This is a genomic window from Marinilactibacillus sp. Marseille-P9653, assembly GCF_916618885.1.
In the GTDB taxonomy this organism is placed as follows: Bacteria; Bacillota; Bacilli; order Lactobacillales; family Carnobacteriaceae_A; genus Marinilactibacillus.
In genome coordinates this window covers 922,743-1,038,085 of the sequence record NZ_CAKAKH010000001.1, presented here as the reverse complement: position 1 = coordinate 1,038,085, position 115,343 = coordinate 922,743, and the positions used below count along the sequence as shown (strand labels likewise).

Genomic DNA, 115,343 nt, shown 5'->3' with positions numbered 1-115,343 from the left:
ACTATGTTTTCTGTTGTTTCAACAGATTCGGTTTCAGTAGTTTCCGTCAATTCTTCTTGAACAATGCGTTCAGCACTTTCAGATTGTTCTAGTTGATAAGTAAGTAATGCTTCAAATGCAGTATTTAAGTCGTCTGTAGATAATTGTTCAACATTGAGTTGAGCTAATAAACTTTCTCCGCCAGCCAGTTCAATCATTCTAACTAGTTGAGACTTAACGAAAGAGAGTTCTTCAAGTTCGTCACTGGTAGGCACTTCTTCAGTTAATTCAGTTGCTTCTGTTTCTGGAGCTAATGTTTGCTGCTCTTTGACAGTTGCTTGTAATTCATTATACTGGTCATATAGTGCTTGGATTTCTTCTTTATTTAGATCCATTTCTTCTGCGTGGACAGCTTCACCAAATGCAGAAATGGCCACGACCCCAGCTAGAATGCTTGAAGACATGGTCAGTTTCAATGAGCGCTTCTTTGCGCTGTTTTTGTAAGAATCTAACATATCTTTCTGGTTTATCATTTATTTAATACCCCTCTCAAAAAAACAAGTTAAAAATAGTTTCTTTGTCCTCATATTATACCGTTAGTATCGGATGAAAGGAACAAAAAAGTAAGTCTTTTTGTAAATGTCATATGACTGTAACAGTAGGAAACCGAACAGATTATAAACACGCATAGCTGATTCGATTAAGCTAATACATTATTGTAAGTCAACTTCATTAAAGGTTAATCCTGTTCCGTTTATACAAAAGATAAGGGAACACTTTATGAACAAGAATATGATTCAAGAAAGGTCGGATATCATGTTACTTTCGCCATTAAGATTTTGCCATCAGCTCTTATCAGATTCTATTTCATATGGAGACACGGTTATTGATGCAACCGTTGGAAATGGTCATGATACAGTCAAACTTGCTCAACTTGTCGGAAAAACTGGAAAAGTTTATGGGTTTGATATACAAGATTCTGCAATTGAAGAAACGAAGAAAAAAGTTCTTTTAACTGGACTGAAAGATCAAGTTGAATTGATTCACGATGGTCATGAACAGATAAAGAACTATATAGGTACGGATGCGATTCAAGCAGTGGTCTTCAATCTCGGCTACTTGCCAAAGAGTGATAAAACCATCATTACGCTTCCTGATACAACATTGTCTGCAATAGAACAAAGTTTAGATAGCTTAATTCCTGGTGGACTAGTTGTTATTATGGTTTACTACGGACATGATGGTGGACAAGAAGAAAAAAACGCTGTTGAGTCTTATCTAAAGACACTCCCTCAAGAAGATTACTCTGTGCTTAGGTACGGATTTATGAATCAAAAAAACACCCCTCCATTTCTCATAGCTATTGAGAAAAAACGGTAAGTAAAAAGCCACACCCCTGAGATATGGGATGTGGCTTTCGTTTATTTTGTTTTAATATAGGTTTGTCCAAGTCTTGCTGGTGCTTCTGATTTTCCAATTACGCCTACAAGCACAATGATTGTCAATAAGTATGGCATAACTAGTAACCAAATTGTTGGTATATTTTGAATAATCGGTATATACGTACCGATACGCGCTAGACTTTGTGCAAAACCAAAGAATATCGCAGCACCCATAACACCTAATGGATTCCATTTACCAAAAATCATTGCGGCCATAGCGATAAAACCTTGACCAGCGATGGTTAAAATACCAAACTCATTAGAGATCGCTTGAGCTTGAATCGCGCCACCCATCCCTCCAAGTAATCCTGAAATCAAAACTCCAGAGTATTTCATAAGATAAACTTTAATCCCCAATGTCTCAGCAGCATGAGGATGTTCCCCAACTGAACGAAGTCTTAGTCCAAATCTTGTTTTAAATAGAATGAACCAAGAAAGGATTGCTACTACGATACCAAAATATGCTGGTCCTGAAGTATTTTCAAAGAAAATCGGTCCAATAATTGGAATTCGATTAAGTAAGAAAATACTCGTTCTACCAAATGACTCAGGTAATGGACCTGTTTGAGCAGCTCCAAAAATGGCTCTTGTCAAAAAGACGCCTAACGCCGGTGCAGCTAAGTTGATAACTGTACCGGAAATAATATGATCTGCTCTAAGGTTAATTGTCGCTACTGCATGAATGATAGAAAACAGCACACCGATAAGCCCTCCTGCGAGTAAGCCCATCCATGGAGTCAACCCTCCGAAAGTTGCAGCAAATTGAATATTGAACACTGCAGACATGAAAGCACCCATAACCATGATACCCTCAAGACCGATATTCACGACACCACTTCGCTCAGAAAACGTTCCACCAAGAGCTGTGAGTATTAATGGAGCTGCATAGATTAACGAACTTGAAACAATCAGTTGAATGATACTTAATGCGTTCATACGTCTCCTCCTTGCGAAGTTGAGCTAGCAGTTTGTTTTTTTGCTGCTCTTTTATCTATAAAATAACGAATAATATAATTAGCGCCTACAAAGAAAATAATAGCAGCTATGACAATATTGGCCATTTCATCTGGCACACCTGCCTGATTCGGCATGAATCCAGCTCCGATGTTTAAAACACCGAATAAAATAGAAGAGAAGAAAATACCAAAAGGATTGCCTAGTCCAAGTAAAGCAACCGCGATACCATTGAATCCGATATCTGGTAACCCACCTTGAGTAAAGATGTTTCCAAATGTTCCGAGTCCGTGAACAGCCCCACCTAAACCAGCTAAAGCACCACTTAAAAACATAGATAAAATAATATTTTTCTCAGCACTCATTCCAGCATATTTTGAAGCAGAAGCATTTAATCCAACTGCGCGAATTTCAAAACCGGCAGTTGTTTTTGTCATGAATACCCAGTAAAGAATGACTACGACGATAGCAATAAAGAATCCCACATTTAATCTTGAATTCTGTGTTAAAGTAGACAACCACTGGAATCCCATATTGGCATTTTCACCAACTCTTGCTGTTGTATTTCCAGCTTCAGATAGAACGTTTCGGATTAGATAATTGGTCACTTGCAAGGCTGTATAATTAAGCATAATACTAACGATAACTTCACTAGTTCCAAAATAAGCACGTAAGAAACCAGCAATCGATGCCCAAATTGCACCAACAAGCAATCCTACACCTAAACTCAGCGTTAATAAAAGAATTCTAGGTAAATCAGGAAATGCTAATGCAACCCAAACGGCACTCACCCAACCAGCTAAAGCTTGTCCAGCAATACCGATGTTAAAGAAACCCGCTTGGAAAGCCAATGCAAACCCTAATCCTGTGAAGGTTAGTGCAGTTGCTTGTCTAAGTGCTTCTCCAATGAAATAGGGACTTTGGAAGACGCTGACAATCATTGCTCTGTAAGCTTCAACTGGATTATATCCAAATGCCAGCATAAGGATGGCTCCAAATAAAAATCCGAACAAGATAGACATGATAGGAACGATTAAACTATTTAAAAAACCTTTACTTTGTCGAATCAACTACATCCTTCTCCTTTCCTTTTTGTTCGGCTTGATCTTGTGCATCACTTAAGGAAACTCCAGCCATCAGTAAGCCTAATTCTGATTCTGTTGTATCTTTAGCATTAACGATTGCAATAATTTTCCCATCATACATAACTGCGATTCGGTCTGAAACATTCATGACTTCATCCAGTTCATAGCTCATCAAGAGAACGGCTTTTCCATTATCTCTAAGCTCAACTAATCGCTTATGAATATACTCGATGGCTCCAACATCCAATCCACGAGTTGGTTGTGCTGCAATCAATAAAGCAGGATCTCTGTCTACTTCTCTAGCAATGATGGCTTTTTGTTGATTTCCCCCAGATAAAGAGGCAGCTGAATGTTCTTCACTAGGTGTACGAACATCAAATTCTTCAATCAATCTTTTCGCATGTATTTTAATTTCCTTATAGTTCAAGAATCCATGCTTACTAAATGGCTTTTTGTAGTATGTTTGCAGTGCAATATTCTCTTCCAAAGTCATCGGTAAAATCAAACCAAATTTCTGACGGTCTTCTGGTATATGACCCAGTCCCGCTTCAGTAATTTTTCTTGGTTTCAGGTTTGTTACGTTTTTGCCATCTAATTCGATACTTCCATTACTTGATTTAGTAAGTCCAGACAAAGCCTGGATCAGTTCTGACTGACCGTTTCCATCTACCCCTGCAATTCCAAGAATTTCTCCAGCCTGTACTTCAAAGCTAATATTTTTTACTGCATCAAATCCTCGTGTTTCTTTTACAGTTAAGTCATTAACTTTCAAAACGGTTCCTGATGGATTAGCAGGCTTTTTATCCACTTTAAAGGATACGGAACGTCCTACCATCATGTCAGCAAGTTCTTGTTGCGAAGTTACAGCTACATCAACCGTATCAATACTTTTTCCTCTTCGGATAACGGTACATCTATTGGATACTTGTTTAATTTCATCAAGCTTGTGTGTGATTAAAATGATTGATTTACCTTCATTGACCAATTTCTTCATAATCCCCATTAACTCTTGAATTTCTTGAGGTGTTAAAACCCCTGTCGGTTCATCGAAGATAAGAATATCTGCTCCACGGTAAAGTGTTTTCAAAATTTCTACACGTTGTTGCATCCCTACAGAAATATTCTCCACACGTGCAGAAGGATCTACTCTTAAACCATATTGGTCTGACAAAGCCTGGATTTCTTTTTCTGCCTTTTTACGGTCAATATATCCAAATTTTGTTTTTTCTCTGCCTAGCATAATGTTTTCAGCTACAGTAAATTTATCCACCAACATAAAATGTTGATGCACCATACCAATACCTAATTCATTTGCTACATCTGGGGATGATATGTTCACAGACTTACCGTTCACTTTAATTTCTCCGGAAGTCGGCTCTAACAAACCAGACAAGATATTCATCAAAGTAGATTTACCTGCACCATTTTCACCTAAAAGTGCATGAATTTCACCTTTTCTTAAATCTAAATGGATATTATCATTTGCTCTAAATGTTCCAAATTCTTTTGTGATCCCACTCATCTCAATAACGTGTTGTAATTCAGACAAAAGATGGCCTCCTCATTCAAATTATTTAAATTGATTCTGATGTTTTCTCATTATCTTACATCATGAACCCGTATTCAAGCTTCTTTGAAGTATTTCATTCGAAAAAAGACTCGTTTCAAGATATTGTGCTAAAAAATTCATATTATCTAATCACTAATTGTATTGAGTTTTTCGCTCTAAAAAAGCGCCGGTCACACGACCAGCGCTCTTTTATTCAATTTCAAATCGTCTTTAACAGAGTGAACGAATCTTACTCTCCAGGAGTTTCTGGAACTTCAATGTCTCCACTAATGATAGATTCCATAGCTTCTTGAACGGCAGTCCAAGCTTCTTCAGACATATTACCTTCAGTGACACCAACACCGTCTTCAGCTAAACCATAAATTAAGTTTTCTCCACCTTGGAAGCCTTCATCTCTTGCTTCGTTTGAAGCCAATTGAATTGCTGCTCCTACGCCTTTAAGAGAAGAAGTTAAGGTTAAGTTTCCACCTGAGTATTCACCCAATTCTTCTTGATCACGGTCTACTCCGATAACCCATAATTGTTCTTCAGAACCTGATTCCATTAAGTCAGCCGCTTCTGTGAACACGCCGTTACCTACAGCTCCAGATGCATGATAAATGATATCCGCTCCTGCAGAGTACATACCAGCAGCAATTTGTTGTCCAATCGCTGCATCAGAGAAAGATTCAGCATAACGTACTTCTACTTCGATTGCAGGATCTACTGATTTAACACCTTCAACAAATCCAGCTTCGAACTTATCAATAACCGGTCCAGCAATCCCACCAATGAATCCAACTTTATTTGTTTCAGTCGTGTGTGCAGCTGCAACACCTACTAGATAAGCTGCTTCATTATCACGGAAGTTCAATGAAATAACATTATCCGCTTCAACCACTGAATCAATGATCCCAAAGTGTTGGTTAGGATTGCTACTTGCAACATCTTCAACCGCTTCTGCTAATTGGAAGCCAACTCCGTAAATGATATCAAATTCTGCTTGAATTGCTTGATTCAAATTCGGTACAAAATCTTGTGCATCATTTGATTGGAAGTAATCTACTGCATCAGCTCCATAACCATTTTCATCAGCCCAAGCTTGCATACCTTCCCAAGCTGATTGGTTAAATGAACGGTCATCCACGCCACCTTCATCTGTTACCATACCAAGCTTGAATTCAGCTGTTTCTTCAGTATCTGGGGTAGTAGTATCATCAGCAGGTGTTGAGCCTGTATCACTTGCATCTTGTCCCTGGCAAGCTGCTAATAGCATAGCAGATGCTCCAATTGCAAAAAGATTTCTTAATTTAGTAGTCATTACGAAATTCCTCCAATTAAAATTGTATGTAGAGTTGCTCCTGAATCAGTATTTAACAGAATCTGCTTAATCCACCAAATTCATTTCACAATTCTTTGTTTCTTATCTCGAATTAATAGTAACATTTTTGTAAAGAAAAATAAAGCCTAAATACGATTAATTAATGAGCAACTGATCCAAAACGTTCACATGAAACCGCTCTATACCCGTACGTTCGGAAAATGATACCGGATTTTTTCATATTCTATAGCTTTTTGCACAAAAAAAGAATGTAGAGATTTTGTCATATTCTCTACATTCTTTACGTTATATTCATTTTCACTCTAGAGTATTTTCCGCTGAATCCATTTCAGGCTGAATGAGTACTTCTCTAGGTTTTGAGCCTTCAGATTGTCCGACGACACCTCTGTCTTCCATTTCATCGACAATTCGTGCTGCTCTGTTATACCCAATTCTAAATCTTCTTTGTAGTAGCGAAATACTTGCTGTTTGCATATCTACAACTAAAGCCACTGCTTCGTCATATAATTCGTCTTCGGCTTCTCCTTGACTGACGATTGGCTCATCTTTCGGAATCATTTCTTCTACATAGTTAGCTTCCTGCTGTTCCTTAACGAAGTGAACGATCGCTTCTACTTCTTCATCAGAGATAAAGGCACCTTGTACTCGGTTCGGTTTATTCTCGCCCATCGGCTGGAATAACATATCTCCCCTACCCAACAGTTTTTCAGCACCATTTCCATCTAGAATTGTTCTAGAGTCTGTTCCACTTGAAACAGCAAAGGCTATTCTCGAAGGTACATTTGCTTTGATAATTCCAGTGATAACATCTACAGAAGGTCTTTGAGTCGCAAGAATCATATGGATCCCGGCAGCTCTTGCCATTTGAGCTAGTCTTGTAATAGAATCTTCTACATCATTAGAAGCCACCATCATCAAATCAGCAAGCTCATCTACGATAACAACAATATAAGGTAGTGGCAGTAGCGCTTCTTCCATTTCTTCATTCTTTTTCTTGACGAATTGATTATATCCGGCCATATTTCTTGTTCCACTAGCAGCAAAGAGTTCATAACGTCTTTCCATTTCCTGAACCACTTTATGCAATGCTTGTGAAGCTTTTTTAGGATTCGTTACAACCGGAGTCAATAAATGTGGAATCCCGTTATAGACGTTCAATTCAACCATTTTAGGATCAATCATCATCAATTTCACTTCGTTCGGCTTCGCTTTAAGCAACAAACTGATGATAATTCCATTGATTGCAACTGATTTACCTGATCCAGTCGCTCCAGCTACTAACAAATGAGGCATTTTAGCTAAATCAGCCATTGCGACGTTTCCAGCAATATCTCTACCTAATGGAACTTCAAGCAGCTGATCCTTGTTATTGGTCTGCCCTTCGATCACATCTCTAAATGAAACCATACTTACTTCTGAGTTCGGAACTTCAATTCCAATCAGAGCTTTACCTGGAATCGGTGCTTCCATACGAATATCTTTAGCCGCAAGTGCGAGTGCAATATCATCTGTCAATCCAACTACTTTACTTACTTTCACACCAGTTGCTGGCTGAATTTCGTATTTCGTTACCGCTGGACCAAGGTTGGCTTTTGTGACTTTTGCTTTCACGCCAAAACTTTCAAAAGTTTCTTCCAATTTTTTAACGTTTTCTTGGATAATCGAATACTCATCTGATTGGTCCGCAGGTTCTCTGACATTCAGTAACGAAATCGGAGGTAATTTGTATTGTTCATTCTCTTCTTCTCCGATTTCAAAATCAACTGTTCCTGTTTCAGAACTCACAGCTTCTTCTTTAGGTTCTTCCACTTTAGTATTCTGCTGGAATCCTTCGATTTTTAAAGCCATCTGACCAGCTAGAACATCATCTGATTCAGTTTCATCTATTAATGGTGCCTTAGTATCTTCTTGGGCTTCTACCTGAAGTCCATTAGTTTCTGACTCTTCTAGTCCCGGCTTCTCTAACCTTTTTTTCTTAGGTTTTTGAGGTTTTTTCTTTTTGTTTTTCTTTCTAGTGCTTTGTTTTTCTTTGATTGTATTAACTATGTTTCCTACAGCTTTAAAACAGGCGCCTCCAAATAAACGGAGACGATCAAGAAGGTTTTTATAAGATAATTGAAACATCGTCATAATTCCTATAAAGATGAACATAGCCATCATTAGATAAGTCCCAACTGAAGAAAACAAGAAATAACTCGTTGCATAAAGAACAGCACCAATCATGCCGCCACCAATACTTTGTCCTATCGTCACACTAGTAAACTGCGGAACAAACATCCGCCAAGTCGCACTGATGATATTGACATTAGCATTCATGATTGGAGAAAACAATTGCGCGTGCTGCCATACGACGAGCGCACAAAAAAGTAAGAATCCTCCGAGCCATCTTTGACTCTTCAAGCTTGGTTTCTTTCCTTTGATTAATAGATAAATTCCAATCAAGATAAATACAAACGATACAACTATGTAGGTTTCTCCCACGAAAATACGCAAAATATTGGCAAAGAAACGGCCTACAAACCCGAATTGCCCAATTGCTAAAAAGTTTATAATCAATATGATAATGCCTACAAGTTCTGAAGAAACTTTGGATTGTTTCTTTTTAGGTCTTCCCCTTTTACGTGCCTGTGCCATAAAATTACTCCTCTAATTCTATTCTTTTCCTATTAATTATATCATGAAAACAAGGGGTACGGAAGTTCGTTCTTTTTTAAAGAACTTAATCGTGTTCTATACCGACGTAACTTTTGACGTCTGATCTTATTTACCTGTAAAATCAAGATAATAAAACTTTTAGGAGGAATTTACATGGGATCAATATTTGATGATTTATTTAAAAAAGGACAGGAAAATACAGAAGCTGGGACAGTTGAATATATTAATGAACGCCAAACTGATGTAGATAAAGACAAAGTCTCTCTTAAAGTAATTGGACGCGTTCAAGGAGTTGGGTTCCGGTTTACAACTAAACAAGCAGCTGACGAGATTGGTGTCACTGGTATCGTAAGAAATGAACCCGACGGAACTGTTTATTCTGAGGCGGTTGGTTCGCCCGATCAAATAGACAAATTTATTGATGCAGTGAGTAAAGGGCCTAGTCCTTCTGCTAAAGTTGACAAAGTTGTGGTTAAATTCGATCAAAACATTGAAGAAAAATCAAATTTTTCACAGTCCAATTGAAATCTCTTACTTTATAAGGTATAGTGAGAATTGGCGTTTTAATAATACTAACTCACTTAAGGGATTGAATTATTTTGAAAAATAGAGCAAAAAAATGGATACTTTCTCTCGGAATGCTATCCTTAGTCGTTTTCATGTCAGGATGTATCCGAATTGATCAGTCAACCGGAGAACCCGCAGGAGCTATATCACAATTCTTGTTTGACTATCTTGTACTCCCTACACAGCAATTCATTGAATTACTTTATAATCTTTTAGGTAGTTATGGTCTAGCCATTATTGCCATTACGATTATCGTTCGTATTCTGATTTTGCCATTAAGTATCAAGCAACAACGTACGACACTGGAACAACAAGTTAAAATGTCTGTTGTAAAACCAGCAGCCGATGAAATCCAAGCTGAAATGAAAGAATCAACTGACCCTAAACAAAAACAAGAACTTCAAGCTGAACTAATGGAACTCTATCGTGAAAATAATGTGAATATGCTCGGTGGCGTTGCAGGGTGTTTACCACTACTCATTCAAATGCCCGTTTTCACTGCTATGTTCCAAGCGATTCGTATGTCAGAATCCATTCAGAACGCTACATTTTTAGGAATTGAATTGGGTACTGCTAGTATCCCTCTTGCACTATTGACTGGAGCTGTCTATTACGCACAATCTAGAGTTATGCTCTTGGGCATGCCTGAAGAACAAAGAAAACAATCGAACACGATGATGTTAATGAACCCGATCATGTTAATGGTTATCTCTTTCACCAGTCCAGCAGGATTGGGACTTTACTGGTTAGTTGGTGGATTTGTCGCGATTGCGCAATCTGCGATTACAACTTTTTATTACAAGCCAAAAATTCAAGCGGAATTGAAAGAGAAACACGGTGAAGTACAAGTCGTTGCCCGTAAGCCAAGAGCTCGTAAAACGGCTGAAAAAGTAGAACCATCTACTGGAATCACTTCTTCAAACAATGCTTCTAGTCGTAATCGAAAATCATCAAGTCCTTTCGAAAATAAAAACAGACGCAATGAAGGTAAACAAAAGAAATAATATAGAGAAAAAAGAGTCACGGGCTAAGGAATTACTCCTCAGCTTGTGGCTCTTTTGTTGTATGGTTTAATTCATCATCCGTTATTTTTAATACAGGTAACATAATTCTGAAAATCGAACCATGATTCAGTACACTTTCGGCCCAAATCCTACCTTTATAACCTTCAATCAGTTGCTTGGCAATCGATAACCCAAGCCCGTTTCCACCCTTGTAACGGCTACGTGCCTTATCGATACGGTAGAATCGGTTAAAGATCTTCTCAGTATCTTCTTCTGTCATACCTTCTCCGTAATCCTGAATGGCAATTTGAATTTCTTTGCTATCAAGTGATACAGAGATATGCACTTCTTTTCTATCCGTAGAATATTTCACTGCATTATCCAATAAGATAATCAGAATCTGTTCCAAGTGATTACGGTAAATATTCACGTATACTTCTTTTCGAAGATCATCATCTAGAATAAATACAAAATCTGGATGAACGAGTTTAATATTATTAAATGTTGCATATATGATTTGTCGCACGGGCGTCTGTTCATTCTTGTAATGAATTTCTACTTGTTCAGCTCTAGATAAATCTAGCATTTCCTGAACAAGGCTCTTCATTCGTCCTATTTCTTGTAAAGAAGCATCCAAGGACTCTTCTAGAACCGTTGGGTCATCTTTCCCCCATCTATTCAGTAACTTCAAGTGTCCTTCTACTACAGCTACTGGTGTTCTTAATTCATGTGATACATCTTCAACAAACTGTTTCTGATGTTCGATGTTTTTCTGCATCCGGTCGAGCATATTGTTATAGGCGTTGGCCAAATCTGTTAATTCATCTCGGCCATCTCCAACGTCAATTCTTTCAACTGATTCTGGATCCAATTCGATGCTTTTCATAGCATTTGTGATTTTTCTGATTGGTTGTAAGAATTTTCGAGCAATAAAATACCCTATAATAGCACTAAACATCAGAGCAATGACACCGGTAACCAGTATGGCCATCAAAACACTATCAGACAGCTGATGGTACAAATAAAGTGAATTAATCACTTGAACGTATCCAATATGATCATTATTTAAATATGAATAAATTGGTTTTCTGGCCGAAAAGGCTTCACCATACGGACCATCGATTGTATCAATCCGTAAATCCTCTGTGGGTGTAAAATCAGTTGAAAATGTCGCTGTTTCATAAAGTAATTCTGACTCTGTGTTAAAGATTCGAACATACATCCCGCCTTGACCGATTCGCAAAGGAATAGGTGTTTCCTCATCGACGATTTCTTCTGATTCAGGATCAGGAAGTGTAGGAAGAAGCCTTAATTGACTCAATTCCAGCGTATCTGCAACAGACTCTTCTGTTAAATCATAGAATTGCTGACCAAACCTATCTGACAGATTCTGAACAGTATCTCTTAAAGCAACTTCTTCGTTCTCTAACATACTTCTCTGAAAACTAACATAAAGGATCGTTGAAAAAATTGTATAAGTCAAAAAAATCGCAATGGCTGCTCCAATCGTCCATTTCCACCTTAAAGAAATTCTCTTTTTCTGATTCATATCATTTTCAGTTGTTACAACCTGTTTCACGTACGCATCACATATCCAGTACCTCTGACAGTCTGAATATAGCTTTCTCTATTTGGAACATCAATTTTGTTTCTCAAGTAACGAATATAAACGTCTACTACATTTGTCTCAACTTCAGTTTCATAACCCCATACTTTGTTCAACAAAACTTCTCTTGATAATACGACATTAACGTTTTCCATTAGCTCAACGAGCAACTCGTATTCACGTTTAGTCAATTCAATGACATCTTCACCGCGACGAACAACACGGTTTTCTTTTTCAACAGTTAAGTCTTTGTATGTTACTGTTGTTTGTCTATTGGCATTTTCTTCTGTCTCAATTTCAATACGTCTTAATAGTGCACGCATTCTAGCAAGCAATTCTTCAATTGCGAATGGTTTTACAACATAGTCATCTGCTCCATGGTCAAAACCAGATACTCTGTCAATCACTGAATCTCTAGCAGTCATCATGATGATGGGCACATTGCTTACTTGACGAATTCGACGTGCTACATCGATACCGTTTAATTCAGGCAACATAAGATCCAACAAGATAATATCCCATTCTTCATTTTCATCAATAGCAGCTTCAAGTCCAGCACGTCCGTTGAAACGAACTTCTGTTTCGAATCCTTCGTGATTTAATTCTAACTCCACAAAACGCGCAAGGTTTTTTTCATCTTCAATTATTAAAATTTTCCCCATTTTTTCAGCTCCCAGTTCTCTATTTACTTTTTTACATTTTTACTTATAGTTCAGTTATATTTTAAGAAAAATTTGTATGCATAAAGGGCATAATAGCTTTATACTCAAACTAATCCACGTATACACCATCAGTTTAACATAGTTTTTACACAGAAAAAATGTTAGCTTTAAACTTTTTTCTAATTTTTCTTTAACATGCCTACAATTCTATTCAAAACGTACAATTAACACACAAAAAATGCGGATTCCAAAAAAGTGGAATCCACATTTTCCGTTTTTCAATTCAATCTAAATTGATTTGTTTGTGCTTACCACTGTTCTTGACCATTATCTCCATACCAGTCGAAGTGGAATGTGCCTTCTTTATCTGTACGTTCGTAAGTGTGTGCACCGAAATAATCACGTTGTGCTTGAATGATATTTGCTGGCAGACGTTCTGAACGGTAAGAATCGTAATAAGAGATTGCTGAAGAGAATGCTGGCACAGGAACGCCAGATTGTACAGCTAATCCAACTAGATCACGAACAGATTGTTGGTAGTTTTTCGTAATATCTAAGAAATACTCATCAAGAACTAAGTTCTTAAGGCCAGGCGTTCTGTCGTATGCGTCTGTGATTTTTTGTAAGAATCCAGCACGAATGATACAGCCTGCTCGGAAGATTTTTGCGATTTCACCGTACTTAAGATCCCAGTTATATTCATCAGAAGCTGTTCTCATTTGAGCGAATCCTTGAGCATAGCTCATGATTTTACTGAAGTAAAGTGCTTGACGAATTTTTTCAATCAATTCTTTTTTGTCGCCATTGTATGCTTTGGCAATTGGTTTAGCTAAGACTTTACTTGCAGCTACACGCTCATCTTTAAGAGCAGAGATGTATCTAGCAAATACAGACTCAGTAATCAATGGAAGAGGTACACCTAAATCCAGCGCACTTTGAGAAGTCCATTTACCTGTTCCTTTATTTCCAGCACGGTCTAAGATGATATCAACCATTGGTTTACCTGTTTCTGGATCTTTTTTCGTCAAAGCATCCGCTGTGATTTCGATCAAGAAACTATCTAGTTCTCCAGTATTCCATTCTTTGAACACTTCAGCAATCTCATCATTAGGAAGGCCTGCAACTTCACTTAATAAGTGATAGGCTTCAGCGATCAGTTGCATATCTCCATATTCAATTCCATTATGAACCATTTTTACATAGTGACCAGCTCCGTTAGGTCCAATATACGCTACACAGGGTTCGTTATCTGCTGGTGCTTTAGCAGCAATCTTTTCAAGAATTGGAGCGATTAAATCATACGCTTCTTTTTGACCACCTGGCATAATTGCGGGGCCTTTTAGTGCGCCTTCTTCTCCACCAGATACCCCGGTACCAATAAAGTTGATGCCTGATTCTGCAAGCTCTTCACTTCTACGGATCGTATCTTTGTAGAATGTGTTTCCACCATCTACTAGAATATCTCCTTTATCTAAGAAAGGTAATAGCTGTTGAATAACAGCATCTGTTCCTTTACCAGCTTGAACCATCAATAAAATTTGACGAGGTGTTTCAAGAGATTGAACAAATTCTTCTAGTTCATAAGTGGCAACTAAGTTCTTACCTGGATTTTCTGCTATGACTGCATCCGTTTTAGCATTTGTACGATTGTAGATTGAAACACTGTATCCTCTACTCTCGATATTTAGTGCAAGGTTTTTTCCCATAACAGCCATACCAACGACGCCGACTTGTTGTTTACTCAATTGCTTCATTCTCCTCTCAGGTTTGATATTTGGACTGAGAATCTACTTGTTATCAGTCAGTTTCAACTGAATGTTTATCGTAGAAAATCGGTCTACCTTATCAATACCCACTCTAATCATTAGGTTTTTGTATCTGGATACTTCCAGTGTACAAATTAATTATAATCTTTAGCTTAATAGTATCAAACTTTGAATACTTTTAAAACAATCTTCTATACTCTTGAAAAAAAAGCTTATATTGCGTACACTATTAACTGACAAGCAACCATCACTTAGAAAGTTGGTGTAGACTAGTGGTAAAAAAAGACAATAAAAAAAGTAAATCAGGTTTAATCTCTAAAATCATTATTTGGGCAATGGTCATCTTAATGGCTTTCCCAGCAATTGCTGCTATACTAGGCGTTTTATTATAGACCAAAGTCATGGGGATTCTCCATGACTTTTTTTATACTTTCTTTTTCTTTGAAGCCAACAAAAGCAGTTCATTTGCGGTATCCATCGTTAGCTTCGTGATCTCACTACCGGCGAGCATTCTCGCAACTTCTGAAATCTTGTCTTTATCCGCTAGTTGCTCTACGTGCGTACTTGTTCTGTCTTCAACGATGACTTTACTAATGTATAAATGCTGATCTGCCATAGCAGCGACTTGGGGTAAATGTGTAATACATAATACTTGAGAATGAAAAGCGACTGAATAAATTTTATCTGCAATCGCTTGTGCAACTCTCCCGCTGACACCTGTATCTACCTCATCAAATATAATACTCGTTATGCCTTGTTCTTTTGAGAACACCGTCTTCATCGCTAACATCATGCGAGATAATTCTCCTCCAGATGCAACTTTGACCAGTGGTTTTAACGGTTCCCCTGGATTAGTTGATACATAAAATTCTATCTTATCCAAACCGTTATCATGTGCACTATCCATCCTAAATGCTTTAATGTCTCTCAAGAACTGAACTTCGAAAACTACTTTATCCATAAACAATTCTTTTAATTGTTCATGAATCGCTTTTTCCAGTTTCAAAGCCGTTTGACGTCTTAATGTAGATAATGCTTTTCCTTCTTCAAGAAGTTTACTTTCAAGTTCTACCACTCTTTTATTTAAATGATCCATTTGACCTTCGCGATTTTCAATTTTCTCCAGCTCATCAACTGCATTCTGGAGAAAAGTCTTGATTTCGCTTATCGAAGTTCCATACTTTCTTTTGAGTTGTTGAATCAGATTCAGTCTCTCTTCAATCTCATTTAATCGTTCTTCATCATACTCAAGACTGTCCATCTCATTGTAGATTTCACTTGAGGCTTCCTGAATTTGAAAGAACGCAGAGGATAATGTATCATAAATCTGTTTGAACTTTTCATCCATAGATTCTATTGAAGACATAATATCCATGGCTTGTCCCACTGAATCTAATCCACTTGAATCTTCATCTCCTTGAAGCGCCTTATAACTATTCGATAAAGCTTCGACAATAGATTGGTGGTTCGAAAGTTTCTGTTCTTCTTCTTTTAAAGATTCTTCTTCATTGTCTTCAAGTTGAGCGTCTGAAATTTCCTCGACTTGAAATTTTAAAATGTCTAGTCTTTGTGCAAACTCTCTTTCGTTATATTGCCAATTATTCTGCTCTTTTTTGACTTTTTTATATTCTTTGAATAACATTTGATAGCGATTTTTGGATGTTTCTAACTTGGAATTGCCATATTGATCAAGTAGCTCAATATGACTTTCGGAATCCATTAATTCCTGATGTTCATTTTGACCATGAATATCAATCATGGCATTACCAATTTCTCTTAAAACAGCAATGGTCACGATACTACCATTGATTCTACAAACATTACGACCCGTAGCATGAATCTCTCTTTGGATCATGACTACTTGATCGTCAGAATCAATGGCATGTTTGTCAAGAAGTCTCATGACTTCCTTGTTTTCATTCAACAAGAATTGTCCTTCAAGTAAACATTTTTTTGTTCCATATCGAACAAATTCCGCCGACCCTCTACCTCCAGCAAGCAAACCGACAGCATCGATGATAATCGATTTTCCTGCACCAGTTTCCCCTGTCAGCACAGTCATTCCCTGATTGAAATCTAGTGATAACTCTTGTATAATCGCAAAATTTTGAATATGCAATGCTTGCAGCAAAGCAAACCCTCCCAATCTAATGATAAATAGACAATCCAATCAGACTAAACAAACGAAATCATTCTTCTCTGAAGTATTTCGGCCTGGTTTTCTGATCGGCAAATAATCAATACAGAATTATCTCCTGATATACACGCAAAAACTTCTTCATAATTAGCCGTTTCAATTAGAGCGCCCAATGCAAAAGCATTACCCGGTAATGTTTTGATTTGGACAAATTCTTTTTGAGTATCAATAGATACAAAAGCATCTTTCATGAGTCTGGATAATTTTTTGGAAATATTAAAGTTCATTTCAGGTGGTACACTATACTGATACCCTCCAGATTGTGAAGGTACTTTAATCAGTTGCATCTCTTTTATATCTCTAGAGATCGTTGCTTGTGTAACCTCTATGCCAAGTTCTTTTAAAATACCCACAAAATTTTCCTGCTTTTGAATCGTTTCTTGTTGTACTAACTGTTTTAGAAGTTGGTGACGTTCTTTCTTTTTCATACTTTACGACACTCCTAGTCTTATCTCCGGCCACAATCTCAACATTTAAACAACCCTGCTTAAACATCCACACATAATGATTTTTCATATAGTGTGAATAACGTTCTTTTTAATTTTATACAGTATATTTATACATTGTTTCTAATTTAGTATACCTCAGAACGCTTCCGGTTCAAAGTGAAATATCGGTAAAGCATGAATAAAATGAAAACGTTTAAACAATTAGGTGGAAATTCTGTTACTTTTACCAAGGTATTCATCAGCTTTCAAAACAGCGTTTATTTCTTCCTCAATAAGCTCATTGTCAGATTTTCCATTTTTCAGGTATGCTAAAAATTCAACATTTCCTTTTCCACCCGTAATAGGAGAAACGGTCAATCCTTTTAGTGTATATTCATTGACGTATGCAAATTTCAAAATGTTTATAAGCACTCTTCTATGAACTTCAAGGTCCGTTATAATCCCTTTTTCACCGACTTCTTCCTTCATCGCTTCAAACTGCGGTTTAATCAGTGCTACGACTTCACCTTCTGGAGCTAAGATCGTCTTTAAAACAGGCAAAATTAGTTCAAGAGAAATAAAGGAAACATCAATTGTAGCAAAGTCAGGTTGTCCGTTTTTAAAATCTTTTACTGTACAGTGTCTGAAATTGGTTTGTTCCATAACGACTACATTCGGATTAGTTCTCAGTTTCCAAGCCAATTGATTGGTTCCAACGTCAAGAGCATAGACTAATCGAGCACCATTTTGCAAAGCAGCATCTGTAAAGCCACCTGTTGACGATCCAATGTCTAATACCGTTTTATCTGACAAGTCAATTTCATATAACGTGATGGCTTTTTCTAGTTTCAATCCACCGCGACTAACATATTTAAGCTCATTTCCTTTAATGTATACTTCTGTATCCATAGACCATTTTTCACCAGCTGTTAAAATCTGCTTTTCGTCTCGTGTGTACACTTTCCCAGTCATGATAAACCTTTTGGCTTTTTCCAGATCTTCTGCCCAACCCTGACGAATTAACAATTCATCCGCACGCTGCTTCTTCAACTGAGAACCTCCTTTCAGTTTCTACTATAAAACTTATCACTTCAAGATACATTCATTCACCCTAGCAACAAAGAATCGATAAACGTTACTAACAGTTCTTCATCAAACGAAGCGTGTGTTTCTTTTATCTGAGTCACACGTGCTTTCGCTGTGTTTAATTCTGTCTGAAGACGTTCTTTGGCCTGTTCTAGCCCAAGTATGGCTGGGTAGGTACTTTTACCTAGTTTACTATCTGCCCCAGTTGCTTTACCCAGTTCTTCTGCGTCTCCAATAACATCCAGAATATCATCTCTGATTTGGTAGGCAACACCAATCTTTCTTGCAATCTCTTCTAATAAAGTGACTGTTTCTGGATCACAATTTGCAATAACACCGCCTGCAAACATAGCATATCGAATTAATTCTCCTGTTTTTCTAGCATGCACAGCTTCCAGTTCGTTTAGGGATAATGCTGCATGTTCACCATCTATATCAGCTTGCTGACCGCCAATCATCCCTTCATAACCAGAACAGTATGCAAGCTCTTTGATCAATTTAACTTGTTTTTCGGGTTCAATGTCTCCGGAAACCATTACTTCAAATGCATAAGTCAATAATGCATCTCCCGCTAGGATCGCAGTAGACTCTGAAAATTTGATATGGCTCGTTGGTTTACCTCTGCGCATATCATCATTGTCCATAGCTGGTAAATCATCATGTATCAAAGAATACGTATGCATATACTCAAGTGCTGCCGCAACTGGATAGCCATCTTTTAGATCTTTACCAAAAGCTGAAATGACCGCAAGCATCAGTAAGGGACGTAATCTTTTCCCTCCTGCTTCTAGCGAATATTTCATAGCTCTTTCGATAACCGTACCACTTCGTTCTTTGATAAGCATCAAACTGTACGATTCAAATGGTTCATATTCTTTATTATAGAATTCTTGAAACTTCATTTGGTCACTCCTAGTTTTCCTGACGATTTAAATCATTTTCAAACGCTGCTTCTTTTCCATTTTCATCAACGATTTTTGTCATGGTTTCTTCTGCTTCTTGAAGCGTTTTTTTACATAATCTACTTAACTTAATGCCTTCTTGGAACTGATCTAGTGCTTCCTCAAGCGGAACATCTCCTTGCTCAAGTTTTGAAACGATTTCTTCTAGTTCTTTTAGCGCATCATCAAAGTTCATCTCTTTCTCCATCTTATTCCCTACCTTCTTTTATTGTTTATCTTTATCAGTATTTGAATCAATACTTGTAATTTCAGCTTTAAAGGAACCCTCTGACAACTGGACAGATATCTCATCGGAAACAGATAAACTCTCTGTAGATTTCACGACAGTATCCTCTTTTCTGACATAAGCAAATCCTCTACCCAGTATTTTCAGTGGCGAAAGATGTTCCAATGATTGAATATAAAAATTCAATTGTTTATCTGACTGCTCTAGCAATTGTTTTTGAGCTCTTAAAAGCTGTTTTTCTAGCTGCTGAAGTTCTCGATTATACTGACGAATTGTATTAGAGGGATTTAATGCAGTTAACCGCTGAGACAATAGTTTGAGCTGCTGATCCCGTTTTGTTACTGTATCTTTCACCGTCTGGACAAGTTGTTGTTGAAGCTGGTCAAGATTCTGACTGTACCCTTCATACAAGCGCTGTGGCTGTCTGAAAATATAAGAACGCTCCACTCGAGCTAAACGGTCTTTCAGAAATTGTATACGATTCTGGTACGCTCTATATAAACGATGTTCCTGTTGCTCAATTTTGATCAGTTCATCGGACAACACCGGCACTGCTAGCTCTGCAGCTGCGGTAGGTGTAGCCGCTCTAACATCAGCTACTAAATCAGACAAAGTCGTATCCGTTTCATGTCCAACAGAAGAAATCACGGGCGTTTGGGCCGAAGCAATCGCTCTAACAACGATTTCTTCATTGAACGGCCATAAGTCTTCAAAAGAGCCACCACCCCTGGCTACGATCAAGACATCCAAATCTTGCCTAGCATCTGCTCTTTGAATATTTCCAGCAATAGACTTAGCCGCTTTATCTCCTTGTACTAAGGTCGGAAACAAGAATAATTCAACTGAAGGAAATCTTCTTTTGACGGTTGTAATAATATCTCTGATAACTGCACCACTTTGACTGGTGATAATTCCTAATTTTTTTGGAAACTTCGGTAACGGTTTTTTTAAGGATTGATTAAAAAGACCTTCTGCGGTTAGTCTCTTTTTAGATTCTTCATAAGCTTGATACAGAGCTCCAACGCCATCAGGCTCCATATGTTCGATATAAATCTGATAAGAACCTGTTTTTTCATAAACAGAGATTCGTCCAATAACGAGTACACTCATACCTTCTTCTGGCTGGAATTTCAGCTTTTTGAAATCGCCATAAAACATGATAGCAGATATTTTTGACTGATCATCTTTTAAATTGAAATACTGATGTCCATTTCTACGATTTCGATTAAAGTTGGAGATTTCTCCAGTCAAAAATATACGATCCATATAAGGGTCACGTTCAAATTTTCTTTTGATATACTTCGTCAATTGGGAAACGGTTAAGTATTGTTCTTCCATCATTTCCCTCCTTTATATTTAAATCTTTTCGCTTCATATAGAAAGAGAGCGAAAAAAATAGGAATGCTGAATTCATTGCACTCCTATTTCTTCCCTCTTCATATTACCTCGTCATTCGCTTAAACTATTAATGAGGCATCGATTTTAGAAGTTCTTATTTAGATTTTATAAACTACTCGGCTTGTGTATCAACGATACTTTGAAGTACCCCATTAACAAACTTACTAGCATTTTGATCATTGAAGTCTTTTGTTAATTCAATCGCTTCATTAATGACAATACTCTTATCAATTTCTTTCTGGAAAAGCAATTCATAAGTCGCTAGTCTTAAAATCAATAAATTGGTTCTTTCTAATCTGTTTAAAGTCCACTTTTTCAAATGTCTTGAAATCGTTTCGTCAATCACATTTTCGTTGTCTTTAACGCCTGCAACCACAACCGTCAAGTAATTCAATGCATCTCTAACGATTTGACTTCCGCTTTTGTCTTCGGGAAGTACAATCTTCATCGCTTCTTCTGCCGAATAGTTTTCTTTCATATTCAATTCACTTTCAAGTGAGAACTGAATCACTTCTTCATTTGTACAATCAATATCTGTGGATAGCTGGAAAAGAGACTGAAAGGCTTTTTCCCGAATCACACGCCTTACAGTTTTCACTCTGTCTCATCTTCTTCCGATTCCAATTCAAATAATTCTTGGAGATTTGTTTTTTCTGGTACGATCCCTACAATATGAATGTTGATTTCTGTTAACTCAATTTCAGTCATATGATAGACTTGTTCTCTAATTCGTTGCTGGATATCCAGAGCAACTTTCGGTACATTTACGCCGTACTTGAAGTAGCAATAGACTTCTACTTTAAGTCCTTCTTCGTCGGACACTAAATGAACACCTTTATTATGGCTCGTTCTACCAAACATGGATTTTACTTCTGATGTAAATTTGCCTTGCATCGCATAAACGCCATCAACTTCATTAGCAGCTATCCCAGAAATGACTTCCAAGACTTCAGGAGCAACCTCAATCTCACCAAATGGATTGATATGATGCTCTCCAACAAATGTTTCTTCTGCCACGATTATTCCTCCTTTATACTATTTATAGTTAAATGATGATTACGCACGTGATACGTAAGTACCTTCTGAAGTATTCACAATCAGTACATCATCTTTATTTACAAATAAAGGTACAGTTACAACAGCACCTGTTTCAAGAGTTGCTGGTTTAGATCCTCCAGAAGTCGTATCTCCACGAATTCCTGGTTCTGTTTCTACAACTTTAAGTTCTACTTTAGTTGGTAAGTCTACCCCTAGGACTTCATGACCAAACATCATGATTTCTACAAGCATATTTTCTTTCATGAATTTCAATGCATCTTTAATTTGATCTTCTGGAATTTCAAGTTGTTCATATGTTTCCGTATCCATGAATACATGTGTTCCAGCATTATCATAAAGATACTGCATTGTTTTATTTTCGATATGTGCACTTTCAAGCTTTTCGCCTGCGCGGAAAGTTTTATCTTGAACTGCACCACTACGAAGATTTTTAAGTTTTGAACGTACGAACGCTGCACCTTTACCAGGTTTCACGTGTTGAAATTCAAGTACTCTCCAAATGTTTCCATCGTGTTGAATTGTCTGACCCGTTTTAAAATCGTTTGTTGATATCATTCTATTAAATTCCTCCCGAAGTGTTTTCTATACAAGCTGATCGATTGATAGAGTATCACACTGTTATATACAATGTTATTGTACCATGATTTGAGTCATAAGTCTTACTATCCATTGATTAGAAAGCGTTATTTCTCAATTGATTGCGCATTTATTGAATGATGATGAGCTCTTTTGAAGACTTCATCAAGTTTCGGTTTCCTTTTTCAGTAATCAACAAGTCATCTTCGATTCTGACGCCGCCTAAACCTGGAATATAAATGCCCGGTTCGTTAGTAATGACATTTCCGACAACTAACGGCTGGTCATTTTTGAAGTTGATTCCAGGTCCTTCATGCACTTCCAGACCGATTCCATGTCCTGTAGAATGTCCGAATGCTTCTCCATACCCTTTTTCCGTTATATAATCTCTTGCGATTTTATCCAGCTCAGAACCAGAAACCCCCGCTCTAGCAGCAGCAGTCACCTTAAGATTTGCATCTAGTACGATTTGATGGATTGCTTTTAGTTCTTCGCCCGGATCTCCTAAAGCAAATGTACGTGTCATGTCTGAAACATAGCCCTTATAATAACATCCAAAGTCAATTGTGATCATATCGCCGAGTTCAATAACCTTTTCACTGGCTACACCATGAGGCATTGCAGAACGCACACCACTAGCGACAATTGTATCAAATGACACGCCTGATGCACCGCGTTCACGCATAAAGAAATCTAATTCATTCGCTACTTTAATTTCAGTCATACCTGGTTTAATATACGTAAGAATATGTTCAAAAGCTGCTTCAGTAATTGAAATGGCTTCTTGAATTAATTCGATTTCAGCTTCATCTTTGATTTCTCTGATATCTTCAATCAATGACCCTACTGGTACAAGCGCACAATTAAATGACGCATTGATTGTTTGATAAGTAGCAAAAGTAACGTGATTTTCTTCAAACCCTATTCTCTCGATTTTATGTTTGGAGATCAATTCAGATACTACATCAAAGATTGGTCCTGTATTTTGGATCACTTCAAATCCTTTTGCTTGTTCTGAAGCTTGTTCTGTATATCTGAAATCCGTTACAAAGAAAGCTTGCTCTTTTGTAATCACAGCTAGTCCAGTTGAACCAGTGAAATTAGAAGCATAGCGCAAGTTATGAGGACTTGTAATCAACACTGCGTCCATTTGATTTTCTACCAATTTTTGTTGTATCGTTTCAATTCTTGACATCTAAACATCCTATCCTTAAAACTATATTTTTATTGCTTAGAGCTATTTCAACACATTAAACCTATCTAATGTATTCACTTATTCTCGATCACCAATGAGATCATTATACTTTAATAGTATAACAAATGAACGAAAAAAAAGAAACGCAACAAGTTATACTCAGCGTCTCTTTTCGTTATCTTAAGGCTGAATCTAGAAAAAATGATTTTAGTAAAAGCATTTATGCAATTCAAGGAATTTCTGCCATTTCATCGCTATCAGCTATGTCCGGTTCTTTTATAGTCTTTTGTTGAACAGAAATTTCTTTAACCAATTCATGGCCATTATCTAAACGAGCTTTCAATCTGTACACTTGTTCATTTACTCTACTCCATTCTACGCTACCTTTATTGAAAGTGATGTTCCCATTTTGAGCGGCTTCTCTTTCAGTCTCTGAATACGTCAAAACTTTTTCAGCTAAATTGATCATGCTCCGTACTTCATAGCTGTTTTGTACTTGACTCAATTGTTTGACCTGCATTTTGACAAGAGAAGCAATGCCTGTTAAAAGCAATGCAGCAATGGCCATGAATAGTACGGCAGATATTAGAATACTGCCTCTTTCTCTATCGTTTCTCAAGAGTGGTTTCTTGGATGTCACTTTCTTCCCCCTCGGTTAACTTATCTGGAATGAGTAATACAGCCGAGTACATTTCTTCATTATTGAATTGTACGGTGATGACGACTTTATCCTCTTTTGTTTTGAATTGTAGAGACTTTAAATCTGTAAGTATAGGCTGATGCCCTTCTCCACCTACTTGTCTTCGTAAGAGCGATAAATACTTTTGGTACTTAATCATCTCTTTATGACCTTGCTTAGTCTCTTTTTCTACGCTCATATTATCTAAATTAACACTGATCTTATAACTTCCTTCCAGTTCATATTCTACTTGATTCAAGAATAGGTGCCACTCTATCTGACGATCCGTATTGATTCTTTCCTGAAGGCTTTTTGACTGACTTGTAAAAAAAGATAATAGGACTACACACAAGCTAACAATACTCAAAGATAAAAGAACCTCAATCAGCGTAAAGCCCTCTTCATGGGAACCAATAGACTGATTTAATCTGGAGCTGTATTGTTTGATTGTCTTCACCTTCTGCCACGATTCCCTTTGATGTATTTGACACGCTTAATTGAGTATAATATGACCTGGTTTCTGTTGCGTTTTTTTCATTAGCTGACCAAAATTTTGATTGGTCATATACCGCTCGATGCATTTCTACATCTATTCTTTGTCTTTCCAGTTTATGAACCAAATTGACTGTTAAGGGTAAAGTAACAACTAGCACAACTGTGATGAGGCTTAAACTGACTAGACTTTCAAGTAAGACATATCCCTCTTGAGACACTCCTTTATGGATTCGTTGTCTTAACATCAAATCGGCCACTTCCTAAACTAAATTGAATCACAATCAATTGACTGTTTGTTTTAAACCTGATTGGGTTAAGATTTCCCTGATTACCAGAGCCAGAGATAAATCTGTAAACTCTAGAAGCACTTACCAGCTCAATATGTTCTGGAATTTTCAAATTATCATTCATTGGATGATTTCTATCCGTCACGACTCTGAAGGCAATCTCTCCAGCAGCTGGACGTGTTTCGAAACTAGTGGTTTCTCCATTCAAGATGGCATGATTCTGAAACAAAGTTATTGTGGATTCAAGCTCCTTAAAGAACTGTTTTGTTTCCGTTTCTTCTTGAATAGACTGAAAAGGGATAACTGGTATTAGTAAAAATATCCAGATCAAACTTAAAACGACCAATGTTTCTACTAATGTATAACCCTTCTGGTTTTGAGCTACTATCATATCACTGATTTATCCTCCAGATTTCTTAATCAGGTTTCCATTACTATCGATGGAAAATTGTTTTTGAACTTCATCAAATTGTCTTTCATTTAAATACTTTTGATCTTTTAACACTTCCAAACTGGTCGGCTTCTGTTTATTTTCTATTTCATACAAATCTATTTGGGTCTGAACGACCGTTTCTAACGCTGTATCCCCCGTTGATTTAGCTGTACCCTGGTGCGATCCAATATTGGGGATAATCAGTAGTAAGAGTACTGAAATGATAAAAAGCACCAGCGACATTTCTATTAATGTAAATCCTTCATCTTTTAACATTGATTTTCTTGAGATTTTTGGAAATATAATTTTCATATTTACAATCCTTCCATAATTGAGAATGTAGGTAGTAACAATGCTGCATATATCGCTATAATCATCAACGCTACAACGACAAATACAATTGGCTGTATTTTTTCCATGATAGTTTCTATCCTTTGATTTAACTCTTCTTCACACTCTGAGGCATACAACATCAGCTCACTTCCAAGTCTCCCAGTCAACTCACCATGCCGGACAATCTCTCCAATTTCAGGCTTTAAAAACCCAAAGTCTGTTAAGGCTTCTTGAAAGGATTGTCCTTTTCTCATTTCTTGCTCTAAATGGCTCCCAACTTCTCTTGATAATTTTGATGTTTCGTCTTCTTGAAGCAAGTGAACAATTTCGATCAAACTACAGTTACTTTTTAACAACTGGCTCCACTCAAAAGAGTAAAATTGGGTCCAATATAGTTGGACATATACACTGAAGATTTTATTTTTGCAGTACAAATTCAGTTTTTCTATAACAGTGAGATTTTTAATCATGAATTGAACTAGAAGGAAGCTTATAGACAATACTCCAACAAGAACCACTATCCAGTAAGGCGCTGTATAAACAGTTGATATGATTAGTTTAGTTCCAATCCCCACTGAAAGTTCGTCCGGTGACACGATACTTTGTATATGCGGCATCAAGACAAATCTCATCGAAAAGAGCATAATCGTGATAAACAAGATCAGCATAATTGGATACTGAACAATCGCTTGAATTCTTTTCCTTCTCTTAGCAGATTCTATTAACTGCTCCCCTGCCATACGGACAGTTTCGGAGAAATGTCCGTGAATTGTCGATAGGTAAATTTGTGTGCAGATTCGCTCACTATATCCAATCTTGATCAACGCACTGTGAAGGTTGTGTCCACCATATACACTTTTTTCAATTGAAGTTAACCAGTTCTTTTGTTTGTCGTCTGCAATAGTGAAAAGAAAGCTTACTGCTTCTTTTAATGAGAATCCTTCACACAATAAAGTACCAATGCGCTTTAAAAACAATCCTTGTTGCCTCGTTTCTTTTACACTAAGGAATAAGGTACTGTTCGTAGGTTTTTTCTGAAATATATCCACACAATCTCACCTTTTTTAATAAATGGTTAAAGTCTCTGTTTATTGAACCTGTTTGTTCCTGAACGACTTCTGTTTGAGCTGAGAGTAGTTGTTGAAGTATACTTCCGGACAACACTTCAAAAAGAGCTGCTCTTTTTTGAATATTCAACATGCTTTTGCAATGGGGATGACAAGATTGCTCACAAAATGGACAAGACAGCGGTAATAATTTCTGAAAAACTATACCGATAATTGTTTGGCTAAGCAGTTCTTTTGAAACGCCTAATTCCATCAATCTAGGAATCACGCCTCTAGAATTTTTTGCATGGACAGATGCAATGATCAAATGACCAGTCAGTGCACCTCGAATGACCATTTTGGCGGTCTCTTCATCTCGAATCTCACCTACAATCAAAATATCTGGATGGTGCCGAAGGCTGGATTTCAGTAAATGTTCGTAAGTGATGCCTGCTTTTTCATTCACTTCAGTCTGAAGAAACTGTTCTTCATGTATTTCTACAGGGTCCTCAACGGTAACAACTTGTTGTTTTTCTTCACTGATTCTATTTTTAACGAGCTGGTAGATTGTGGTCGTCTTTCCTGAATCGACGGGTCCAGAAAAAAGGATTAATCCACTTTTGAACCCAATCAACTTATTTAGTAAAGCTAATTCATACTCAAAAAACGAACCTGTTTTCATATCTTCCTGGCTTTTTTGTTTTAAAAGACGAATGACAAGTGACTCTCTTGAGTGGTAATTCGTAATCGTTGAGAATCTAAGATCGATCATTTTGCTTTCTAATTCAAAATTTAACGATCCACTTTGGGGTTTTCGATGTTCCCCTACATCCATATTGGCAACAAATTTAAAATACGAAATCAATCGAGCGCCTTCGTCTATGTCTAAATAAAATTGTTTTTCCATTCTTCCATGTAACCTGTAATAGGCCACATAGTGATTTTCTTCAGGCAGTATATGAATATCACTTGTTTCAAAAGAATGTGCCAAAGTAATCAGATGCTTTGCAAAAGATTCTATTTCCATAAGTTCCCCCTTTCTTCTATTTCCAGTTAGAATACTTTTATAATTGAGTGTTTCATCTATATATACTGTTCAGTTCCTTCAGAAATCATTTTTAAAATAAAAAAAAGAGAAAATGACATTTAGTCATTCTCCCTTCAAAAATGTTCAATTTTTATACTTCAGCATTGTGGTAAACTTCACTGACGTCATCGTCATCTTCTAATGCTTCGATCATATTTTCAAATGTCGTTAATTTATCTTCTGGTACGGGTACAGTGGTTTGAGGTACCATCGTGATCTCTGCTTGATCTAGTTCGTAACCAGCTGCTTCAAGTGCATCTCTTACGTCTGAAAAGTCTTGTACGTCTGTATAGACCTCAAATACATCTTCTGACGTCTCAAGCTCTTCTCCGCCTGCTTCAAGTACGCTCATCAGCATTGTATCTTCATCTACATCTAATCCTTCACGAGCGATTGCAATATATCCTTTACGGTCAAACATGTAGCTTACTGAACCTTTTTCTCCAAGTGAACCACCATTTTTGTTGAAGGCTACACGTACATTCGTACTCGTACGATTCAGATTATCTGTCAGTCCACTAACCAAAACAGCAATTCCATTTGGTCCGTAACCTTCATATAATACTTCATCATAGTTATCACCTTGTCCGGCATCAGAAGCGCGCTTGATTGCACGATCCACGTTGTCATTTGGCATGTTGTTTGCTTTAGCTTTATCTACAGCTAGTCTTAGAGCTGCATTGATTTCAGGATCTGTTCCGCCATCTTTTGCTGCTTTATAAATTTCTTTTGATAATTTTTGAAAAATCTTTCCACGCTTGGCATCCTGAGCACCTTTACGATGTTGAATATTTTTCCATTTGGAATGTCCTGCCATATTATATTCCTACTTTCTTATCTACTTTATGAATCGAAATTCGAACCTATCTTATTATAGCAAAATTTTCTCATTGTTCAAATTCAATCTGAACGCTTACATTAACTATTTTTAGATTATTTATTATTTACTGAACTTTAGTTTTTTCCTTTTTGTTTTCTTGCTTGACCACTTGGAAATCGTTAACCAAGTCAGAACGATACCTGTTAATGCACCCATTGAATCGATAAACACATCTTCAAGTAAAGCCGTCCGGTCCGGATTAAATGCTTGTCTAAGTTCATCAAAACTCGCATATCCAGCTGCCAGTAGTAAAGCTAACATCGCTGTCAAAATATAACTACTTGTTTTATTTTTCAATCCCATAAACCAACTCACTCCAAGTAAAAGAAAAATACTGAAATGCGCCCCTTTTCTGATAAAAAATTCAACAAACCCTAAATAACCAGAAGCTTGCACACTCACTTCACTTCCAGCGTATGAAAATCGAATGCTACTCAATAGATTTCTTAAAGGTTCTCCTGACAATAGCCTATACAGTAAAGGTTGTACGTTCTGTTCCTGGTACGTCATGCTAGAGCTGATAAAAAGAATCACCATTATGATAAAAGCCACTCCAATAAAAATAGTCCCTTTAGTATCTTGTTGTTTCTTCATTTTTTCAACCTACTTTCATTCGAATATACATATTCTAGCTTATGTGTATGGATATGGAAAGAAAAAACTTGTAGAATAAAAGAGTATACAATTTATATGAGAGGGAGTTATATTTTATGAGTTATCCGATTAACTGGGACATGGAATCTGTTTTCGAAGGGGGAAGTCAGTCTCAAGCTTTAAGAGATAAGATCGAGTCGATGAAAAAAGAACTCAAATCTTATCATGAAATGATAAAAAATTGGGATGTTGATAGTGATCATCCAGATTATAAAGAACTCGCTTCTATTTTAAATTTCAGTGAGAAACTAGGAAATGGTCTTTCTGAGTCTATGACATACTCTAGAGGGTTACTGTCTGCCAATGTTAAAGACAAGCTTGCCTCTAAGCTGACAACAGAACTAAGTACCCTTTACAGCGAAATGAGTAACAGCTCTACGATGTTGACCAAGAAATTCGTGAGTATGAGCGATTCAGCTTGGTCTTCTCTTTTAGAGAAAGAACCATTCAAGGCAAGCGCGTTCCCGCTCAATGAACAAAGAGACCAAGGTAAATCTCTGCTAGCTCAAGAAGTTGAAACAGCTATCAGCACTTTGGCTAACGATGGATTTAAAGGCTGGGGAGACCTTTACAACACCCTTGTTGCAAGTATAGAAGTGGAATTAGAAGATACTTCAGGCACAGTACAAAAGTATTCTGCCGGACAAGCAGCCAACATTATGGGCTCTGCAAAAGATCCAGAAACTCGATTGAACATGCTGAAAAAATGGGAAGAAGCCTGGAGTGATAAAGCACCTTTATTTGCCGATACACTGAATCACTTGGCTGGATTTCGACTTGAAAACTATAAATTACATGGAACAGAAGATTTTATGGAACGTCCTCTTGAATATAATCGTTTAAAAAAAGAAACACTAGATACAATGTGGGACACGATTACTAAAAACAAACCAAAAGTTGTTCGTTATTTAAAACGTAAAGCACAATTAATGAATATTGATCAACTATCTTGGGTAGACGTAACTGCTCCAGTTTCTGTAGGAGATTTCGAACCTCGTCACTACTCTTTTGATGAAGCAGCGACTTTTATTATGGATAATTTCTCTTCATTTAGCGAAAAAATGCAGTCATTAGCAAAAACCGCTTTTGAAGATGCTTGGATTGAAGCTGAAGATAGAGATGCTAAACGACCTGGTGGATACTGTGCGAATCTTCCTGAATCAGAAGAGTCTCGCATCTTTATGACTTTTTCAGGTTCTGCTGGAAATGTTTCAACACTTGCTCATGAATTAGGACATGCTTTTCATAGTTATGTCATGAGAGATCTACCTTCTATGAACCGTCGCTATGCAATGAATGTAGCCGAAACGGCTTCTACTTTTGCAGAATTGGTCATATCTGATGCTACTGTTCGAGAAGCTAAATCAGAAGCTGAAAAGATCAACTTGCTCGATAGTAAGAATGCTCGTGCAGCAACGATGTTCATGAATATCCACTCAAGATATATTTTTGAAACAGCCTTCTATGAAGAACGAAAAACGGGTATCGTAACAGATGACCGCTTGTCTGAGTTGATGATTGATGCTCAAAAAGAAGCTTATCAAGACTCTTTATCAACCTATCATCCAACGTTCTGGGCAAGTAAACTCCATTTCTATAATACAGGCGTGCCGTTTTACAATTTCCCGTACACGTTTGGTTTCTTATTTAGTTTAGGTATTTATGCTCGTTCTCTTGAAGAAGGAACGGACTTTGAAGATCGCTACATTGCCTTGCTTAGAGATACTGCAAGCATGACTACAGAAGAGCTCGCTCAAAAGCATTTGAATGTTGACCTCACTCAACCAGAATTCTGGCAATCAGCTATTGATATGGTACATTCAGATATTGATGAATACCTTAAAATCACAGAAAAATATATTTAATTAGACTGAAAGGAATGAATGTTATGAACTATAGTATGAAGTGGGACTTAGAATCGATCTACCCTAGTATTGACTCAACTGAATTAGAAAATGACTTTTCTAAATGGTCAGAAAAAATCTCTGATTTGAGTGAGAAAATCAATCGCTGGAATCCAGAACAAGATAAGCCAAGCTATGAAAATATGAAATCCATATTGGAAGACCAAAATGCAGTAATACCTGAAATCAGTGAAGCTGCCTCCTTTATAAATGGAACTTTATCTGCTGATGTCAATAATTCAAAAGCTAAAAGCTTAATAGGTCGTTTATCTGTATTGTTTAGTGAGCTCTCCTCAGCAACAGTGCCTTTCTATAAAGAGCTAACAGTCATCAGCGACGAAGACTGGTCAAAACTTTTGGCACTAGATTACTTTAAACCCTTTACATTTAATTTAAGCGAATCTCGTGAACAAGCCGAACAATTGTTAAGTGAAAAAGAAGAAAGTCTATTATCTAAACTTTCTATAGATGGTATAGAAGGCTGGGAACAACACTACGACAGTATTGTAGCTAAAATTCAAATACCCATAACCGATGAAGACGGTGAAACAATCTACTTATCAGCAGGCCAAGCGGAAAACCGTATGTATAACGATCCTGATCCAGCTGTTAGAGCAGACTTATTCGAAAAATGGGAGAAAGCATGGAGTAGTCAATCAGAACTGTTCGCTGATACATTAAATCATCTGGCTGGGTTTAGATTGACCGACTATAGTGTACATGGCATCAATGATTTCTTGGAAAGACCATTAGAAGCGAGCCGTATGAAGCATGAAACATTAGATGCCATGTGGAAAGCCATCTCAGATAATAAAAAACCGTTTACCGATTATTTAAATAGAAAAGCGGCCCTTCTTGGTAAGGAAACATTAGACTGGGTTGATATCGAGGCACCAGTCTCCGTTGGTAACAACAAACCGTTAACTTACACCTATGATGAAGGTGCAGAATTTATTATTGATAACTTTAGAAAGTTTAGCAACAAAATGGCTGAATTCTCTGAGCATGCATTTGAAAACAGATGGATAGAAGCAGAAGATCGTCCCGGAAAAGCACCAGGCGGCTACTGCACGAGTTTACCTGTTTCAAAAGAATCACGGATATTTATGACGTATTCAGATTCACCTGGTGAAGTCGCTACCCTTGCTCATGAACTAGGACATGCCTTCCACAGCCATGTAATGTTTGACTTACCGTATATACAGCAAGGCTATGCTATGAACGTTGCTGAAACAGCTTCAACATTTGCAGAACTGATTATTTCGGACGCGACAGTCAAGTCAGCTGAAAACGATGAGGTCAAAATTGCTTTATTAGATAACAAAATCCAGAATGCTTTAGCGATGTTCTTGAACATCCATGCACGGTTTATCTTTGAATCTAACTTCTATAAAGAACGTCAAGATGGGCTTGTGTCCGCAGAACGTTTGAATGAATTAATGGAAGCAGCTCAAAAAGAAGCTTATGATGATAGTTTATCTACCTATCACCCTAGTTTCTGGGCAAGTAAACTTCACTTTTATATTAGTGGAATATCTTTCTATAATTTCCCTTATACATTCGGGTACTTGTTTAGCCTTGGTATCTATGCAAAAGCTTTAGAAACAGGTACGGACTTTGAAGATCAGTATATTGCTTTATTAAGAGACACTGGATCTATGTCTACGGAAGACTTAGCAGAAAAACACTTGAATGTTGATTTGACATCAACGGACTTCTGGGTCAAAGGAATTAATATTTTAAAAGAAGATATTGATACCTTTATGGAACTAACAAACAACTATGTAAAGTAATTAAATACTCATAAACAAAAAAAGCAGTGATCAGAAATTCTGATCACTGCTTTTAATTTACGATTTTGAATTAATATCTACCATAACCGATTAATTTAGGTCCCCAGTAACTAGAGTTTACGCTTGTATAAGCAACACCAGAACTTGTTTGAGCACCAACGAATTGTCCGCCTCCAGCATAGATACCTACGTGAGTAACTCTACCACCAGTACCAAAGAATACTAAGTCCCCTGCTTGAGGATTTGATACTTTTTGAGAACTAGCATATTGTGCACCTGAATTACCTGGAATAGATTTTCCAGCTTGACGGAATACCCAGCTCGTAAAACCTGAACAATCAAAGGTATTTGGTCCTTTAGATCCCCAGACATATTTAGCACCTAGTTTAGTATCTGCAATAGACTTAAGTGAACTCCATGAAGTACCACTTGCTTTAGGTTCAGGAGCTTTTTCTTTCTTAGGTGCTTCTTGTTTTTTAGCTTCTTCTTTTTTAGCGGGAGCAGGAGTTGCTGCCGGTTGGTTATTTGTATTACTACTAGACTCGTTATTTGAGTTAGAAGTATTACTTGAGCTATTGTTGTTTGAGTTATTGTTGCTACTTGAAGTTGAAACAGCTGGTTCATTTGAGCTTACGCTTGGTGCTGGCGTATTATTTTGCGCCGGTGCACTAGGAGCTGGTGAATCTACTGATTCATTTGAAGCTACTTCTGTATTTTCAGTAGATTCATTTGAAGATGAAGTCGATACTTCTTGAGCTGCTGCAGCTTCTTCTTCGGCTTGTTGAGCTGCCGCTGCTGCAAGCGCTGCAGCTTCTTCTTCCTCACGTTGACGTTGTTCTTCTGCTTCTTGAGCTGCTTTTGCTGCTTCATCTCTTGCAGTAACTAATTGAACAACTTGTTCTTCTGCTGCTGCTTTTTGAGCTAAGTATTCAGTACGATCAGATTCTGCTGTTGCTTTTTCTGATGCTAATTGAGCAACTAGAACTTCTTGCTCTAACTGTTGTTGCTCTAAATCTGCAGAAACTTGTTCAAGTTCTTCAGCTAAAGCATTTTGTTGAACGATTGTCTGCTCCGTTTTATCTTGTTTCGTTACAACCGCTTCTTTGTCTCTAACTTGTGCTTCTACAAGTCTTTTATTGGATTGTACAAGACTTGATACAACATCAATACGTCCAATTACGTCAGAGATAGATTCAGAGTCTAAAACAAATTCTATGTAATTTGCTGTTTGACCATCTACTTGAATTTTACGTGCTTGTTCTTCTAACTGACCATTTCTCTTTTCAATCAATGTTTCAAGCGTTGCAATTTCTTCTTGTAAAGTATCATATTCAACTTGTGCTTGCTCAAGACGTGTTACAGCTTCTTTGATAAACGTCTGGTTAGTAGAGATGTCGTTGTTAATTTTTTTTAATTCAGCTTGAGTCTTTTCAGATTGTTCTTTCAAAACATCAATTGTCTGATTCAATGAATCAACTTGTTGACCCTTTTCTTCTACTTGAGTTTGTGCTTCATCGATCTGACCATCAAATTCACTTGCTGATACAATTGGAGCTGAGATCATAGAGCTTAATAATAAAGTCGTTGTTGCTGAGAATAATACTAATTTGCTTTTCACTATTGTTTCCCTCCAAGAAAGTACTGTTTCGATTCGTTTGAGTTTGGTTTAAGTTTTAATTTTAATTTGCTTCGAGATTCAATGAATCAAATCCTCTTTTTTAGGACTAAAGAGAGTATAGCATTCTTTTTAGATAATTAGATTTCAATCATATTACACTTAAATTTCTTTTTGACTATTTCTAGATACTCTACTGACTGTTTCTTGCAATTTGATTCCCCATCATGTATAATTTTACTGTTTAAGAATGATAGTCATACTGGCTATAAATGTTCATCAAGGAGGAACAAATTTGAGTAATTACCGTGTATTACTTTATTACAAATATGTAGATATAGAAAATCCAGAACAATTTAGAGATCAGCATCTCGAATTATGTAAAAGCCTAAATTTGAAAGGTCGTATCTTGGTTTCAGAAGAAGGTATCAACGGGACAGTTTCTGGAACTATTGAAGAAACCGAACAGTATATGGAAGCTATGCGTTCAGACAGTCGCTTTGAAGATACGATGTTCAAGATTGATGAAGCAGATGGGCACACTTTCAAAAAGATGCATGTCCGCTATCGACCTGAAATCGTTTCCCTTGATCTTGGGGAAGATGATTTGAACCCTAACGAACTTACCGGAGCATACTTAGAGCCTCAAGAGTTTCGTGCTGCACTAGAAGACGAAAACACAATTGTATTAGATGCTCGTAACGATTATGAATTCGATCTTGGTCATTTTAGAGGTGCTATTCGTCCCGATATCAAGAGTTTCAGAGAATTACCTGAATGGATCAAAGAAAATAAAGAAAAATTCATGGATAAAAAAGTTGTTACCTACTGTACTGGTGGTGTTCGCTGTGAGAAGTTTAGTGGCTGGTTACTTAAAGAAGGCTTCAAAGATGTAGCACAACTTCACGGTGGTATTCATAACTACGGTACAAACCCTGAGACTCAAGGTGAGCTTTGGGATGGTAAAATGTACGTTTTTGATGAAAGAATCAGTGTAGACATTAACCGCAAAGAAAAAACGGTTATTGCTAGAGACTGGTTTGACAATACACCTTGCGAACGTTACGTAAACTGCGGCAATCCATTCTGTAACCGTCAAATTATTTCTTCTGAAGAAAATGAAGACAAATACCTTAGAGGATGCACGCATGAATGTCGTATTTCCCCTGAGAACCGTTATGTAAAAGAACATAACTTAAGCCGAGAAGAAGTTGCAGATAAACTTGCTGCAATTGGAGAAAAACTACCCGAAACTGTCTAAAAGTTATTTAAACAATCCTTTATCAACAGACTGCCTGATTATTTTCAGTATGCCTATTGTTAAAGGATTGTTTTTATAAACGATATCGAACGTACATTCTCTTTTTTTTGGAGGTTCTATCATTTGTTCCTATGTCTTGATATATCATACTAGTTTCACTTTTTCCACCTATTTGCTATAATGTAGCAAGCCATACATTGTTTATTATTATATATAAAGGAGTCTGATATGAAGCGATCTGAACATAAAAATAAAGAAAAAACAGAAGAGACTTCTTCAAAGCGAGGATTTTTTTATTACTTCGATATCTCTTATCGAGTTATCAAGACCCTTGTCGTACTATTTTTTGTCACTCTATTGATTGGGGGTTCTCTGGGAACAGGTGCAGCTATTGGATATTTCGCTTCACTTGTAGATGACAGCGAAATTCCTGAATATAGTGAAATGGAGTCTCAAATTGATGACTTCGTTATAAAATCCACCATGTACTATGCGGGTGGTGAGGTGATCAGTGATGTTCGAAGCGATTTAATTCGTACTTCAATCGATTTGGATCAAATGTCTCCTTATGTAAAAGATGCCATCATTGCAACTGAAGATGAATACTTCTATGAGCACAATGGAATTGTTCCAAAAGCCGTTGCCAGAGCACTAGTACAAGATTTAACAAATAGTGCTTCAAGTTCGGGTGGCTCTACCCTTACTCAACAGCTAATCAAACAACAGCTTGTAGGGAGCGAAGTTTCTCATTCCAGAAAAGCCAATGAGATTTTGCTTGCCATGCGACTTGAGAATGCTTTATCAAAAGATGATATCCTGCAGTCTTACTTGAACATATCTCCATTTGGTCGTAACAATAAAGGCCAAAACATTGCCGGGGTTCAAGAAGCAGCTCTAGGTATTTTTGGTATTCCAGCCTCTGATCTGACCCTTCCGCAAGCTGCTTTTATTGCAGGCCTGCCGCAAAGTCCAATCAGCTACAGTCCTTACACTCAGACAGGAGATCTCAAAGAAGATCAAACTTATGGTTTGAGACGATTAAATGAAGTTCTGTTCCGTATGTTACGCGAAGGCTATATCACTGAAGATGAGTATAACGAAGCACTTAATTATGATGTTACTGGGGACTTTATCGAAAGAGAAGCTAGCGATGGCGACGATACCTCTTATGTTTATGACCTAGCTATCAAAGAATCTACTAAAATTCTTGCTCAAGAGTTTATTAAGCAAGATGAAGTCAGCGCTGAAACATTAGCATCTGATGAAGATTTAAGAGACGAGTATAATGACCGTGCTGAATCTGCCTTAAGAAATGGTGGTTACAAAGTTTATACAACGATTGATCGTGACGTTCACCAAGCAGTGGAACAAGTTGTAGCTGAGCAAGTTGATACATTGGGATCTGAAAGAACCTATACCTATGTAGATTCTGATGATGTTACACAAACTGCTACTATGCCGATACAAGTCAGTGGATCGTTAATTGATAATGCTACCGGAAAAGTTCTTTCCTTTATAGGTGGGCGTGATTATGATTCATCAGTGTTTAATCGAGCGTTTGAAGCTGATAGAAGTCCTGGTTCCATTATTAAACCGCTCGCTACTTTTGGACCTGCTTTAGACATTGGTTTAATAACACCAGCTACAATTATTCCAGATACTCCTGTTACCTTTCCTATTCAAGGAAGTGAGGATTACGAACCGACTAATGCCGGTCCTATAACCAATCGCTGGATGACTGCTAGAGAAGCTTTAACGATTTCTCAAAATATTCCTACACTTAAGATTTACAATGAATTAAAAGAACAGGTTAACCCAGTTGAATACATGAATAGAATGGGGATCGATGAGATTCCCGCAGATGCATATAGTCAGAACCTCTCTACTGCTATTGGAGGGGTAAGTAGTGGACCGGCACCGGTAGATTTGATCAGTGCTTTTTCAAGTATTGCGAATAACGGAGCGCATGTCGATCCTTATGTAATTGAAAAAATCGAAGACAGCTCTGGCGAAGCTATCTTCCAGCACCAAACTGAAGAAACACAAGTATGGAGTCCTCAGACCAATTATCTTCTATTAGATATTTTGAGAGACGTTCATACTGATGGAACAGCTAGAGGAACAATTAGTCAATTGAATTTTGATTCCGATTGGATTTCTAAAACAGGTACATCCGGTACGTCTGACAAAGTCGATGATATCTGGTATATCGGTAGTACACCTAGAATCACATTTGGAACATGGATTGGTTATGATAATAAAGTCGTTGGTTTAATTGACGAGTTTGGACAATCCGCAAGTTTAAGAAATAGAAACTTCTGGGCTAAAGTCGTTAATCGCGTTTACGAGACAAAACCAGAGCTATTAGGCGCTGGCGAACAGTATGCTCAACCAGAAAACATTGTTCAACAATCCGTTCTTAGCCAAACGGGTATGTTACCCGGTACGGTCGAACTTCCTGGTGGCGGTACACGCTCTATATCTGGTGAAACATTCAATGAGTATTTCAATACTGCTCACTTGCCTCAAACCACCACTTATGATTTTGCAATCGGTGCTACTGATGAAGAATTAAGTGAGTTCTGGGGATCTGCAGGATCCAATAATACGGAAGATGACATAAATAACTCGGATGAAGATGAGGACCCTTCCCCTGCTCCGAATACGAATGAAACAAATGAATCAGCACCTCCAGAAGAAGCTGTACCAGAACCTCAAGAACCAGAAAGCCAAGAAGCTCCAGAAACAACTGAACCGGAACAAGAGGTAGAACCTGATCCAGAACCTGAAGAAAACACAGAGGGCGAAGAGCCTAATGAAGATACCGAAGAAACAACGGTTCCTGAAGAGCCGGAAGAAGAACCAGATAATTCCGATGAAGAAAATGGTGGAACAGCCCCACCTGAAGATTCAGATGAGGGCGAGGGAGAAACTCCAGAAGATCCTCCCTCAGACGAAGACTCAACTGATGATAATAATTCATCTGATGAACCCGAAACAGAGTAAGAAAAAAGGCTTGAGGAAAATTCCTCAAGTCTTTTTATGTGTTCTAAACTTCTTTAGTTGTTCCTTTATCTGCGATGTGGAAAGGAAGTGTAATCGTCTTTTCGTCCACTTCTTCTTTGTTCATCAGTTTAGTTAATAGGCGCATAGATACTGCTCCAATATCATATAAAGGTTGAACAATCGTACTTAATTTAGGACGTGTCATGTCTGTTAATTTAGAATTGTTTGAAGTAATCAATTCAAAATCTTCTGGAACACTGACATTTCTATCTAGAGCTGCGTTCAATATCCCTACTGCCAACTCATCATCAGCTACTACAGCAGCTGTAACGCCTGCTTTTGAGATTTGCTCGTAAACTGCATCTCCAACTTTATAGGTGTATTCTGATTGGACAACCAACTCTTCGTCATATTCAATGCCTGCTTCTTTCAAGGCTTCTTTATATCCTTCAAGTCGATATTGACCATTTATCGGTTCATCGTGACTTTCAGATATGAAAGCTACTTTTTTATGGCCTTTTTTGATCAAAGTTGAAACGCTCTCTTTAGTCGCTGATTTATAATCAATATTTACACTACCGACTTGGCCATCTGGATCAACTGTTCCCGCTAAAACAACTGGTGTACGAGAACGAGAAAATTCTGCACGTAACTCTTCAGTGATCTTATTTCCCATAAAGATAACACCATCAACTTGTTTAGCAAGAAGTGTATTCAGTACTTGAACTTCTTTTTGTTCGTTCTCATCTGAATTCGCTAAGATAATATTGTATTTATACATTGTCGCAATATCATCAATCCCTCTAGCAAGGGAAGAAAAATAAAGATTTGTAACGTCCGGAATAATAACGCCTACTGTTGTTGTTTTCTTACTAGCTAGTCCCCTAGCTACTGCATTGGGTCTATAGTCTAGGCGATCAATAACGTCCAATACTTTTTTTCTAGTTGTTGGTTTTACATTAGGATTACCATTAACTACTCGAGACACTGTTGCCATAGATACTCCAGCTTCTCTCGCTACGTCATAAATTGTAATTGTTTGTTTATCCATCGTTTTCTCCTTTTAGTTTCTTAGTTTTTATAAGATTTTTTAAGTCATTTACACATCAAGCGCAAAGTTTGCCATTCTATCTAATTATTACTTTAGCAAAGCATGAAAGAGATTTCAAGAACAATTATCTATTTTCATGAAATTTTCTCTATTTTTTTCAGAAAAGGCTTACTTTATTTATTATGCCCTCTCATTATAATCATGTTACAATGGAAATATCAACTAATATGTAGGAGACGATGTATATTATGAATCAATCATTGCAAAAATTAAAAACTAAAATGACCGAACACGAGCTCGACTTGATCTATATAGATGAACCTAATCTTGTAGGATATTTTACTGGATTTGAAAGTAATCCTCATGAACGCGTGCTTGCATTATTTTTAATGAACAATAATATCTTTCTTTTCACTCCTAGTCTAGAAGCTAAAGATGCTGAAACTCACTCTTCTATCGAAACTATTGTTAGCTATAAAGACGAAGAAAATCCTTGGACAATTATTGAATCTCATTTATCTTCGTATGATCAGCCAATTAAAAGAATGGGGATCATTGAAAACAATTTAACGGTAGAACGTTACAATCACTTAATGCATAGTACAAACGCTCAAGAAACGATGGATATTTCTTCTGCGATTCAAGATATACAGTTGATCAAATCTACCGATGAAATCAATAAAATGAAATATGCTGGTGAAATGGCAGACAAAGCACTAGAAATTGGTATGAATGCTTTAAAGGTTGGAATTAGCGAGCAGGAAGTGGTTGCAGAAATTGAATACGAAATGAAAAAGCGTGGTATCTCTGAGATGAGTTTTCAAACGATGGTCTTATTCGGTGATCACGCAGGTAGTCCTCATGGAAATCCTGGTGAAAGAACCTTAAAAGAGCATGAATTCGTGTTGTTTGATTTAGGTGTCGTTGCCGAAGGCTATACAAGTGACGTTACACGTACGGTGGCATTCAAGTCCGTTTCTCAAGAGCAAAAAGATATCTATGAAGTCGTTTTATCTGCTCAAAAAGCCGCTCAATCTGCTGTTAAACCTGGGATGACTACTGGAGCATTAGATGAAATAGCACGTTCTATTATTGAGGAAGCTGGTTACGGTGATTTCTTCACGCATCGTTTAGGACACGGTTTAGGTAAAACCGTTCATGAATACCCTAGTTTATCTAAAGGCTCTACAATGGTCGTAGAAGAAGGCATGTGCTTTTCCCTAGAACCTGGTATTTACATTGAAAATCAGATTGGTGTTCGTATTGAAGACTGCGTCTATGTAACAGCTGACGGTTGCATTCCTTTTACTCGTACTAATAAAAATTTGATTACGTTATAGTTAAAAACGAAATTGAGACTTAGATCTTCAATAAAAAGCACGCTCCTACTTTGTCAGGTAACATACTTGATAAAGTAGGAGCATGCTTTTTTCACATTATTTCACATTCGAAAGTGTATCTTTGACAGTATCTTTTGAATTTTTTTTAAGAACTGAAATCTTTCCATCAGTTTCTAGTATAACTGCAGATATGGACTCCATTGAATCTACACCTTGTGAACGCACGGCTTGTAATATTTCCGCTTTAGAAATTCTTTCTTTTTTCATTTGTCTGTTATCATATTGATTATCATAATATATTAGTGCTGGTTTTGATTTTAATAAATTACTGACTGTTTCGGAGCGAACGGATAGCCAAGTTGAAATAAATTGCAGGCCAATTAGTAAAAAGAACGTAGTGACTCCTTGCCAAAGATTCGTTTGGTTGTTAATTAGAAGACTTGAAACCGTAGATCCCAATGCAACGGTAACTACAAAGTCAAAAGCATTCATCTTCGACAGTGTTCGCTTACCCGATATACGCAATACAAATATCATTAAAACATAGAAACAAACTCCAACTAGTAGTAATCTAGTAAATTCTTCTAGTGTCATACTTCTCACTCCTTCCTATTTTATCTTAACATTTCATATACAGAAAAAAGAGACGCACATAGTATTGCGTGCATCTCTTTTGATACTAAGTTTTATTGATTAAATCCCTACGTTAGTATTTGTTGTTTCTTTATCGTCATTACCATTTTCTTTTGTTTGTTCAGTACTTGTATTTGCAGATCTTTGTCCTTTGCTTTCGCTGTCAGACATTTTCTTTTCATCGTAGTCAAATGACATTGTACGTGACTCTGCACCTTCAACATCTGAATTGTACTGATCAGATTCTTTAGAATCTCCAGAATTTTCTTTACCACCTTTGACGGTGTCTTTAGCTTTTTCTGCCATAGAAGCAGCTTCATTTTTTATATCCTTTAAAGTACTTTTGTTTTGATCTTTCCCATATGAATCAGCTACTTGTTCGTATGTTTTTTTAGCGTTCTCAAGATACTCAGTACCTGTTTTTTGAGCAGTATCTTTTAAGTCCATGCCTTTTTCTTTTGCAATATCTGCATAATCTTTTACTTGGCTTTTAGCACGGTCAGTTTGTTGAGATAAGTCTTCGCGAAGCTCTTTACCAGATTTTGGTGCAAATAGTAATGCACTTACTCCTGCAATTGCTGCTCCAACGATTGTTCCTAGTAAAAACCCTTCTGATCTATCTTGTTTTCCCATGATTATTCGCTCTCCTTCTAAATTCTATTCTATAACAAAATTTGTGTTTCGAGATCCCTAACCATCATCTAGATTATTAGATCACATTTATTTTGCTATAGTATTACTGACTTTTTTCGCTACACCCATTTTTGCTCCACGCTTAGATGCGCCAGCTAGATGAGTTGTTAAGTTTCTTGTAGAATCGTTTAGGCTAGAAACTGAAATTCCTAAATCTCCTACTGCCTTGAATACTGGATCTGTAAGACTAAGCTTACCATTCACATCGTTAAGAGTTGTGTTTGTTTTATTTAACAATCCCTCAACTTCAATCAGTAAATGATCTGCATCCTTAGTAATCGTTCCAATACTTTTATTGGCTTCTTCAATTGTCGTATTTAATTCTGATACAACGCTTGCTACTTTGAATAATACGTAACAAAGTCCTAATACCAAAACAGCAAATGCTACAGCGGCAATTAAAGCAGCGATTTCTCCACCTGTCATAACTATCCCTCTTTCCTTTTTTGATTACAAAATAAGAATACCACTCTACAAATCTAAAAAGCAAATAGTAAGATTGTTAATTTCCATACAGGCACAAAATGCCTAGTATTAAATAAACGTTTCTGTTTAAAAGAGTCGATATAAAAGAGCGTGATTAGTATATAATTGTCTATATTAAACAAACCTAAAAGGAGTGTAATACATGCAAAAGAACGATTCAACTCCCGAAAAAGGAAAGCGGTTTAATAAGAAAGCATTTTATAGTATCACCGGTACTTTGACAGTACTTATGGTTATTGCAGCTACACTTTACATAAATCACATGAACTATTGGCCTTATAATAACGATAAAATCAGAGGATTACCTGACGAACATATACGAGCGGGTCTCGGTAATCATTCTAGTGTTGAAACCTTATTGTTTAGCCAATTAGCCGCCTACGAAATGAATTATTCAGGATCAGAAGTTAAATTTTATGCAGAACACTATCACTATGATGAACGTCCAGAAACGATTGGTTTTGGGTCTATCTCTCGTTTTGAAGGCGATAACTCAATGGGTCAATTGATATGGGGACTCACCGATCTCAAAACTACAGATTTTGATGAGAATCCATCATTTGGTCATTTATACGCTCATCTTGAATTATCTGGATCTTCATTGTCCTTTAATGACTCGCTTTCTATCCTTCCAGAATTTACAGAAGGCCTTGCTACAAGTGATTTCATAGGTTCAGAACCGATAGAAATAAAAAAAAACCAGCCTATTCCACTTTTAGGGTGGTCTTCGGATCTCACTTCTTACTCCGATTATGAGTACAGTATCTCTCCAGATGCTATGGCGGATAGAGAAGATTATATTGTTTTGTATCTTGAGTTTAAATAACTTAATACTTATATCACCAAACTGACTTAAGGAGATATCTTATGAAAAGCAAACCAACTATAAAGCAAAACAAAAAAAATAAGCTAACTAAAACAACAATATTATGGAGCTTGTTTCTATTAGTTATAGTCGTTTCACTTGGTTTTTATATGTTTCAGTACAATATTGGTCCGTTTAAGGGAGATAAAATTGGAGGTCTTCAAGATAATCACCTCCGTACACTCTCTAGTACTGGTGAACCTCATACCTTGCCATTCGATTTTTACGGCGAATATGAATTGAATTATGAAGGAAAAGGTGTTGAACTATACTTAGATTATTATGAAGCAGGTTCTAAAACTGATAGTCAATTACTAACCTCCATAAGTACAGAAGGACAATTTAATTTCGGCGGTCTACTTTTTTGGGGGGTGACTCCAGCGAGAGAAGAAGATCCGTCTGAATTTGAAGATATTTTTGCCAAAATGAATCTTTCATTCAGCCAATCTAGTACAAGAACTGCAATGGATTTCTTTCCTCAAACTAATGAAGGTGCCTATGCTTATGTCACTCCTAGTGATGGAAGTAAGGTATTAACTAAAGACAAGCCTTTAATGCTTTTAAGTTATACTTCAGATGGTTCTACTTATTCTACTTACGAAGATTTTTTCAATGGAGATACGCCTAAAAATAACGACACTTTCTTACTCCTTTACCTTTTACCGATTTAATCGATTCTTATAGTATATTTCTAGAAATGTACCTTTATATTTGGTACAATCATTTTATTGTTTATAAACGAAGGAAAGAGTATGTAAAAGGAGTTTTTAAATGTTTTTAGCAACAACTGATCCGGTACAAGGAATTGAAAAAGGAATAGATGAGCAACTCAAAGGATTTAGCAAGATTTGGAACGATATTGAATGGGATACTATAATGGTTAACGGGGTTCTTCTTTTACTGAAGGTTCTGTTAAGTGTTATATTATTCTTCATCTTAAAAAAAATCGGTAGTGTTGTGATTGAAACTGTCTTTAAAAAGTACATTAAAGAAAAGCACAATGTACCCAATCGATACAATACTCTCTACAAATTAAGTAAAAATTTATACAATTCAATACTTTACTTCTTTTTAGTTTACGCGATACTAGAATTGATGGGTATTCCTGTTGGAACTTTAGTAGCCGGTGCCGGAGTTATTGGTTTGGCACTATCACTTGGTGCTCAAGGATTTGTATCTGATATCGTCAATGGGTTTATGATACTCCTAGAGAAACAGCTGGATGTTGGAGACGTGGTTAAAATCAACGACATCATGGGTGTAGTAGAAGATGTGAATCTTAAGACGACTAAACTGAAAGATTTCGATGGAACAATCCACTTTATTCCTAATCGTGCCATCACAGTAATTAGTAACCGTTCCAGAGCTGACATGAGAGTTATGCTTGAGATCAGGCTGTTTCCGAATACCAATCTTGATCACGTTAGAACCATCATCGAAGATGTGAATGCCAAATTCATCCCTCAATATGAAGAAATTACTGTTAAACCGACAAATATTTCTTTCGTACCTGTAGGCTCTGGTCAAACTGCTGTCCAAATCATTATGTATACAAAAGCGGGGACAGAGTTTGCGATTCGAAATACATTTTATGAAAAATATGTGGACGCTCTATCAAAAGAAGGCATCGATCTTCCAAAAATCAATATGGATTTAGCTTCTCAATAAAATAGAAAACGGACGAATCGAAAACCGATTCGTCCGTTTTTTTATTTCTGTGTTCCCGTTTTGCTTTTTTCTGTTACGTCATACATACGCTCAAATTCATGGGCAATACGATTTGTACCTTTTAAGATTTCGCTTCTAGTAATAATTCCTTTGGTATGTCAACACTTTTTTGAACAAAAATTATAAGGTGTAAATGATGATTGAGTTCACTTTCCTTTTGCCTCTCTAACTGAATGAGAGGCTAGTTTCGACCAGCTGGGGAACAACGGATTTGCAGACTTCCATTTCAGACTGTTCCTGTTCCCAATCTTTTCGATAATCGATAGGAGATTCGTAGTCCAATGATCCATGTGGGCGAAAATGATTCCACCAATGGACGTAGTCCATAAGTTGGACCTGCAGTTCATAGAGTGTATGGAATGTGTTGTCGTAGACAAATTCAAACTTAAATGATTTATACGTGGACTCCGCTACGGCATTGTCGTAAGGATTCCCTTTTCTACTTAACGAGCGCACAATATCAAAGGTATCCAGTAACTCATCAATAGTATGGTTGTCGAATTCTTTTCCCCGGTCAGTATGGAACACGTTGACCGTATGTAAATCACCCTTAACTGTAGCGAGAGCCTGCAGGACTAAGTCAGCTGTCTTAGTGGGACCAGCAGAATACCCGATGATCTCGCGGTTAAACAAGTCTAAAATAAAACAAACATAGAACCACTTATTGGCAACTTTGACATAGGTCAAGTCCGTGACGATAGCTTTCATCGGCTCTTTCGGATTGAACTCACGGTTCAATGCGTTTTCAATCTTCGCTTGATTGACTCCACTCTTTTGTGGTTTGTATGATGGTCTATCATACTTGGACACCAGATGAAACTTTTTCATAATGTGTCCAATTCTCCGACGAGATACGATAAACGCACGCTTCTTCAATCTTTTCTTCAGTTTACGCGTGCCATAATTGTTTTTGCTTTTGGCAAACTCTTCAATAATCGCTTGTTCGAGTTCCGCGTCACTTTCTTTCTTTATTACTTCGTAATAATAAGATCCTCTACTGATCTTAAGGGCACGGCACATCGCTGATATAGAATAGTTATGTTTGTTGCGTTTGATTACTTCGACTTTCGCCCGAATATCAGCGCCGCTTGCTTTAAAATATCATTTTCCATCTTAAGCTGGGTATTTGCTTTCCTTAATTCTTTCAATTCTTTCTGTTCAGGTGTTAAGTTATCTCTTTCTTTGAATGAACCGGTTTGACTATGTTGACGTACCCATTTGTCAAAAGCCGATCCTGTAAGATCATATTCTTCTATGATTTCTTTTCTTGATTTTCCTGCTTTGTGTAAATCAACAATTTGTTTCTTAAATTCTTCTGTATAAGTTCGACGTGGACGACGAGTAGACATGATAGATTCCTCCTGTGTATGTTGTGTTTAGTATACACACCTTATCTTTTCTGTCCAACTGAGTGTAACCTATCCACTTTAAAGGTTTTTTCTTCATCGATCACTGTTATAAAAGCATGGTTCACTAACATATGCAGCACATTTTCCAATTCAAAATCTTCGTAAACAAACGGAAAATCTTTTTCCATGATTTCTTCTACCATGATTTCTCCGAGCTTTTCGAAGTGAACATCTTCTATCTCCATGATGGCATGCATGATGGATGGCATTGAAACGAGCCCTTTCATTCTAGACTTTTCATCTAACACTGGTACGACCGCATATTTATCTGTGGTTAGAATAAGTAAAGCGTGGTTTAGTCGATTCTTTGTTCCTACGACAGCAACTTGTTCTGCTGGCTTAACTAACTGATTATCCTGATCAATTAGTAAAGATTTGATTTTCTCACCAATCATAATTTCACTCCTTGTAACCGTTATTATCCGTATCTTATTTTACTACCTTCTTCATAGATACACTAACTTTATCTAGAAATAAGAGAAGATTCTTAGATTCTTTTTTAACAAACTTAACTTATCCTATCTGAAAGTATTGATTTACTGCAAAAATTTTATTTAGCTTTGTTTTATTCAATAGATTTCTACACAGAAAAAGAGAGTAGACGGATCTACCCTCTCTAAATTCAATACTTATATTTAAAAAACTATAGAGTGATTTTTTCGGATAACTGGTCTAGCTTATTATGATCGGTATCGTAATAAGTGACTCCTCCAGTTTTCCCTTCCATCTCTACTATTGCATAACTACCTTTGTTGATAGGCCCTCTTGGTTGAGTCAAACTCCCTGGGTTAATGAAATAGATACCGTCTTCACGATCTACTCTAGGTATATGCGTGTGGCCATAGAATACTAATTTTACATCTTCTTTTTGCGCTTCCTGTTTCAATGCATCAAAAGATGACTTAACATTGTGTAAGTGACCATGTGCGACCATTAGTTTCTGTTCGTGAAAGCTTTCAACTCTTGTTTCTGTAAAGGCATTTGTCCTATCCATATTCCCTTTAACAGTATGATAATTTTGCCACAATGGATTTTTTTCATCAAATTCTGAATCTCCACAATGAACCCAGACATCTACTTGTTCTGAATAAATCGATAAAATTTCTTCCATGAAATAACGATCTCCGTGATTGTCACTTACTGCTAATATTTTCATTGAGTCTACTCCTTAAGTTAATTTGACATCCATTCTGTTAGAACTTTTTCTAATTTTTTAACTGCAAGTGCTCTGTGACTGATTTCATTTTTTTCGGCTTCAGACAACTCACCGAGCGTTTTGTCTTTTTCTGGTACATAGAATAAAGAATCATAGCCAAATCCATTGTTTCCTCTAGGAATACCAAGTATTCTACCTTCTAATTCTGCTTCTATTGTTAAGCTGTCTTTATCTGGTGCTGCTAATGCTAGCGTACAGTGAAATTGAGCTGTTCTTTCACTTTCAGGCATTTCAGCTAACTCACCTAATAGTTTTGCATTATTTCGAGCATCGTTTTTATCTTCTCCCGCAAATCTAGCAGAATAGATTCCCGGCTGTCCATGTAGTAAATCTACTTTAAGGCCTGAGTCATCGGCAAGGACCATCATTCCAAGTGCTTTGGAGATACTTTCTGCTTTTAATAAAGCATTCTCCGCAAAAGTCTCTCCAGTTTCTTCAACACTTTCCAGTTCTGGATAATCATGTAGCGTCCGAATTTCGAGCCCTCTTTTTTCAAATATAGATTTGAATTCTGCTGCTTTACCTTTGTTTTCTGTTGCGATTACAATATAGTTCTGTTTATCTTGAGTCATGTTTTGATTTAGTTCCTTTCAATCTTTTAATAGAGATATGTTCTACTGTACAATCCTTTAGTTCTAACCATTCTGATGCAATGTCTTTGAACATATTGACAGAACCAGTAGTGTAAAATTTACGTTCATTAGGATAGTCTGATTTTTCTTCAGCCATATCATAATAATCTAGTAGCACGCTGACTTCATTAACCGTTTCTGCACCTGAATCAATCAACGTAACCGAGTCCCCAATTACGTTTTGAATTAGCGGTCTCAGTAAAGGGTAATGCGTACAGCCTAATACAAGTGTATCCACTTTTTTCCTTCTTAAATCTTGGAGACTTTCTGTAACGACCTTTTTGGCAATTGAACTACTGAACTGGTTACTTTCTATCAACGGTACGAATTTTGGACAAGCTTCACTGAATACTTCTGTATTCGCTTGTTTTTTTGTGATGGCCTTTTTGTATTCACCAGATTGTATCGTTCCTTCAGTACCAATGACACCAATCCGGTTAAGTTTTGTTGTTTTGATTGCAGCACGACTACCCGGTAAAATCACACCAATTACGGGGATATCCAGTTCTTTTTTCAAGTCTGTTAGTGCAGCTGCGGTAGCTGTATTACAAGCTATAATAAGCATTTTGATATTTTTTTCTAGTAAGAACTTTGTAAGGTCCCAAGTAAATTCTTTGACCTGTTCTTTTGGTCTTGGGCCGTAAGGACATCTTGCAGTATCCCCTATATAATAAAATGATTCATTGGGTAGTTGTTTCATCGCTTCTTTCATGACAGTGAGTCCACCAACACCTGAATCAAGTAATCCTATCGCTTGTTTTATCATCTTCTGACAACCTTTTTAAACCATACTTTGATAAGTCAGTTTATCTAGTATCGTTATGTTCTTGACCTACTCTTATCGCTCAGGTCAACTTTATAATACACTATATTTTCTCTCTTTTACACAAAAATCGCAAGTAGAACGTCGTATAGAACTTATAATCATAATAGAATCTTGATGAGATCACCTTTACGCATTCAGTTGGTTAACTTTTAATTTTGTTAGAAAAGATAACGCATCTGCGTTATAATAGTTTAGATAAGAATAGTAAATGTTTGAGGTGAGTTTATTTTGGCAGAACAAAACGATGAACAGCAGTTTCAGGCAATTACTCTATTAAGAGATCAATTGCTTCCAAATCTATTAGGTAATGACATAAAGGATATTTTGTATTGGGCCGGAAAAGAGCTAGCCCGCAAAAGTCCATCCGAAGATGAAGCGTCTCTATTTTCGAAATTTGAGCAAAATGGCTTTGGAGAACTAACCTTTGTGAATGAAAAAAAACAAACGCGTGAATATGTATTATCGGGAGAAATTATAGAAGCTAGACTGAACAAAAATGAGTCTGTTTCATTCTCGCTTGAAGCAGGATTTTTAGCACAGCAACTTCAAGATATTCACCAGCTTTTCACTGAAGCAATCTTTGAAGTTAAACCTAAAAAGAAACAGGTCTACTTATATATCCAAACGGATCCCAAAGAACCTATTTTGTAATCATAAAAAAAGATAAGTCAATTCTTGCTGAGGCATAATAACACTCAGTTTCGGATTGTCTTATTTTTATACAAAAAAAGCGTTCAAAAATCAAGCTAAATGATTAGCTGAATTTTCAAAAACTCTTGATTACTTTACTATTCAATTTTTAATCAAGCATTATAAATTTACATTTAAACTTACGCTGTTCAAAGTGATTTCAGTACCATCTTCATCAAATTTTATGAATCGTACGACCTGAGCATTCCAAGACATCAAATCTTGTAAGGAGTAGTCATTCTTTCTCAACACGACATCTAAGGGACAATCAATTTCATCATCGGCGTTACGGAAAACATCTCTTGCTTCTACTGTAAGATGTACGGTTTTGTCTTTACATTCAACGACATATCCATAATCTATAGTATCTTCCAGTTCGGTCTTAAGGGTTCTATTTTGGGTCATTATTACTCACTCCGCTTCTTCCTTAAGTAGATATATATAAGGTATTTCTTGCTTTTAAAGGATAATTTGCTTATTTTAAATCGGATTATATTAACATAGTTATAATCCGAGCAACTCTAAAACAATTTACCTTGATATATATCGTTAAATTAAGCTTAACTCAAATTCTTTAAAATTGATACTCATTAGGCAAATTTGATGACAATTGTTATTTGGCTGTTGAAAAGTTGACACATTTTAAACCCAGAAGATAGTGATACATTAGCACTAAAAAAACAGCCCGTTATTTAGTATTGCTGTAAAGAGTACTAGTACAACTAGCAACCCTTTATATCAGCAGATTAAATAAGGACTGTTTCTCAGTATTTATCTTAAGTTACTTGTGTTTAGCAAGTGTAGACTCAATTTGTTCTTTACTGTGATAACCAATTAATTTCTCCACAACTTCTCCGTCTTTTTTAACTAATAGCGTTGGGATACTCATAATTCCAAATTTACCTGGAGTTTCAGGGTTTGCGTCAACGTCCATTTTATAATATGAAACGTCTCCTGCTGACTCTTCATCTAATTGATCGATAACTGGTGATTGCATACGACAAGGTCCGCACCAAGTAGCCCAGAAATCAACTAATGTTAATCCTGCGTCTGTTTGTTCTTCAAAAGTATTATCTGTTAATTCTTTAACCATAATGATATCCTCCTATTCTTACTAATAAAAAGTAAGTTTTTATTGCAACAAAAACAGTATACCAAAGATTAGACAAAAAATCTAATCTTTGAGCTATATTTGCTGATTTGTCATAAATTTATTTAAAAGTCACGTTTGTAGCACCGCTACCACCTTGGTTCGCTGGAGCATCTCCGTAAGTTTTTACTTGAGAATGTTTTTTCAAATAATCTTGAACGGCCTTTCTGACTGCTCCAGTCCCCATTCCGTGAATAATGGTAACTTTAGGGTAATTAGACAAAATAGCTTGATCAAGATATTGATCTAATCGGTTTAGAGCTGATTCCACTCTTTCTCCTCTTAAGTCTATTTCTGTAGATACAGAGCCCATAGAATATGATTTCAATGAAGCACGAGCTTGTTTTGGTTCTTTTTCAGCTTGAGTCTGCGTAAGATCGCTTTCGTTCAACTTCATCTTCAACATTCCCATTTGCACGACCCATTGCTTGTTACCAGATTTTTCAATCAAAATACCCTTTTGACCTAAAGATTCTACTTGAACAGAATCTCCAGGTTTCAATTCTTTTTTGCGTTTTTGCTTCTGAAGCACTTTATTCTTCTTTAAGGCCGCTTCTTCTGTCTTTAAGTTGGCTAGTTTCGTCTGAGCATCTATGAATTCGTGCTCTTTGATATTTGCGCCTGCTTGTCCTTCGAGCTGTCTCTGTCTCAGATTTTCTATGATATCATTAGCGTCTTTTTGGGCACGCTCAATAATTCTATTAGCTTCTGATTCTGCTTTCTTCTTAAGACTTTCTTTTTCAATCTCATAATCTTTGAATGCCGTCTTCAATTCCTCATGAATCTTCTGAGCATTTTTCAGTTCTTCTTTAGTAGATACTGTTGCTTGATCTGCTTGTTTTCTTTTTGTTTCCAGATCTTGAATCATTTCATCAACACTCTGACTTTCACCACTCATCAATTGTCTAGCTGACTCGATGATAGCCTCTTCAAGCCCTAATCGCTTAGCAATTTCAAATGCGTTACTTCGTCCTGGTATTCCTATTAATAATCGATACGTAGGACTCAAAGTTTGAACATCAAACTCCATACTCGCATTGATCGTCTGAGGGCGATTATACCCATAAGCCTTTAACTCAGGATAATGTGAAGTGATCAGCACATAGCTACCTTTAGCAGCTATTGCATCCAGCATTGCGATTGCTAGAGCAGCACCTTCTTGAGGATCTGTACCAGCTCCTAGTTCGTCTAGTAAGATCAAACTGTTTTCATCAATTTTACTTAGTATATTGACGATGTTCGTCATATGAGATGAAAATGTCGATAAACTTTGTTCAATCGACTGTTCATCACCAATATCTGCAAATACACTTGAAAAAACACCCATGACACTTTCTTCTTCTACAGGAATCTGCAATCCAGATTGTCCCATCAATTGAAGTAAGCCAAGTGTTTTGAGGGCAACTGTTTTTCCCCCTGTATTTGGTCCAGTAATGATCATCGTTTGATACTGTTCACCTAGAATCAAATCATTTGCTACGACGTCATTTTCTTCTAGTAAAGGATGTCTTGCCTGAATAAAGGAGACATGATTTTCTTTACTAATCAGTGGTCTAATTCCTTTGATTTCTCTTGCATACTTCGCTTTAGCATTCACAAAATCCAGAAAAATCAAAACCGTCATATTTTGTTCGATTTCAGCTGTGTGCGGCATAATCTCATTGGTTAATTCAGCAAGAATTCTTTCCACTTCACTACGCTCTTCACTTTGGTATTGTTTTAGACGATTATTCAAATCCACAACACTTTGTGGTTCGATGAAGAGCGTTTGGCCAGTTGAACTTTGGTCATGTACAACACCACCAAAGGTCGATCTGTTCTCGTGCTTCACTGGAATCACGTAACGGTCATTTCGCATAGTAATGATCGCATCTGTCAGAAACCTTGCCTGACTCCCTCTAACGATACTCTCAAGCTTCTGACGTACTCTATTTTCAGTTTGTTTGATAGCCGTTCGGATACCTCTTAACTTCGTACTTGCGTCATCTAAAACGTATCCACCTTCATCTACAACTGAGTAAATGGTTCTTTCAAGCGGTCTTAATAAGACAAACTGATTACTGATTTTATAAAGCTGGTTTAATTCTATTTCGTCTTCTTTTAATTGGGTAAAGAATTGGCTGATTTCTCTTACACTCCGGATTACTTTACCGATTTGAGCTATCTCTTGGCCATTCAATGCAGCACCGATATTCGCACGTTTCAAGTGCGGTCTGATATCTAAGAAGGGTGATAATGGAATGCCCCCACGCATTTTTAGTATTCTGACACCATCGTCAGTCTCTTCTTGTCTTGTTTTCACTTCTTCATAATCTGATGAAGGAGAAAGTGCTAGGATTTTTTCTTTTCCTAAACTTGAAACTGCATGAGTCGATAGTTGATTCATTACTTTAGGAAAATCCAGTGTTTTGAATGATTTTTCGATTTTCATCTTCATTCTATCAAGCCTCTCTAATTCGTATTAACAAGTACCGACAAAAAAAGTGTTGCTGGATACGTGCTTTAAGCCTACGTATACCAGATCAACACCATTATATTGTCGTCTGATGCTTGTACATTTTAAACTTATTCAATAATGCCGTCTTCTCTCAAGCCTTCTTGGATCCACCATTCGTATAGATTAGAAGATAGTTCTGGAGTATCAGACACGATTTTTTTTGCGATTGTACTAGACTCAAACTGATTTTGAATCCAGCCTATTGGTACAGTAGACAATAGGAATAAAACTAGAAAAATCCCAACATATTGGACGATTAATCCGATGATCGCGCCTCCTATGGCATTCAGCTGTTTTAATATTGGAATCTCTGAAATGAAATTCAGTAGCCCCCCGACAAAGCGTGTTGCGATCCAACCAATTATCAAGATTCCTATAAAGCCAACACCATTATAAAACCCTTGATCTAAATTAAAAGTAATCTCTCTTCCATATAAAACGAAAGGATTATCTGTAGCTGAAACTGGACTCGGATATGGCACGAGCATTCTTACAAATTCGCTTACTTCTTGGTAATACTGTAATGCGAAATAAAAGGATATTGAGTATCCAATTGTTAAGACTAATTGTAAAATCAGTCCTCTTCTTGCTCCGCTATAGAGCGATATGAGTAATAAAAACAATATAATTAAAGTGAATACCATGGTACTTTTGCTCTCCTTAATGGCTAAACGATCAAATTATGTCATGAGCGTTCATTTTCCAATTCATTTATTCTTTCTTCGAGTTTCACTATTTTTTTCTTCATCTCGAGTTGATCTGAAACAGCGTTGATTGCCATCAATATAGCTCTCTTCTCTGAATCGAGACCTTTAGTCATTTCTTTCAGTTGGTTCATTTGTTCGTCCACTGTCTGAGCAACAGTCTTCATATGTTGCTCAGAGCGTGGCCCTACGATCGTATACGTTTCGCCAGCAATTTCAGCTTTGAACCTTCTCTTTTCTTCAGGCATAGACCTGCCTCCTAGATATACAAATTCCTTATTATAATAACATGAAAAAAAAGAACTTGCACCAATTGCTTATTATTTACCTCTTTAGGCGCTTCAATATTCCTGGTATTTCTAAACTTCATTCATCTCATTATGGACTTTTTATTGCTGATTCGAAGGCAAAAAGCGATCAGGTAATCCTGAATATCAGGATTACCTAATCGCTTTGATAGGATTCGTTCTCTTTTCAAAACGCAAAAGGTCGCGTTATTTTAGAACTTAGTTGAATACACTTACCTTCTTTTAACGTATCTCAGCATCCAGTTCTTGAACAAGGGCTGCTTTTACTTTTTCAAAGTCTTGGTTCACTTCATCTTCTTTTAAAGTTGCTTCAGGATTCAAGTACGATAGTGAATATCCTAGGGATTTTTGACCTTCTTGGATATGTTCTCCTTGATAAAGATCAAATAACTGGATGTTTCTCAGCCATTTCCCACCGTTTGCTTCGATTGTCGAGATCACTTGATTGTGCGTCACCGTATCTTGAACAAGCAAGGCAATATCACGAGAAGTTCCAGGATATTTTGGAATCGTTTGGTAACGAACGGGGTCTTTGTCAGCTTCAACAAGTGCTTCAATGCTCATTTCGAATACAAAAGTATCCCCTAAATCAAATTTCTGTGCAATGAGTGGATGGATTTGTCCAATAACACCTACCACATCATTTCCGATACAAATTTCAGCTGTTCTTCCAGGGTGGAAGTCTTCTAGTGTTTTAATAGCTGTAAACGAGATTTTTTCACTGAATCCAATAGACTCAAGTAATTCTTCTACAATCCCTTTTAAAGTAAAGAAGTCAACAGACTGTGCTTTTGACTGCCACGTATGTTCAGATAAAGATCCTGTAATCAGACCAGCCACGTGTTCTTCCTCAATAGGCAAGGCTGACGCTTGGTTTTCGTAGAATACATGTCCTACTTCATACAAAGCACTATTTTTAGTCTGACGTGCCGAGTTGTAAGCTGCATTATCAATTAGACCACTAATTAAGCTCAGTCTTAGTGACTTGTGTTCTTCACTCATTGGCCAATCCAATTCTGTTGTTTTAGAAGGTTTCAAACTAAATCTTGCTGCTTTTTCAGGAGTCGTTAGTGCATAACTGATTGTTTGAGCCAGCCCACTGCCTTCAAGGAATCTACGTATGTGACGCGTTTGACGTTGTTTATCCGTTAATTCTCCTGGAGTAGATTCCATCACAGGTAGTGTTGAAGGAATCTTGTTATAGCCATAAATACGTGCCACTTCTTCAAGAAGATCTGCTTCAATCGAAATATCCCATCTTCTCAAAGGTACTGTTACAATAAACTGATCTTCAATCAATCTATAGTCAAATTGTAACCTTATAAAGATTGAAGCCACTTCTTCAAGAGAAAGAGCCGTTCCTAGTGCATGATTGATTTTTGTAACAGTGATAGAAACTTCTTTTTTAGTTGCCTGTTGATCGTTTGCTCCAGCTACTCCAGAAATAATTGTACCCTTACTTATTTCTGCCATTAAAACAGCTGCATGATCCAAAGCATCTTGAATAGTACCTAGATTCAATCCACGTTCAAATCTTGAACTCGACTCACTTCGAAGATTCAATGATTGGGCCGTTTTACGGATCAAAGAAGATTCAAAAACTGCTGATTCTATTAGAACGGTACGAGTTGTTCCGGTTACGTGCGTATTTTGACCGCCCATAACCCCTGCTAGTGCAACAGGTTTACTTCCATTGGTCACAACTAAGTTCTCAGTTGTCAAAGTTCTTTCTTGTCCATCGAGTGTTGTCATTGTCTCATCATTTTGCGCTCTTCTTACATGAACTGCTTTGGAATCCAATAAATCGTAATCAAAAGCATGCAATGGTTGTCCGTATTCCAGCATGATATAGTTTGTAACATCAACGACCGAATCGATTGGACGTATCCCAGCACTCATCAGTCTACGTTGTAACCATAACGGACTTTGGGTAACGGTTAGATTCGTTACGATACGCGATTTATAGTACGGTGTGTCTTCTGGGTTTTCAACAGAAACACTGATCCATTCTTCTATCGAACTCGATGGATCTTCTGATACATGGATGTCTTCAAAAGTCGGCACTTGAGACAAGATCGCACCAGCTTCAAAGGCTACGCCACGCATACTCATTGCATCAGCTCTGTTCGGTGTAATATCTAAATCGATCAATACATCGTCAAGTCCTAAATAAGTTAATGCACTTTCACCAACGACAGCCGTTTCCGGTAAAAGATATAAGCCATCTTCTGCATGCTTTGGAATCACTGAATCTGAAAATCCAAGTTCATCAAGCGCACATAGCATACCGTTCGAAACGTGTCCTCTCAACTTACTTTTTTTAATTTTGAAATCACCTGGAAGTCTTGCACCAGGAAGAGCCACGATGACTTTCTGGTCTTTATCTACGTTAGGAGCCCCACAAACGATTTGGTACAGTTCTGATTCGCCAACGTCCACTTGTGTAATGTTTAAGTGATCGGAATCTTCCATTTTTTCAATGGATTTCACTTCTCCAACTACAATGTTTTTTAAGCCTTTGCCCATTTCGATGAGACTATCCACTTCGATACCAGTCAACGTAATCTGGTCAGCAAGCTTTTCAGGCGTTGTATTTTCTAAATTCAAATAATCTGATAGCCAGTTATATGATACTTTCATTTTATCCTATCCCTTCACCTTAAATTGTTCTAAGAATCTCTGGTCGTTCAAGTAAAAATTACGGATATCATCGACTCCGTACTTCAGCATCGCGATGCGGTCTGGTCCCATTCCAAATGCGAATCCACCGTAAACCTCAGGATCTATACCAGACATTCTCAGCACTTCAGGATGTGTCATACCTGCTCCAAGAATCTCAATCCAACCTGTTTGCTTACAGACGTTACATCCTTCTCCACCGCATTTAAAACAGCTGACATCGACTTCTACAGAAGGTTCCGTGAACGGAAAATAACTAGGGCGTAATCTGATTTCACGATTTTCTCCAAACATTTTCTTAGCAAGCGCTTCTAGTGTTCCTTTAAGATCTGCCATCGTAATATGCTTATCGATGACCATACCTTCAATCTGGTGGAATTGATGAGAATGCGTTGCATCATCTGTATCACGACGATAAACTTTACCAGGACTGATCATTTTAAGTGGTCCTTTTGAGAAGTCGTGCTGCTCAAGCGTTCTAGCCTGAAGCGGAGATGTATGCGTACGCAGTAAAATTTCCTTTGTAATGTAGAATGTATCTTGCATATCGCGAGCTGGATGATTTTGTGGAAGATTGACACGTTCAAAGTTGTAATAGTCTTCTTCTACTTCATTTCCTTCAACGATCTGATAACCCATTCCTAAGAAAAGATCTTCAATTTCTTCAATACTTTGTGTGATGACATGCGCTTGACCTTTTTTCGGTTTGATACCTGGAAGAGTAACATCCAGTGTTTCTTCTGAGAGGCGCTTGTTCAAAACTTCTTTTTCAATAGACGCTTTTGTTTCAGTTAGTTGCGTCGTAATCTCGTCTCTAACTTTGTTTCCCAGCTGTCCAATCACTGGACGCTCTTCAGCAGATAAATCTTTCATCCCTTTAAGCACTTGTGTTAACGCACCTTTTTTCCCTAAATAAGCGACTCTTAATGTTTCTAATTCTTCCATAGTTGTTACTGCACTGATTTCAGCTGTTGCTTTTGCTGAAATGTCTAATAATCTATCTTTTAATTCCATAATCTCTCTCCTTCGTTTATGTAGTTTTTTGAACAAAAAAAGACCCCATCCCAATATAGGGACGAGGTCAACACGCGGTACCACCCTTGTTTAAAACTGGATCAAGCCAGTCTTACACTTCTGCATAACGGCGCATACCGAGATTTCTTCTGTCATACGAAATCCGCTTTAACCAGAGCAAATAATCCGCAGATCTTGAACTCTAGAACGTTGAAAGTGAACTTCATTCAGTTTTTTATACGAATGCTCTCAGCCAACGGCATTCGCTCTCTTGATAATCCACTGAATTACTCTTTTTCAACAATAGCTTTTCATTTATATTGTTGGTTTTGAAACCGATTATAGGTGTTTATGGCATTCCTCAGCACTGATCCATTCGTCAGCCCAGCCTTGTACTTCTCTCATAACTGTTTCAAGAGCTGCGCCCTTTGACGTTAGACAATATCCAGATTTGATTTCGCAATCTTCATCAAGATTCTTAGTCACGATATCAGCCTGTTCAAGTTCTTTCAGTCTTTCTACAAGAACACGATCACTTACATCAGGTATCGATTCTGAAAGATCTTTGAAACGACGAGGTCCATCCAATAAAACATCAATAATGAGTCCAGTCCATTTTTTCCCCAGTATAGAAAAAGTTTGCTCAAACTTTGGACAAATGATTTTATTCTCTGTTGCTTCAATCATGTATGTTCACCTCTACTTTCAAACAACAATAGTATATCATCAATAAGAACTTTTTGTAAGTAAATCAAAGAAAAAGTTGAATTTCTGACATATCATCGATCAATCTTGAGCTATTGCCCTTTATAAGTGCTCAAGGAAAAGCGTTGCAATAGAAAAATAGATAAATAATCCCAGTGAATCATTAATTGTTGTAATAAACGGACCTGATGCTACTGCTGGATCAATTTTAAATTTGTTAATAATTACAGGAATAACGGTCCCCATAACTGTAGATACACTTACCGTTAGTAACATTGACGCACTGATAATTAAAGCTAGTACACCATTTCCATGAAGAACGAACACAATACCACTCACAACAACTGCTGCTAAGATACCAATTAGTACACCTGCTCCAAGTTCATTTTTAATCGTCTGGAACAAGCTTTCTTTGTCTTGATCATCTTCAATTGTTAGATTACGAACCGCTACCGCTAATGCTTGTGTACCTACGTTACCGGCTGTATCCATGATCATAGGAATAAATGCTGCTAATAATACAACGGACTGTAATGTCTCTTCGAAGAAACTGATTAGACTTCCAGTAATCATTCCTAAGAATAAAAGGATGACTATCCATGGTGCTCGTGCTTTCGCTGTTTTAAATGGCGTCATTTTTCTATCGTCTGTCCCTTTTTTTATCGCTGCAAAGTCATTGAAATCCTCTGTTACCTCATCTTCTAAAACATCCATAATATCATCGACTGTTACAATACCCAACATAGAACCATTGTGTGCAAGCACTGGTAAAGCGAGTAAATCGTAATCTTGAATGACTCTCGCAACGTTTTCCTGATCCTCATCCACTTTGACTGAAACAACTTGACTAAACATGATGTTTTCTACCGTTTCTGTTTCAGGAGACAGTAACAGGTCTCTTAGTGACAGAACCCCTAACAATCTTTCTTTTTCATCGACCACATACAAGTAATAAATCGTTTCTGCTTTTTTACCAATATTTCTCAATTTTTCAATCACTTGATCTAGTGTTAACTTGTAATTGATTTTAATAAACTCCTTGGTCATAATTGACCCAGCAGTTTCTGGTGCATAAGACAGTAATTCCTGTACGCGTTCACTTTCGCGATCATCCATCATAGAAAGCAAGACTTGATTATCTGTATCGTCACTTTCGTTTAAAAAGTGCGCTACATCATCGGCCGCCATATGGTTAAATACATTAGCCATGTATTCATCTGGAAGGTACTGGACAGCAGCTTCTTGATCTTCTGTCTCCATCCATTCAAATATCTCAGCGAATTCTTCAGGGTCTAAAAAATGAGATATCTTTCGCTTTTTTTCTGGATATAATAAGTGGAATATTTCGTGCTGGTCTCTGTCATGTAACTTAAGGAATAGCTCTCTGAACTGTTCACGATCATCTTTTTTAGCTGCTGAAAAAATTTGTTCGTAGTGTTTTTGTTTGTTATCTTTGATAAATTTCATTTTCTATCATCCTTCACTGAGTATACCTTTGGAGGCACTTTTTTGATTTGATTTACTTATTGATAAAAAACTGGGACTGGCATCCATTTGCCTCACCTCCAAATTTACTAGTTAGGATATGCTCAAAAAAAACATGCGGTTAGCATGTACTTTTAGTCGAAATTCCTTTTTAACCTTATCTTTTCAATCGACAATTCATCATATCTGATTATTTAGTCTATTTCAAGGCGGTATTAGTAAGTTAACGATACAGTATCCATTTTTATTTTTCAACAGAGACAACCTATTTTGTACCCTAATCCCTATCTTTTGAGGAATAATTAGATGTTTTGTATACTTAAACTATCATTCTAATAGAGGAGCATTTATATGAAAAAGATGATTGGTTTATTATTAAGTGTAAGCTTACTAGGCGCTTGCAATGCTGGAGATACAGATGAGGCAACTGAAGATACAACACTCACTCAAGAAGAAGAAGCTGCAGTAGACGATGAAACTCAAGTAACAGATGCCGCTGCGACTGAAGAAGAAATGGCCCCCGTAGATGATGAAGATTTAGAAGATGCTGAGATGATTTCTGATTTAAGTGATTATGAAGAATTTGCTGATCAAGATACTTTTGATCCTTCTCAACTAGATGCTTACCTCATTACAGATAACCCAGGAACAAGGGTCATTCTATTTACTGAAGGTGACGAGCAGATGTTTAAATCTATTTATATTAAAGAAGATAATCGTTTCAAAGTGGTTGATTTAGTTGAAAATGAATTGCTAATCAACGCCCCGTTATAACATCGCGTTTATCAATTATCTAAATCAACTTCATTTCACACATTAGACCTTAAAACTAGACAATCAAAAAAGCAAGAGTTAACTTGTACGTGTGTACAATCCAACTCCTGCTTTTTTACTACTTATTAAGTAGCGGGTAAAATCCTCTTAAAGAATCTTTTTTAATTCATTTAAGCGTGTACTAGGCGTATTCGAGAAATTAGATTCGCCATTTTCGCTTTTGTCTTTTCTCTTAATGGTTGAGACACTTCATTGATTGCACAGTATTTATCTACGCAAGTTACAATCATACTCTCTTTGTAGCGTGGCAATCCAACTTTTGAGCATAAAAACATATGCTTTAAGATGATATCTTTTTCAAGTTCACTTAATGGCGTGATTTTTGCTGCATTTTCCACAGCAATTTTAGGATGCACACAGTTGTGTGAACCCATTTCCATAGCTGCGATTTCTTCCCGTCCTTCATGGAAAAAATCGTGCAAGAGTCCTGCTCTAGCAACTGCCCTTACATTCAAATTCATTTTTTTAGCTATACGGTAGCTGACATATGAAACAAAAAGCGAATGTGTCAAACGAGTCGTATAGTGGTGATGCGTAATAGTTTCTAACTTAAGCAAATCTTCATTTTCAAGTAAATCATTGATTAAAGCTACATATTCTAGATCTTGTTCCCAGATAGACTGAACAAATTCCATGAAACGTCTCCTTTATGTTACGGTTAATATCTATAGTCATTTTATTTAATAGAATGCTTTTTTAAATCGTTAATTGCTTATGTCCCATATCTTACTCCTAACGAAATCATATTTAAAGCATTTAGTTAGATAAAAAACGCTTACATCACGAATAGACGGAAATTGTCAAATTTCCGTTATAATTACTTATTCTGTCCTGATCTAGTTAGTTCTCTTATTGATATATAGAAAACATCAAGATGCTAGCAGCAATCGCAACGTTCAAAGATTCCGCTTGCCCTTTAATTGGAATATATAAATTTTTATCTGTCACCTCTAGTAACTCAGAACGTACACCGGCTCCTTCGTTTCCAACAATCAAACCAAAAGGCTGTGTTTGTTTTTCACTAGAATAGTCAACAGCTCGTTCATCCAATGCCGTTCCGTAAACTGCATATCCTTTAGTTTGAAAAGATTCTACCCATCGCTCTAGTTCTCCATTGATTATGGATAAATGAAAGTGACTACCTTGGGTAGATCTTAAGGTTTTAGGATTATACAAATCTGCCGATCCTTCACCTAGCACTACACCGCCAAACCCGGCTGCGTCTGCAGAACGAATAAGCGTACCTACATTTCCAGGATCTTGAACGGCATCTAAAAAAAGGTACGGTTTCTCAACGGTTTCCGTTTTTTCTTCTTCTATATTTAGCACAGCAAAAATCCCTTGTGTGGTTTCTGTATCTGCGAGTTCTGAAGCCACTTCAAAAGATATCTCGTAAGCTTCTACCGATTCTATACGCCCTACCCATTCGTTGTTCATGACATCTTCTCTGATAATCAAACATTGAATCATTACATCTGCACGAATGGCTTCTTCTATTAAATGAAACCCTTCAATTAAGTATTGACCCGCTTTATTTCGACCTTTTCTGGTCAAGAGCTTTTTCCAGTTTTTGACTTTTTGGTTTTTTGTGGATTCAATCTTCTCCATCGTAACGTCCTCTCTCTTTTACAAAGAATAGTTTAACATAATTCAATTCAAATTGAGCAGTGAATAATACTTTAACTAAACAAAAAAGAGAGCATACACCTACGTTAGTAGTGCAGCTCTCCGATTCTGATTCCCTAGTTATCCTCCAATATAAGAAAGAGGGTCAACAAGGTTTCCATTTACTGTAATTTCAAAGTGCAGGTGAACGCCTGTTGAACCACCTGTCGAGCCCATGACACCAATCTGTTGTCCTTGAGATACAGTTTGCCCAGGTGCCACTTTAAGACCTGCTAACATGTGTGCGTATAGCGAAGTCGTTCCATCCCCATGATCGATTTTAACATGGTATCCATAGCTACCGCCGTATGAAGCTGTAACAACCTTACCAGGTTTTGCAGCGACAATAGGTCCACCACCGGCAATATCGATTCCTCTGTGAAGTTTCCGTTCTCCACTGATTGGATGTGTACGGTAACCAAACGGCGAAGAGATACGCCCACTAGCCGGTCTTGTCCAGCCTCCACCAGTGCTCGGTTTTGATGGAGCAGGAGTACTTGGTGTTGATGGTGCTGGTGTTGATTCAGGTTGTGATGGTTTCGAAGTAGAAGTCGCTACCTCTGATTTTTGTTTTTCTGCTGCAGCTCTAGCTGCGGCTCTTTCACTTGTGGCTTTTTCTTCAGCTGCTTTGTTAGCTGCTGCTTGTTCACTAGCTGCTCTTTCTTCTGCAACTCTCTTTTCTTCTGCTAATCTATAAGCTTCTTCTTCTTCTTTTTGACGTTGCTCTTCAGCAAGACGCGCTTCTTCTTGAATTCTTCTCTGTTCTTCCATAATACGCTCTTGCTCTTCTTGCATTTCTGCACTTAATGTACTTGTTCGTTGTGCTACAATCGTTTGTTCTGAAACGAATGACGCTTTTTCTTCCTCAGACATATCAAAACGTTCTGCAACTTGAATGATTTTATCATCTAATTCCACTCTTTGTGCAACTAAATTGTTTCGATCCACTTCTAGTTGAGCTTTTACTGTTTGTACTTCTTCTTTTTCTTTTTCGATTGATTGCTCTGCAGCTTCTAAAGCTTCTTGATCATCTATTTGAGCTTGCATGATTGTTTGATTCGCAGATACGATTTGAGAAACCATTCCGATACGTCCAATTAAATCAGAAAAATCTTCCGCAGACACGACCATATTGATAATATCAGAGGCATTTCCTTCTGTTTGTACTGATCTTGCTTGATTTTCTAACTGTTCATTTCTTTGTTCAATTTGTTTTTCTAATCTATCGATATCTGTTTGTAGTTCTTCAATTTCTTTTTCAATACGTTGGATATCTTTTTCTTGTTCTTCAATCTTCATAACCAATTCATCGATATTTTTTTGAAGACCACTCACTTCTTCTTCAAGTTGAGTACGCTCTTCTTGTAAACTTTTCATTTGCTGCTCTTTTGACTGAATCTGTTCGTCTAAAGAGTGGTTTTTCTCATTCAGTTCACGCTGTTCTCTTTCTAGCTCTTCCATACGATCAGATTGAGCGGATGCTTGAAGGGGTGCGAATACTGGAAAACTAAGACATGATGCGGCTACTACGGCAAATACTTTCTTTTTAATCAATTTAACGACTCCTACATTCTTTTTTATAGTTTCTTAACTTGTGACTTGGTCACTTGTTTCTCTCTGGTTGACTAAGTTAATCCTATCATGGTTTTTGAATTTTTAAGATTTTATTCTTATGACAAATCAACCTGTAATTTGTTACATAATTGTATTGTTTGACGGAAATTCGAACAAAAATTTTGAGCAAAATCCCAATTTGACGGTATTTTAAAAATATAACAACCTTCTTTTAATGTTCATTTGTTTCATTTACAGTGAACAAATTTTGACAAAATATGACTCAAAAAATTTATGTACAAAAAAAGATACAGAGCTTCATTTGCTCTGCATCTTTCAAGTATGCTTTTATTAAGATTTTGTCGCGCCTTCTGTAACACCTTCAACAATATATTTCTGAAGAAAGATATATAAAATAATGATTGGAATGATCGCTAACACTAGACCTGCTAGCGCTAACTCCCATTGAACAGTATATTCACCAAAGAAATAATACATTCTAAGTGGTATCGTCCGCATACCCTCTTTATTAATGACAAGAGAAGGTAGTAAGAAGTCATTCCATAATCTAATGGCATTCAAGATAATCACTGTTACAGTCGTCGGCTTTAATATAGGAAAGATCACTTGCCAGAATATCTGCAAAGGATTCCCTCCATCGAGGTAAGCTGCTTCATCTAATGAAACTGAGATTGATCTCATAGCGCCATAGTATAAGAAAATCGACATGCTCGTTGCGAATCCCCAGTTCATGATGACCAGTCCAAAACGGTTAAGAAGATCCACTTGTCCGAACATACTAACTAGTGGAATCATAACAGATTGGAAAGGAATCAGCATAGTTAAAGCACACATAAAGTAGATGACATTACTCATTTTATTTTTCTTTCTCGCTAGTGCATAAGCAGCCATAGAAGAAAAGATCACGATAATGATAATACTAACTGTGGTAATCAACACTGAGTTAAAAAAACTACTGGCAAATTCCAGACTTTCATAAGCTCTTGGATAATTATCCGTTACAACATCTTCTGGTACCCAAAGTGTATTTGTAAAAATCTCAGATCTATTTTTAAATGACCCAAAGAATATGATAACAAACGGGTATATCCAAGTTAAAGATAAAATCGTACCCATTAATAAAACTAGGGATTTATGTCTTTTCACGCTACTCATTATAAATCAACCTCTTTTCTCCGTGTAATAAGAATTTGTGTTAAAGAGATTGCCGCTATAAGAAGTAGAAATATAATCGCTTTAGACTGTGCATATCCTTGTTGGTACTGATAAAACGCAGTATTGTAGATATTCATTGCTACCATTTCGGTTGACCCATAAGGTGCACCATTGGTCAGTGCCAAGTTAACATCATATATTTTGAATGCATTCGCTAAAGTCAAAAATAAACTGATAGTAAACGCTGGCGCCAGCATCGGAAATTTAATGTTCCAAAAGGCTTTCCAGTCACTTGCCCCATCCATAAATCCGGCTTCAATCAGCTCTTTAGGAATATTTGCCAAAAACGAAATATAAATGATCATAATGTATCCACTCATTTGCCATAAGAAAACAATAATCATACCCCAAAATCCTGTTGAAGAATCAGACAACCAAGAACTAAAGAATGAAATCCCAGTTGCTGTAGCAATTCCTTCAAACGCTCTGACAAAAATAAACTGCCAGATAAATCCAAGGATGATCCCACCAATTAGATTCGGCATAAAGAAAATCGTTCTAAAAAGCGTACTGAATTTTCCCAACTTTTGAGTTACAAGCAACGCTAATCCTAGACCAATTGCATTGACAAGGATCACTGCTACAAAAGAGAATCTTAATGTGAACCATAAACTATTCAAAAATTGAGTATCTTGCATCAATCTCAGATAATTTTGAAGACCGATAAATTCAGACACATATCCATCTGAATTTGTTAAAGATGTACCGATTCCAAGAATTAATGGAATCAGTATAATAACTGATACTGCTAAAATTGAAGGCAATACGAATGCCCAATAATAAGCTGTATTGTGTTTACCTTGCATCAAAATCACCGCATTTCTTTAAAAGCTTCCGCTGTATTATTTTCAAAATCTTCCCATGACTGATCTCCAGTCAGATATTTTTGATATTCTGGATATAGGACTTGTTGGAACCAACCATCAGGATATTGCTTATGTGTCATCGCTCCAGTTTCTCCATCAAGCAAAGCTTGATACAATTCGCTTGAAACAGGATCGGCAATATCGCTCGGTTCGTATCCTTCTTGTGCAGGTACAAAAGCCAAGTCCCCAACAATCATTTCTCTTCCTTCATCAGACAGATACATCCAGTCCAAGAAGTTTTTTGATTCTTCAACTACTGCCTCATCCAGATTTTTATTTACACCAATATAAAACGGCGCTCCTGCGATGATTTTACCTTCTGTATCATTTTCACCATAAACAGGTAGTAAGCCTAGTTTTTCCTGAGCGAATTCTGGATCGATATCATTTAATGTTGGAACGATCCAAATTCCTTGATGAACCATCGCAACTCGATCATTTACAAACAATTCTTCGACAGAACGACTATAATCGACTGTCAAGATTGGTTGAACATTATGTTCGTTGAAGAGATCTGTGTATTTCTTCATTTGATCTCCATATTCCCAGTTCAATTCAGTAGCTTCATATGATTCTATAATACTTTCATTGAATTCAGGACTTGTGAAGTTAGCAGAAAATTGATTCGCAATATAATTTTCTCCACCACTAAAACCAAAAACTGCATCAATTCCTAATGCTTCTTTCTGGCTATCAAGTGTTTCTACTGCTGCTGCAAAATCATCATAATTTTGAATAGACTCAGGATCTACGCCTGCTTCTTCAAAAATCTCACGATTATACATCCAGCCAAATCCTTCTAAGTTAAGTGGAATACCAAGAGGTACACCATCGATTGTGCCGCCTTCTAGCGTTCCATCGATTAACGTATCAGAAACTTCTAGATCCGTTACATCTAGCAATGAATCACTGTAACGCTCAACTTCAGGTAACCCGCCTAGCATCATCATCGCTGGCTCTTCTCCAGAAGAAAAGCGTGCTTGTAGTGCTGCAGAACCCTCCCCACTTCCGACTGTTGTAATCGTCACCTCTGTTTGACCCTCACTTTGTTCTTCATACATCTGTGCGAGCTCTTCTAGTTGAGTAGTAATCTCCGGTTTCTGATTAAAGAAATCGAGTTTTACAACTCCACCTTCGACGCCACTCTCAGTTCCCTCGTCACTTGTACCCGATTCTGTTCCACCAGTTCCGCAAGCGGCCAATAATAGTGGTACTGAAAGTAGTGAGAACAATGATTTGTTTAGCTTCATTTCCATGATATTCACTCCCTTATAAAATTGTAAAAATATTATCACGAATGTCTATTAATGTATATTTATTCTGATAATCTTTTTTTCTTTTTTAATTTTAACATAATACTTATAAAAACTAGTAACAGATAGACTCATATAAACGAAATTATTTAGCAAAAGGCTTTTAAATCAACCTTTACCAGTAAAGTGTAATAGGTTAGATTTATTTTTAGTAAAGTGCATTATATCTATACAAAAGTGATTCATCTTATTTTTCAAACGTTTTATGCATTTATAAATTTATGATAAAGAATAAATGTCAAATCATTATAAAGCACTCATATTATATATGTTATATTTTTGATTATTTACACAAAATAAATCATGATTATACAATCTACTTCGATTCCCTTTATGAGAAGGATAAATTGCAGTATAATTGAATAGGTCTAACTAACTTGTAACCTATCGATTTTTCAAGTAAAAAATATACTTCTAAATATTAAGTAGACTCCTATAAAAATAAGAAAGGGTGACAGGGTTTGATTACTTTTGATCATGTTTATCGATACAGCAACTTGATCGACGAAAACGAATTCTTTCAGCAATACTTTAACGAGTATCTTCCATATAGATACGATTCAAACTTTTTCATTCTAAAGTATCAACCGACGCTTGCTGAATTTGAGCTGATTGAAAACATGCAGCTTGCTTTTCATGAAGAAGAAGAACTAGAACATCTTAAATTTTATTGGCCGCAAGACAAAGGGTTCACCCCTGAAATTGTTGCTTATTTTGAAGAATCAGGCTATCAGATTGAAATGCTTGAGTTATTTCAAATCGATCCTGATCAGTTCTCCATTAAAGTTCCTGCGAATATACAGGTTTCACCTGTTTCTGAACAAGAATTAGCGGACTTCAAGCAATTGAATTATCCTCAAGATTTAACTTACGGTTCTTTATTTGCGGATATGAAGCAAGATCTCTATACATCTATTATAGAAGCCGATTTTATCTGTCCACTCATTGCCTATATCAATGGTACTCCCGTTGGATCTCTTATCGCACTTATTGGGCAAGAAACCATTGAGATAGATGATCTTTATGTATCTGAGAACTTCAGAAATATAGGTGTTGCAGCTTCATTGCAGACTGCTGTCATGACAATAGCTAAAGAAAAGAAAAAACAAGTTATACTCGTAGCAGATGCGGATGATACCCCACGGGAAATGTATTTGAAACAAGGCTATGCATTCACTGGGTATCAATTAGCTGCCCAAAAAATTTTAGGAGGCCAGGAGGAGTAGTTGTTGAACAAAGAAATTAGACAATTAAACAAATTTGATTATGACCAATATAAATCTATGCAAACTGGATTAGATGATGATTATATGCTTGCAGTATATCCTAGCCTTACAGATGGAGATAATAGACTCTTTGGGTTATTTGTAGACGAACAGTTAGTCAGCACTGCGGGGTACTCAGTCTTTGCGAATCATTTTATTATGCTCGGACGATTAAGAAGTGATGTTCGTTACCGAGGGAAAAATTATGCTACTGAAATTCTTGAGTACGTTAAGGCGTTGTCTCTTCAATTACCTGAAGTAGCATTCGTTGGCGCAAACACAGAAAAGCACAATCTACCGGCCCAAAAAGTTTTAAGTAAAATTGGCCTTCCTCATGTTACTACTTTATACGCTGCACAGACCACAGACCTTTCTCCTTTGTTATCCGACGAAGATTCGACCGTTTGGACTAAGTTGACTGATCTTGGCCGCAAGCAGAATTGGTTGGCTCAGACATATTTAAGTGATTCTTTTTCTAAAAAGGTCTTTCCTTTCGAAGCCTATTATCCCTTCCCTGCTTCAGAAAAACTCTTCAGTAAAGAATTACTAGAAAAGTGGGATTTCTATGAAAATGACGACCAAACCCGTTACGTTATTTTGTGGGAAGAAGATAAAGGGGGACATTACCTACACGTCACTTATCCGTGGGATGATTTCACTCAGCAAAAACCCTTATGGAATACGGTTCAATCCTATTATTCAAAAGCACTTCTAGAGAATTCAGAAACCACTGTCTGGATAGATTTAACAGAAACTGAAGCCGAGTTACTTCCTAATAATCATCCTTTTGAACTTCCTTCTCCTTGGATGCTTCATGGCGTTAGTGGTGAACAGCATAGAAACACTAGTGAACCGAAATCCGTCGACGTTTCTTTATCAGAAGCTTATCAATCGATTGAATTCTTGGAAAATGAACTCAAAGAATTGGAAAATGAGTTAGATGAAAAACTTGAAAAAGCAAATGAAATCGAACATAGTTTGAAAGAAATGGATTTTGAAAATTGAAGGAAACCAAAAGAACGATTCCCTATTTATAAAAGGGAATCGTTCTTTTTTTCTTATAAAGCTTTATCGTCTACTTGATCTAGTTCCACTTCAATCGCTTTGATCACATCGCTTAACGACCCTTCTTCAAACGGTGAGCGAAGCTTAGCTGTTTCAATGATTTCTAAGAAACTTTGCGTTCCACCAACTCGGCAAATTTCCATGTAATCGTTCCAGGCATCTTTATCTTGATCTATCAACGAACGCTTCCAGAATTGGAGTGCACAAACTTGAGCTAACGTATAATCGATATAATAAAATGGTGATTCAAAGATATGTCCTTGACGATACCAAAAGGTCCCTTTATCAAGAAAGGCACTGTCAGAAAAATCTCTTTCAGGTAGATAGTCTTTTTCCAGCTTTCTCCAAGTTGCTTTTCTTTCTTCTATACTCATTTCAGGATGTTCATAGACTTCGTGCTGGAAGTGATCGACTAACACACCATACGGTAAAAAGCGTAGTGCTCCACTCAAATGGTCAAACTTATACTTCTCTGTCTGATCTTTAAAGAAGAGTTCCATCCAAGGATAAGTGAAAAACTCCATACTCATTGAATGAATCTCACAACTTTCATAAGTTGGAAAGACGATTTCTGGTTGTTTGATCCAACGAGATTCAAATACTTGGAATGCATGACCCGCTTCATGAGTCAGAACATCGATATCTCCAGAGGTACCATTAAAATTCGCAAAGATAAACGGTGAATCGTAATCAGGTATATATGTACAATACCCACCACTGGCTTTTCCTTCTTTGGAAAGTAAGTTAACGAGTTCTTTGTCAAACATAAAGTCGATAAATGTACCCGTTTCTTCCGATAACTCATGATACATCTTTTTCCCTTGTTCAATAATATAATCTGGATCCCCTTGAGGAATGGGATTCCCGTCCAAGAATTGAAGGGGTGTGTCATAATGTTTCATATCTGAAATTCCGATACGCTCTGCTTGTCTCTGAGCCAGTTTCGTTGTGACCGGTACAACATAATCAAGTACTTGTTTACGGTAAACTTCCACCATATCGCGGTTATAGTCATATCGTTTCATTCTCACATAAGCCAACTCAACAAAATCTTTAAATCCTAAAGTCTTCGCAATTTGGTCTCTGACTTTTACCAACTGATCATAAAGTTCATCAAGTTTGGCTTCATTTTCTTCAAAAAAGCTCCACTGAGCATCAGTTGCCGACTTTCTAATGTTTCTATCTGTATCCTGTAGATACGGTCCAAATTGAGTAAGGTTCAGTTGTTTGCCATCATATTCAATATTTGCAGAAGCAATGAGTTTCTGATAATCACTACTTAGCTGATTTTCTTTTTGAAGTAGTATAATAGCTGACGGATCGAAAGCATCTAATTCGTATTGCATATTTTGAATAAAGGTTTTTGGAAAGTGTGTTTTTAGCTGCTCGTAAAAGTCAGATTCTGTCACGGCTCTATAGAAACGTGTATCGACTTCTTGGAATAATGGTAGATGCTCGTTCCAAAAATTATCCTCTTCTTCATAATAAGTATCTTTCGTATCAATCGAGTAACGAATGGATGCAATGTTTATCATCGTTTCAAGCGTCGACATTAGTTTAGACATTTTTTGAATTGATTCTATCACACTTTCTAGTGCTTCTGCCTGTGCGATGGTGTCAATGATTGTGTTTGCTTTTTCTTTATAGTCTTCAAAATTTGGTCGTTCATAAGTATAGTCTGTGAATTTCAAATTTTTCTCCCCCAATAAAAAATATGTTTACAAAAATAGTATAGCACAGTCAGAATTTCTAAGGTGCCTAATATTCTTATCTGTATTCATCATTCAGCTTTATTTAACGTTGATTTGTTATGAAATAAAATTTCATATAAATAATATATAAAGTGAAAAGGATTTTTATTGATTTTCTCGAGTAATCTGATACGATAAGGTCATAGAAACCGTTACATAAAATTTACACAAGGAGGCGTTAATCATGGTAAAACATGATGAGAAAAAACTTGCTCAAGAAATTTATAAGCAAATTGGCGGCACAAGTAATGTGCATTCATTGATCAATTGTATGACCCGAGTAAGGATCGACATAAAAGATCCAAGTAAAGTGAACGACGATAAGGTTAAGCAGATTAATGGTGTACTTGGGACTGTAGAAGAAGATACGTATCAAATCATTTTAGGCCCTGGACTAGCTGCTAAAGTAGCCAATGAAATGGGGGACATTGCAAACATAGCTGTTGGAGAAGAAGATACCCCTTCTGAGGACCAGGCGCTGTTTTCCAAAGATACAGACAACCTTGATCAATTGGCTGCAGAAAACAAAGCCGCTCACAAAAATAAACACAATCCTCAGACCCCTCTCAAAAAGGTTTTACGTTCCATAGCAAGTATCTTTATTCCTTTAATTCCAGCATTTGTTGGAGCAGGAATTATTGGCGGAATCGCTTCAGTCTTTTCTAATTTACTAGTAGCGGGTACAATTTCTGGTGAAGCTTGGGAAAATCTTGTATTAGTTACAGGTATTATTCAGCGCGGTCTTTTCGCTTATTTAAATATTTATGTTGGAATCAATGCCGCAAAAGTGTTTAAAGCTACAGAAGGGTTAGGTGGTATCATTGGTGGTGTCGTTTACTTGACAGGAATAACACCAGAAGCACCGCTTCCTAATATCTTCACTGGTGAACCCTTAAGCGCCAATCAAGGCGGTATAATCGGCGTTATTTTAGCTGTATGGATTCTTTCCTTACTTGAAAAACAATTACGTAAAGTTGTTCCTAATTCAATTGATATTATTGTGACACCCACGATTTCTCTTCTCGTCGTCGGTTTAGCTACAATATTTCTGATTATGCCTCTAGCTGGTTTTGTATCGATCAACCTGGTTGGAATGATCACTTGGATTTTAGGCGTAGGTGGTGCTTTCGCTGGTTTTGTACTAGGGTCCTTATTCTTGCCAATGGTTATGTTTGGCTTACATCAAGTATTAACACCGATTCATGTGACCATGATCGAACAGACCGGTTCTACACAACTCTTGCCTATACTGGCAATGGCTGGTGCGGGTCAGGTAGGTGCTGCATTTGCTTTACTCGTACGTGCACGTAAAAATAAACAACTGACTACGATGATCAAAGGTGCCTTACCTGTGGGAATTCTTGGAATTGGTGAGCCCTTGATTTACGCTGTAACCCTTCCGCTCGGTAAACCATTTATCACCGCTTGTATTGGCGGAGGTATTGGTGGTGCCGTTATTGGGCTGTTCGGTGGTGTTGGTGCAAGTGCCATCGGTCCAAGTGGTGTGGCACTTATTCCATTGATTGTGAACAATCTATGGTGGGCTTATGTGCTAGGATTACTGGCAGCTTATGCTGGAGGATTTGTTGCAACTTATTTCTTTGGTGTTCCAAAAGAAGCAATGGAACCTTCCGTCGTTTCTTTATAAAAATTCGCAAAACGGCAGTATTCTCAACTTGAATACTGCCGTTTTTATGCGTTTAAATCTAAGCGCTTCTGTAAAGTAAGCCCTTATTTGTGTTAAACTATAAGGACCGATGAGCAAAACGATCATCATTCATGCAGGAAAAAAAGGAGTGAACGTATTGGACTTGAATCAGCATCTCAACTTATCTCAACGACAACAACTCAGTCCGATCCTACTACAGAAAATTCAGGTACTGAACTTTAATCAAGATGAATTAATCGCTTATTTGAATTCAAAAGCACTTGAAAATCCATTTATAGAAATCAAGCTCCCTCGCGCTCTCTCTGAAGTGGCTCCAATTGATCACGATATGGGCTGGATACCTGATGACCGTAAAAGTTTAAGAGATCACCTAATAGAACAAGTTTTACTCACTTATAGAGATACATTGATTCGAGAAATGATTTTCTGGTGGATCAATCAGTTAGATCAAAAAGGATACTCTACAAAATCGATTGAAGAAGCCGTCGAGGAAACAAAAGCCGATAAAACATTATTGCTAGATGCATTGGTTTTACTCCAACAACTTGAACCAGCCGGAATCGCTGCTCGTTCTCTTCAGGAATCTTTGATGTTACAAACTGAACGTGATAACACTGCTCCAGAAACAGCCTATATCATTCTAGAAGAATCTTTTCAGGATTTAGTTGACCGCAGATGGAAATTGATTGCAGATAGATATAGAATTTCTCTCCAAGAAGTCCAATCTGTTTTCGATTATATTAAACGATTAGATCCTTCTCCCGGTGAGCAGTTTCAAAGTAACCTGGATACCACCATCAGACCAGACTTGATTGTTCAGATAGAAAATCAAAATCTAATCATCAAAGAAGCAAAGCTAAATACACCTGTCTTATCTTTTGATCAAGACTACGTAGCCGGACTAAATAATCATAACGATAAAGAAGTCCACTCTTATATCAAAGATAAAAGACAAGAGTATCAGAATCTGCAAGATAGTTTGGAACAGCGAAATGAAACCATTTTGCGTGTTGGTACTGCAATCGTAAACCGACAAAAAGCGTTCTTTTTCGATAAAACGAGTGCCCTTCAGTCTCTTCAGCTCAGCGAACTGGCTGAAGAATTGAATTTACATGAATCTACAATCAGCAGAACGATCAATGGAAAGTATATCCAGACTGACTTTGGAACATACGAATTTAAGTTCTTTCTATCTAGAAAGTTGCAAAATGAAGGATTTGACTCACTTTCCACTCATTCGATTCAGCAAAAACTTTTGGCTTTAATTTCTGAAGAAAACAAAGAAAAACCATTGTCTGATCAAAAAATCGTCGATATGCTTTCTAAAGAAAATATAACAATTTCCAGAAGAGCTGTTACAAAGTACCGTAAACAACTCAATATTCCGGCTTCTTCTAAACGCAAACGGTTTGATTAAAAAAAGTGATGTCAATTCCCAAAAGGGAAATTGACATCACTTTTATTTTTGTTGAGTTCGATTATCCAAAGATTCCGAAGATATAACCTACGATACCAATTGCAAATAGTCCGAAGATAATTGTAATCGGGCTAACTTTTCTACGAAGTAACCACACACAACCAAGGGTCAATAGTAATGGTGCGATACCAGGTAGTAATTGATCTAATGTATCTTGAAGAGTTGTAACATCAACAGGTGCAGTACTTAAACCACCACGAATGTTTTCAGCAAAGTCTCTTAAAACATCTGGAGAAAGACTACCCTCATTAATTCTATCTGCATACTCACTAAAATTAATATATTCAGATGGTTGTAACTCAACTTCACTTAGTTGTAGCGGGAAGTTCATGTTTGTCCATCTAGGAACCAATACACCCATGATAAACATCCCCAGAACTGAAGCACCTTGAGTTAATTTCTGCATCAATCCACCACTTAAGTTTTCAGTGATATTACCACCTTGTACGTATCCTAACTCTTGTGTATACCACAAGAAAGCCATACGGATAACATTCCAAGCGATAAAGAAGATTAGTGGACCTAACCAGCTTCCGCCTAGCGCTAATGAAGCTGCAAATGCTCCAAGTACTGGACGTAAAGTACCCCAGAATATCGGATCTCCAACACCTGCAAGAGGTCCCATCATTCCGATTTTAACTCCTTGAATCGCTGCGTTATCGATATCTCTACCTGCAGCTTTTTCTTCTTCAAGAGTCAACGTAACCCCAATGATTGGAGAAGCTACGTATGGATGAGTGTTAAAGAATTCCAAGTGACGCTTCAGTGCTTGAGCTCTGTCTTCTTTTGAAGAATACAATTTTTTAAGTGCTGGAATCATAGCGTATGCCCAACCGATATTTTGCATACGTTCGAAGTTCCAAGAAGCTTGGAGGAATTGACTTCTCCAGGCTACGTGCATACGGTCTTTTTTCGTTAATTTAAATTTATTGTTTTCAATATTGTTATCTGCCATTTTTTTCAACGCTCCTTTTCTAGTAGTCGTTCAAGATATCATCGAGTGGATCTCCGCTACCGGAGTTTCCACCACCACCGCCGCCTTGATTAAATTCAGGAGCGAATTGGATGTAAAGCAATGCTAATACGACTCCGATGATACCCATTGCGATTAGATTTAATTCTGCAACAGCAGAAAGAGCAAATCCAAGTGCGAAGAATAACCAAAGTTTTGGAGTAGCCATCATATTGATAACCATTGCGTAACCTACGGCAACGATGAATCCACCACCGACAGCCATACCACCTGTCAACCAATCTGGAATAGATTGAAGAGTTCCAGTAACTAATTGCGCTGGAACTGAAAGAATCAATGCTGCTGGAATCGCAATACGTAATCCTTGTAAAATTAAAGCACCTAAGTGATACAGTTCAACGGCTCTAAATGAACCTTCTGTAGCTTTTCTGTCTGCACCGTGTGCGATTGCAACAGTAGCTGTACGAACAAAAATAGTTAAAACTTGTCCAGCAATTGCTAAAGGAATAGCCAAAGCAATACCTTCAGAAACACTAGCGCCACGCATAGTAACTAAAATAGCTGAAGCAATAGACGCTAATGCAGCATCTGGAGCAACTGCTGCTCCGATGTTCATCCAACCTAAAGCTATTAGTTGTAATGATCCACCTAATAATAATCCCGCACCAGGCTGACCTGTTGCTAATCCAACTAGCGTACATGCTACGATTGGCTGGTGGAATTGGAATTCATCTAAGATCCCTTCCACTCCGGCAATAAATGCGATTAATAATACTAATACTATAGAAATAATTCCCATAATTGATAACCTCCTTGTTTTATACTGTTCTTGTCATGTTAGATTTTTTCAGTAAGTCCCACATGTTTTTGCGTTGATCAGCCGGTACTTTACGTACGTCGAATTTAACGCCATGTTTTTTCAGTGTTTCGAAAGCATCGACATCTTTTTGGTCTACTGAAAGTACATTGTTGATCATAACTTTACCTTCAGAATGCGCCATTGAACCAACGTTTACTTCTTCAAGCTCTACGCCACCTTCAACAACTCTTACAACATCTGTTGGATTTTCAAATAATAACAATGCTTTTGTTTTACCAAATCTTGGATCTTTGAAGACTTCAATCATTTTGTCTACTGGGACAACGTTTGCTTTTACACCGGGTGGTGCAGCTTGAGTGATCAGAGATCTTCTCAAATCATCTTTTGCTACGTTATCAGAAACTACTATGATACGAGTTGGGTTGACATCTTTTGACCAAGCTGTTGCAACTTGTCCGTGTAATAGACGTGAGTCAATACGTGCAAGTCCAATCTTGATTTTACCGTCTCCTACAACTGTACCTTCAGGAAGAGCTTGATTTGGTTCACTGTTTCCAGCTGCACTTGCACCTGTTGTTGCTGGTTGCAATTCTTCCGGTCTAACTTTTACGCTATCTTGTGCAACACCGATAATTGCTGAAGCAATTTCGTGCGCTGACTCCATTGAGAATCTAGACGTATACGCTTCGATGACCATTGGTAAATTCATACCGGCCACGATTGCCCATTTTTCTTTGTTACCTTCGAATAAAGTGTTCGCCTGATTGAATGGCGTACCTCCCCATAAATCGACGATAAACAAAATTTCGTCTGTATCAAATGAAGCAATTGCTTTTTCCATTTTTCTACGAATATCGTCTGGTCCTTCACTCGGCATAAGCGTAACAGCTGCTACGTTTTCTTGTTCTCCGATGATCATTGATCCAGATTGCAATATTCCTTCTGCAAACTCTCCATGGCTTGCTAGGATTATTCCTACCATTGAGTTCCCTCCTACCTATAGCGATTGGTAGTTCCGCTATATATTTTTTAGTTTCATTGATCAATCGATTAAACCGATCAATACAAATCCACTTTTATATTTTGAACACGGTTTATACACTATAATACTGTCTTCTCTAGTGCCTTGAGAATTCGGATTGTGAAACAAGGTCAATCTACTTTCTTCAGAACTTCAATTAAATTCTGTTTACGATCACTAGGAACTTTTCTGATTTCCAGCTCAATTCCTTGCAGATTCAAAAACTTGAACGCTTCAATATCCTGATCGTCAACTGAGATAAAGTTGGTAATCATCTTCTTGCCTTGTGAAAACTTCATTCCACCAATATTGACTGTGTCAAGATTGATGCCAGCTTTAACTAATTTTGCTACATCTGTCGGATTTGTAAATAAGAGCATCACTTTTACATTTTCTAATAAGATATGATCCGATACTTCGATGAGCTTTTCAACTGTCATAACATTCGTTTTCACTTCAGGTGGTGCGGCTTGTTTGAGAAGAAACTTTCTCAACTCACTACTAGCCACTTCGTCGCTGACGACAAGAATTCTGCTGATACCTGTTATTCTGGTCCAGGTAGTTACAACTTGTCCATGAACCAACCGATCATCGATTCGGGCTAATCTGACATCCATCATGCAATTTCACCCTCCATTTTCGATCTGATGGCATCCTCCTTTCAGTTTGTCACTTATGAATGGACATCCTCAAACGCCTCTCTAGAATTAGAGCGGTCATTTCAATTAATCCACTGACTGATTATCTGTGCTCACTTAACTATAAGCAAGAAGCGTGCCAACTTTTAAATACAGAAAACAGCGGTCTAACAAGCATTGTTTCGATACACTAAAAAAACACACTAACAATACAACTTGTCAGTGTGTTTTAAGTGTTTTATTTAATCTTCAAATATTTCATCAATCTGATTGTCTTTTTCAGTATTTAAATGACTTTCAATGTAATGATACAGATAATAGTATTCACTAAGACTGATATTTACGTTCAATTGTTGTTCAAGCTTCCCAACACTATTTTTTACAGGCGGATAGAGCTCATGCTGCTGTATCTCATCTGCGTCTATGTCAATCGTCAGTGCTTCATTTAGGACCGATCGCTCCAAAACACCGGCTAAGTGCATAATCAAGTTGATATTGAAAGCGTATTGATCTTTTTCTTCATTAGACAGTGTGTAAAACTCTTGAGCGAATGACCAGAGTGGGTCAATAACTTTCGCCGGATTAATGAAAGTGAAACTTTCTTCAATGAAGTTTTGGCATAATCTTCTAGCGCTATCTTCGTCTAGTTCTGGCCTAAGGTAAGCATGATTGTTTTTAGAAACAAGATCATTTAAAACAACCGCTACATCTTGTTCAATGAATTGTTCTAGTGGAATGAATGGCGCATCTAGCTTAGGATTCATGATTCCGGTAGTCGCAATAATAGAGTAATCTTTCTTCAAATCTTCTTTTCGTTCCTTCAGCTCTGCTACAGAACAAGCTACAACAGATAAGTCAATTTCAAAGTTCTGGTCAATCGCCCCTTCTACAAGCTCTTTGATTTTCTGAGCTGTTCCTTCTCCACTCGCACAAACCGCAAGAATGACTTGAGGTTTTATTTTTGTCAAATCAAACTCAATTGGCTTCGTTTTAACTGTATCTACATATCCTCTAAATATTTTCAAAGAATCATACAGTGTATTCAAATCTGTGTCCACCAATGAAGCTTTCCTAACCGCTTCTAAAACAACAGCTGTTGAGACCATGTCTATTGTTTTGACGGCGACACCTGTTTCTTCAGTTAATTTATCTCCGAAAGTAAACAAGGACCCCATATCCACTAGTAGTAATACACCATTACCCTCATCTACTTCTGTTACAGCCTGCTTTACTCGCTCATAAGCTGTCTGAGGAGGCATATCCAAGGGCATATCAATCGCGAGTAACTTTTCGATATCCAGTAACTCTTCAACAACGCTTGCCATACTACTCGCAGTAGACTGACCGTGTGTTGCTACAACAATTCCGACTTTTCCTTTAGCTTGCTCGTCTTTCAAAGAAACCAACAAGACGGTTAAATAGTAAATTTCATTATCTGGAATAGAAACTGAGAGTTCTTCTGAAATGATTTCTCGGATTTCTTTAGCTACCTCATATTCTTCTGGAAAATCAATGGCCATCTCTTTAATATTGTGATTAATACTGCGCTCTTCTCCTAGATAGATCTTTTTAAGAAAAGAACTAATATGCAAGCTCATGGCATAGATGAAATTCTGCTGAAATTCAGGACCCAATCTTTTTTTAACCAGATCATAAAGTGTTCGAGTCAGTTGAATCACTTCTACGTTTACAAATTCAGCTAATTTAGATTCCGTGTTAAATGAAAACCCGTGATTTCGATAATACGACTTTAAGTGAACATTAATATCTGTTGAAATGTAATGGTTGATGGATTCCTGATCTAATCCTTCCGCTTTCAAAAGCGCCGCTTTGTCACCGATAATGTCATAAAGGTTGTATGGCAATTCATACGCATCCGTCTTCATCTTAACAAAGGATTCATTTGGAGAAACTGTGATGACTGGTTCTAAAAACTTCGATAATTCCGTTTGTCCTTTACGATCTGAAGATAACTGCACTAAACCAGATTTAATTCCATCTGGTAAGTCAATTACCGTTAAGTTCACTTCATCCTTATGCATTTGATGCATGAACCCTCGAGCACACACTAATTGAATATTAGATTTCAACTGTCCAACATTTCCGTAGCCAACACTTGCAATCAGCGCTTTTATCACATCTTCTGTCAAACTAATTCTTCTTTGAATACGATTTGCTTCAATTCCAGCCATGAGTTTTACTAAGTCGATTTGTTCGTTAGCCGGTCGATGCTTGAATGATGGAAGATGAATATTTATGGGGATCCTTCTCATGAAAGTGTCCAGTAAAGTTGATCCAGGATCTTCTGTTGTCGCACTGACAATTCTGACCTCTGCCCCCCTAGCTTTACCGGTTTCACCCATCCGGCTATACGTACCATGATCCATGAAATAAAAAATCATTTCCTGACCTTCAGGTGGAAGTCTATGGATTTCATCTAAGAAAAGCATACTTCCGTCAGCTTGTTGAATCAAACCTTCCTTATCTGCCACAGCACCTGTAAAGGCACCTTTTGAATAACCAAATAAATGACTCATCAATAATTCAGGATTATGTGCATAATCCGCACAGTTAAATACAATGAGCTCTTTAGAAGCGTCAACCATTCCATTTGCTTGGGCAAACCGGAACATTGCATGCGCAAAAAAAGTTTTACCTGAGCCAGTAGGGCCTGTTATCAGTGTATTTAATCCTTTGGGTGGGTAAAGTACAGCTGCTTTGGCTTGCTCTACAGCATTCTTCATACTCCCGTTTGCACCAATCGTTGTTTCAAAAATATCTTCTTCTGATGAGAAAGAAAAATTATGGATGCCTGTTTCTGATACAGTTGTAGGTTGTTTGTTTTCCTTATAACTAGAGACATATTTTGTAAGTGGTTTGTGCCTCATAAGTTTAATATCAATGTACTTTACAGGCCGTCCTTCAATTTTATACAATTGACCTTCTCGAACTAGTTCATTCAGATCTTTTGAGACATTGCTCCGCAAGATATCCAATGACTCTGAAAGTTGCTGAGTGGTTACACCTTGTTTTAACTCCAGTTCATTCTTAGTGTATCCTTTAGTTTGTTCTAAAACATATTCCAGTATACGCTCTTTTCTTTTCATAATAGGCTCCCTTTCAAGTTTTTCCTCTACTTGAAACTCCAAAGACAGTATACACTAGAAAACACACAAACAAAACACACTATACGAGAAAAAACATAAATTTATATGCTCATTCACTTATAGTGTGTTCGTTTTATGTAAAATATTACTTCCAGCTAATTCTTCTATTCCACTACTCATTGAAAAAAATTTAAATAAAAAGAGTGTAGAGAGAAAAAAGGGCCACACCTTTTTTCTCTCTATCACCCGGTAAGGGATACCCGTAAATGATATACTTATCGCTGAGGATCAGACGACAAAAGTATAGTCTTATATTGAAACGGGACTGGATCAGATAAATGATTCTTTCAATCCCTAACACTTTGAAACAATGAATGAAAAGAGAAGAGGAGAGAATGCAAATAAGAAAGTTCTTCTCTTTTCATTACAATTAGTACTATAAAGCAAGTATGTGAAATAGTCAACAATAAATTTAAAAATTAACCTAAAAATCTAAACTACAATTCAAAAACCTTTATATAAAAAGGTGATATATAGTTTAAGTCGATTCTCAACTTGTATACATTTCACATATACAGCGTTTTGAACGCTCATACATAAATTAATTAGGAATTTCTCTATTGTTTGATGTCTTTACTTTCTTCATAAATTGAAATCGCTCGTTTACGAGCAGTTGAATGATTTACAATAGGCGCCGGATAACTTTCTCCAATAATCACACCGCAAGCTTCTTGTTCTTCTTTACTCATTTTCTCCGGAGCATGAATGTATTTGTCTTTCACAGATTTGAGTTCAGGTACAAACTCTCTTATAAAATCTCCAGATTTGTCATATTTTTCAGATTGAGTCGTTGGGTTGAATATTCTAAAATAAGGAACAGCATCTGTTCCAGTAGAAGCTGCCCATTGCCATCCACCGATGTTATTGCATGGATCGTAATCAGTCAACATCTTCTGGAAATACTTTTCTCCCCAGCGCCAGTCGATCAATAAGTCTTTTGTCAAAAAAGAAGCAGTAATCATTCTTAAACGATTGTGCATCCAGCCTAACGCACTCAATTGTCTCATCGCTGCATCCACTATCGGATAACCGGTTTTTCCTTGAACCCACCTTTCAAATTGTTCTTCATCATTATCCCATTGAATATGAGAAAACTGTTCCTTGACAGGCTGCTCTTTTTGATTAGGATTTCCTACATAGATCATGTGGTAAAAATCTCGCCAGCATAATTCCTTTAAAAAAGTTCGCTGACTCTCGTTACTCGTTTCTGCTTGTACAGCGGCCCAGAGCGTTCGAATACTGAGTTCACCTAATCGCATATGTTGAGATAATCGACTCGTTTTATCCTTATTGGGATAGTCTCTTCCGACTTTATAATCATCTAGTCTTTCCTCGATGAATATTTTTAACTGCTCTTTTGCTGCTTGAGTCCCTGGTTTATAATTGATATCTAGTTCTGCCTCTTCAACCATCTTTTCCAGTTTTTCCTCATTATCAGCGTACAAAACTTTTTTCATGACCTTACTCTGGTCTATCTCCACTTTCATTGGAGTTGGTTTATCCAGTTCAATCCATTTATTGTAATAAGGAGTAAACACTTTATACAAATCACCTGAATTGTTATGGACTTCATATGCACCGTGCAAGTAATGATCCATATAAGTATGAACAGAGATATCGTTATCCTTGAAAAAAATTCTCATCAAGTCGTCACGTTGTTTTCCGTATCCTTTTTCATCTTGATTGAAGTAAATGTCGGTCCAGTCCGGTACATCTTTTTTCAATTTCTGAAAACTCTCTTCTATATTCCCATGTAATATCTGTAAGTGCATTCCTTGTTTTTCAATCTCTTTTTTTAAATGGAGCACACTCGTAAAGAATGCTGCATGATTCATACTATCGTCTAAAAACTGTTCTGGGTTTATTTGAAATAATAATATGAGTTTTTCTGACTTTTCAAACGCTTGCGATAAAGCAATATTATCTTCTAATCTTAAATCTCTTCGAAACCACATTACCGATACCATATTGTACTCTCCTTAATTCTCTTAGTATAAAAGTATGACACACTCTATTTTCAGATACAATGATTAAATCTTATGCGTTATTTAAATTAATGAACAGAATAAAATAAAAAATACCCTATTCAGTAAGTCGGTTTAGTTTAACCGATACTGTATAAGGCAGTTCATTCATCATCTATTAAAGAATAGAAACTAAGTCTTCTACAATTTTCACAGGTTTTGTTGTTGGAGCGTATCTGTTAATGACTTCTCCATTTGAATCAATCAAAAACTTTGTATAATTCCATTTGATCATTTTGTTTCCAGTCTTTTCTTTCAAATGTTTGAATAAAGGATGTGCGTCTGCTCCATTAACATTCACTTTGTCAAACATAGGAAAAGTCACATCGTAATTCGTATTGCAAAATTCAGCAATTTCTCCACTTTCAAGCGGTTCCTGGTTCATAAATTGATTACACGGAAATCCTAGTACGATAAACCCTCTGTCTTTATAAGATTGATATAATTCTTCAAGGTCTTTTAATTGAGAAGCCAGTCCACATTTGCTAGCCGTATTAACGATTAGTATCGGTTTACCTGTGTAATTAGAAAGGTCTACATCTTTGCCTTCTAAATTTTTTACCGTGAAATCTGCTATAGTCATTCAATTTCAATCCTTTCTCATCCTCTTAATTTTAGAAAGAAGATACACAAAGTACAGCTTATCTTCTAAGCTCAAATATCACTTTGATACCGTTAGGGTCTAATACAGATAGAACTTCATGAGTATCTTCTAATACAAGTATACCACGGAGTTCTATAATTTGTTTCAATTTTTCAAGAGATTCTTCAGAAGACAATAGGACTGAATAAGATTCTAAACCTAGATCTTCTTCTGATAATTTAGGTAAATTTTTGCCCATCCAAATATTTGTACCAATATGATGGTGATATCCACCCGCTGAAAAGAACCTCGCTTGATCTCCAAATTGATCAGTTAGATCAAATCCTAACTGTTGATAGAACGCTTGTGTTTCATCTAGATCAATTATTGATAAATGAATATGACCTATTGTAGTGTTTTCAGGAAACTTTTCTACCGTACCAGACTGGTCTCTACTTTCTATTACACCGTCCGCATCCATTTCAATCGTAATACCAGCGATTCTTCCGTCCTCTCGAATATCCCATTCACTTTTTGGTTTATCACGGTAAATCTCAATCCCGTTACCTTCTGGATCTTGTAAGTAGATTGCTTCACTATACCCGTGATCTGAAGCACCATCGATCGGAATTTTCTTCACAAGTAGTCTGTAAAGTGTGTCGCCTAGATCTTTACGACTGGGTAATAAAAATGCTGTATGAAATAACCCAGCAGCTCTTCTATCTACTGCGTTTTGAATAGTTTTTAAAACTAACAATGGCTGATCAGAACCACTAACACCTAGAGAAACTTTATCTTCTGCCGCTTCTATTACGGTCAAACCTAATTCCTGATAATACTCAGAAATGCGATTTAAATCTTTAACTTTTAACGTAACCGATCCGATACTAGCAGTTTGTTCAATTTTGTATGATGTATTCATAAATAGACCCCTTACTTACTTTTTATAAGTTAACTACCTATATCATATACTGTAAGTGGAAAAGTGTCCACTACTATTTAAAAATTCTCTTACATTCTTTCATTTTTTGTATTCTTTCAAGTCTTGGTCGGTTATATCTCTGAATAATGATAAAAGGTACGTTAATGATCAAGGCATACAAAACATTCAACCAGGCTGCCCAAAGCGGATTCCATAGGAAAAATAACGGCACCGGTAATAAGATCATCCAATGCGTCAATTCTGCTCTTTTTGTCTCTAAAATAAATTTAGGATAGTCCGCTTGGCTTTTAGCGGCTAAGTGCTTTTTCTTGTATCCCATTCCAAATAAAGAAGCTCCGTCTGGCAATCGATCTTTCCATTCTTTAACACCTGTTTTTTGCTCCCAGAATTCACCCTCATTTTCCCAATCATACGATACAAACAATTTTATAAAAAAAGGATGATTGCTGAACGTCAAATCTGATACTTTAAGTAATCCGACCGAGACACCAAAATGAATGATAAACCAGGCCACACCGTTTACTGCTATCAGAATCAATACTTGACTCATCGTTTCATCCTTTCTTAGACATTGATTTTACGGTCTCTCCAAGAAACAACATGCAGTACGTTAACTTGAATATAAGACCAAGTAAATACCCCCACAAAAGCACTCAGTACTACAGGGTAAATCAGAAACAACCAGTTAGGAAATTTACCAACTTTCCCAGCAAGCCACATAAACTGGCAAGCATAACAGGCATACAAAAAAACACTGATGCCTGTCCAAATTGGCATCGTTAACCATAAAGATAACACAAGTAAAATTACAGCAATATACCCACCTGTTATCCACAGGCTGATCGCTGACATGACCGATGGATGTGTGTTGCTTGAACCGTTCGCGACGCTTTTAGACCATCCTAGCAGCCACTGCTTAGGTCCTTCTGGATACATTCGGTAAGAGAAAACACCTCTCCCACCATAATTATGAATAGGAAGATTGTTTGCCTGAAAGACTTTTGCTAGTTCAATATTATCCATGTATGAATCTAGTGTTTTCTCATGACCACCTGTTTGTTCATACTCTTTGGATGTACACATCAAGAAAGGTCCAAACGCACCACCAGTTTCAAACCGTTCTTTTAAAGGTGTAAAGGCATTTAGTCCTGCTACTACAATCATATTAAGTGGTGCTGAAAAGTGCTCATACAATCTTTTTGTTCGATGATACGGCTGTATGGTAAATAAGCCTGATGCATGCTTTTCTTGAAAAGATTGACAGATTGATTCTAGACTATTCTCATGATCAAAGGTCGTGTCTGCATCTATAAACATCAGCCATTCCCCTGTCGCATCTCTAGCCCCTCTATAACAGGCCACTGTTTTACCAACAAGTTGCGGATCATCAATCGCTTGATCTCTTTGTTTGATTTTGACATCATATCTGGAGAGTATTTCGACTGTTCGATCGGTCGAGTCGTCATCCACAACGATGATTTCTTTTGGTTTTAAGGATTGAGCAAAAAGAGAGTCTAATAAATTAGAAATATTATCTTCTTCATTTCTGACAGGGATAATTATAGAGATTGCTGGATAACCTCTTTTCTCACCTTTATATCTTGCGATATAAGGAAAATTCCAGAGCATAAAAAACCCACTACCTATCGCGATTAAAATAACGAAAATACTCATAATCAATAATACGTGCATGCAATTCTCCTAACTAAACCTTCTAAACGATAAACTTATGTAGCGCGAAAGCTTATTGCCTTCGCTTTTATTCTATAATCATGACTTTGCATCTCTTCTTACGATCATATCTCTAACTTGTTGCCCACTTAACGTAACCATAGGCATGCCGCCACCTGGATTTACTGAACCACCGACAAAGTACAAGTTATCATAACGGTCACTATGTTTAGGATGCTTGAATCCATTATTGGCTTTTTTATCAGCCAATACGCCATAGATTGCGCCGCGGTTTGAGTAATATGTCTGCTGGATATCTTCTGGTAACCACATATCTTCAAATACGATATGCTCTCTTAAATCAGTCAGTCCCATATTTTCTAGCTTGATCAGTACACGTTCTCTTAAATCGGCATATTGCTGATCTGTAAACGGCTCATCTTGTACATAAGGGATGTGCGGTAAAATTTTGATGTTCTCATGTCCCTCTGGAGCTTGGCCTGAGTCTGTTTTATTGACATTGACCAAGTAGATCGTTGGATCTTCAGGAAGTTCGTGACGATGAAAAACAGACTCATAATTTTTTTTAGAATCATTTGAGAAAAAGAAGTTATGGTGTGCTAGCTGTGGATATAATTTATCCACCCCAAGGTGAAGAACCATCCCGGAAGCTGCTGGCTCGAATTTTTCTTCTAGTTTTTTCATTCCTTTTTTGTCTTCATCTAGTAAATAACGGTAAGTCGGAATGACTTCCATATTAGAAACATAATAGTCAGACTCCACAATTTCCCCGTTTGCTAAGACAGCTGCTGTAATATTTTTGTGTGTATCTTTCTCAAGACGCACAACCTCTTGTCCATTATAAATCGCTACGCCTTCTTCTAAAGCTAACTTTTGTAATGCTTCACCAAGCTTATGCATACCACCGGGAACATACCACAATCCTAAATCATGTTGCATGTATGCGAGCATATTTAAAATTGCAGGGGCATCTTCGGCAGATGAACCAACATACTTGATGTAATATTTCAGCATATCTCTCAAATGAGGGTTGCTGATTCTTTTTTCAATCGCGCTAGACATTGTTGAAAGTAAATCAAACCCTTTAAAAGCTGATATCGGTCCGTGGTATTTGATGATATCAAAAGTTGTATCCAGTCCTTTATCAAAATAACCTTCTTGAGTGATTTCATAAAGAGATTTAGAGTATTCTAAAAACGCTTCATACTCTTCCATATCTTTCTTACTTAAAGACGGATTGTGCTGATCCATATCGGAAAGTTGTTCATAAAGATCTATTGTTGTACCATCTGTGAAAAATGACCGCCATTGTAAATCAAGCTTTTCAAATTTTACATAATCTTCCATTTTCTTGTTACCAACAAGAAACAGTCGTTCAAAAATAAAAGGCATCGTTAGAATGGACGGACCCAAATCAAATCCATATCCTTCCACTTCTAGTCGGTTCAGCTTTCCACCTATATGCTGGTTTTTTTCATACAGTGCTACCTTATACCCACTTTGAGCAAGCGCGATTGCTGCAGAAATCCCTCCTAAACCGCCACCGATCACCGTTACTGACTTTTCTATGCTTGAATGTACTTCAATCGTCATGATCTGTTCTCCTTTGTCCAGTACCTTACTTATAAGCTTTCAATGTTTTTCTAGTATTTTTATAGATACTAAGTTTTCTAATGAATGAGGTCTTATTTCTTTGATTAAAACAGTCGTATCCATTCTTACGAACAGTCGCTAGTATTTCGGCATAAACATTTGCTGATAACAAGACAGGTAATTGACTATCTGAGTCAAATTTATTTAGATCTTGTTTGACAATCTTGTAAAGCGTTTCTGACCTAGAAGCTAATGTTTCCCACATAGATATAAATGAAGGATTAATGACCTGACTCTTTAAATCATCATAGGTATAACCAGCTTCTTTCATAAGCTCAACGGGAAGATAAATTCTATTAATCTCTTTCTGATCTTCACCGATGTCTCTTAAGATGTTAGTGATTTGCATTGCGACTCCAAGAGAAATTGCAGTCTCTTTCAATTCTTGATGATGATTTGTCGCCAGTATCGGGAGTAGCATTAATCCAACTGATCCAGCTACAAAGTAACTGTACTTTTCTAGATCAGTTAGCGTTTCGGGTTGCTTGAAGTTGTAATCCATGGTCTGACCTTCCAACTGATCGTAAAATGGCTTCAATGACATGTCAAAACGATTAAATACGTCTCTTAACGCTCTCCACACTGGGTGGTCAGAATCTTCCCCTTTTTCAAATTGCTCCAGCATTTTTTTGATACTTAGTAATGCTTTTTGCTGCTCTTTGGAAGAATCGGCTTCATCGATACTGTCATCTGCCTGTCTACAAAATGCATAAATTGCATAGACTGCTTTAGCTTTTTCTTCTGGTAATCTTGAAAAAGCAAAATAAAAACTTTTTGAATGCTCTTTTATAATTTCTTCGCAATAGTCATAGTCTTTTTCCAGACTTGTTTGCTCACGCTTTCCCTTTTCGATTTCACTTCCTCCTCGAAATGGATTAGATAGTCTGCACAAAATAAATTTTAGGCAATATGTATCTAATTTTATATTAAACAAGAGTTTTTCCCTACCAGAAGTCTTTAATTTTCTCAAGATAGGAACCTTTACTTTATATTAACATATTACCCGTTATCAAAAAGTGTTCAACGATTTAATTCATTAAAAATTGATCGATTGATTTCGATAAAAGACTTGCAAGTAACAAAACAATTGGTATTTTTCAGTGTCTTTTTTTGTTCACAACAACCTTCTCGTTATTTTAATCCTAATTTGCTTAAAAAAATGACGAATTCATACATGTAGTTATATTTATTTATTTGGACTTTATTGCATACATATATCATCCGTTATCTAAAAATGCTGTTTCTACGCATAAGAACTCATGACTATGAAGACTGAGTTTGCATAAATTTGCAAGTGCAATACAAAACATACTATGTATTATACACATATGTATAATACATAAAGAACTACTTACTTTCTATTAGTGCTTACAATCTATCACCAACTCCTATACTTCCACTAAATTCTTCTATTGATCTACCGATAATAACTAGGAAGGAGTGATTGATAAAATGGAAGCAACCACAAATGGAGTAACACATAGTCAAAAGGTTAAAGAGAAAAAGAAATTTGGAAAACCATTCAAATTTCGCAGTTTACAGGCAAAAATATTATTTGGTTTTGGTTTAGTTGTTTTATTAGTTATTGGACTTATTATTGAAAGCAGTATGATGGATAGAAAGACAGATGCAGAAACTAGATTATTAATTGAACATGAAGTCCCTTTAATGATTGCGGACGAACGCGTTGGGTTTTCAATTGCCAGACGTTCAACGAACGTTCGTGCATACTTAATGACTGGAAGAGAAAATTATATCGATATGTTCATAGAAAGTTCTGAAGCAGTCAAACCATACATGGAAACTCTGACGTCGTTATCAGACTCTGAAACAATATATAACTTATCTCAAACGCACGACGCTTGGACTGAAGATATTTTAAATGATGTTCTTTATGTTTACCAGAATGGCGATGAAGAACAAGCTATAGCAAATCTCGACAATATGTCTGCTACTACTACACAGATGTTAGATGGATTTTCAGCTGCTGCGAAAGAGCGAGAGCAGCTAATTTTTGAGGCTGGAGAAAACATCAAAGAAATTAGTGATTTTTCGTTTATCGTCAATATTGTTGTAGCCATCTTAGTCATTATTTTAGCAATAGCTGTAGCCATACTGACCGCTCGTTCTATCTCTATCCCAATCAAACATGTGATGAAAAAAGTGACTGAGATTAAAGATGGAAACCTAAAAGGTGATCATCTAGTCATTGATAGTCGAGATGAAACAGGTAAACTTGCTGAAGCTGCAAACGGCATGCAAGATACTTTAAAAGATATGATATCCAATATTTCTGAAGTCTCTTACCTATTGACTTATAATAGTAAAGAGTTATCTGAAACGTCATCTGAAGTTATGTCTGGTACAGATCAAGTTGCTATGACAATGCAAGAATTATCTGAAGGTTCTGAGAACCAGGCAAACACAGCAAGTAAACTTGCTAGCATCATGGAAAGTTTTTCTGAAAAAGTCGCTTCAACGACTGAAAATGGTCAAAATATCAATCGTCTATCTGCTAAAGTGATCGAAGAAACTGCAAATGGTACATCAATGATGGCCACTTCAGAAGCTCAGATGCAAAAAATCAATGATATCGTAAAACAATCCGTTTCAAAAGTAGATCAATTAGATCATCAGACTCAAGAAATTTCCAAGTTGGTTGAAATTATTCAAAACGTTGCGAACCAAACGAACTTGCTTGCTTTGAATGCTGCTATCGAAGCCGCTAGAGCTGGAGATCACGGAAAAGGATTTGCAGTCGTAGCTGATGAAGTACGCAAGCTTGCTGAACAAGTTGAAGTTTCTGTGAACGAAATCACTGGCTTTGTTCAAGCCATTCAAGTTGAATCCAAAGGCGTTAGTGAGTCATTGAAAAAAGGTTATGCTGAAGTTGAAAGTGGCACTTCTCAAATCAAATCAACTGCTGGAACCTTTAATCAAATCAGTCACTCATTAAGCGATGTAGCTAGCAGTATCATTACCATTAATTCAAACCTGACAGAAATTAAGAGTCATACCGATGATATGAACGCTTCAATTGAAGAAGTTGCTTCTGTATCGGAAGAATCAGCTGCAGGTGTAGAAGAAACATCTGCTGCTACTCAGCAAATCAATAGTTCAATGGAAGAAATTGCTGGAGATGGCGGCAAGGTTTCCCAATTAGTTGAACTTGCTCAGAATATGGACAACTTAGTCAAAGGATTTCAAATTTAAATACTATTCAACTCTGTTTCTCTCTAGGAGGGACAGAGTTTTTTTATGCTACTTAAATGTTTGAAAACAAATTTTCTCGTAAAATAAAAATTATAATGGACTTAAATGTTAATTTTATCTAATTTGTTCCGATAATGACTTTCGTGGAGTTAGATGATTAACTAAATAGTTGTACTACGTAATTGCTAATTAAGTACTCACCCATACTTATTATCATTTCACCTAGATCAGCTAATCGTTTTCCATTTGCTCTCTTACTTAAGCTCAACATCTGTAAAACTAAGTTCATTTATTGGCAAAGCTCTCAACTTTTGTGGATACTCATCTTTCCACTACGTACATATGAGCGGGTTCGGTAAATAGTTTGTAAGGAGCAAAGAAAAAGGAGATAGAAGAATGGCAGCAGAAGAAAAAAAGGTCAAACAAAAAAGAAATAAAGAGAACAAAGAAAAGAAAAGCTGGATTAAATTCAAAAGTTTACAATCCAGAATATTATTTGGATTTGGTATCGTACTATTTTTAGTTATCGTTTTAGTAACGGCTACCTCTTTTTCGAGTCAAAAAATTCAAAAAGATACCGAAGCAATGGTTGAATATCACGTTCCTCTAATGATTGCCGATGAAAGGGCTGCATTCTCCGTAACGAGACGCGCCTATAACGTTAGAAGCTACCTTGCAACCGGTGATGCTTTCTTTAAAAGTAGAGTTGGTGATAATACCGCTGCTGCAATGCCTTACTTCGAAAGAATCGGAGAAATGTCTGAATCTGAAACAGCCGATGCACTTATTGTGACACACCAAGAATGGTCTGAAGCACTAATCAACGATGTTATTGCTGTTTACGACGGCGGAGATCCGGAACAAGCTTTACAGAATATGAACGCTTTGTCTCCTACCACAACGGCTATGATTGAAGAACTTTCTGGTGCTTCTATTACTAGAGAAGAAATTATCGAACAAGCTGGCTCAGATGTTTTAACTATTGTAAAATCCACCTTTATAACTAATATTGTGAGCGCAATCGTTGTTATTTTGTTAGGCGTTATTGTTGCAATACTTACCTCTCGTGCTATCTCAACACCTATTAAAGCTGTAATGAATCGTATGGATATTGTTCGTAGAGGAAAACTAAACAACCCTCACCTTCCGATTCTTTCACAAGACGAGACTGGTCAATTATCGGAATCTACAAATATCATGCAAGACCGCTTAAAAGCACTTGTTGGCAGCATATCAGATGTTTCTCATACGTTGTCGTACAACACTAAAGAATTATTCGATACTTCATCAGAAGTCGTTTCAGGAACAGATCAAGTCGCTATGACGATGCAAGAACTTTCAGAAGGTTCTGAGAGCCAAGCGAATACGGCAAGTAAATTATCTACAATCATGCATGATTTTTCCAAAAAAGTAGATACAACAACTGAAAACGGTCAATACATCAAAATACTATCAAACAAGGTCATGGATGAAACAAACAATGGCCGTACATTGATGGAGTCTTCTGAAAGCCAGATGGCCAAAATCAATGAAATCGTGAAACAATCTGTTGAAAAAGTAGACCAACTTGATACACAAACACAAGAAATTTCAAAATTAGTTGAAATCATTCAAAACGTTGCTGATCAAACGAACTTATTAGCACTAAATGCTGCTATTGAAGCCGCTCGTGCTGGCGAACATGGAAAAGGCTTCGCTGTTGTTGCTGACGAAGTTCGTAAGCTAGCAGAACAAGTAGATGTCTCAGTATCTGAAATTACCGGTTTTGTTCAAACGATACAGATTGAATCTAAAAACGTTAGTGACTCACTTCAGGAAGGTTACGCTGAAGTCCAAAGTGGAACCACACAAATTAAAGCTACCGGAGACACATTCAAACAAATCTCTAAATCTTTAGACAATGTAGCGGCTAGCGTAGATATTATCAATACAAACTTATCAGAGATTAAGACAAATACAGACGAAATGAATGCTTCAATCGAAGAAGTCGCTTCTGTTTCTGAGGAATCAGCAGCCGGCGTAGAAGAAACTTCTGCTGCTACACAACAAATTAGTAGCTCAATGGAAGAAATCGCTGGAGACGGTGGAAAAATTTCTCAATTAGTTGAGATTGCACAAGATCTGGAAAATCAAATGCAAGTCTTCGACGTCTAATCAAGTATTGTCGTTTAAAAAAAGCATGTCCTCCAAAAAATTGGAGGACATGCTTTTTTAGATCAATATCGAATGTCTTGAACAATCTTACTCAAGCCATTATGATAAACTATGTACTCTTACAAAATAAAATGAAGGAGTTTGTCTATATGGCATCGATTTTCTTGCAATCCTTTAGCTTTTTACTCGTTGTATTCATCGCCTACCTCTTTAAAAAAGCTGGCATATTAAGATCAACCGACGGTACAATTTTACAAAAGATCGTATTAAATATTACACTTCCTGCTACAATCATTATTGGTTTTAATGCTGTACAAGTAGATGTTTTATTATTTATCATGATTGGGCTTGGCTTATTCTGCAATATTGGCTTAATTCTTGCAGGTGGGTTATTCTGGAGAAAGAAAAGCCTACCTGAACGTTCCATGATGATGTTTTCTCAGGGGGGATTCAATATTGGTAACTTCACCATTCCCTTTGTTCAAGGTCTCTTTCCCGCTGCGATTCCCTTTATTGGTAGTTTTGATATGGGGAATGCACTTATGCTGTTTGGCGGATCGCCAATGATTGTAGATAATGTACTTGGGCAAGAACGTGAAGAGTCGAGCTACTTGAAAAGAGTCCTTCGTTTATTTCATTCACCAGCTTTCACGACGTATTCTATCATGCTACTATTGGCACTCATCGGCATTACTGTACCTACAAGTGTTACTTCTGTCGTTCAGCTTTTTGCGAGTGGAAATGCTTTTTTATCGATGTTTATGATTGGTCTTTACCTTGAAATCGAAATTGACAAGCGTTCACTTAAAAAAATAGCCAATGTCCTTTCCATCCGTTATGCATTAGTCATTCCAATCGCTGTTGGTTTTTACTTTTTATTACCACTTCCTGAACTTGTTAGACTGTCTCTTGTGTTAGTTTTACTTGCACCGGTAGGAACGGTATCGACAATCAACATGATTATTTACGGAAATGAACGCTCTACTTCCAGTTTTCTTTCATCCGTCAGCATGATTGTTTCCTTAGTACTCATGACAATTGCTTTGACCTTACTTGCATAATACAAAACGTAAGATAAGGGACTTAAAAAAGCAGGTAGCTTCTCGATTTTGAGAAACGACCTGCTTTTTACTTATTTGAATACCTTTTCCATTGTTTTGTGAACGATACCTATTTGTATATACTCGTCACTTGTATAAAAATAGCCTAATGCTTCATAAAATGGCCAAGCATTTTGTCTGGCGTGCATCCAGATTTTCTTTACACCAAAATCTTTTGCCCACTTTTCAGCTTCAATCACTAATTGCTTTCCAATCGATTTCCCTTGATAGTCTTGATCGACTGCCACTTGCCTCATTTGATAGATTTGATCTTCTGTTTCTATAAGAAACAGCGTCCCAATAACTTTACCTTCTAAGATTGCCACAAAATGGCGCGCGTCTTCTTCAGATGATTTCGCTTCTTGTTCTAAACTAATACCTAGGGGCTTTCTTAATACTTTATCTCTTAATGTTAGAGATCCTTGATACTCAGCATCTTCAGTCGTGATTTTTCTTATCGTAAGATTATCCATATATTCACCTGCTTTAAATAATTCCCCTGTTGGGATAAAATTAGTATAGCAGTCTACTTTACAAAAATATATCTTTAAAGACAAAAAATCCCTCGCAAGGTTTTAGATTCCCCACGAAAGATTTTTATATTTTTACACATTAATCTTCTTCAGGAATTAACACTGCTAGAATAATATAAATTAACAACGTTGGTGACAATATAAGAAAACCAAGTCTAACCGCAATTGATGGTATATCAAAATATTCTGCGATGCCTCCACATACTCCTGAAAACCATCGGTCTGTTCTGGACCTTCTTAATTTTTTATCCATATTGTTTCCTCCTTGGTATTAAGTAATTACTTACCTTAAAATAACCTTCTTTATCTATAATTGCAACTATTATATTGACGCGAGCAAATCATTCTGATTTTTGAATTTCTTTACTATATAATAAGAACTAGAAACCATTTAAAGGAGAGATTTGATGAGTGAATTTGTGACATTAGGTAGATCCGGTTTAAAAGTACATCCAATTGGTTTAGGTGCCAATAAAATTAGTGACGCCGATCCAGAAACAAATACAGAATACGGTGGCGATATTTTATTAGATGCCATTGATAAAGGATTGAACTTTATCGATACAGCTTTTATCTATGGTGATGGTAAATCTGAATCGATTATTGGTGAAACACTTAAAAAGAACAATTTACGCCAAGATATCGTGATTGCTACAAAAGGTGCGCATGAATACGTTGATGGTGAATTGAAATTGAATAACTCACCTGAATTTCTGACGAAGCAAGTAGAAGATAGCTTAGCTCGTCTACAAACGGACTATATTGACCTTTACTATATCCACTTCCCTGATGAAAACACGCCTAAAGCAGAAGCAATTGGTGCTTTATCTCGTCTGAAGGAACAAGGTAAAATTCGTTCGATTGGTGTTTCGAATTTCTCATTTGATCAAATCAAAGAAGCAAACGTACATCAGGATATCGATGTTGTACAAGATGAATACAATTTACTGAATCAAGAAGCAGAAAGCAAAGTATTCCAGTATTATAAAGAACAAAATATTAGCTTTATTCCTTACTTCCCGTTTGCTTCAGGACTTTTAGCTGGTAAATACGACCAGAACACTCAACTAACGGATCGTCAAAAGAGTCGTCCTCAGTTCCAAGAACCAACATATAGCGAAATACTTGGAAAAGTCGAACAAATTAGACCTTTAGCTGAAAAATACAATACAGGACTACAGAATATTGTATTAGCCTATTATCTGTCTAAAGATGTCGTAGATGCCGTGATTCCTGGTGCGCGAAATCGTAAACAAATGGAACAAAATCTTGAAGCAGCTAACTTCAAATTAACGGAAGATGAATGCAAGTTTATCGCAAATATCTTTCCACCGTCTTTTAAATTAAAATAAGTAAACCCAAAACAGAGTCTCCTTCTCATTAAGGAGACTCTGTTTTTTAGTATTCCTTTCTTTTTAGATAGAAATACGTTCCTAAACCTAAGACAGCCGCTAAAATCACAACTATTAGCGATCCTAAAGGTGTATCGGTACCAAACAGTCCACCTGTGTTAATGCCCCATAGGCTGAATATTAGCGTAGGAATAGCGATCACCAACTGGGCGGAATCCAAGAACTCCATGATCCTATTTAGACGACTGTCGATCATATCCGAAATCAGTCCACCCGTGGTATCAATCAAGTCTCTATAAATTTCTACTAACCGATCAGATTTCCTGATTTTTTTATGAATTTCTTTGATTATTCGCTCTTCTACTGCCATTTTTTTAAACAAATCTCGCTCTAGTAAATTAAGTATGGTCTGCTTTTGATCATCTAATGTTTGCTCCAAAAAAACCATATCCCGCTCTGCATCTGTCAAATCTAACAGTGTTTCTCGTTGCGTTGTATTTCTCGCCCTTTGGTCGATATCATCGATGCGCACCTTTAAATCGATCAATTCAGCAATGTACAATTGATACATATTCAAAATAAAACTCGTGATCAGTTCTCCCGAATTCACTTCAGCATCAACTTCATTTTGGATAGATGGTAAAATAGACTGATCCTTTTCATCCGCAATTGTAATCAATAAATCTTCATTGAATATAAAAGTAACTGGATAAAGACCTTTTTCGACAGAATGCGGAACGATTTCATTGTAGTTAATCAAGACTACAAATAGACATTCTCCTAATACACTTGATTCGATTTGCTCAATCTCTGTAATACTCTCAGGGAAATATTCTGACACAAACAAATCTCTTGGAAGATCATATGTCGCGGACAAATATTCAATATCCTCACTCGTAGGATTTGTCACTGAAATCCACTCTGCAGCGGCTTTTGTACTTTTGTTGACTTCTTCTCCAAATTTATAATAGGATATCATGTTTTTCTCCGTTCAGATACTTTGACTTTAGCATTATATCATGTCTTTTTTTCTATTATCGCATTTTTTAAAGCAAAATAAAAACCAGAACAAATTTGAAATAATCTGTTCTGGTTTAGAACTATTGAATCTATTCTATTCATTGAGTATGGACTCAATAGATTCCATCGTTTGAGCAAAATAAGCTACTGGATCTAGTTCATTCTGATTTTTCCACTCGTAGGCTGCACCATAAAGCATCCAACTAAATATAGAAGCCATGTTTTGTATTTCTTGTTTTGATTTTTCAGAGTATTTTAACTTCAACGATTCAAAAAGAACTTGTTCTACTTCTTTTCTTAAAATCGTTTCGTTGATACTAGCCATTTCATCATAGCTATAAGAGCACAATGCATACAACTCATTATGATAGTTTGTTAATGCTACAAATACGTTTGTCAGTGTATTTTGGCAGAAGTTAGTAGTTTCTGCAAGTTGGTTTCGGACGTTTTCCATAATGATTTCTTTTGTAACGACTTCAAATAATTCGTATTTATCTGCAAAGTGGTTATAAAATGTCGCTCTATTAACCATAGCCTTTGTTGTAATATCACTAATTCGTATTGTTTCAAACGATTTTTTCTTTAACACTTCAAAGAAAGCATTAATGATATACTTGCGCGTACGAATTTTACGAATATCTTTATTCTCTACTATCTCTTGCACTTCTTCACCTATACTTTCTCAACATTTATTTAATTTTGTTGCTTAAGCAACACTTATCAATTACTGTCTATTGCGACTTACATTTTGTAAGCTATAATAAGAGTATACAACAGATGTTGGATAAAAATCAATACTAGTTAATAAAAGAGAATGGGAGAATTTGTCATGAATAGTATCATTAAAAAAATGTTTGGTAAAAGACAACAAGCAGAGAATAAGAGAACAGAGGAAACTACCCTGTCAGAACCATTGAAGATCGGTATTATTTTAGGAAGCACTAGACAAGGACGTGTGAGTACACAAGTTGGAGAATGGGCTAAGAAAGTTGCCGATGAAAGAAACGACACACACTACGAAATCGTTGATATCGCCGACTACGATTTACCATTCTTAGGAACAACTGCTGGAACAGAACCGGGTCTAGCTAAATGGGGAGAAAAAATCAACGAATTAGATGCCTTTGTATTTGTTGTTGCTGAATATAACCATGGCATCACTGGTGCTTTGAAAAATGCCATTGACAGTGCCCCTACAACTGCTTGGAACAATAAAGCTGCAAGCATTATGAGTTACGGTTCAACTGGTGGCGCGCGTGCTGCTGAGCACCTTCGTGGTATTTTAGGAGAATTGATGGTTGCTGATACACGTGTACACCCAACATTCTCACTATTCATGGACTTTGAAAACTTCTCAACTTTCGAACCAGGAGATTTGCATTTAGAAAATATGACTATGATGCTTGAACAATTAAACACTTGGGGAAGAGCGCTTAAATCTGCAAGAAGCTAATTCAATCTTTACTAATAAAGAAATCATGCACTTAAACTGAGACCGATATAATGAATTAGAAAATAATATAAAATTTCGTTAATAACCATGGTCATTAACGGAGTAACACTCAGTATTAAACTCTTTCTTACTAGAAGTATTCACAGAAGTATCACTTCACAATTAGTTTATCGACATTTATTAAATTTTGTTGCTTAAGCAACACTTATCAATTATTGTCTATTGTCACTTACATTTTGTAAGCTATAATAAGTATATACAACAGATGTTGGAGAAAAAGCAGCATCTTAAATTTAAAAAGAGAATAGGAGATTTTATCATGACAGAACAATTAAAAATCGGGATCGTTTTAGGAAGCACTAGACAAGGACGCGTTAGTACACAAGTTGGAGAATGGGCTAAAAAAGTCGCTGACGAAAGAAACGACGCACACTATGAAATCGTAGATATTGCTGATTACGACTTACCTTTCTTAGGAACAACTGCCGGAACAGAACCAGGCTTAGCTAAATGGGCAGAAAAAATCAACGAATTAGACGCATATGTCTTCGTAGTAGCTGAATACAACCACAGTATTACTGGTGCATTGAAAAATGCTCTTGATAGCGCACCAACAACGGCTTGGAACAACAAAGCTGCAAGTATTATGAGCTATGGTTCTACTGGTGGTGCACGTGCTGCTGAACACTTACGTGGTATTTTAGGAGAATTAATGGTTGCTGATACTCGCGTACACCCAACATTCTCACTATTCTTGGACTTTGAAAACTTCTCAACATTCAAACCAGGTGAATTGCACTTAGAAAACATGACTATGATGTTAGATCAATTAAACACTTGGGGAACTGCACTTAAATCTGTAAGAGGATAATTCAATCCCTCTCTTAAAGAAGCCTACCATTTGGTAAAGCTTCTTTTTTTTGCGAAAAAAAGAGGTTTCAGACATACGTCTGAAACCTCTTTTAAGCGTTCGTTTTAAATTAGTTAGAACCAGCGTTCATTGATTCTTTTTCTAGTTCAGCTTCGTGTGTCATTGCTGCTTGTCCTAATAAGTTCAAGTAGTTCCAAGGACGATCGAATACTGGTTGGAAGAAGAAGTCAACTAGTGCTAAATCTTCAATTGTCATTCTGTTTTGGATAGCAAGTGACAGTGTGTTTGCTGATTGAGTGATGTCATATTTAGACATGACTTGTCCACCAACAATACGTTTTGTGCCTACTTCATAAACAAGTTTCATCATGATTTTTTCGTTAGTTGGCATGAATTCTGGACGGTAGTTATCTTCAAACATAACCGCACGTGCTTCAAGACCCATTACTGGAGCACTAGACTCACTTACACCAGTTGAACCAATGTTCCATCCGAATAAGTGTAACCCAGAAGTTGATTGAGTTCCTCTGTATTCTAATGTTGGTTCTTTAATGTTTTTACCTACAAGTAATCCCATACGAACAGCGTTAGTTGCTAATGGAATATAAGCGTGTCCACCAGTTGGGTTATAGTTTACAGCACAGCTATCTCCAGCTGCAAAGATGTCTGGGTTGCTTGTACGCATGTAGTTATCAACGATGATTGCGCCATTTCCAAGCATTTCAACTTGCCCTTTAACAAGGTCAGTATTTGGACGGAAACCAACACATAAGATAACCATTTCTGATTCATATTCTCCACCAGAAGTTTTAACTGTAGTTGTTTTTCCATCTTCACTATCTTCGAATCCTTGAACCATTTCGTTTAATTGAACTTTAACACCGCGTCCTCTTAAGTCCTCTTCCAATACAGAAGTGAATTCAGGATCTAGATATTTGTTCAAGATACGGTCAAGACCATCAACTAATGTTACATCTTTACCATCTTCAGCGAATGCTTCAACAAGCTCGATCCCGATGTATCCTCCACCTACGACAGTAATTTTTTGTTTACCTTCTTTACGTGCAATGATTTCTTGTGCTTGGTTATAGTTTTTACAAAGTACAACGTTCTTGCTTTGAATACCTTGGATTGGAGGAATGATTGGCCAAGAACCAGTTGTTACAACTAATTTATCATAAGTGTCTTGAGTTTCTTCACCAGTTTTAAGGTCTTTGACAGTTACTGTTTTAGTTTCAGAATCAATGTTTAAAACATCATGTTCCATTTTAACATCTGCACCAAAGTCAGCTAATTCTTCTGGGTTTGAGTAGAAAAGTCCTGCTGGATCTTTAACAACACCACCAACATACAATGCAATACCACATGATAGGAAAGATACGTTATCGTTTCTTTCATATACTGTTACTTGTGCGTCCGGATTTTCAGTTAAAATCGTTTTGACCGCTGATGTTCCAGCGTGTGTACAACCTACAACTACTACTTTCATTCTCTATTTTCCTCCTAGGAAATATATAATATTTTGTCTTGCAATGAAAAACAGAGAGACTGACAGGCTGAAAGTTATTGAGTTCACAAAAATAAATAGCACACCTATTCACAAGCACGATTAGAGTGATTCCTCTTGTTTCGCACGATAAAATACTGTCTATGTTTTATTTGTAAATATAAACTTTCGTATCCCTTACCTGATGATCTTCTGCACTCTACTTACAATGAAAACATGATCTCTTGCTGTTTTCATACTCATTATACTCCTGATTTTTTATATTTCAAGTGGTTTGTTCAAATTAATTCAATAAGATCTATTTTATAAAAAGCCTTATTCTTAGAGGTTTCGGAGCTTTAAACGTACGAAAAGTAAGTAAAAATAATCGTATGTTATTTCCGTTAGGATATTTTTTCACAAACTATCTTCTTTTAGCTTATTTTAGCAGCGATTCAACAACATCATTTTCAAGTAAATAAAAACAAGCAGTACAATCAACGAACTTGATGTACTGCTTGCTGAATTAATGAACAATAGCTAATCCTTTGAACGTTTTCTCTACGTATTGATCATTTTGCAATGGTTGTTGAACTTCTTGAATCCACGTATCTTCGTCGAGCAACTGGTCTAGGTTTGAGTACATAGATTTAAAATCACTTCTTTTAAAGTCGAAAGTACTGTCCTGAAATTCAAAAGTCAGCTGATCTATATTCTTGATTAAAGCAAATCCTGCAGTGGCATTATACAGAAGTGTTCTATGCGCTATAAGGTCTTCTTTTTGACCGTATTCATTATCTTTATCAGTAGTCATGGTTGAATGAACAGATTCACTTAGCGAACTTGGATAATGAACTTCAACCACTAATTCCTCTGGAAAAAGCTGAAAAGTCATTTCATCTTGAGACATGGGTAAACTTCTAAATAAATTGACTGTATTTGAATTGTCCCCAAGATATTCGCTTTCATACTCTGCAATATAATTAAAGTCTTGGGTCAATGGATTCATCTGCTCATGAGCATAACGCTCTTCTACTTGTTTTTTACTTGGAAGAACCACTAGTTGAATCCAAAGAAATCCAACGACTCCAATAAAAAGTAGTACCATGATCCAAATATTTTTACCTTTATTCAATCACCTCTACCTCACTTTCTGCTATCAGATTCGCGGCTTTATGAATAGTCAATGGAATAATTACTGTGGAAAACGGCGTCAAATATCTCAGTGCAACTTCACCAAACTGATAAGGGCCGCTTATTGAAATTGGTCTAGAAAACCACAGATGACTTGCAAAATAAATACCTGTTACACTCAGTAAGCTGATGACTATAAAGCCAAACCAAAGTTGCCAAGTAATTATTTTGAGTTTTTCCGTTCTTTTGATGTTCATAAACTTGATTTTACCATCCCCGTTTTTTGCTTTTCTCAAATAAACGATATAGATGATACCTGAAATAAAAGAAAGCATCATAAAAAGGTAATTTAATAATAAATGATCTGGAAACAAAGATAACGGTAGTGTCAAGATCCAGATAATCACACTGTACAAAGTCATCGATTGAAGAAGGTTGGCTAAAAATGAATTCCAGTCGACTTTCTTATTTTCTTCTATAAGATGATCTACAGAATCTATATGAGCTATCGTATTTCTAACGGCTGCTTCTTCGCTATATCCTTCCAGCAGTAAATCTTCTTTTCGAGCCAGTAAATTGGAATAAACTTCTTCTTTTAATTCTCGCATCAGTTTGTTTTTCTTATATGGTTTAAAAAGCAGTTCAATATGTTCTTCAATAGTATTCATGTCTATGATGCCCCCTCGACTAATTGATCAATTAACGTCCTGGCTATTTTCCATTCTTTTATTGCTTTTTCGTAATGCTTCTTCCCGCTATCTGTCACTCTATAGTATTTCCTACGACCACCTTGCGTCTCATCTCCCCAGTAAGATTCAATATAGGCACCTTTTTCTAGTCGCTTTAAACTTGTATATAAAGAAGGTTCTTTTAGTTCATACTGACCGCTACTCAAAATTTTGATCGCTTTAATAATTTCGTATCCGTAGTTATCTTGATCGATCAAAATCCTTAAAATAATGGTATCGATATGACCTCTTATGTAATCTTTGTTAATGGATTCACTCATGCTATACACTCCTCAAAAAAAGTATAACACAATTACTATTCCACGCATAGTACTTATTTGTGCATTGTACTATTCGTTTTGAAACTCTATTTTTATCTATGGATTTATCTTTTTAGACTGTTATAATGATTGAGTTATAGAACTTAATGAAAGGAATGGTTATATTTGATCGAAGAACAAGCACCTTCAAATCAGTTAGATGCAACTGTCATCCGGTATGATAAGACTCATAGTCTGGTCATCGGTATTTTCTACATATTGGGTTGTGTTGGACTTGTTTGGCTCATCAACTGGTTTGATTGGCCTTTTATATTCGCTATCCTATCCGTTATAGTAACGATCGTAAGTTTTTGCATGGATTATTTTATTTTACCTTACTTAAGATACAAATCGATTCGCTATGAAGTTCACCCTACCTATTTAGAAATTTTGAAAGGCGTCTTTTTCAGAACAAGAGAAATCATCCCTATAGAGAGAGTTCAGCAGGTCTCTATAGAAGATGGCCCTCTATCTAGAAGATACCAAGTACAAATTGTCGAAATTCAAACTGCTGGAACGAGTCATCGAGTCCCACTTCTACTTGAAGAAGATGCTCAAGCCTTAAAAGTTCGTATCATGGATCTCATTAAGGAGGTCCAGTCAGATGTATAATAAACAACGACTACATAAGGGAACTTTGTTTACTAAATCTTTTAAAAGACTGACCGCTTTAGTGCCACCGTTACTCATTTATTCCTTTGTTAGTCTTTCTAATGGAGAATTTACCGAGGCGCTTTTGATTATGCTTGGCATTTTATGTATTGTATTATTGTTTGGCACCACCATTGACCTAATCAAATACTTACGGACTTCTTACTACATTGAAAACAACCGTTTTATACTTAAAACTGGATTAATGATCAAAAAAGAAAAAGATATACAAATCAGTCGAATCCAAAGCATTGATACTTCTGAAAGCTTGGCACATCGAATTTTAAAAATCACTAAAGTTACCATTCAGACTCCTGGTAAGAATATTTTGCTAGATGCCATCTCAATGGATCAGCTAAACGTAATCACGAGTCAATTGTATCAGTTGAATGTATCTATTGAAGTCATGACCGATGATAAATTGATGACAGAAGAGTCAATGCCACAAGTTAACTTATCCAATAAAAAAGACGAAGGAATCTTACTGTATCAACTATCTATTATCGATATTGTTAAATTAACGATCCTGAATATTTCTGTGATTCGTAGTTTTATCCTATTCCTTTTTGCGAGTAAGTTTGTGTCTAATTTTTTGATCGACTATGTCTTTGAACAATCAAGTCAATTACTGAACACTTCTATTTCACTTTTAACCTTGGCCATTTTAGGTTTGATTGTAGCCATTTACTCAATTGGAACGATTTTTATGATTTTCAAACACTATCAGTTCAGTGTTTTCCTGACTGATAAACACTTGAAAATCACACGGGGATTGTTGGAGACCAATAGTCAGACTGTTGTACTTGAGAATGTGCAGAGCATTGAAGAAAAGCAGAATGTGCTGATGAGTAGGTTTGGATATACCGCTTTTACCTTGTCTATTGCTACTGATGAAAATGAGGATGAGAATGACGATAAAAACGAGGAGGCAGAAGATGGAAAAGTGGTTCTATTGCCACTCGTTAAAACAAATCAATTAACTCCTTTGATGAACGCTTGTTTTCCGGAATATCGTTTTGAATCTGCTGACTTGATTACACCCAAACGCTCCATTCGACGTTTTATACAATTCAGACTATTGTTTTGGATCATTGCAGCAGTAGCTATTTCTATGCTGTTTTGGTCTTACGCATGGGTGATTGGTTTAATCTTTATTTTACTGAACCTATTATTTGGTTATCGCTCGCAACAATTAAATGGGTATAAGCTTTCAGAGGATGAGATTACCTTGCAAGTCGCCAAGCGATTTTCGGTGAAAAAGACTTATATATTAAGAGATAGAATTTTGAATCTGAAGGTTAAACAAAATCCATTTTTGAAAAAAGCTAACCTTGCTAGAGTGGCTTTCTTTTTTGCCCAAGGTCAATTATCTCAAGATATTGAGTTGAAATTCATTGAAGAAACAGACGCATTTGAACTATTTAACTGGTTTAGACCAAAAAGAGGTGAACATAATGAGTACTAACAGGACGCATTATGATGTGGTACGCTACTGGAGATTAAAAGCTTTGATTCATTGTATGATATTTTTAGTGATCATTATCAGCATAGTTTTACTGAATCAATTTTTTGACTTTTTTATCGTACCAGAGTGGGTTCTTCGACTGATTATTTTTTTGTTTGTAGTACAATGGATAATTTTTATAGGAATCCGACCACCTTTTAAGGCCAAGTATTGGCGTTATGATATTATTGAAAATCAACTCGTTATTTTCAAAGGAATATGGATAAGAGAACAAATCACCATCCCTTTGATGCGTATTCAAAATATAGAATTAGATATCGGTCCTATTGCGAAGGCGTTCGATATTGTGGAATTACGCGTCACCACATCTTCTCAAACGAATTATCTGCCCGAGTTGAAACGTGAAGAAGCTCTTGAAATCCAAAGTAAGATTCAAGAAAGAATCCAAATGAGTTTAACGTAAAAGAAACGTATTCGACCTTTAGCGGTAATGGTTCGCAAAAGTCGAATACGTTTCTTTTATTGCACTTACCAGTTACTAAGTTTATTTAGGTAAATCAGATAACTCTGTTGGTTTTTTATACGAAGAAGACCCTGCTTTATTCTGCTTTTTGTAGATATTATATATTTGAGCAAGTACCAAAGGATCTTTTATTGTCGTATCTAGAAAATAAAGAATGGCATCAATAACTTTGGTATCATTGTTGTGTTCAATCATATCTTTTAATATGAAATTATATTCGTACAGGTTTTCTAGCATATGATGATAATCTTCAATAAATAATCTAAAATTTTTTTGATCTTTTAAAGATTCTTTAGTGACTTTATTTTTATAGTGAAGATTCATAAAATATTCTTCTTTAGATATTGTTAAGCAATTCACAATATATTCTATACTCTGAGACTCTTTATCGGTGAAGTCCAAGTTCATCTCTATGCACTTCCTACTTGCTATATCAACTTATTGCGCTAAAAGAATACAATGTTCTTGTACTTTAGTAAAGGTATATACCAAAAAATAATCAACATTTAACCTTTTTGTTAAATATTGATCATATTTACAGACGAACTACGAAATTATGCATATTATTCTAAATAAAAAGGATTCTACTACTATTTAAGTAGCGGCAGAATCCCTTTTCGCTATTAAACTGGCTACACGGTCAAAGTAAAATGGATGTTTCCCTTTTTGAATTAAAGTGAACAGTATATGAATAAACAGGACGCTCCATAATATAAAGTATACTATAATCGCTACTACATCAAACCATACTTGATAAATATAAAATGGAGAACTTATATCCAATTCAACTTTCGAGATTACTCTTACAACAGACGTTAATACTGAAGGCAAACCTATCGAAAAAGTTCTTTTCAATAAAGACCTCCAATCCGGCACTCCTCCATTTATACTTGTTAATTTAAAACGTAGAATACTCGTTCCAATGGTTTTCCCATTCCAAATGATTGGTATTACGAAGAAGAAAATCATAAAACCAACCATCGTATAAAGAAACTCTATAAACGTATTTGATGTAAAGAATCCTCCTGTTAAATTCCAACTCATTTTAATGATTAGATAATCTACAACCACAGCCAATAGCTCTTGAAGCGGATAGATATAAGATCTTTTTTTAACCTGTAAACTTTTCTCTTGAATGGTTTTTCTAGAAGGAAAAAGAGAAAGAATGACAGGAGCTATGAAAAACCCTAACAAGGCGCCCGTGCTGTTTAGAAAAAGATCATCTATATCGAAGATACGATAAGGAGCATTATAAAGGCCATAAATCCCTGTTAGTTGGGTTACTTCAAAGAATAAAGATACTAAAAATCCTAAACCGAAAACTTTTTTCCAGTATTTTTCAGACTGGAAAAAATATCTTAGATAAACACCAAATGGAAGTAATAAAAGGAGATTAAAAAAAGCTTGTAAAAATGCACTTTGCTTGAATAATTCTATATAAGTAGACAGTTGGGTAATTACCGCACTACTATGTACTATGTCCCAAATGAACTGAAATGGAATAAGAGAATAATGCTTCGTATCGGGAGATTGTAAAGAACGAATATCTCGAGTAGCTGGAAGAGGCAATAGTACTAAAAATAAAGCCGTTAGCATATAAAAAATGAAAGAATACGCTACCATAGACGCCCAAATACTTAAATAACCATATTTTCTATAACTATAAATTAGCCATGGAATAAGGAGAAAAAAACTTAACAGAAAGAAAAAAATCACTGCTGTTCGTATAGGCATAATATAGATATCCATATTAGAACTCCTTCAGTTAAAAGACTTGGATATAGCTTAACTATCTTCAATTTTTTATACTGGTAAAAATGTCTTATCTTAATAGTTTTTAATATCTACTTCGCCATTAGAGTACTCCAAAAATGGAAACAAAGAAAAGTATTAGCTTAATCCATTTCCTACTGTTACTAGTGCTTTAAGCTCATTAAAAAAACGCTTTACTTAAATTAATATAAAAAACTCGAACCCCTAAAAATTTTAGGCATTCGAGTATTCTCTATTTTGATGGTATCATAGTCACTATCCCATTAAGTTGGTAGTCTGGACCTTCTTTTCTAGCTGAATGAAGCCGATTATCTGTATAAGTAGAAGCTCGTTCTATTTCAATATTCTCTGCCTTAAGTCCTGCTTTTAGTAAAATAGACAAATTGGCATCTAGCATGCTCATCAAGTATTTCTCTCCCCTAGGTTCAAAGAAATCGTCTCGGGTTTTAAATTCCTTAAACGCTTCGTAAACCTCTGGCCCTACTTCATAATTTGCAAGATCTATAGAAGGTCCTACATAGGCTAAAATATCTTCTTTATCGCATCCAAACTGTTCCACCATTCGTTCGATTGCCTTTAGTGAAATCTTTTTTGTTGTGCCTCTCCATCCAGAGTGAACACTTGCTTGAACTTTCTTGACTGGATCAAATAGAACGACTGGTGTACAATCAGCGAATTTTATGAATAAGGCCACATCTGTTTGATCTGTAATCAATCCATCTGTATCTTTAAAGGTTTTCCCAAATACAAAAGCCTCTCCGTTCATACCGTCTACATATTCAATATGTGCACTATGCGTTTGTTGACCGGAGTATATTTCTTTAGGTTCAATCGCTAATTCTCTAAGAACCTTTTCTAGATCTTCCACAACTCGATTTCCCGCTTTCTGGTATCTAAAATTGTAGTCGCTACCTGCAACCCTATTGATCAATCCATTTTCTTCTAACCGTTTAGATTTCAATCGATTCACTTCCCTTCTTTTTACTTGATAACTCGTTTATTGTTTTGTAGGTATAATGCACTAAATATTATATGATGGGTGCATGAGAAACCAAAAGTTACGCTCATTACACACTATTTAAAGGAGGCTCTATGGTTCATCTAATTACAGTATTTTTTATAGCACTTTTTATCATAGCATATATACAAGATCGCCGAAAAGTTTTAAATGGATTTTTCCTGACACTCGCTATAATTAGTGTCATGGGATCCCTCGCTTATGAAACAGTTCAAAATCCCGGAACGTTTATCACCTATATTTTCGTGTTTTTATTCGGTTTAATTATTATTCTATTAGCCTTCGGAGGGTTTGGTCTGATTATTTTTTCTTTTTTCAATACGGTAAAAATCTATCAAAAGGAAGGCATTCGATTAAAAAATTCTCTATTACTCGCCATTGGTATCGGCATACTCTTTTTGAACATCGCTAGAATTTTAAAACTAGATCAGTATATTCCTACTCAACTAGACTTCTTATTTTCTTTTGCAGGTTTCTGTGTAGCCTATCTAAGTTTCTTTTTGGTCATGTTTGGAGTCTCTTCGCTTCTTTACCAAATTTACTACCCTAAACTCGATAAAGATTATATCATTATCTTAGGTGGCGGCTTGATTGATGGTTATAAAGTACCTCCTCTACTACAAAGCAGGATCAAGAAAGGCCTCAGTTTTTACAAAGTGCAATTAGAGAAAAACAATAAAAAAGCGTATGTGATTTTCTCAGGTGGACAAGGTGAAGATGAGCTTTTACCTGAAGCCGAAGCAATGGCAGAATTTGCGAAAACACTTGGACTTGAAGAAGAACAGATTATAGTGGAAAATCAGTCTAAAAACACTTATGAAAATATGAAATTTTCTGCCGAAAAAATGGCCGCTTCTTCTGACAAAAAAGCTGTATTCGTGACCAATAATTATCACTTACTGAGAGCCGGTATTTATGCTAAAAGAGCCCATATAGATGCTGACGGCATAGGTGCACGGACGGCCTTTTATTATATTCCCAATGCATTTATTAGAGAATTTATTGCCTATATGAATCTTTACCGTAACTATCATCTGATTGTTTTATCTATTGGCTTCGTCTTAAATATTATTTTAACGGCTTTCTACCTTTATTTCAATTAAACGAAAAACACGACAGACTCGTTCAGTCCGTCGTGTTTTTTGTTTACTTATTATTTAAACTTTTTTGATTTTTGTTTTTCATTATTCTTTTTCGGTCCAAAGTAAACCAAACCAAATATCAAAAACGCTGCGGTAACAATGATTGAAATAATCAAGAAAACAACTGGTCCGAACTGATAGATAAAGGGCAGTGATGCTGCTGTTACTAACCCACCACCTACAAAGGGTTCGAATAAGATTTGTTTATAGCCAAATCCTTCAAGCGCTGGCGTTTGATGCTTAGGATCTGCCACTTTCATTAAAAGTAAACCTGTTGCGGTCATTCCTGTAGCCTGACCAAAGTCCCCAAGACCTCTTTCAAACCAGTTATCTGGTATCATTTTCGGTCCTAAATAAAGGAAAGCAAAGACGTTCCAGACAATCGCTACAATTGAAATCAATAAGAATGGAATGATATTGTCTCCAATAACATCTAGAGACAAGGTTGCTAATGCAGATACCAATAAGATATCTAGTGCAAATCCAGAAATCTTGCTAATCAAGTTCTGGTCAATATACATATGAATGTTCATTTTATCGAAAAATAATTGAATCATCATACCACCAATCATAGCTAATGGGAATAATGGCATATAAGGAAACAGATAAACATCTGTCCAAGCACCCCAAGTATAGGCTTCTAGTAGAATCAATCCTTGTTGTAAAAGATACCCAAAAGCGATCGCAACGGCTATCAGTGAAAAGTGAAAGGCTAAAGGTTCAATGGCCTTCGCTTCTTTAACAGTAGGTTCCATATCATATCCGTAAGATTCACCAAGCTGTTCACGCTCTTCATCTGTGAAATCAGTTTCTCCGCCTACATATTTCGCCATCCCTTTTCTATAAGCGATATTGATCAAAATAATTCCAACTAGCACACCGACCAATATACCGATCGTTGCAAGTCCAAGTGCTAAGTCTGCACCTTCCGCAAATCCAAGAGTCGCAAAGGTATCTGCTAGACCAGCAGCTGTACCATGTCCACCAACGAAACTAATTTCGATTAGTGCCCCAGCTAACGGGCTCATTCCAAAAAATGGTGTCAGAACGAATATCGTTAGTAGTAACCCAACAACATACTGTCCCCAAGAAACAGCCTGCCCCATGACGATTTGAGGCCCAGCTGTTTTCCAAATCTTCTTAACGCTTGGTACGGTTTTACCTAAGAATAATGCCGCAAACACAATATTGATAAACATACCTGGAAGTGGTCTCCAAACCTCAAGAATAAATTCCGGAACCAACCCAGTATAGAAAAAGTTTCCTTCATCTAAAAACATAGAAGTCACTCTTCCTAAAGCGTCAGGTCCTAATAATAGTGCTAAAAATCCTGCAATAATTGAACTTGGTAAAAATAAATTACGTAACCAATTTACATGATTTCTAACATATTTTCCTAGTATCAGGAAAATCCCAATCATTACAAAACTAAATCCGATCATATTCGGTGTCATAAACCTTCTCCTTTTTCTAAGCCGATTTTTAGGCTATCCCACTAGTATACCGCCTTAAAGCCAATCAAGCAATCACTCAAAATATGATGACGCTTGCTCTTTTTCTAATATAAAGTATAGCTAATAGAATACAAAATAAAATAAATCAGAGTCACTACATAACTTCTTATAAGAAATTACCCAGTGACTCTGATTTATTGATCAGTCAATCTTTTTCAATTGGAACATTCGTGATTCTCCATGGTGCTGTTTGTTCTGTCGATGTCCGATAAACACCTGTGTCTGCGAGATCGATTGTCACTTCATTATCTGTTACTGATGGCCAAACAACTGTCGCATAAAAATAAGCACCATTTGTCGAAGTTCCTTGTGGCATACTTCTTTCTGCTAGTGGAACAATAAATTTTAAGTCTTCTTGTGTATCTTCAACTTTTCGATCAATATATTTACCAGTTAAAGGTGTTAAATAATAGTCTAAGGGATAAAACCTCTGTCCATTACTGACAAGTGTCGGTGCATAAGCACTGAACTGGTTATAGCCAATGGACTTATTTACACTCCAACCTCTAGCGCCCACTCCAGGAGAATGCGTTAATGCATCATATTTCAAACCTGTATCTTCAGACTTGAACACTTTGAACTGTCCTACTAGCATGCCATCGACTTGTTTAAGAGATTCAATTTCAATGTTTCCGAATTTTGTTTCAACAAATTCTGGAAATTTACTAACCGGTCCTTCCGGTTCAGGTATAGTTTCTTCTGTTGATTCAACGACTACTTTTTCTTTTGGAGGAGTAAACTGTAGAGCTACCCTACGATTTTGAGCTCTACCTTCTTCGCTTTCATTATCAGCAATCGGTTCATTGAAGGATCTTCCCTCAGTCGTTACTTCATTAAATTGAGATAAGTCTGTTAAATCAGCTAGTCGATTCCGAACGGATTCTGCACGTTCCTCAGATAACGACTGATTATATTCCTCGGTATTTTCTTTGTCTGTATGTCCGATGATTTCCAATTTACCACCATCGATTCCCGTTAACTCTATAATAGCAGCTTGTAGCTCGTCATCCGCTGTATCAGACAAGTCAGACGAATCAAAATCAAATAACACATCACTAGATAAATTTACCGTTGAAAACTCAACCTCGTCTATTCTACTGAGCGATGTTTCTAAGTTCTCCTTGTAACTTTCAATCGGTTCTACTCGTTTTTGAAGGGACTCGTAGTTTCCGTCCAATCCTTCGTATTGATCAGTTAAAAGTTCTCGCTTAAGAATATTATCCACCGAAGGCACAACATTGTCTGGCAAGGCTTCCTCTTCATCATCAAAAAATGCCATTCCAGAGTCATCTCTGTCTACAACCGGTACGTCTTCAACCAATCCAGCATTTTTGAACAATACCTGAACTTGATCAACCTCTGGCGCGTCGAAAGCAACATAATATGTCACTGGGTCTTGATCTGCACCAAATGTTGAATTGTCTTTCCCAGTTCCGTTTTCTAAAAAGGTCTGAACTGCTTTGGTAGTATACCCTTCTTCCATCAAAACTGCTGGATGAGACACTTTCATGTTTTTTGAGTCAACGAGTCTGATATCATAGCCTTGCTCTGAGCTTATTCCTTCGCCTGTGAATACACCAATATCAAATAACCGCTTAAAAGTAGAGGTTACATCTCCTTCTCCATCCACAGTAACTGGTAATATGCCATAACCCTCTTCGCGGATAATAGGACCAACTTCCATTTTTAACGTATATTCTTGATCTTCGTTGAAATCCCATATAGATCTCTCAATCATTACCGGATTTGTAATTGTAGCCTTTTCACTTTCACTAGTCTGCTTTTCGTCCATTTCAGTTGTTTCTTCCGAGCTCTCTTCTTGTGGTATTTTCTCACCTTCTATTGATTCTGCCAGCTCCGGTTCTTGGCTACACCCTACTAACAAAAGGATACTAAATAAACTAAAGATATACTTTTTCATTTTATGTGGTCTCCTATAATCATATTCATTGTTCTTCCCTATTATAGTAGCATAGAATTAAAAATTCTTAACTATTTTACCTAAAAATTTACATTAATAGTCAATCGTTCTTTTGGGAAAATTATTCTAATTTCAGCTTTATTTTTAAATCTTTAATTACAGGTTATCTAGTCAAATAACTCATTGGTAAAACTTTAAACGTTTTGCAAACGTTTACCTATTCTGATAATATTTTACTTTATAAAGGATTTAATTCTATTTAAGAGGTGATCTATGCTAATTTCAGATATAAAAAAATTATTAACTCTCAAAAGATGTATGACGACACACATAAGGACATCGAAGAAGTGGTATGTCAACACTTTTTTGAACAAAAATTATAAGGTGTAAATGATGATTGAGTTCACTTTCCTTCTGCCTCTCTAACTGAATGAGAGGCTA

Annotated in this window: 106 protein-coding genes (2 of these 106 cut by a window edge); 27 read left to right on the top strand and 79 right to left on the bottom strand. The window is 36.6% G+C overall.

Translation table 11 applies throughout. The features are described 5' to 3' along the window. Positions 1–512: the 5' end (the start) of a LysM peptidoglycan-binding domain-containing protein gene (locus LG377_RS05220; RefSeq protein WP_305067551.1), read on the bottom strand. It extends 3,376 nt beyond the left edge of the window; 512 of the gene's 3,888 nt are visible here — the first part of the coding sequence; it begins with the start codon at positions 510–512; its stop codon lies off the left edge, out of view. A gap of 247 nt (positions 513–759) precedes the next feature. Between LG377_RS05220 and LG377_RS05210 the strand changes: the two genes are divergently transcribed. After that, positions 760–1,359, top strand: coding sequence for a class I SAM-dependent methyltransferase (locus LG377_RS05210; protein WP_255612761.1), 600 nt, complete (start codon positions 760–762; stop codon positions 1,357–1,359). Positions 1,360–1,400: 41 nt separating this feature from the next. On the opposite strand, the gene LG377_RS05205 is transcribed toward LG377_RS05210, so the two are convergent. The 5 genes from LG377_RS05205 to LG377_RS05185 all read right to left on the bottom strand — a co-directional run bounded on the left by LG377_RS05205 (position 1,401) and on the right by LG377_RS05185 (position 8,985). Beyond that, positions 1,401–2,357: an ABC transporter permease gene (locus LG377_RS05205; RefSeq protein ID WP_225743623.1), complete on the bottom strand. Its 957-nt coding sequence runs from the start codon at positions 2,355–2,357 to the stop codon at positions 1,401–1,403. After that, positions 2,354–3,442 carry an ABC transporter permease gene (locus LG377_RS05200; protein WP_370632563.1) on the bottom strand — a complete coding sequence of 363 codons (1,089 nt, stop codon included), beginning with the start codon at positions 3,440–3,442 and terminating at the stop codon, positions 2,354–2,356. Before LG377_RS05200 ends, LG377_RS05205 begins: the two co-directional genes overlap by 4 nt. After that, positions 3,429–4,982, bottom strand: a complete 1,554-nt coding sequence (locus LG377_RS05195) for an ABC transporter ATP-binding protein (protein ID WP_225744632.1) — start codon at positions 4,980–4,982, stop codon at positions 3,429–3,431. The genes LG377_RS05200 and LG377_RS05195 overlap by 14 nt, the downstream gene beginning before the upstream one ends. Positions 4,983–5,259: 277 nt before the next feature. Then, positions 5,260–6,330, bottom strand: coding sequence for a BMP family protein (locus tag LG377_RS05190; RefSeq protein ID WP_225743621.1), 1,071 nt, complete (start codon positions 6,328–6,330; stop codon positions 5,260–5,262). A 318-nt stretch (positions 6,331–6,648) separates the two neighbouring features. Beyond that, positions 6,649–8,985 (bottom strand): DNA translocase FtsK, encoded by a 2,337-nt coding sequence (locus LG377_RS05185; protein ID WP_225743620.1) that lies wholly within the window; start codon positions 8,983–8,985, stop codon positions 6,649–6,651. A 174-nt stretch (positions 8,986–9,159) separates the two neighbouring features. Between LG377_RS05185 and LG377_RS05180 the strand changes: the two genes are divergently transcribed. Next, complete coding sequence (locus LG377_RS05180) at positions 9,160–9,531, top strand: acylphosphatase (protein ID WP_225743619.1); 372 nt, start codon at positions 9,160–9,162, stop codon at positions 9,529–9,531. Positions 9,532–9,605: 74 nt separating this feature from the next. Next, positions 9,606–10,577 (top strand): membrane protein insertase YidC, encoded by a 972-nt coding sequence (gene yidC, locus LG377_RS05175; RefSeq protein ID WP_225743618.1) that lies wholly within the window; start codon positions 9,606–9,608, stop codon positions 10,575–10,577. 31 nt (positions 10,578–10,608) lie between these two features. On the opposite strand, the gene LG377_RS05170 is transcribed toward yidC, so the two are convergent. The 21 genes from LG377_RS05170 to LG377_RS05070 all read right to left on the bottom strand — a co-directional run bounded on the left by LG377_RS05170 (position 10,609) and on the right by LG377_RS05070 (position 29,572). Beyond that, positions 10,609–12,156, bottom strand: coding sequence for a cell wall metabolism sensor histidine kinase WalK (locus LG377_RS05170; protein WP_225743617.1), 1,548 nt, complete (start codon positions 12,154–12,156; stop codon positions 10,609–10,611). Then, positions 12,153–12,845 carry a response regulator transcription factor gene (locus LG377_RS05165; RefSeq protein WP_225743616.1) on the bottom strand — a complete coding sequence of 231 codons (693 nt, stop codon included), beginning with the start codon at positions 12,843–12,845 and terminating at the stop codon, positions 12,153–12,155. Before LG377_RS05165 ends, LG377_RS05170 begins: the two co-directional genes overlap by 4 nt. A 308-nt stretch (positions 12,846–13,153) precedes the next feature. Next, complete coding sequence (gndA, locus tag LG377_RS05160) at positions 13,154–14,590, bottom strand: NADP-dependent phosphogluconate dehydrogenase (RefSeq protein ID WP_225743615.1); 1,437 nt, start codon at positions 14,588–14,590, stop codon at positions 13,154–13,156. Between the two features lie 445 nt (positions 14,591–15,035). After that, positions 15,036–16,742 (bottom strand): DNA repair protein RecN, encoded by a 1,707-nt coding sequence (gene recN, locus LG377_RS05155; protein ID WP_225743614.1) that lies wholly within the window; start codon positions 16,740–16,742, stop codon positions 15,036–15,038. A 44-nt stretch (positions 16,743–16,786) separates the two neighbouring features. Then, a complete protein-coding gene (gene argR / locus LG377_RS05150) occupies positions 16,787–17,236 on the bottom strand; it encodes an arginine repressor (protein WP_225743613.1) in 450 nt (149 codons plus the stop codon). Between the two features lie 222 nt (positions 17,237–17,458). Continuing rightward, positions 17,459–18,286, bottom strand: coding sequence for a TlyA family RNA methyltransferase (locus tag LG377_RS05145; protein ID WP_225743612.1), 828 nt, complete (start codon positions 18,284–18,286; stop codon positions 17,459–17,461). 56 nt (positions 18,287–18,342) lie between these two features. Further along, entirely contained in the window at positions 18,343–19,224 is an 882-nt protein-coding gene (locus LG377_RS05140; RefSeq protein WP_225743611.1) for a polyprenyl synthetase family protein, read from the bottom strand. A gap of 10 nt (positions 19,225–19,234) precedes the next feature. Continuing rightward, positions 19,235–19,471: an exodeoxyribonuclease VII small subunit gene (locus LG377_RS05135; RefSeq protein WP_225743610.1), complete on the bottom strand. Its 237-nt coding sequence runs from the start codon at positions 19,469–19,471 to the stop codon at positions 19,235–19,237. 18 nt (positions 19,472–19,489) lie between these two features. Then, positions 19,490–20,848 carry an exodeoxyribonuclease VII large subunit gene (gene xseA / locus LG377_RS05130; RefSeq protein ID WP_225743609.1) on the bottom strand — a complete coding sequence of 453 codons (1,359 nt, stop codon included), beginning with the start codon at positions 20,846–20,848 and terminating at the stop codon, positions 19,490–19,492. Positions 20,849–21,020: 172 nt separating this feature from the next. Continuing rightward, positions 21,021–21,506 carry a transcription antitermination factor NusB gene (nusB, locus tag LG377_RS05125; protein WP_225743608.1) on the bottom strand — a complete coding sequence of 162 codons (486 nt, stop codon included), beginning with the start codon at positions 21,504–21,506 and terminating at the stop codon, positions 21,021–21,023. After that, positions 21,503–21,925 (bottom strand): Asp23/Gls24 family envelope stress response protein, encoded by a 423-nt coding sequence (locus tag LG377_RS05120; RefSeq protein WP_225743607.1) that lies wholly within the window; start codon positions 21,923–21,925, stop codon positions 21,503–21,505. Before LG377_RS05120 ends, nusB begins: the two co-directional genes overlap by 4 nt. A gap of 39 nt (positions 21,926–21,964) precedes the next feature. Then, complete coding sequence (gene efp / locus LG377_RS05115) at positions 21,965–22,522, bottom strand: elongation factor P (protein WP_225743606.1); 558 nt, start codon at positions 22,520–22,522, stop codon at positions 21,965–21,967. A gap of 151 nt (positions 22,523–22,673) precedes the next feature. Further along, entirely contained in the window at positions 22,674–23,738 is a 1,065-nt protein-coding gene (locus LG377_RS05110) for a Xaa-Pro peptidase family protein (RefSeq protein WP_225743605.1), read from the bottom strand. Positions 23,739–23,967: 229 nt separating this feature from the next. Further along, positions 23,968–24,378 (bottom strand): competence type IV pilus minor pilin ComGG, encoded by a 411-nt coding sequence (gene comGG, locus LG377_RS05105; protein ID WP_225743604.1) that lies wholly within the window; start codon positions 24,376–24,378, stop codon positions 23,968–23,970. Further along, entirely contained in the window at positions 24,344–24,874 is a 531-nt protein-coding gene (gene comGF, locus LG377_RS05100) for a competence type IV pilus minor pilin ComGF (RefSeq protein ID WP_225743603.1), read from the bottom strand. Before comGF ends, comGG begins: the two co-directional genes overlap by 35 nt. A gap of 260 nt (positions 24,875–25,134) precedes the next feature. Next, complete coding sequence (comGD, locus tag LG377_RS05095; RefSeq protein ID WP_225743602.1) at positions 25,135–25,590, bottom strand: competence type IV pilus minor pilin ComGD; 456 nt, start codon at positions 25,588–25,590, stop codon at positions 25,135–25,137. A 9-nt stretch (positions 25,591–25,599) separates the two neighbouring features. Then, complete coding sequence (gene comGC, locus LG377_RS05090; protein ID WP_225743601.1) at positions 25,600–25,944, bottom strand: competence type IV pilus major pilin ComGC; 345 nt, start codon at positions 25,942–25,944, stop codon at positions 25,600–25,602. Positions 25,945–25,946: 2 nt separating this feature from the next. Beyond that, positions 25,947–26,942, bottom strand: a complete 996-nt coding sequence (gene comGB, locus LG377_RS05085; protein WP_225743600.1) for a competence type IV pilus assembly protein ComGB — start codon at positions 26,940–26,942, stop codon at positions 25,947–25,949. Positions 26,943–26,967: 25 nt separating this feature from the next. Further along, entirely contained in the window at positions 26,968–28,038 is a 1,071-nt protein-coding gene (comGA, locus tag LG377_RS05080; RefSeq protein WP_225743599.1) for a competence type IV pilus ATPase ComGA, read from the bottom strand. A 151-nt stretch (positions 28,039–28,189) separates the two neighbouring features. Further along, complete coding sequence (locus LG377_RS05075; RefSeq protein ID WP_225743598.1) at positions 28,190–28,915, bottom strand: YebC/PmpR family DNA-binding transcriptional regulator; 726 nt, start codon at positions 28,913–28,915, stop codon at positions 28,190–28,192. A 123-nt stretch (positions 28,916–29,038) separates the two neighbouring features. Continuing rightward, a complete protein-coding gene (locus LG377_RS05070) occupies positions 29,039–29,572 on the bottom strand; it encodes a VanZ family protein (protein ID WP_225743597.1) in 534 nt (177 codons plus the stop codon). A gap of 116 nt (positions 29,573–29,688) precedes the next feature. Between LG377_RS05070 and LG377_RS05065 the strand changes: the two genes are divergently transcribed. Both LG377_RS05065 and LG377_RS05060 read left to right on the top strand, forming a co-directional pair. Beyond that, the gene (locus LG377_RS05065) at positions 29,689–31,497 is read left to right on the top strand and encodes a M3 family oligoendopeptidase (protein ID WP_225743596.1); all 1,809 of its coding nucleotides are present in this window, start codon (positions 29,689–29,691) and stop codon (positions 31,495–31,497) included. A 23-nt stretch (positions 31,498–31,520) separates the two neighbouring features. After that, positions 31,521–33,329, top strand: coding sequence for a M3 family oligoendopeptidase (locus LG377_RS05060; RefSeq protein ID WP_225743595.1), 1,809 nt, complete (start codon positions 31,521–31,523; stop codon positions 33,327–33,329). A gap of 70 nt (positions 33,330–33,399) precedes the next feature. Here the strand turns inward: LG377_RS05060 and LG377_RS05055 are convergent, their stop codons facing one another. Further along, positions 33,400–34,947, bottom strand: coding sequence for an NlpC/P60 family protein (locus tag LG377_RS05055; RefSeq protein ID WP_225743594.1), 1,548 nt, complete (start codon positions 34,945–34,947; stop codon positions 33,400–33,402). A 292-nt stretch (positions 34,948–35,239) separates the two neighbouring features. Here LG377_RS05055 and LG377_RS05050 point away from each other — a divergent pair, with 292 nt between their 5' ends. Continuing rightward, entirely contained in the window at positions 35,240–36,205 is a 966-nt protein-coding gene (locus LG377_RS05050) for a rhodanese-related sulfurtransferase (protein ID WP_225743593.1), read from the top strand. Between the two features lie 228 nt (positions 36,206–36,433). After that, the gene (locus LG377_RS05045; protein ID WP_225743592.1) at positions 36,434–39,211 is read left to right on the top strand and encodes a transglycosylase domain-containing protein; all 2,778 of its coding nucleotides are present in this window, start codon (positions 36,434–36,436) and stop codon (positions 39,209–39,211) included. A gap of 43 nt (positions 39,212–39,254) precedes the next feature. Here LG377_RS05045 and ccpA read toward each other — a convergent pair whose 3' ends face one another. Beyond that, positions 39,255–40,262, bottom strand: coding sequence for a catabolite control protein A (gene ccpA / locus LG377_RS05040; protein WP_225743591.1), 1,008 nt, complete (start codon positions 40,260–40,262; stop codon positions 39,255–39,257). A 248-nt stretch (positions 40,263–40,510) separates the two neighbouring features. Between ccpA and LG377_RS05035 the strand changes: the two genes are divergently transcribed. Beyond that, positions 40,511–41,602 (top strand): M24 family metallopeptidase, encoded by a 1,092-nt coding sequence (locus LG377_RS05035; protein ID WP_370632538.1) that lies wholly within the window; start codon positions 40,511–40,513, stop codon positions 41,600–41,602. A 96-nt stretch (positions 41,603–41,698) separates the two neighbouring features. Here LG377_RS05035 and LG377_RS05030 read toward each other — a convergent pair whose 3' ends face one another. From LG377_RS05030 to LG377_RS05020, 3 genes are all read right to left on the bottom strand, one after another. Then, positions 41,699–42,196 carry a DUF421 domain-containing protein gene (locus tag LG377_RS05030; RefSeq protein ID WP_225743590.1) on the bottom strand — a complete coding sequence of 166 codons (498 nt, stop codon included), beginning with the start codon at positions 42,194–42,196 and terminating at the stop codon, positions 41,699–41,701. A gap of 99 nt (positions 42,197–42,295) precedes the next feature. Further along, entirely contained in the window at positions 42,296–42,868 is a 573-nt protein-coding gene (locus tag LG377_RS05025) for a YtxH domain-containing protein (protein ID WP_225743589.1), read from the bottom strand. A gap of 87 nt (positions 42,869–42,955) precedes the next feature. Then, positions 42,956–43,354 (bottom strand): DUF948 domain-containing protein, encoded by a 399-nt coding sequence (locus LG377_RS05020; RefSeq protein ID WP_225743588.1) that lies wholly within the window; start codon positions 43,352–43,354, stop codon positions 42,956–42,958. A gap of 202 nt (positions 43,355–43,556) precedes the next feature. On the opposite strand from LG377_RS05020, the gene LG377_RS05015 reads away from it, so the two are divergent. From LG377_RS05015 to LG377_RS05005, 3 genes are all read left to right on the top strand, one after another. Beyond that, positions 43,557–44,240: a hypothetical protein gene (locus tag LG377_RS05015; RefSeq protein ID WP_225743587.1), complete on the top strand. Its 684-nt coding sequence runs from the start codon at positions 43,557–43,559 to the stop codon at positions 44,238–44,240. 41 nt (positions 44,241–44,281) lie between these two features. After that, positions 44,282–44,950 carry a hypothetical protein gene (locus LG377_RS05010; RefSeq protein ID WP_225743586.1) on the top strand — a complete coding sequence of 223 codons (669 nt, stop codon included), beginning with the start codon at positions 44,282–44,284 and terminating at the stop codon, positions 44,948–44,950. 100 nt (positions 44,951–45,050) lie between these two features. Beyond that, a complete protein-coding gene (locus tag LG377_RS05005; protein ID WP_225743585.1) occupies positions 45,051–45,947 on the top strand; it encodes a mechanosensitive ion channel family protein in 897 nt (298 codons plus the stop codon). 225 nt (positions 45,948–46,172) lie between these two features. On the opposite strand, the gene LG377_RS05000 is transcribed toward LG377_RS05005, so the two are convergent. The 5 genes from LG377_RS05000 to racE all read right to left on the bottom strand — a co-directional run bounded on the left by LG377_RS05000 (position 46,173) and on the right by racE (position 50,030). Further along, positions 46,173–47,356 (bottom strand): IS3 family transposase gene (locus LG377_RS05000; RefSeq protein WP_225742756.1). Its coding sequence is split into 2 segments (ribosomal slippage): positions 46,173–47,071 and positions 47,071–47,356, totalling 1,185 coding nucleotides; the frame shifts between segments, so codons are not numbered across the junction. Positions 47,357–47,397: 41 nt separating this feature from the next. Next, positions 47,398–47,811, bottom strand: a complete 414-nt coding sequence (cbpB, locus tag LG377_RS04995) for a cyclic-di-AMP-binding protein CbpB (protein ID WP_225743584.1) — start codon at positions 47,809–47,811, stop codon at positions 47,398–47,400. 248 nt (positions 47,812–48,059) lie between these two features. Beyond that, positions 48,060–48,572: a YfcE family phosphodiesterase gene (locus LG377_RS04990; protein ID WP_225743583.1), complete on the bottom strand. Its 513-nt coding sequence runs from the start codon at positions 48,570–48,572 to the stop codon at positions 48,060–48,062. A gap of 17 nt (positions 48,573–48,589) precedes the next feature. Then, positions 48,590–49,204: an XTP/dITP diphosphatase gene (locus LG377_RS04985; protein WP_370632537.1), complete on the bottom strand. Its 615-nt coding sequence runs from the start codon at positions 49,202–49,204 to the stop codon at positions 48,590–48,592. After that, positions 49,191–50,030 (bottom strand): glutamate racemase, encoded by an 840-nt coding sequence (gene racE, locus LG377_RS04980; RefSeq protein ID WP_225743582.1) that lies wholly within the window; start codon positions 50,028–50,030, stop codon positions 49,191–49,193. Before racE ends, LG377_RS04985 begins: the two co-directional genes overlap by 14 nt. Before the next feature lie 288 nt (positions 50,031–50,318). On the opposite strand from racE, the gene LG377_RS04975 reads away from it, so the two are divergent. Next, positions 50,319–50,741, top strand: a complete 423-nt coding sequence (locus tag LG377_RS04975; RefSeq protein ID WP_225743581.1) for a DUF2507 domain-containing protein — start codon at positions 50,319–50,321, stop codon at positions 50,739–50,741. 159 nt (positions 50,742–50,900) lie between these two features. On the opposite strand, the gene LG377_RS04970 is transcribed toward LG377_RS04975, so the two are convergent. From LG377_RS04970 to mgtE, 9 genes are all read right to left on the bottom strand, one after another. Continuing rightward, the gene (locus LG377_RS04970; RefSeq protein ID WP_225743580.1) at positions 50,901–51,185 is read right to left on the bottom strand and encodes a hypothetical protein; all 285 of its coding nucleotides are present in this window, start codon (positions 51,183–51,185) and stop codon (positions 50,901–50,903) included. 376 nt (positions 51,186–51,561) lie between these two features. Continuing rightward, a complete protein-coding gene (gene trxA / locus LG377_RS04965) occupies positions 51,562–51,873 on the bottom strand; it encodes a thioredoxin (RefSeq protein WP_225743579.1) in 312 nt (103 codons plus the stop codon). Positions 51,874–51,991: 118 nt separating this feature from the next. Then, a complete protein-coding gene (locus LG377_RS04960) occupies positions 51,992–54,367 on the bottom strand; it encodes an endonuclease MutS2 (RefSeq protein WP_225743578.1) in 2,376 nt (791 codons plus the stop codon). A 128-nt stretch (positions 54,368–54,495) separates the two neighbouring features. After that, positions 54,496–55,071, bottom strand: a complete 576-nt coding sequence (locus LG377_RS04955) for a CvpA family protein (protein WP_225743577.1) — start codon at positions 55,069–55,071, stop codon at positions 54,496–54,498. A 41-nt stretch (positions 55,072–55,112) separates the two neighbouring features. Further along, complete coding sequence (locus LG377_RS04950) at positions 55,113–55,379, bottom strand: cell division protein ZapA (protein WP_225743576.1); 267 nt, start codon at positions 55,377–55,379, stop codon at positions 55,113–55,115. Between the two features lie 282 nt (positions 55,380–55,661). After that, positions 55,662–58,079: a phenylalanine--tRNA ligase subunit beta gene (gene pheT, locus LG377_RS04945; protein ID WP_225743575.1), complete on the bottom strand. Its 2,418-nt coding sequence runs from the start codon at positions 58,077–58,079 to the stop codon at positions 55,662–55,664. A gap of 6 nt (positions 58,080–58,085) precedes the next feature. Continuing rightward, on the bottom strand, positions 58,086–59,132 hold the full coding sequence (pheS, locus tag LG377_RS04940; protein ID WP_225743574.1) for a phenylalanine--tRNA ligase subunit alpha: 1,047 nt from the start codon (positions 59,130–59,132) through the stop codon (positions 58,086–58,088). A gap of 339 nt (positions 59,133–59,471) precedes the next feature. Next, positions 59,472–59,816 carry a helix-turn-helix domain-containing protein gene (locus tag LG377_RS04935; protein ID WP_305067563.1) on the bottom strand — a complete coding sequence of 115 codons (345 nt, stop codon included), beginning with the start codon at positions 59,814–59,816 and terminating at the stop codon, positions 59,472–59,474. 123 nt (positions 59,817–59,939) lie between these two features. Next, a complete protein-coding gene (gene mgtE / locus LG377_RS04930; protein ID WP_225743572.1) occupies positions 59,940–61,304 on the bottom strand; it encodes a magnesium transporter in 1,365 nt (454 codons plus the stop codon). Between the two features lie 369 nt (positions 61,305–61,673). Here mgtE and LG377_RS04925 point away from each other — a divergent pair, with 369 nt between their 5' ends. Continuing rightward, positions 61,674–62,096, top strand: coding sequence for a hypothetical protein (locus LG377_RS04925; RefSeq protein ID WP_225743571.1), 423 nt, complete (start codon positions 61,674–61,676; stop codon positions 62,094–62,096). A 170-nt stretch (positions 62,097–62,266) separates the two neighbouring features. Here the strand turns inward: LG377_RS04925 and LG377_RS04920 are convergent, their stop codons facing one another. From LG377_RS04920 to LG377_RS04895, 6 genes are all read right to left on the bottom strand, one after another. After that, positions 62,267–62,791, bottom strand: coding sequence for an HD domain-containing protein (locus tag LG377_RS04920; RefSeq protein WP_225743570.1), 525 nt, complete (start codon positions 62,789–62,791; stop codon positions 62,267–62,269). Positions 62,792–63,005: 214 nt separating this feature from the next. Beyond that, entirely contained in the window at positions 63,006–63,764 is a 759-nt protein-coding gene (locus LG377_RS04915; RefSeq protein ID WP_225743569.1) for an RNA methyltransferase, read from the bottom strand. A gap of 138 nt (positions 63,765–63,902) precedes the next feature. Continuing rightward, entirely contained in the window at positions 63,903–65,375 is a 1,473-nt protein-coding gene (locus LG377_RS04910; protein WP_225743568.1) for a M23 family metallopeptidase, read from the bottom strand. Positions 65,376–65,726: 351 nt separating this feature from the next. Continuing rightward, the gene (locus tag LG377_RS04905) at positions 65,727–66,551 is read right to left on the bottom strand and encodes a carbohydrate ABC transporter permease (RefSeq protein WP_225743567.1); all 825 of its coding nucleotides are present in this window, start codon (positions 66,549–66,551) and stop codon (positions 65,727–65,729) included. Then, complete coding sequence (locus LG377_RS04900) at positions 66,551–67,417, bottom strand: carbohydrate ABC transporter permease (RefSeq protein ID WP_225743566.1); 867 nt, start codon at positions 67,415–67,417, stop codon at positions 66,551–66,553. The genes LG377_RS04905 and LG377_RS04900 overlap by 1 nt, the downstream gene beginning before the upstream one ends. Before the next feature lie 5 nt (positions 67,418–67,422). Beyond that, on the bottom strand, positions 67,423–68,733 hold the full coding sequence (locus LG377_RS04895; protein ID WP_225743565.1) for an ABC transporter substrate-binding protein: 1,311 nt from the start codon (positions 68,731–68,733) through the stop codon (positions 67,423–67,425). Positions 68,734–69,251: 518 nt separating this feature from the next. On the opposite strand from LG377_RS04895, the gene LG377_RS04890 reads away from it, so the two are divergent. Next, the gene (locus tag LG377_RS04890) at positions 69,252–70,016 is read left to right on the top strand and encodes a GNAT family N-acetyltransferase (RefSeq protein ID WP_225743564.1); all 765 of its coding nucleotides are present in this window, start codon (positions 69,252–69,254) and stop codon (positions 70,014–70,016) included. A gap of 3 nt (positions 70,017–70,019) precedes the next feature. Beyond that, entirely contained in the window at positions 70,020–71,060 is a 1,041-nt protein-coding gene (locus tag LG377_RS04885) for a GNAT family N-acetyltransferase (RefSeq protein WP_225743563.1), read from the top strand. Positions 71,061–71,113: 53 nt separating this feature from the next. Here LG377_RS04885 and LG377_RS04880 read toward each other — a convergent pair whose 3' ends face one another. Then, on the bottom strand, positions 71,114–72,811 hold the full coding sequence (locus tag LG377_RS04880) for a M3 family oligoendopeptidase (RefSeq protein ID WP_225743562.1): 1,698 nt from the start codon (positions 72,809–72,811) through the stop codon (positions 71,114–71,116). Positions 72,812–73,055: 244 nt separating this feature from the next. Between LG377_RS04880 and LG377_RS04875 the strand changes: the two genes are divergently transcribed. Together LG377_RS04875 and rpoN are read left to right on the top strand one after the other, a co-directional pair. Then, positions 73,056–74,519, top strand: coding sequence for a PTS transporter subunit EIIC (locus LG377_RS04875; RefSeq protein WP_225743561.1), 1,464 nt, complete (start codon positions 73,056–73,058; stop codon positions 74,517–74,519). 109 nt (positions 74,520–74,628) lie between these two features. After that, positions 74,629–75,957 carry an RNA polymerase factor sigma-54 gene (gene rpoN, locus LG377_RS04870; RefSeq protein ID WP_225743560.1) on the top strand — a complete coding sequence of 443 codons (1,329 nt, stop codon included), beginning with the start codon at positions 74,629–74,631 and terminating at the stop codon, positions 75,955–75,957. Positions 75,958–76,018: 61 nt separating this feature from the next. Here rpoN and LG377_RS04865 read toward each other — a convergent pair whose 3' ends face one another. From LG377_RS04865 to LG377_RS04810, 12 genes are all read right to left on the bottom strand, one after another. Then, positions 76,019–76,972 (bottom strand): PTS system mannose/fructose/sorbose family transporter subunit IID, encoded by a 954-nt coding sequence (locus LG377_RS04865; protein ID WP_225743559.1) that lies wholly within the window; start codon positions 76,970–76,972, stop codon positions 76,019–76,021. Positions 76,973–76,991: 19 nt separating this feature from the next. After that, the gene (locus LG377_RS04860; protein WP_225743558.1) at positions 76,992–77,789 is read right to left on the bottom strand and encodes a mannose/fructose/sorbose family PTS transporter subunit IIC; all 798 of its coding nucleotides are present in this window, start codon (positions 77,787–77,789) and stop codon (positions 76,992–76,994) included. 19 nt (positions 77,790–77,808) lie between these two features. Beyond that, positions 77,809–78,792 (bottom strand): mannose/fructose/sorbose PTS transporter subunit IIB, encoded by a 984-nt coding sequence (locus tag LG377_RS04855; RefSeq protein WP_225743557.1) that lies wholly within the window; start codon positions 78,790–78,792, stop codon positions 77,809–77,811. A gap of 170 nt (positions 78,793–78,962) precedes the next feature. Further along, entirely contained in the window at positions 78,963–79,448 is a 486-nt protein-coding gene (locus tag LG377_RS04850) for a mannose/fructose/sorbose PTS transporter subunit IIB (RefSeq protein WP_225744630.1), read from the bottom strand. Positions 79,449–79,711: 263 nt separating this feature from the next. Next, complete coding sequence (locus tag LG377_RS04845) at positions 79,712–82,579, bottom strand: sigma-54-dependent transcriptional regulator (RefSeq protein WP_225744629.1); 2,868 nt, start codon at positions 82,577–82,579, stop codon at positions 79,712–79,714. 614 nt (positions 82,580–83,193) lie between these two features. Then, on the bottom strand, positions 83,194–84,603 hold the full coding sequence (locus LG377_RS04840; RefSeq protein ID WP_225743556.1) for a deoxyribodipyrimidine photo-lyase: 1,410 nt from the start codon (positions 84,601–84,603) through the stop codon (positions 83,194–83,196). A 175-nt stretch (positions 84,604–84,778) separates the two neighbouring features. Beyond that, positions 84,779–85,243: a glutathione peroxidase gene (locus tag LG377_RS04835; protein ID WP_225743555.1), complete on the bottom strand. Its 465-nt coding sequence runs from the start codon at positions 85,241–85,243 to the stop codon at positions 84,779–84,781. Between the two features lie 58 nt (positions 85,244–85,301). After that, positions 85,302–86,165 (bottom strand): VOC family protein, encoded by an 864-nt coding sequence (locus tag LG377_RS04830; protein ID WP_225743554.1) that lies wholly within the window; start codon positions 86,163–86,165, stop codon positions 85,302–85,304. Between the two features lie 73 nt (positions 86,166–86,238). Further along, positions 86,239–86,736 carry a glycosyl-4,4'-diaponeurosporenoate acyltransferase gene (locus tag LG377_RS04825; RefSeq protein WP_225743553.1) on the bottom strand — a complete coding sequence of 166 codons (498 nt, stop codon included), beginning with the start codon at positions 86,734–86,736 and terminating at the stop codon, positions 86,239–86,241. A 14-nt stretch (positions 86,737–86,750) separates the two neighbouring features. Further along, positions 86,751–87,878 (bottom strand): glycosyltransferase family 2 protein, encoded by a 1,128-nt coding sequence (locus LG377_RS04820; protein WP_225743552.1) that lies wholly within the window; start codon positions 87,876–87,878, stop codon positions 86,751–86,753. 78 nt (positions 87,879–87,956) lie between these two features. Next, a complete protein-coding gene (locus LG377_RS04815; protein WP_225743551.1) occupies positions 87,957–89,471 on the bottom strand; it encodes an NAD(P)/FAD-dependent oxidoreductase in 1,515 nt (504 codons plus the stop codon). A 25-nt stretch (positions 89,472–89,496) separates the two neighbouring features. Beyond that, positions 89,497–90,465 (bottom strand): phytoene/squalene synthase family protein, encoded by a 969-nt coding sequence (locus LG377_RS04810; protein WP_225743550.1) that lies wholly within the window; start codon positions 90,463–90,465, stop codon positions 89,497–89,499. A gap of 518 nt (positions 90,466–90,983) precedes the next feature. On the opposite strand from LG377_RS04810, the gene LG377_RS04805 reads away from it, so the two are divergent. From LG377_RS04805 to LG377_RS04795, 3 genes are all read left to right on the top strand, one after another. Next, entirely contained in the window at positions 90,984–92,744 is a 1,761-nt protein-coding gene (locus tag LG377_RS04805; RefSeq protein ID WP_225743549.1) for a methyl-accepting chemotaxis protein, read from the top strand. Positions 92,745–93,140: 396 nt separating this feature from the next. After that, positions 93,141–94,898: a methyl-accepting chemotaxis protein gene (locus LG377_RS04800; RefSeq protein ID WP_225743548.1), complete on the top strand. Its 1,758-nt coding sequence runs from the start codon at positions 93,141–93,143 to the stop codon at positions 94,896–94,898. Between the two features lie 149 nt (positions 94,899–95,047). After that, positions 95,048–95,959, top strand: a complete 912-nt coding sequence (locus LG377_RS04795; protein WP_225743547.1) for an AEC family transporter — start codon at positions 95,048–95,050, stop codon at positions 95,957–95,959. 71 nt (positions 95,960–96,030) lie between these two features. On the opposite strand, the gene LG377_RS04790 is transcribed toward LG377_RS04795, so the two are convergent. Together LG377_RS04790 and LG377_RS04785 are read right to left on the bottom strand one after the other, a co-directional pair. Then, positions 96,031–96,471, bottom strand: coding sequence for a GNAT family N-acetyltransferase (locus LG377_RS04790; RefSeq protein WP_225743546.1), 441 nt, complete (start codon positions 96,469–96,471; stop codon positions 96,031–96,033). A gap of 139 nt (positions 96,472–96,610) precedes the next feature. After that, positions 96,611–96,784 carry a PspC domain-containing protein gene (locus LG377_RS04785; protein ID WP_225743545.1) on the bottom strand — a complete coding sequence of 58 codons (174 nt, stop codon included), beginning with the start codon at positions 96,782–96,784 and terminating at the stop codon, positions 96,611–96,613. A gap of 154 nt (positions 96,785–96,938) precedes the next feature. On the opposite strand from LG377_RS04785, the gene LG377_RS04780 reads away from it, so the two are divergent. Further along, the gene (locus tag LG377_RS04780) at positions 96,939–97,883 is read left to right on the top strand and encodes an aldo/keto reductase (RefSeq protein WP_225743544.1); all 945 of its coding nucleotides are present in this window, start codon (positions 96,939–96,941) and stop codon (positions 97,881–97,883) included. A 46-nt stretch (positions 97,884–97,929) separates the two neighbouring features. Here LG377_RS04780 and LG377_RS04775 read toward each other — a convergent pair whose 3' ends face one another. Continuing rightward, positions 97,930–98,862, bottom strand: coding sequence for a magnesium transporter CorA family protein (locus LG377_RS04775; protein ID WP_225743543.1), 933 nt, complete (start codon positions 98,860–98,862; stop codon positions 97,930–97,932). A 135-nt stretch (positions 98,863–98,997) separates the two neighbouring features. After that, the gene (locus tag LG377_RS04770) at positions 98,998–99,567 is read right to left on the bottom strand and encodes a TetR/AcrR family transcriptional regulator (RefSeq protein WP_225743542.1); all 570 of its coding nucleotides are present in this window, start codon (positions 99,565–99,567) and stop codon (positions 98,998–99,000) included. Between the two features lie 249 nt (positions 99,568–99,816). Here LG377_RS04770 and LG377_RS04765 point away from each other — a divergent pair, with 249 nt between their 5' ends. Next, positions 99,817–100,356 (top strand): NADPH-dependent FMN reductase, encoded by a 540-nt coding sequence (locus LG377_RS04765; RefSeq protein WP_370632561.1) that lies wholly within the window; start codon positions 99,817–99,819, stop codon positions 100,354–100,356. A 319-nt stretch (positions 100,357–100,675) separates the two neighbouring features. Then, on the top strand, positions 100,676–101,227 hold the full coding sequence (locus tag LG377_RS04760) for an NADPH-dependent FMN reductase (protein WP_225743540.1): 552 nt from the start codon (positions 100,676–100,678) through the stop codon (positions 101,225–101,227). Positions 101,228–101,336: 109 nt separating this feature from the next. Here LG377_RS04760 and LG377_RS04755 read toward each other — a convergent pair whose 3' ends face one another. The 4 genes from LG377_RS04755 to LG377_RS04740 form a co-directional block, all read right to left on the bottom strand. Next, positions 101,337–102,716, bottom strand: a complete 1,380-nt coding sequence (locus LG377_RS04755; protein ID WP_225743539.1) for an FAD-dependent oxidoreductase — start codon at positions 102,714–102,716, stop codon at positions 101,337–101,339. 523 nt (positions 102,717–103,239) lie between these two features. Further along, positions 103,240–103,848 carry a DUF4825 domain-containing protein gene (locus tag LG377_RS04750; protein ID WP_225743538.1) on the bottom strand — a complete coding sequence of 203 codons (609 nt, stop codon included), beginning with the start codon at positions 103,846–103,848 and terminating at the stop codon, positions 103,240–103,242. Next, positions 103,841–104,515, bottom strand: a complete 675-nt coding sequence (locus LG377_RS04745) for a permease prefix domain 1-containing protein (RefSeq protein WP_225743537.1) — start codon at positions 104,513–104,515, stop codon at positions 103,841–103,843. The genes LG377_RS04750 and LG377_RS04745 overlap by 8 nt, the downstream gene beginning before the upstream one ends. Positions 104,516–104,517: 2 nt before the next feature. After that, positions 104,518–104,856 (bottom strand): PadR family transcriptional regulator, encoded by a 339-nt coding sequence (locus tag LG377_RS04740; protein ID WP_225743536.1) that lies wholly within the window; start codon positions 104,854–104,856, stop codon positions 104,518–104,520. Positions 104,857–105,021: 165 nt separating this feature from the next. Between LG377_RS04740 and LG377_RS04735 the strand changes: the two genes are divergently transcribed. Genes LG377_RS04735 through LG377_RS04725 form a run of 3 tightly spaced genes read left to right on the top strand, consistent with a single transcriptional unit; the run spans position 105,022 to position 107,474 of the window. Beyond that, positions 105,022–105,507, top strand: coding sequence for a PH domain-containing protein (locus tag LG377_RS04735; protein ID WP_225743535.1), 486 nt, complete (start codon positions 105,022–105,024; stop codon positions 105,505–105,507). Continuing rightward, a complete protein-coding gene (locus LG377_RS04730) occupies positions 105,500–107,011 on the top strand; it encodes a PH domain-containing protein (protein ID WP_225743534.1) in 1,512 nt (503 codons plus the stop codon). The genes LG377_RS04735 and LG377_RS04730 overlap by 8 nt, the downstream gene beginning before the upstream one ends. Then, a complete protein-coding gene (locus LG377_RS04725; RefSeq protein WP_225743533.1) occupies positions 107,001–107,474 on the top strand; it encodes a PH domain-containing protein in 474 nt (157 codons plus the stop codon). Before LG377_RS04730 ends, LG377_RS04725 begins: the two co-directional genes overlap by 11 nt. Positions 107,475–107,555: 81 nt before the next feature. Here the strand turns inward: LG377_RS04725 and LG377_RS04720 are convergent, their stop codons facing one another. The 3 genes from LG377_RS04720 to pgeF all read right to left on the bottom strand — a co-directional run bounded on the left by LG377_RS04720 (position 107,556) and on the right by pgeF (position 110,268). Further along, a complete protein-coding gene (locus tag LG377_RS04720) occupies positions 107,556–107,942 on the bottom strand; it encodes a hypothetical protein (RefSeq protein ID WP_225743532.1) in 387 nt (128 codons plus the stop codon). 186 nt (positions 107,943–108,128) lie between these two features. After that, positions 108,129–109,283 carry a VanZ family protein gene (locus LG377_RS04715; RefSeq protein WP_225743531.1) on the bottom strand — a complete coding sequence of 385 codons (1,155 nt, stop codon included), beginning with the start codon at positions 109,281–109,283 and terminating at the stop codon, positions 108,129–108,131. Between the two features lie 256 nt (positions 109,284–109,539). Beyond that, complete coding sequence (gene pgeF, locus LG377_RS04710; RefSeq protein WP_225743530.1) at positions 109,540–110,268, bottom strand: peptidoglycan editing factor PgeF; 729 nt, start codon at positions 110,266–110,268, stop codon at positions 109,540–109,542. 131 nt (positions 110,269–110,399) lie between these two features. On the opposite strand from pgeF, the gene LG377_RS04705 reads away from it, so the two are divergent. Continuing rightward, positions 110,400–111,428 (top strand): YdcF family protein, encoded by a 1,029-nt coding sequence (locus LG377_RS04705; RefSeq protein ID WP_225743529.1) that lies wholly within the window; start codon positions 110,400–110,402, stop codon positions 111,426–111,428. Positions 111,429–111,478: 50 nt separating this feature from the next. Here the strand turns inward: LG377_RS04705 and LG377_RS04700 are convergent, their stop codons facing one another. The 3 genes from LG377_RS04700 to LG377_RS04690 form a co-directional block, all read right to left on the bottom strand. Beyond that, positions 111,479–112,921 carry a sodium/glutamate symporter gene (locus LG377_RS04700; RefSeq protein WP_225743528.1) on the bottom strand — a complete coding sequence of 481 codons (1,443 nt, stop codon included), beginning with the start codon at positions 112,919–112,921 and terminating at the stop codon, positions 111,479–111,481. 205 nt (positions 112,922–113,126) lie between these two features. Continuing rightward, a complete protein-coding gene (locus LG377_RS04695) occupies positions 113,127–114,902 on the bottom strand; it encodes an OmpA family protein (protein ID WP_225743527.1) in 1,776 nt (591 codons plus the stop codon). A 422-nt stretch (positions 114,903–115,324) separates the two neighbouring features. Then, positions 115,325–115,343 (bottom strand): IS3 family transposase gene (locus LG377_RS04690; RefSeq protein WP_225743066.1) (it continues 1,165 nt past the right edge of the window). Within the gene, positions 115,325–115,343 belong to an annotated coding region that runs on past the window's edge; the region does not span the whole gene.

Excerpts from the sequence above, each read along its gene's own strand:
- LG377_RS04920 (WP_225743570.1), bottom strand. The coding sequence starts at position 62,791 with ATGGAATTTGTTCAGTCTATCTGGGAACAAGATCTAGAATATGTAGCT.
- LG377_RS04950 (WP_225743576.1), bottom strand. The coding sequence starts at position 55,379 with ATGCCTGAAGAAAAGAGAAGGTTCAAAGCTGAAATTGCTGGCGAAACG.
- LG377_RS04830 (WP_225743554.1), bottom strand. The coding sequence starts at position 86,165 with ATGAATACATCATACAAAATTGAACAAACTGCTAGTATCGGATCGGTT.
- mgtE (WP_225743572.1), bottom strand. The coding sequence starts at position 61,304 with ATGAAATTTATCAAAGATAACAAACAAAAACACTACGAACAAATTTTT.
- LG377_RS04745 (WP_225743537.1), bottom strand. The coding sequence starts at position 104,515 with ATGAATACTATTGAAGAACATATTGAACTGCTTTTTAAACCATATAAG.
- LG377_RS04725 (WP_225743533.1), top strand. The coding sequence starts at position 107,001 with ATGAGTACTAACAGGACGCATTATGATGTGGTACGCTACTGGAGATTA.
- LG377_RS04835 (WP_225743555.1), bottom strand. The coding sequence starts at position 85,243 with ATGACTATAGCAGATTTCACGGTAAAAAATTTAGAAGGCAAAGATGTA.
- LG377_RS05165 (WP_225743616.1), bottom strand. The coding sequence starts at position 12,845 with ATGGGGAAAATTTTAATAATTGAAGATGAAAAAAACCTTGCGCGTTTT.
- LG377_RS04705 (WP_225743529.1), top strand. The coding sequence starts at position 110,400 with ATGGTTCATCTAATTACAGTATTTTTTATAGCACTTTTTATCATAGCA.
- LG377_RS04820 (WP_225743552.1), bottom strand. The coding sequence starts at position 87,878 with ATGCACGTATTATTGATTATGAGTATTTTCGTTATTTTAATCGCGATA.
- LG377_RS04990 (WP_225743583.1), bottom strand. The coding sequence starts at position 48,572 with ATGAAAATATTAGCAGTAAGTGACAATCACGGAGATCGTTATTTCATG.
- LG377_RS05140 (WP_225743611.1), bottom strand. The coding sequence starts at position 19,224 with ATGAAGTTTCAAGAATTCTATAATAAAGAATATGAACCATTTGAATCG.
- LG377_RS04785 (WP_225743545.1), bottom strand. The coding sequence starts at position 96,784 with ATGGATAAAAAATTAAGAAGGTCCAGAACAGACCGATGGTTTTCAGGA.
- comGC (WP_225743601.1), bottom strand. The coding sequence starts at position 25,944 with ATGAAAATTATATTTCCAAAAATCTCAAGAAAATCAATGTTAAAAGAT.
- LG377_RS05010 (WP_225743586.1), top strand. The coding sequence starts at position 44,282 with ATGAAAAGCAAACCAACTATAAAGCAAAACAAAAAAAATAAGCTAACT.
- LG377_RS04825 (WP_225743553.1), bottom strand. The coding sequence starts at position 86,736 with ATGAGTCAAGTATTGATTCTGATAGCAGTAAACGGTGTGGCCTGGTTT.
- LG377_RS04955 (WP_225743577.1), bottom strand. The coding sequence starts at position 55,071 with ATGGTATTCACTTTAATTATATTGTTTTTATTACTCATATCGCTCTAT.
- LG377_RS04915 (WP_225743569.1), bottom strand. The coding sequence starts at position 63,764 with ATGGAGAAGATTGAATCCACAAAAAACCAAAAAGTCAAAAACTGGAAA.
- LG377_RS04805 (WP_225743549.1), top strand. The coding sequence starts at position 90,984 with ATGGAAGCAACCACAAATGGAGTAACACATAGTCAAAAGGTTAAAGAG.
- pheT (WP_225743575.1), bottom strand. The coding sequence starts at position 58,079 with ATGAAAGTATCATATAACTGGCTATCAGATTATTTGAATTTAGAAAAT.
- LG377_RS04895 (WP_225743565.1), bottom strand. The coding sequence starts at position 68,733 with ATGGAAATGAAGCTAAACAAATCATTGTTCTCACTACTTTCAGTACCA.
- racE (WP_225743582.1), bottom strand. The coding sequence starts at position 50,030 with ATGATAAAACAAGCGATAGGATTACTTGATTCAGGTGTTGGTGGACTC.
- ccpA (WP_225743591.1), bottom strand. The coding sequence starts at position 40,262 with ATGGATAAACAAACAATTACAATTTATGACGTAGCGAGAGAAGCTGGA.
- LG377_RS04775 (WP_225743543.1), bottom strand. The coding sequence starts at position 98,862 with ATGATATCCTATTATAAATTTGGAGAAGAAGTCAACAAAAGTACAAAA.
- LG377_RS04740 (WP_225743536.1), bottom strand. The coding sequence starts at position 104,856 with ATGAGTGAATCCATTAACAAAGATTACATAAGAGGTCATATCGATACC.
- cbpB (WP_225743584.1), bottom strand. The coding sequence starts at position 47,811 with ATGATTGGTGAGAAAATCAAATCTTTACTAATTGATCAGGATAATCAG.
- LG377_RS04720 (WP_225743532.1), bottom strand. The coding sequence starts at position 107,942 with ATGAACTTGGACTTCACCGATAAAGAGTCTCAGAGTATAGAATATATT.
- LG377_RS05015 (WP_225743587.1), top strand. The coding sequence starts at position 43,557 with ATGCAAAAGAACGATTCAACTCCCGAAAAAGGAAAGCGGTTTAATAAG.
- LG377_RS05110 (WP_225743605.1), bottom strand. The coding sequence starts at position 23,738 with ATGTCAAGAATTGAAACGATACAACAAAAATTGGTAGAAAATCAAATG.
- rpoN (WP_225743560.1), top strand. The coding sequence starts at position 74,629 with ATGAGCAAAACGATCATCATTCATGCAGGAAAAAAAGGAGTGAACGTA.
- LG377_RS05060 (WP_225743595.1), top strand. The coding sequence starts at position 31,521 with ATGAACTATAGTATGAAGTGGGACTTAGAATCGATCTACCCTAGTATT.
- LG377_RS04855 (WP_225743557.1), bottom strand. The coding sequence starts at position 78,792 with ATGGTAGGAATAATCCTAGCAAGCCATGGAGAGTTTGCAGAAGGAATA.
- LG377_RS05070 (WP_225743597.1), bottom strand. The coding sequence starts at position 29,572 with ATGAAGAAACAACAAGATACTAAAGGGACTATTTTTATTGGAGTGGCT.
- pheS (WP_225743574.1), bottom strand. The coding sequence starts at position 59,132 with ATGGAATTAAAAGATAGATTATTAGACATTTCAGCAAAAGCAACAGCT.
- LG377_RS04700 (WP_225743528.1), bottom strand. The coding sequence starts at position 112,921 with ATGACACCGAATATGATCGGATTTAGTTTTGTAATGATTGGGATTTTC.
- LG377_RS05210 (WP_255612761.1), top strand. The coding sequence starts at position 760 with ATGAACAAGAATATGATTCAAGAAAGGTCGGATATCATGTTACTTTCG.
- LG377_RS04755 (WP_225743539.1), bottom strand. The coding sequence starts at position 102,716 with ATGAAAGTAGTAGTTGTAGGTTGTACACACGCTGGAACATCAGCGGTC.
- argR (WP_225743613.1), bottom strand. The coding sequence starts at position 17,236 with ATGAAAAAGAAAGAACGTCACCAACTTCTAAAACAGTTAGTACAACAA.
- LG377_RS04780 (WP_225743544.1), top strand. The coding sequence starts at position 96,939 with ATGAGTGAATTTGTGACATTAGGTAGATCCGGTTTAAAAGTACATCCA.
- efp (WP_225743606.1), bottom strand. The coding sequence starts at position 22,522 with ATGATATCAACAAACGATTTTAAAACGGGTCAGACAATTCAACACGAT.
- LG377_RS04800 (WP_225743548.1), top strand. The coding sequence starts at position 93,141 with ATGGCAGCAGAAGAAAAAAAGGTCAAACAAAAAAGAAATAAAGAGAAC.
- LG377_RS04865 (WP_225743559.1), bottom strand. The coding sequence starts at position 76,972 with ATGGCAGATAACAATATTGAAAACAATAAATTTAAATTAACGAAAAAA.
- LG377_RS05205 (WP_225743623.1), bottom strand. The coding sequence starts at position 2,357 with ATGAACGCATTAAGTATCATTCAACTGATTGTTTCAAGTTCGTTAATC.
- LG377_RS05045 (WP_225743592.1), top strand. The coding sequence starts at position 36,434 with ATGAAGCGATCTGAACATAAAAATAAAGAAAAAACAGAAGAGACTTCT.
- LG377_RS04970 (WP_225743580.1), bottom strand. The coding sequence starts at position 51,185 with ATGACCCAAAATAGAACCCTTAAGACCGAACTGGAAGATACTATAGAT.
- LG377_RS04790 (WP_225743546.1), bottom strand. The coding sequence starts at position 96,471 with ATGGATAATCTTACGATAAGAAAAATCACGACTGAAGATGCTGAGTAT.
- LG377_RS05005 (WP_225743585.1), top strand. The coding sequence starts at position 45,051 with ATGTTTTTAGCAACAACTGATCCGGTACAAGGAATTGAAAAAGGAATA.
- LG377_RS05075 (WP_225743598.1), bottom strand. The coding sequence starts at position 28,915 with ATGGCAGGACATTCCAAATGGAAAAATATTCAACATCGTAAAGGTGCT.
- LG377_RS04715 (WP_225743531.1), bottom strand. The coding sequence starts at position 109,283 with ATGGATATCTATATTATGCCTATACGAACAGCAGTGATTTTTTTCTTT.
- LG377_RS04815 (WP_225743551.1), bottom strand. The coding sequence starts at position 89,471 with ATGACGATTGAAGTACATTCAAGCATAGAAAAGTCAGTAACGGTGATC.
- LG377_RS05180 (WP_225743619.1), top strand. The coding sequence starts at position 9,160 with ATGGGATCAATATTTGATGATTTATTTAAAAAAGGACAGGAAAATACA.
- LG377_RS04905 (WP_225743567.1), bottom strand. The coding sequence starts at position 66,551 with ATGAGTAGCGTGAAAAGACATAAATCCCTAGTTTTATTAATGGGTACG.
- LG377_RS04985 (WP_370632537.1), bottom strand. The coding sequence starts at position 49,204 with ATGACTCAAGATAAACAGAACTATATTGTAATCGCAACAGAAAACAAA.
- comGD (WP_225743602.1), bottom strand. The coding sequence starts at position 25,590 with ATGATAGTAGCTCAAAACCAGAAGGGTTATACATTAGTAGAAACATTG.
- comGA (WP_225743599.1), bottom strand. The coding sequence starts at position 28,038 with ATGGAAATAGAATCTTTTGCAAAGCATCTGATTACTTTGGCACATTCT.
- LG377_RS04795 (WP_225743547.1), top strand. The coding sequence starts at position 95,048 with ATGGCATCGATTTTCTTGCAATCCTTTAGCTTTTTACTCGTTGTATTC.
- LG377_RS04840 (WP_225743556.1), bottom strand. The coding sequence starts at position 84,603 with ATGGTATCGGTAATGTGGTTTCGAAGAGATTTAAGATTAGAAGATAAT.
- trxA (WP_225743579.1), bottom strand. The coding sequence starts at position 51,873 with ATGGTTAAAGAATTAACAGATAATACTTTTGAAGAACAAACAGACGCA.
- LG377_RS04960 (WP_225743578.1), bottom strand. The coding sequence starts at position 54,367 with ATGAAGATGAAAATCGAAAAATCATTCAAAACACTGGATTTTCCTAAA.
- LG377_RS05025 (WP_225743589.1), bottom strand. The coding sequence starts at position 42,868 with ATGGGAAAACAAGATAGATCAGAAGGGTTTTTACTAGGAACAATCGTT.
- LG377_RS04925 (WP_225743571.1), top strand. The coding sequence starts at position 61,674 with ATGAAAAAGATGATTGGTTTATTATTAAGTGTAAGCTTACTAGGCGCT.
- LG377_RS05030 (WP_225743590.1), bottom strand. The coding sequence starts at position 42,196 with ATGACACTAGAAGAATTTACTAGATTACTACTAGTTGGAGTTTGTTTC.
- LG377_RS04850 (WP_225744630.1), bottom strand. The coding sequence starts at position 79,448 with ATGGATGTCAGATTAGCCCGAATCGATGATCGGTTGGTTCATGGACAA.
- LG377_RS05020 (WP_225743588.1), bottom strand. The coding sequence starts at position 43,354 with ATGACAGGTGGAGAAATCGCTGCTTTAATTGCCGCTGTAGCATTTGCT.
- LG377_RS05035 (WP_370632538.1), top strand. The coding sequence starts at position 40,511 with ATGAATCAATCATTGCAAAAATTAAAAACTAAAATGACCGAACACGAG.
- LG377_RS05190 (WP_225743621.1), bottom strand. The coding sequence starts at position 6,330 with ATGACTACTAAATTAAGAAATCTTTTTGCAATTGGAGCATCTGCTATG.
- LG377_RS04695 (WP_225743527.1), bottom strand. The coding sequence starts at position 114,902 with ATGAAAAAGTATATCTTTAGTTTATTTAGTATCCTTTTGTTAGTAGGG.
- LG377_RS05185 (WP_225743620.1), bottom strand. The coding sequence starts at position 8,985 with ATGGCACAGGCACGTAAAAGGGGAAGACCTAAAAAGAAACAATCCAAA.
- LG377_RS05195 (WP_225744632.1), bottom strand. The coding sequence starts at position 4,982 with ATGAGTGGGATCACAAAAGAATTTGGAACATTTAGAGCAAATGATAAT.
- LG377_RS04730 (WP_225743534.1), top strand. The coding sequence starts at position 105,500 with ATGTATAATAAACAACGACTACATAAGGGAACTTTGTTTACTAAATCT.
- LG377_RS05065 (WP_225743596.1), top strand. The coding sequence starts at position 29,689 with ATGAGTTATCCGATTAACTGGGACATGGAATCTGTTTTCGAAGGGGGA.
- xseA (WP_225743609.1), bottom strand. The coding sequence starts at position 20,848 with ATGGAAGAACAATACTTAACCGTTTCCCAATTGACGAAGTATATCAAA.
- LG377_RS04860 (WP_225743558.1), bottom strand. The coding sequence starts at position 77,789 with ATGGGAATTATTTCTATAGTATTAGTATTATTAATCGCATTTATTGCC.
- LG377_RS04875 (WP_225743561.1), top strand. The coding sequence starts at position 73,056 with ATGGTAAAACATGATGAGAAAAAACTTGCTCAAGAAATTTATAAGCAA.
- LG377_RS04760 (WP_225743540.1), top strand. The coding sequence starts at position 100,676 with ATGACAGAACAATTAAAAATCGGGATCGTTTTAGGAAGCACTAGACAA.
- LG377_RS04900 (WP_225743566.1), bottom strand. The coding sequence starts at position 67,417 with ATGCAAGGTAAACACAATACAGCTTATTATTGGGCATTCGTATTGCCT.
- LG377_RS05135 (WP_225743610.1), bottom strand. The coding sequence starts at position 19,471 with ATGGAGAAAGAGATGAACTTTGATGATGCGCTAAAAGAACTAGAAGAA.